60 protein-coding genes and 1 pseudogene are annotated in these 94,114 nt (G+C 46.7%); 19 read left to right on the top strand and 42 right to left on the bottom strand.

The annotated features are described in order from the left end of the window. Window positions 1-427: 427 nt before the first annotated feature. From F0145_RS21920 to F0145_RS21910, 3 genes are all read right to left on the bottom strand, one after another. The gene (locus F0145_RS21920; protein WP_150092018.1) at window positions 428-1,513 is read right to left on the bottom strand and encodes an FUSC family protein; all 1,086 of its coding nucleotides are present in this window, start codon (window positions 1,511-1,513) and stop codon (window positions 428-430) included. Window positions 1,514-1,714: 201 nt separating this feature from the next. Further along, window positions 1,715-2,689: an SGNH/GDSL hydrolase family protein gene (locus F0145_RS21915; RefSeq protein WP_223816196.1), complete on the bottom strand. Its 975-nt coding sequence runs from the start codon at window positions 2,687-2,689 to the stop codon at window positions 1,715-1,717. A 218-nt stretch (window positions 2,690-2,907) separates the two neighbouring features. Continuing rightward, window positions 2,908-4,617, bottom strand: a complete 1,710-nt coding sequence (locus tag F0145_RS21910; RefSeq protein ID WP_150092016.1) for a mechanosensitive ion channel family protein — start codon at window positions 4,615-4,617, stop codon at window positions 2,908-2,910. Window positions 4,618-5,161: 544 nt separating this feature from the next. Here F0145_RS21910 and F0145_RS21905 point away from each other — a divergent pair. Both F0145_RS21905 and F0145_RS21900 read left to right on the top strand, forming a co-directional pair. Beyond that, on the top strand, window positions 5,162-6,916 hold the full coding sequence (locus tag F0145_RS21905) for a family 16 glycoside hydrolase (protein ID WP_190277614.1): 1,755 nt from the start codon (window positions 5,162-5,164) through the stop codon (window positions 6,914-6,916). Between the two features lie 15 nt (window positions 6,917-6,931). Continuing rightward, entirely contained in the window at window positions 6,932-8,935 is a 2,004-nt protein-coding gene (locus F0145_RS21900; protein ID WP_150092012.1) for a plastocyanin/azurin family copper-binding protein, read from the top strand. A gap of 645 nt (window positions 8,936-9,580) precedes the next feature. On the opposite strand, the gene F0145_RS21895 is transcribed toward F0145_RS21900, so the two are convergent. The 7 genes from F0145_RS21895 to F0145_RS21865 all read right to left on the bottom strand — a co-directional run bounded on the left by F0145_RS21895 (window position 9,581) and on the right by F0145_RS21865 (window position 17,738). Continuing rightward, a complete protein-coding gene (locus F0145_RS21895; RefSeq protein ID WP_150092010.1) occupies window positions 9,581-10,738 on the bottom strand; it encodes a YncE family protein in 1,158 nt (385 codons plus the stop codon). Between the two features lie 255 nt (window positions 10,739-10,993). Next, window positions 10,994-11,884: a sugar phosphate isomerase/epimerase family protein gene (locus F0145_RS21890; RefSeq protein ID WP_150092008.1), complete on the bottom strand. Its 891-nt coding sequence runs from the start codon at window positions 11,882-11,884 to the stop codon at window positions 10,994-10,996. Window positions 11,885-11,926: 42 nt separating this feature from the next. Next, window positions 11,927-12,760 carry an SDR family oxidoreductase gene (locus F0145_RS21885; RefSeq protein WP_150092006.1) on the bottom strand — a complete coding sequence of 278 codons (834 nt, stop codon included), beginning with the start codon at window positions 12,758-12,760 and terminating at the stop codon, window positions 11,927-11,929. Between the two features lie 3 nt (window positions 12,761-12,763). Continuing rightward, window positions 12,764-13,789, bottom strand: a complete 1,026-nt coding sequence (locus F0145_RS21880) for a zinc-binding dehydrogenase (RefSeq protein ID WP_150092004.1) — start codon at window positions 13,787-13,789, stop codon at window positions 12,764-12,766. Window positions 13,790-13,813: 24 nt separating this feature from the next. Beyond that, window positions 13,814-14,521: an orotidine 5'-phosphate decarboxylase / HUMPS family protein gene (locus tag F0145_RS21875; protein WP_150092002.1), complete on the bottom strand. Its 708-nt coding sequence runs from the start codon at window positions 14,519-14,521 to the stop codon at window positions 13,814-13,816. 451 nt (window positions 14,522-14,972) lie between these two features. Next, complete coding sequence (locus F0145_RS21870) at window positions 14,973-16,694, bottom strand: IlvD/Edd family dehydratase (RefSeq protein ID WP_150092000.1); 1,722 nt, start codon at window positions 16,692-16,694, stop codon at window positions 14,973-14,975. Between the two features lie 111 nt (window positions 16,695-16,805). Further along, complete coding sequence (locus tag F0145_RS21865; protein WP_150091998.1) at window positions 16,806-17,738, bottom strand: D-2-hydroxyacid dehydrogenase; 933 nt, start codon at window positions 17,736-17,738, stop codon at window positions 16,806-16,808. 413 nt (window positions 17,739-18,151) lie between these two features. Between F0145_RS21865 and F0145_RS21860 the strand changes: the two genes are divergently transcribed. The 10 genes from F0145_RS21860 (at window position 18,152) to F0145_RS21815 (ending at window position 34,177) form a co-directional block, all read left to right on the top strand. Continuing rightward, a complete protein-coding gene (locus F0145_RS21860) occupies window positions 18,152-19,729 on the top strand; it encodes an MGH1-like glycoside hydrolase domain-containing protein (protein WP_150091996.1) in 1,578 nt (525 codons plus the stop codon). A gap of 67 nt (window positions 19,730-19,796) precedes the next feature. Next, window positions 19,797-21,395, top strand: coding sequence for a glycoside hydrolase family 28 protein (locus tag F0145_RS21855; RefSeq protein WP_150091994.1), 1,599 nt, complete (start codon window positions 19,797-19,799; stop codon window positions 21,393-21,395). A 177-nt stretch (window positions 21,396-21,572) separates the two neighbouring features. Further along, window positions 21,573-24,401: a glycoside hydrolase family 95 protein gene (locus F0145_RS21850; protein WP_150091992.1), complete on the top strand. Its 2,829-nt coding sequence runs from the start codon at window positions 21,573-21,575 to the stop codon at window positions 24,399-24,401. Window positions 24,402-24,788: 387 nt separating this feature from the next. Then, window positions 24,789-26,000, top strand: a complete 1,212-nt coding sequence (locus F0145_RS21845) for an alpha/beta hydrolase family protein (RefSeq protein WP_150091990.1) — start codon at window positions 24,789-24,791, stop codon at window positions 25,998-26,000. Between the two features lie 33 nt (window positions 26,001-26,033). Then, window positions 26,034-27,191, top strand: a complete 1,158-nt coding sequence (locus tag F0145_RS21840; protein WP_150091988.1) for an iron-containing alcohol dehydrogenase — start codon at window positions 26,034-26,036, stop codon at window positions 27,189-27,191. A gap of 7 nt (window positions 27,192-27,198) precedes the next feature. Next, window positions 27,199-28,140: a dihydrodipicolinate synthase family protein gene (locus F0145_RS21835; protein ID WP_150091985.1), complete on the top strand. Its 942-nt coding sequence runs from the start codon at window positions 27,199-27,201 to the stop codon at window positions 28,138-28,140. After that, the gene (gene pdxA, locus F0145_RS21830; RefSeq protein ID WP_150091983.1) at window positions 28,133-29,188 is read left to right on the top strand and encodes a 4-hydroxythreonine-4-phosphate dehydrogenase PdxA; all 1,056 of its coding nucleotides are present in this window, start codon (window positions 28,133-28,135) and stop codon (window positions 29,186-29,188) included. The genes F0145_RS21835 and pdxA overlap by 8 nt, the downstream gene beginning before the upstream one ends. Beyond that, on the top strand, window positions 29,185-30,345 hold the full coding sequence (locus F0145_RS21825; RefSeq protein WP_150091981.1) for a four-carbon acid sugar kinase family protein: 1,161 nt from the start codon (window positions 29,185-29,187) through the stop codon (window positions 30,343-30,345). Before pdxA ends, F0145_RS21825 begins: the two co-directional genes overlap by 4 nt. Window positions 30,346-30,364: 19 nt before the next feature. Then, a complete protein-coding gene (locus F0145_RS21820; protein ID WP_150091979.1) occupies window positions 30,365-31,960 on the top strand; it encodes a sodium:solute symporter in 1,596 nt (531 codons plus the stop codon). 174 nt (window positions 31,961-32,134) lie between these two features. Next, a complete protein-coding gene (locus F0145_RS21815; protein WP_150091977.1) occupies window positions 32,135-34,177 on the top strand; it encodes an aceric acid hydrolase in 2,043 nt (680 codons plus the stop codon). A 286-nt stretch (window positions 34,178-34,463) separates the two neighbouring features. Here F0145_RS21815 and F0145_RS21810 read toward each other — a convergent pair whose 3' ends face one another. The 10 genes from F0145_RS21810 to F0145_RS21765 form a co-directional block, all read right to left on the bottom strand. Continuing rightward, entirely contained in the window at window positions 34,464-36,002 is a 1,539-nt protein-coding gene (locus F0145_RS21810; protein ID WP_150091975.1) for an FGGY family carbohydrate kinase, read from the bottom strand. Window positions 36,003-36,373: 371 nt separating this feature from the next. Beyond that, window positions 36,374-37,414 (bottom strand): ABC transporter permease subunit, encoded by a 1,041-nt coding sequence (locus F0145_RS21805; protein ID WP_150091973.1) that lies wholly within the window; start codon window positions 37,412-37,414, stop codon window positions 36,374-36,376. A gap of 13 nt (window positions 37,415-37,427) precedes the next feature. After that, window positions 37,428-38,933 (bottom strand): sugar ABC transporter ATP-binding protein, encoded by a 1,506-nt coding sequence (locus F0145_RS21800; protein ID WP_150091971.1) that lies wholly within the window; start codon window positions 38,931-38,933, stop codon window positions 37,428-37,430. A gap of 145 nt (window positions 38,934-39,078) precedes the next feature. Next, window positions 39,079-39,717, bottom strand: a complete 639-nt coding sequence (locus tag F0145_RS21795) for a DUF2291 domain-containing protein (protein WP_150091970.1) — start codon at window positions 39,715-39,717, stop codon at window positions 39,079-39,081. A gap of 6 nt (window positions 39,718-39,723) precedes the next feature. Beyond that, window positions 39,724-40,671: a D-ribose ABC transporter substrate-binding protein gene (locus tag F0145_RS21790; protein ID WP_150091968.1), complete on the bottom strand. Its 948-nt coding sequence runs from the start codon at window positions 40,669-40,671 to the stop codon at window positions 39,724-39,726. A gap of 20 nt (window positions 40,672-40,691) precedes the next feature. Further along, entirely contained in the window at window positions 40,692-42,101 is a 1,410-nt protein-coding gene (locus tag F0145_RS21785; protein WP_150091966.1) for a DUF1593 domain-containing protein, read from the bottom strand. 21 nt (window positions 42,102-42,122) lie between these two features. Further along, on the bottom strand, window positions 42,123-43,097 hold the full coding sequence (locus F0145_RS21780) for a transketolase family protein (protein WP_150091964.1): 975 nt from the start codon (window positions 43,095-43,097) through the stop codon (window positions 42,123-42,125). A 123-nt stretch (window positions 43,098-43,220) separates the two neighbouring features. After that, the gene (locus F0145_RS21775; RefSeq protein WP_150091962.1) at window positions 43,221-44,045 is read right to left on the bottom strand and encodes a transketolase; all 825 of its coding nucleotides are present in this window, start codon (window positions 44,043-44,045) and stop codon (window positions 43,221-43,223) included. Between the two features lie 34 nt (window positions 44,046-44,079). Next, the gene (locus F0145_RS21770) at window positions 44,080-45,486 is read right to left on the bottom strand and encodes an L-fucose/L-arabinose isomerase family protein (protein ID WP_150091960.1); all 1,407 of its coding nucleotides are present in this window, start codon (window positions 45,484-45,486) and stop codon (window positions 44,080-44,082) included. Between the two features lie 39 nt (window positions 45,487-45,525). Beyond that, entirely contained in the window at window positions 45,526-46,290 is a 765-nt protein-coding gene (locus tag F0145_RS21765; protein WP_146897668.1) for a DeoR/GlpR family DNA-binding transcription regulator, read from the bottom strand. A gap of 349 nt (window positions 46,291-46,639) precedes the next feature. Here F0145_RS21765 and F0145_RS21760 point away from each other — a divergent pair, with 349 nt between their 5' ends. The 4 genes from F0145_RS21760 (at window position 46,640) to fbp (ending at window position 54,452) form a co-directional block, all read left to right on the top strand. Further along, window positions 46,640-47,917: a nucleoside hydrolase-like domain-containing protein gene (locus tag F0145_RS21760; RefSeq protein WP_150091958.1), complete on the top strand. Its 1,278-nt coding sequence runs from the start codon at window positions 46,640-46,642 to the stop codon at window positions 47,915-47,917. Window positions 47,918-48,464: 547 nt separating this feature from the next. Then, a complete protein-coding gene (locus F0145_RS21755; RefSeq protein WP_150091956.1) occupies window positions 48,465-51,611 on the top strand; it encodes a SusC/RagA family TonB-linked outer membrane protein in 3,147 nt (1,048 codons plus the stop codon). Window positions 51,612-51,632: 21 nt separating this feature from the next. Beyond that, complete coding sequence (locus F0145_RS21750; protein ID WP_150091954.1) at window positions 51,633-53,051, top strand: RagB/SusD family nutrient uptake outer membrane protein; 1,419 nt, start codon at window positions 51,633-51,635, stop codon at window positions 53,049-53,051. Between the two features lie 372 nt (window positions 53,052-53,423). Then, on the top strand, window positions 53,424-54,452 hold the full coding sequence (fbp, locus tag F0145_RS21745; RefSeq protein ID WP_150091952.1) for a class 1 fructose-bisphosphatase: 1,029 nt from the start codon (window positions 53,424-53,426) through the stop codon (window positions 54,450-54,452). A 193-nt stretch (window positions 54,453-54,645) separates the two neighbouring features. Here fbp and F0145_RS21740 read toward each other — a convergent pair whose 3' ends face one another. From F0145_RS21740 to F0145_RS21655, 18 genes are all read right to left on the bottom strand, one after another. Further along, window positions 54,646-55,971 carry a bile acid:sodium symporter family protein gene (locus tag F0145_RS21740; RefSeq protein WP_150091950.1) on the bottom strand — a complete coding sequence of 442 codons (1,326 nt, stop codon included), beginning with the start codon at window positions 55,969-55,971 and terminating at the stop codon, window positions 54,646-54,648. 8 nt (window positions 55,972-55,979) lie between these two features. Further along, a complete protein-coding gene (locus F0145_RS21735) occupies window positions 55,980-56,642 on the bottom strand; it encodes an aspartate/glutamate racemase family protein (protein ID WP_150091948.1) in 663 nt (220 codons plus the stop codon). Between the two features lie 202 nt (window positions 56,643-56,844). Beyond that, a complete protein-coding gene (locus F0145_RS21730) occupies window positions 56,845-58,272 on the bottom strand; it encodes a four-carbon acid sugar kinase family protein (protein ID WP_150091946.1) in 1,428 nt (475 codons plus the stop codon). Further along, a complete protein-coding gene (locus F0145_RS21725) occupies window positions 58,269-59,516 on the bottom strand; it encodes a ribulose-bisphosphate carboxylase large subunit family protein (protein ID WP_150091944.1) in 1,248 nt (415 codons plus the stop codon). Before F0145_RS21725 ends, F0145_RS21730 begins: the two co-directional genes overlap by 4 nt. A 315-nt stretch (window positions 59,517-59,831) precedes the next feature. Beyond that, window positions 59,832-61,112 (bottom strand): glucuronyl esterase domain-containing protein, encoded by a 1,281-nt coding sequence (locus tag F0145_RS21720; RefSeq protein ID WP_150091942.1) that lies wholly within the window; start codon window positions 61,110-61,112, stop codon window positions 59,832-59,834. 294 nt (window positions 61,113-61,406) lie between these two features. Continuing rightward, a complete protein-coding gene (locus F0145_RS21715) occupies window positions 61,407-63,593 on the bottom strand; it encodes an alpha-L-rhamnosidase-related protein (protein WP_150091940.1) in 2,187 nt (728 codons plus the stop codon). A gap of 33 nt (window positions 63,594-63,626) precedes the next feature. Further along, entirely contained in the window at window positions 63,627-64,595 is a 969-nt protein-coding gene (locus tag F0145_RS21710) for a sugar phosphate isomerase/epimerase family protein (RefSeq protein WP_150091938.1), read from the bottom strand. A 9-nt stretch (window positions 64,596-64,604) separates the two neighbouring features. Continuing rightward, on the bottom strand, window positions 64,605-65,747 hold the full coding sequence (locus F0145_RS21705) for a sialidase family protein (protein ID WP_150091936.1): 1,143 nt from the start codon (window positions 65,745-65,747) through the stop codon (window positions 64,605-64,607). Between the two features lie 21 nt (window positions 65,748-65,768). Continuing rightward, window positions 65,769-67,016: a glycoside hydrolase family 88/105 protein gene (locus F0145_RS21700; protein WP_150091934.1), complete on the bottom strand. Its 1,248-nt coding sequence runs from the start codon at window positions 67,014-67,016 to the stop codon at window positions 65,769-65,771. Between the two features lie 68 nt (window positions 67,017-67,084). Beyond that, window positions 67,085-68,953, bottom strand: a complete 1,869-nt coding sequence (locus tag F0145_RS21695; RefSeq protein ID WP_223816195.1) for an exo-alpha-sialidase — start codon at window positions 68,951-68,953, stop codon at window positions 67,085-67,087. Window positions 68,954-69,142: 189 nt separating this feature from the next. After that, complete coding sequence (locus tag F0145_RS21690; protein ID WP_150091932.1) at window positions 69,143-70,063, bottom strand: glycoside hydrolase family 43 protein; 921 nt, start codon at window positions 70,061-70,063, stop codon at window positions 69,143-69,145. Next, on the bottom strand, window positions 70,063-71,484 hold the full coding sequence (locus F0145_RS21685; RefSeq protein ID WP_150091930.1) for a glycoside hydrolase family 140 protein: 1,422 nt from the start codon (window positions 71,482-71,484) through the stop codon (window positions 70,063-70,065). The genes F0145_RS21690 and F0145_RS21685 overlap by 1 nt, the downstream gene beginning before the upstream one ends. A gap of 17 nt (window positions 71,485-71,501) precedes the next feature. Further along, entirely contained in the window at window positions 71,502-74,672 is a 3,171-nt protein-coding gene (locus tag F0145_RS21680) for a DUF6298 domain-containing protein (RefSeq protein WP_223816193.1), read from the bottom strand. A gap of 279 nt (window positions 74,673-74,951) precedes the next feature. Beyond that, window positions 74,952-76,628, bottom strand: coding sequence for a pectate lyase family protein (locus F0145_RS21675; RefSeq protein ID WP_150091928.1), 1,677 nt, complete (start codon window positions 76,626-76,628; stop codon window positions 74,952-74,954). 247 nt (window positions 76,629-76,875) lie between these two features. Next, window positions 76,876-78,549, bottom strand: coding sequence for a polysaccharide lyase (locus F0145_RS21670; protein ID WP_150091926.1), 1,674 nt, complete (start codon window positions 78,547-78,549; stop codon window positions 76,876-76,878). Between the two features lie 815 nt (window positions 78,550-79,364). Next, window positions 79,365-81,401 carry a RagB/SusD family nutrient uptake outer membrane protein gene (locus tag F0145_RS21665; protein ID WP_150091924.1) on the bottom strand — a complete coding sequence of 679 codons (2,037 nt, stop codon included), beginning with the start codon at window positions 81,399-81,401 and terminating at the stop codon, window positions 79,365-79,367. Window positions 81,402-81,440: 39 nt separating this feature from the next. Next, window positions 81,441-84,671 carry a SusC/RagA family TonB-linked outer membrane protein gene (locus F0145_RS21660; RefSeq protein WP_150091922.1) on the bottom strand — a complete coding sequence of 1,077 codons (3,231 nt, stop codon included), beginning with the start codon at window positions 84,669-84,671 and terminating at the stop codon, window positions 81,441-81,443. 260 nt (window positions 84,672-84,931) lie between these two features. Then, the gene (locus F0145_RS21655) at window positions 84,932-85,651 is read right to left on the bottom strand and encodes a DUF3826 domain-containing protein (protein ID WP_150091920.1); all 720 of its coding nucleotides are present in this window, start codon (window positions 85,649-85,651) and stop codon (window positions 84,932-84,934) included. Between the two features lie 373 nt (window positions 85,652-86,024). Between F0145_RS21655 and F0145_RS21650 the strand changes: the two genes are divergently transcribed. Beyond that, entirely contained in the window at window positions 86,025-86,897 is an 873-nt protein-coding gene (locus F0145_RS21650) for an AraC family transcriptional regulator (protein ID WP_150091918.1), read from the top strand. Here the strand turns inward: F0145_RS21650 and F0145_RS21645 are convergent. The 3 genes from F0145_RS21645 to F0145_RS21635 all read right to left on the bottom strand — a co-directional run bounded on the left by F0145_RS21645 (window position 86,886) and on the right by F0145_RS21635 (window position 90,944). Beyond that, a complete protein-coding gene (locus F0145_RS21645; protein WP_150091916.1) occupies window positions 86,886-88,205 on the bottom strand; it encodes a DUF3748 domain-containing protein in 1,320 nt (439 codons plus the stop codon). The two genes, F0145_RS21650 and F0145_RS21645, sit on opposite strands and share 12 nt — an antisense overlap. A gap of 129 nt (window positions 88,206-88,334) precedes the next feature. Beyond that, on the bottom strand, window positions 88,335-89,264 hold the full coding sequence (locus tag F0145_RS21640; protein ID WP_150091914.1) for a dihydrodipicolinate synthase family protein: 930 nt from the start codon (window positions 89,262-89,264) through the stop codon (window positions 88,335-88,337). A gap of 78 nt (window positions 89,265-89,342) precedes the next feature. Further along, entirely contained in the window at window positions 89,343-90,944 is a 1,602-nt protein-coding gene (locus tag F0145_RS21635) for a sodium:solute symporter (RefSeq protein WP_150091912.1), read from the bottom strand. 301 nt (window positions 90,945-91,245) lie between these two features. On the opposite strand from F0145_RS21635, the gene F0145_RS21630 reads away from it, so the two are divergent. After that, complete coding sequence (locus F0145_RS21630; RefSeq protein ID WP_150091910.1) at window positions 91,246-92,400, top strand: ABC transporter substrate-binding protein; 1,155 nt, start codon at window positions 91,246-91,248, stop codon at window positions 92,398-92,400. Window positions 92,401-92,526: 126 nt separating this feature from the next. Further along, window positions 92,527-93,594, top strand: coding sequence for a Gfo/Idh/MocA family protein (locus tag F0145_RS21625; protein WP_150091908.1), 1,068 nt, complete (start codon window positions 92,527-92,529; stop codon window positions 93,592-93,594). Between the two features lie 181 nt (window positions 93,595-93,775). Here F0145_RS21625 and F0145_RS26325 read toward each other — a convergent pair. Beyond that, window positions 93,776-94,114: pseudogene (locus tag F0145_RS26325) on the bottom strand (IS4-like element ISSysp3 family transposase); the annotation flags it as partial.

Below are 94,114 nucleotides of genomic sequence, written 5' to 3'. Positions count from 1 at the left end.
TTGCTTTTGCACTTTGCTAATAAAGCAACTCAAACTTAACAATAATCATTTAACCAAAAATTCCAGCTAAATACAACTTTCTCTGATTGTTATGATTGCCTGAATCTTTTCTACAGCCCTGCTAGCCGCCTTTCCCCAGTACTTTCGTTTTGGGAGTGCAAAGGTACGAACCAATATTAAATTTCCAAACCACCACCTGAAAATATCTGTATCTTTCTTGGAAACACCTGTTAAATAAGAATATAAATTTTTAATATATCTTACTTGTTGTTTCGTACTGTATCTTACCTTGATTAATTTGCTTCTAAGTTTATCTGGTTGTTCTGAAGCTTGTAAAAATTTAGAGGCAATTACAATGCTTTATTTTTAGTTTTAGCCTCGGCAATAAAACTGTGAAAGCAATTCGATTTTCCAGGTCAATAGAAATTTACGCCGGAACAACAGTTTCTGGAACCTGACTTGGAATAACTGTTTCGGTTACTATCCGTCCTAAATCGGTTAAAATACTCCCAATATCACGTACCAATATTAAAGAAGTCATAAGGTGAAGATTATGCAAACAACTATTTTGTGCAGCTACGGCTTTCGTTATTGCTTCTTGCAATTCCTGTAAATTATTCTCGGATGTTTCTACTGCGGTTTTGCCATATGCCTGAATGCATCCTGCCGTGGCTAACATTGCCTCTTTAAGTTCTTCAACATACATTTCCTCCATTTGAATATCCTGCTTTATATTTATATCGGCCAAGCTTCGGCGAATGCCTCGTATTTGAATGGTAATGCTTTCTAATTGATGCAGGTTTTCAGCAAGCTGATTTAATCTGACGCGTTTTGACGTTAGCAGAATATTATATTTTAAACTTTGCTTAGCTAAATCGAAGGCTTTGTGACATTTTTCCGCTTCCAACAGTAGGGCATCAACTTCTGTGCGACCAGTCTTTCTTTTACTTTCCGTATTATTAAGCAGGGCTGTTAAACTAATTAAGGTAGCGGCAGCCAGATTGCTATAAGTTGAAATTCGTTGTTCTACTTCCGGTACAACATTTTGCGGAACAATTAAGGCATTTATTAAAACAGCAATGGCAGAGCCTATAATTGTTTCTATAATTCTTTCGTAGCCGTATCCTTCTTTGGTTTGCCCAAAAGCCAAAACTAACAATGAGCTAATGGCTACTTGCGAGATTATCTGAGCGTTCATCCGCAGGGCTTTGGCAATGCTCATCCCTATCAGAATAATAAAGAAAATAGAGATAGCGCCAATTTTAAACCAATGGCCCAGCAGCATACTCAGCAGCACTCCGCCAATAATTCCGATAATGCGCTGTGTTGCTTTATCAACAGAATCAGCTACGGTAACCTGCACCGTAATAATGGCCGCAACCGCCGCAAAATAAGGGTACTCAGAATGCAACAAGCTGGTGGCTACAAACCAGGAAGCCGCCGCCGCAAATGCTGTTTTAATAATTTGCAGCGTTGGCCCGATTCGGTTTAGTACATCTATAATTTTAAGCACAGCCTATATTTATTTCGACACTAATTAGATGGTATTTATTTTGCAAACAAAACTTTACAAAAGGAACAAAAAGCAAATGAATTTATGAGCATGTATATAATTTAAGAGAATAAATAAATTACCTACACCTTTATTTATTAGCCCACGAATATTGCCGGCATATAATTCAATAATTTGGCAAATATCCTGTGGGCGCTACAACTACCTTTTTAATATTGCGCGAATTTGCTTTTCTATTTGAGCATATTTTTGCTGGGCCTCTGTTAACGGCAAACCAGGAGCCATACCGGGGCGTTTAAATCCAGTTGCTTTTAACCAGGCATCTTTCATAATAGCTTGGCGTTGGCTAACCAGGTTATATATTTCTTTACCTTGCGGATGTACTTGCAGAGCTGCTTGCACATCAGGTACTGCGTTTACGTTTTCGCCTAAATATTCTAAGACCGCTCTGGCAATGAGCCAATGGCCTAAATCGTCGGGATGCACGCCATCATTGGCTAGTTTAAAATCGGTTTGGGTAAGCCGCGCACGCTCCAGATATTGCGTTGTAGCCGTATGCACATCCGCCACTTCCCATTGAAGCGAATCTTTTTGGGACAGCAACCATTCAGAATATTTATCTAAAACCAAATTATACCCTTTTGTACCCAGTTCTTTATCGTCGTGCACAGGTGGCGTTAAATAGATAATCTTTTTAGCGTTACTTTTTTCTAATTCTGAGTGCAGCCATTTTATACCGTTACGGAAAGCCTGGAATCGTTTAGCATCGAACGGCAGGTAAATGCCATCGTTCATACCATAACAAGCAAACACCACGTCGGGCTTTACCTGGGCCAATATTCTGGCTAAACGTTCATGTAAATCCGGACGCGGAAACTTTCCGTCAGCGTGGTTAAGCTCGCTCAATCCCGATACGGTTTCGCTGGGCAAGCCCAGGTTAATAAATTCAAACTGCTGCTTTTGATAATGCGTGATAAAATAAGCTTCAATATCGGTTATATATTTACCGGCATAAGTAATACTATTTCCTAAAAATAATATGCGCTTCGTTTTTTTAGGAAAGGGCGCTTTACTAGTAGCGTAAGCTGCATTAAAAATAAATAAGGCTAGCAGCAAAAAATTAATGCGCCTATAATAAGGCAAATATTTTTTAACCGGAATATTTATTTTCATCATAACCTGAATATCAATGGCAAAGCTATCTTCATTTACCTGGTATAAAATAAAACAGAAATTAGCAGCTTTCTGCTTTACTACCTAAAAATGACAAGTAAAACATTAAATGCCCAGTTAAGATAATAAGAAGGTTAAGGATATGATTACCGGTAAATTATTCAGAGGAAATTAAATAGAGTGCCTTTATTTAATCTCTTTATTAAGCAACAATGTATATTTTATTCACTTTCTGATATGGCCTTGCCTGAGGCTATATTCGGGCTGCTATCCTGAGACAAGTATAGGTTTTGGGCCGGAAAAGCAAATCCTTGTCCTTTATTCTCCACTACCTCCATTATGCTTAATATTAGTTCTTCCTGAATTGCCAGAAACTTATTAAAGTCATTCGTCAGGATATAGGAATATATTTCTACGGTACGGGAATCGGGCGCAATTTCAATAAACCGGACCCTGGCCGAGGTAGGATCTACTTCGGCGTTATCGGCTAAAAGGGTGCGTAGGGCTTTCAGAATCTCCCGGATTTGCTCGGTGGTGGTTTGGTAATGCAAGCGTAGTTTAGGCGCAAAAAGAATGCGATCGCGATGCGCAAAGTTTTCTATTTGCAACGAGGCAAACTCGCCGTTGGGTATGGTAACAATGGTACGCTCGCTGGTGCGGAGCCGGGTAGAACGCATGCCAATTTGCTCTACCGTACCCAAAGTTTGCCCAACCCGGCAAAAATCGCCTACCCGTATGGGCTGATCGGCAATTAAGGTAACGCTTCCCACAAAATTTTCTACGGTTTTCTGAGCGCCTAAGGCCAGGGCAATACCACCTATACCCAAAGCCGCAATACCGGTAGTAACATCAAAACCTAAGGTGCCTAAAATGGTAATAATACCCAGAACAATTAAGGCAATTTTTGCAGCTCGCCGCAAAAATAATACTACCGAAATACCCGACATAATCCCGCGCCGGGTTAGTTCTTTCTCGCCAAACCGGCTTACCACATCCAGTAATCGCCAAATCAGCAATAAAATCGCTACTAATCCCACAATTACGGTTGTCTCACTAAAACGCTGACGCACAATAATGGAAATACCAACTTCCTGGCTCGAAACCACTAATATCCAGGCCGCCAGATAAAGCCTTATGGGCAAAGCAAAAGCCTTTATAATACCAACTGTAGGTTCATCTTTAGATTTATGCCAAACTACCCTGATAATAAAAGTAACCGCAATGGTTATGCCCCAAGCCGCCAGGTACGCCAGCACAGCCAATAATACCATACCCAACCAGTGCCCCACCGGTACGCCGCCCCATTTATAATATTTTAAACCTTTGGGTAAAACCTTGCTGGTAACAGGTGCCGATGCTACAGTCTGGGTATCGGCTGGTATTCGCTTAAAGGTTTGCGCTGAAAACAGCCAAAGCGGAGCGCCCGTGGTATCTACAGATTTCTCCAGAATTAAATCAAAAGACTCGCCGTTAGCCGTAGCCGTACCTACCCTATCTAGGTTTGGCCCGAGATTATCATCGGCATTACCCTCCGGTTTATCGCTTATAAAGGAATACGGAATAATACTGCCGCCTTTGTCGAGCAGTCGTTGCAGGGCCCTGGCCTGGTTTTCTCTATCTTCGGTCTTTCTTAAAGTACTGTCGAGGTTCAGATAAAGGGCTGCCCTTGTATAATTTTCATCTGCAACAGCATCTATAAATCCTGCTACTGTACCCCGGGGCGTGCGCCGGCCCAAAGAATCGGGTAACCACTGCGGTGCCGAAACTTCTGCTGTAGTATCGCTGGTTGGCAGTAACTGGGCAGAGGCAGGCGTAGCAATTATGCTAAAACCCACGAACGTGGCAAGGCACCAGAACAACCCAAAATAATTATTAGCAGAAACTTTATTTAAGAAATATTTAATTACTGTTACAAACCGGATAAAAACCATAGTTAATTATTACTGCAATATTTAAGTCATTGGTTGGTCAGGTAAAATAAAAGGGTGAGCTTTTGCAAAATTCAACCCTGCTACCACTTGCGGAATTATTATTACACTTAATAATTAAGGTAATATTTCTTTTCCCGACGCTAGCTTATACGGTTTGGTTGTAAAAGGAGGTTTAAAAACTAAAAAGATGACTTAGAAAACCCATGAGCTACAACATTTTTACGAGATTGTTTCGGAAAGAAAAGCTGTATTTAAATTTATTAAAAAGGAATATTTATTTTTTAATAATAAAATTAATTTTTACATATAAATAAAATTATTATTTTTAACCTGCTTTAATGTGAGCCTAATTCTATGTGGCAGCAATAGGAAAGTTTGATAATTCCCGAACTTTCTAAAACCATAGATGAATAGAAATTAACCGCAAAAATAAAATTGCCTAATCATGGTCCGGAAGCTTCTGTTACTTTTTTGTTTTTCCTTTTTCATAGCCGAAATATTATGTTCTGGAAAAGCAATGGCTCAAAACCTGAATAAAACGGTTATGTCGGAAGCGCTTCCTTATGAAAGCCTCAGCCTAAAAGATTTAAAGGCATTCCGGCCCGTAAAGAAAAAGCAATGGCACCTGGCCGGAGAAGTATTTGCCGACCGGAAAAAAGAAAAGCACCTGGAAAGTAAATCCGGCACAGGTATTTTGGTTTACCAACCGCAACAAAAAAACAATCCGTTAATAACCAAACTGCAACACGGCGATCTGGATCTGGAATTAGATTTTCTGCTGGCAAAAGGTTCCGCTTCGGCTATTGCTTTGCACGGAATTTACTTAATTAATTTAAAAGATAGTTGGTTGCAGCAAAATCTTACGCCTACCGATAATGGTGGAATTTTGGCCGGAACCAACAATTCTGCTCCCGCTATTAACGCGTCTAAAGCGCCGGGTTTATGGCAGCACCTCCGGGTTAGTTTTAAAGCGCCAAGGTTCGATGCAACTGGTAAAAAAACGGCCGATGCCCAATTAATAGAAGTATCGTTAAATGGCAAGGTGGTTCAACAAAATGTAACCTTAACAGGGCCTTCCGAAAAAGGTTCTTTATCAGTAGAAAAAGCCACTGGCCCGTTAATGCTATTTGGCGGAAATGGCCCCATTGCTTTTAAAAATATTCAATACAAAACGTATGCAGAACAACGGCTGGTATTATCAACCATGCAGTACCAGTTACACAAAGGCCGTTTCCGCGACCTGAATAAATTGCCAACTACTGCCCCTGTTAAAACCGGAAATACTGATTCTTTGTCGCATAAAATCGGCGACGAAAATGAACTGCTAATAGTAGAAGGCGAAATAGACGCGCCCCGCACCGGCGAATATTTATTCCGGGTTACGGCCGCCGGGTCAACCTGGATATTTCTGGATAATAAATTAATATTAGATAATAAAGGCTCCCGCGATTTGCAGCGTTTCTTTTACGGTGGCACCAACCTCACTGCCGGCAAGCACCCTTTTAAATTAATTTTTTCGAACCACGACCGCAGCCTGGTTGTGCAATACGAAGGCCCAAATATTCCATGGACTACCTTAACCACTCCGGCTTCTAAACGGCACATTTCCGGTGAAGAATCTTTAATTTACCAGGTTAAAAAAGAACCGGTGCTGCAACGCGGCTTTATGAAACACCAACAAGGCACCAATACGTATGCGGCGGCGGTAGGCATTCCGGGTGGGATTAACTTTGCCTACGACCTAAATGCTTATACGCCTCTAAGTGCCTGGCACGGCGGCTACCTGGATGTAGGCCACATGTGGGTAGAACGCGGCGAAAAGCAACTGGCACAACCATTAGGCCCGGAACTGCAGCTTTCCGGCTTGCCTACCATTACTTTCTTAAAAGAACAAAATATTGCCTGGCCCGATACCATTCATCCGGATAATAGCCCTTTCGTTGAAAAAGGTTATAAGTTGCGCCCGAACGGCTTGCCGGTTTTCTTTTATGCTTTACCCAATGTTTCGGTGGAAGACTACCTCGCTCCTACTGCCAGTCAGGAAGGTTTAACCCGGGAAATTACGGTTAAATCTAGTGGCACCCCGGAGCCAGTTTACTTATTATTAGCCAGCGGCCACAATATTCAGCAATTGCCAAACGGCACTTATGCTGTTAACGACAAAAGTTACTACCTCGAAGATATTCAGGCCGGCAACAGCAAGCCCCTTCTCCGGACCAGCAATGGCCAGACCCAATTATTATTGCCCCTAAGTGCTTCTGCTAACAATATCCAGGTTAAATATTCCATCATCTGGTAGATTTTTTGCGCTGTTATGAAAACTAAATTTCACCACCTGCTGCTTTTAATATTTATTTCTTTTGCTCCTTTAATACTAAAAGCCCAGCAAGGAGATGCCGCCCGGGAAAGTAAATATTACGGTATTAAAAATGTCCCCATACCCGATAGTGTAATGCTGGAAGTGGGCGGTCTGGCTTTTACCCATGATGATAAACTGGGCGTAGCTACGCGCCGCGGCGAAATATGGGTAATTGAAGACCCTTACGGCAAAAAACTGAAAACGCCAAAATATACCCGCTTTGCTACCGGCCTGCACGAGCCCCTTTATTTAGCTTACCGCAACAACGCTTTTTATACTACCCAGCGCTCGGAACTAACCAAAATTACCGACACCGACCAGGACGGCAAAGCCGATTTGTTTAAAACCATTTACGCCTGGCCATTATCTGGTAATTACCACGAATATTCCTACGGCCCCCTGTTTTTGCCCAACGGCGATATGCTGGTAAATTTAAATTTATCGTGGGTAGGCCGGGGTGCCAGTTTAACCAAATGGCGGGGCTGGATGCTGCAAATAACCGAAAAAGGCGAAATGACACCTTTTGCTACCGGCCTACGCTCCCCGGCCGGCTTTGGCCTGAATACCGCCGGCGATATTTTTTACGCCGAAAATCAGGGCGATTGGATTGGATCTGGCCGCATTACGGAACTAAAGCTGGGCGATTTTGCTGGTAATCCGGCTGGTTTGCGCTGGTCTGGCGAACCTAATTCGCCGCTGCAGCTTAAACCCGACATGTTCGCCGACTCCATCGGGCTGATGTACGATTTCGCCCAGAAACACAATAAAGTAAAACTGCCCACCGTTTGGTTTCCTCATACCATCATGGGCATTTCTACTTCGGCTATTCTGAATATCGATAATGATGCTTTTGGTCCGTTTAAAGGCCAGATGCTCGTAGGCGACCAGGGCCACAGTAAAATCATGCGGGTTTTCCTGGAAAAAGTTAACGGCGAATACCAGGGTGCGTGCTTTCCTTTCCGCGAAGGCTTTTCTTCGGGCATTTTACGCATGGCCTGGGGTAGCGATAATTCTTTGTTTGTGGGCATGACCAGCCGGGGCTGGGCATCCACCGGTAAAGATTTATATGGCCTGCAACGACTAACTTACAATGGTAAAACTCCTTTCGAAATGAAAGCCGTCCGCGCGCAAAAAGATGGCTTCGAAATAGAATTTACCCAACCCATTAATAAAAAGCAGGCCGCCAGTTTGACCAATTACCAGCTAAACAGCTTTACGTATGCTTACCACCGCACCTACGGCAGCCCCATTATTAATACCTTAAGCTTGCCGGTTTCCAAAGCCGTTGTTTCTCCTGACGGCAAAAAGGTAAAAATTATGGTTAATGGCTTACGGGCCGGCTATATTCATGAACTAAAAATTAAAGGCTTGCAAAATTTGGCCGGTGAAGAACTGTTGCACCCGGTGGCTTATTACACCCTGAATAATATTCCGGGTGGCGGCGCTAACCACCATGACCACGCCGCAATGTTAGCTGCTCAAAAAACTTCCTCAACGCCTAACGATAATTCTCCTTGCGGACCAGATGCCAGTAAAAATATTACGGTTCAGCCCGCCAATTGGACAAATGGCCCAGAAGTAACGATTAATATTGGCACCAAACCAGGCCTTAAATTCGCGATTGAAAATTTTGAAGTACCCGAAGGCAGCCGGGTAAAACTGGTGTTCAACAACACCGACGATATGCTGCACAACCTGGTTATTGTTAAAAAGGGTAAGGCCGAGGCGGTTGGAAAAATGGCTATGGAACTGGGCATCAACGGTTCTAAATTAGGTTACGTGCCGCCCTCGCCAGATGTATTGTTTAACACTTGTTTGCTGCAACCCGAATCCTCCCAAAGTATCTATTTTACTGCCCCCAAGGCAGGTGATTACCCGTACGTTTGCACCTTTCCCGGTCATTATTTTGTGATGAAAGGAAACATGAAAGTAGTGCCGAGCGCTACTGGTAAGAAATAAAAGATTAGTTTTTGCCTTTAGGTAATAGGATAAATATTTAAAAACAAAAGCATGGAATATTTCCCATGCTTTTGTTTTTTCTTCTGGATAGCCGTAGCGGTTACTATAAACTAATCTTCTAAATGGTGTTCCACAAATGGTCTGATTTTCTTTCTGCTTATCTTTTGAAAGATTTCATCTTTCAATGGGTAGGTGCTAACTAGCTTTACAATCCTAAGTAGCCTCCCGGCCAGCGGGCCCCGTTTGGCCACTCGGGCTGCTCATCTTTCCTTTGCTCGTACCTCGCAATGCTGCGCACCGGAAACCCAGAAGAGCATCTTCCAAAAGGCCCTCGCTGTCCAAACTGATGTCAGTTGCCAGTAGCTATTGTCTTTCCCGGTTCAATCATTATTTAATGAGCCTCCGCAACAAAGCTACTCCATAATGTTCCGGTTCGGCCGAACTCCTTCCCTGATTCAGGGAAGATGCCTGGAGGGCGGAAGGGTTAATATCTTCCAAGAGAAAAGTAATTGCCAACTAATCAAGCAAACAGCCGAAAAAGGAAAATGATTGATAAATTTTACTGTTTAATGGGCGACAAAGAACTATTTATCCTAAATATTACTTGAACCAGATTTCTTGCCGAATCACTCAATCCAAATATTATTAATTTGTAGCCACTTTTTTGGTGGCTCGCCCAATGCCAAACTGATCACCCGCTTTCACCACTTTATTGCCGGCTACTTGAACTTCTACCATTTTCTCGCTGGCCACTTGGTTGTAAAACTCATCTTTTAGCGTCAGCAGGATTTTACGGGTTTTAACCTCAATTACTTCTCCGCTCGATGGGTAAGCGTATTTGCCATCCATGCTAAAGGTTATCCAGCCGGGCATATCTTGTAAAGGAATGGTGGTTAATTGCTGATAAGGTTTTACCGCACTAAAAACATGCAGGCGCATATTATGGCCGTCGGCCAGCCAAATTTCTTTTTCATCCGGCGTGAGGCCAATGCCATGGCTCGGATTACCGTGCCGCCGGACTGGGCCTTTGTTCCAGCCTTCTACTATTACGCGGTCCAGGAGCTTACCCGACTTCAGGTCGGCTACTTCAAAACCCAGCAGGCTGTCTACGGTTGCAAACACCAGCGTTTCGCTATGGTTTATGGTAAACGGGCGAATGCCCCTACTGAATGGCCCTATCTTTTTCACAATGGTGTGGGTTTTGGTATCGGCCACATGCAGCAACGGCGAAGCAATATCGGCTAAGTACACGTAATTTCCGGATGGCCCGTATATGGTATTATGGGCCCGCCCCACTACTTCTATTTTCTTTAGCAGGTTTCCGGTTTCACAATCTACTACATTCCAGAAAGTTTTCTCCAAAGATGGTAAATACATGGTTTTGCCATCCGGGGAAATGGCCATCCGGTCGGCGCCGCCTTCGTAAGGCTTCTCCCATAATATTTTTTCGGTGGTGAGGTCTATGCGTTGTAGCGTACCCAATGTGCTGATGTAAATACTATTAAGCGGTACGCTGACTGCTATTCCTTTCACATTCGCCGGTTTACCGTCCCGGCCTAAACCCTGGGTTTTAATGCGCTTCACAAATTTATGCCCATTATCCATATCAAAAACCAGCAAGCCGTGGCCGCCATAACCCAGGTAATTACGAATTCCCGGCACAGCTACATATAAATACCGCCCATTAGCAGGCGCTTTTTGCAATGCGGCAGCATGAAGTTCTACCTGAATATTCCTGTTAAAAGTTAAGGCCAGGAGCAATCCAAAGATTATCAAGAGAAGCAGGGAAGCTTTTGTTTTCATTTCTAAAATAACTTTAATATAATACCAGTATAAACCAGAACCTGCGCTTCAGCGCACCCTAATGGTTATCGGGAGCTTGTGGAAGTAAATATTACATAAATTGCGGATAGTGCAACTATGCCTCTAACCAGAATGTCCGGCGAATTCCGGTGTAAAAGAGTTCATCGGGAGGCATTAATATTTGTTATTTCTACCAGGGTTGATATAAAACTCAGCGCTGTTGGTTGCCAAGGGAAAGTACTACCGTATATTCACTTATTTACCTGGCCAATATTCCGCCATTTTACGCCGCAAAAAGGTGACACTCCGTTCCAGTTGCGCCATGCCTTCCACGCCATCTTCAATACTGATCCAGCCATCGAAGCCCACCCTTTTGAGTTCCTTAAATATTGCATCATAGTCGTTTAATCCTTTTCCTATTTCGCCGTGGCGGAGGCGTTTGGCGTAGCCGGCAGAACCACCTTCCTCCCGTCGTAAATCCGCTAGGGTGCCTTCTATTAAATAGCGGTCGCTGGCGTGCATGGTAACCACCCGGTCCGAAACCCGCTTCAATAATTCCAGCGGATCTTCGCCGGCCAGGTAAGTATTGCTCGGGTCATAATTTACCCCAAAATTCGGATGATGTACACTATCAACCAACTGGCAGAATACTTCCATTTTCTGCGCAAATTCTGGATATTCCCAAAAGTCGTCTTTATAATGATTTTCGATAATAAGCGTAATGCCCCGCTCCTGCGCATATGGCAAACACACTTTGATGCAATCGGCTGCCAGTTGAATACCCGCTTCAACACTTAGTTCCGGCCGGCGCTGACCGGAGAGCACCCGGCAATAAGTGCAACCCAGCGCCTGCGCCATATAAATCCAGCGTTTCTGTTTGGCTATTTCTTTCTCCCGGAAATTTCTATCCGGATGCGTAAAGTCCGGGGAGCAACAGAGCATCGGAATTACCTTGCCCCGTTCTTCTACCTGCCGGCGGAAAAGTGACCAGTTTGCTTCATCGGCCATCTCCAGAAAGCCGGCATACCACTCTAACCCATCAATATCCAGTTTTGTAGCTAAGTCTATCCATTCGGAAACCCGCATGGTACCGTCTTTGCAAAGCGCCTGCATAAAAGCTTTCGGAAATGCAGCGAGTTGGGGCATAAGATTATTTAATTGGTTGAGAAATATTGTACGTTAATGTAGTTAGAGTTTACTTACTGCTGTATCGAATCCTGGCTTGGTGGTAGTCGCCAGCGTGGAAGTATCTTTGGGTGGATTGCGCCCTTGCAACGGATATTGCTCCAGATCCACCACCTGACCGCTGATGGGGCCGCTTTCATCGGCCAGCCAATATACGGCGGCAGCGGCTATCTCAGCGGGCCACAAAATCCGGCCGGCTGGTGCAAATACCGGCGGCACCGCTTCGTACCAATTTTCTGCCAGGCCCTGTTCCTGCTTGCGTTGCGCTTCTTTTTCGGTGAGCACCCAACCCGGATTAATTTGGTTTACCCGTACCCGGTTTTCGCGGTGCAAGGTATCGCCGAGGTTACGGGTTAGAGTCTGAAGAGCCCCCTTCGAAATGCTATAGGCCAGTAGATTCGGTTCGCCGCTCCAGGCATTCACCGACCCAATATTGAGGACACAGCCACGGGTTCGGGAAAGATGGGGCAAAGCTTCTTTAATAAGCCGGAAGGGAGCCACAGTATTCACCTCCAGCACCTGCCGCAGAAAATCCGCATCTGTGGTATTAATATTCGAGGACACCACCATTGCCGCATTGTTAACTATGGCATCCAGTTTGCCAAAAGCCTCTAAAGCTAAAGTCACCAACTGTTGCGGGGCATCCGCATCAGCAAGGTCCTGGATGTGCAGTCGGGCATTTTCCGGACCCAATTTCACCACCAGGGTTTCGCCTAAATCTGGTTCCAGTCCGTGAATTACCACACGTGCGCCTTCGGCCACACAGCGCTCCGCAATAGCTTTGCCAATGCCGGTGCAACTGCCGGTTATAATAATTACTTTATCCTGAAGGCGCATGGCTCAGACGGGTTTCAGTACACTTTTTACCACTTCGCCCCGGTGCATTTTCTCAAAAGCTTCATGCCATTCGGTAATAGGCCAAACCCCACCAATAATTGGTTTTACGTCTAAAGCGCCGCTGGCAAGTAAGGCTAATACCCGCTCCCAAATGGGCCAGTTGTGGCTGAAGCTACCTTGCAAGGTTACATTCTTTTGTACCAGGAGGTCGAGGGAAAAATTCAGCGGCTGCGGGCCCCACCCTACCTTGGTAATGTGGCCATTGGGGCGAACCAGTTGCAGGGCAATATTTAAGGTGGCACTCACGCCGGCAGCATCCATAATACAGTCGGCCCCCAGCCCATCGCGTTGTTTGGCCCATTCCGAAGCATCGCGCATAATTGGTTCACAGCCGTATTGGGCCGCAATATCCAGGCGGTGCCGATCCGGTTCCAGGCCGACTATTGCTACTTCGGCCCCGCACAAGCGGGCTACGGCGGCACACAAAATACCAATGGTACCCGGCCCCAGCACTACCACCCGGTCGCCGGGCTTTAGGCGGGAATTTTCTACCACGGCATTATAGGCCACACTGCAGGGTTCAGTGAGGCAGGCTTGTTCAAAAGATAAGGTATCAGGTACCTGGTGGAGACAGCGGGCCGGCACCCGGACAAAGCGCGTCATGGCGCCATTTACGCCGTAGCCAAAGCCTTTGCGGGTAGGATCGAGGTTATATAGCCCCCGGCGGCATAATGGATTATTAGGGTCGATGACCGCGGCTGTTTCGCTTACGACCCGATCCCCTTCTTTCCAACCAACTACCCGGCTACCTATTTCCGCAATATGACCGCCAAATTCATGACCCAGCACTACCGGGTAGTTCACTGGCCAGCTGTGGTCGGCCGTCCATTGATGCAGGTCGCTGCCGCATACGCCCACGTTGGCCACCTCTAACAGTACATCGTCTTCCCCGATGGTGGGTTTAGGAATTTCCCGGATCTCAACGGAGCCTTTTTCCGGGGCATAGTTTACAACGGCAGCAGATTTCATAAGGAAATGGCTATTTTTTAATATTTAAACCTGGCCCACCGGAACATCGCCGTAGGCATGAATTTTTTCGCATATCAACCGCAGCGAACTTTCCAGGTCCCCGTCCGCAGTCCGGAAGGCATCGGCATCTATCGTGAGCGGGGCACCCAGCACTACCAGCGGCGCCCCGTATTCCGGACAGCGGATAGCTTGCTCCAGTGATAGCCCACCCACCGCCTGCACCGGCACCCGCACGGCTTGTACTACTTCGCGCAACTGATCCAGCGGGCTGGGCATTCGTTGGCCTTGGGCGGCAATACCGCGGCGTTCGTCATAACCAATGTGGTGAATTACATAATCGCAGCCTAAATCCTCCAGCCATTTAGCGCCGGCTACCATATCCGGACAAACCATATTATCACCCATCACTTTTACCCCAAAATCACGGCCGGCTTGTACCACGCATTTAATGGTTTCGGCATGGGCCCGGGCCATAACTACCACGTGGGTAGCCCCGGCTTTGGCCATCATTTCGGCTTCCAGGTAACCGCCGTCCATGGTCTTCAAATCTGCCACCAACGGCACTCCCGGAAAAGCCTCCCGCAACTTCCTGACACCGTGCAGCCCCTCTGCAAGGATAAGCGGCGTACCCACCTCCAGCCAATCTACCCCGGCGCGCATGGCCAGCGCTGCCGTTTCCAAAGCTTCGTCAATATTGGTCAGGTCGAGGGATATTTGCACAACAGGTTTCATGAGCAGAATTAGTTTTGATAAAACAAACGCGGAAAAAGATGCTACCCAAAATAAATTGCGCCGGATGGCTAGGAAATTGTAAAATATAAAATTTAATTATACAAATAAGATATCTGTTTAGAATTTTTTAAACGAGCGGAATAGTCAGATTAATTTGGCGTCGGTTCTTAACCGATGAGTTGATTAAGCAGTCGAAAAGAAAACAGCTTAATTACAAGAGGTAAATAAGAGCTTATAATCTAATTTACGAATAAGCTTAATTACAAAATAATACCTTAAACCTGCAGTTTAGCCAGGTATATTTTCTAGGGGAGAGCCAGGACAACTCGGCAATCAACAGTTCAGTAGCAATAAAAAACTGTAAAGTAATAAATCAGGTGAAGCCAGTATTTGCCAGTTGCGCCTGATTTATTACTTTCCTTAATAAAAAGATAAGGTAAATATTCCGTTCTTAATGAAGATCCCGGGTTACTTCTGAACCGGAGCCGCCCTGCAATAAATCCATATCGGCGCCTAAATGGGCCTGCTGCACGTGGTTGATGTACAGCTTTACGTACCCCCGGACAGCCTGCGGTGCCGGCGGTATCCAGGCGGCTTTGCGGCGCTGTAATTCTTCATCCGAAATATCCAGGTGCAATCTCCGCTGCTCCACGTCAAGTTCGATCATATCACCGTTCTCGACCACCGCTAAAGTGCCACCTACCGCTGATTCCGGCGATACGTGTAACACCACGGTACCGGCGGCCGTGCCGCTCATCCGACCATCCGAAATCCGCACCATATCCCGAATTCCTTTTTTGAGGAGTTTTTCCGGTAAATCCACATTGCCAACTTCGGGCATACCGGGGTAACCTTTCGGTCCCACTCCTTTCAGCACGATAACGCAGGTTTCATCAATATCCAAATCCGGATCATCAATCCGGGCGTGATAATCTTCTATGGTTTCGAAAACAACAGCCCGGCCGCGGTGTTTCATCAGGGCCGGTGAGGCGGCGGATGGCTTGATAATGGCGCCATTCTCGCACAGATTTCCTTTGAGCACCGCTATCCCGGCTTCGGTTTGCAGCGGCTCCGCCAGGGTGGCGATTACCTCCTTATTGTGGCAGGTCATTTCGGCATTATTCTGGCCTAGGGTGCTGCCGTTTACCGTAATGACATCGGGGTGCAGGTAAGGCATTATTTCCTGCAGCACCACGGGTAAGCCGCCGGCATAATAAAAGTCTTCCATTAAATATTTGCCCGAAGGTTTCAGGTTTACAAGCAGTGGAATTTTACTGCCAAGTGCATCAAAATCATCGAGGTTTAACTCTACGCCAATCCGGCCGGCAATGGCCAGCAGGTGAATAATGAAATTGGTAGATCCGCCCACGGCCGCATTCACCACAATGGCATTTTCGAAAGCCTCGCGGGTGAGCACTTTCGACAGCTTTAAATCTTCTTTTACCATTTCCACAATCCGGCGGCCGGAAAGCTGGGCCATTACTTTTTTGCGCGAATCAACGGCCGGAATTGCCGCTGCCCCCGGCAACGTAAGCCCCAGCGCTTCTACCATACAGGCCATGGTCGAGGCCGTGCCCATGGTCATGCAATGGCCCTGGCTGCGCGCAACGCCAATTTCCATTTCCAGAATATCTGCCGCGGTGTAATTTTCTACGGTTTGTTTTTCTTTAATCAGCCAGTTAAAAGAGCCGGAACCCACGCATTCGCCTTTATAGCGGCCGTTCAGCATGGGACCGCCCGGCACCACAATGGTAGGTAAATCTACGCTGCAGGCACCCATTAAAGTAGAAGGCGTAGTTTTATCGCAACCGGTTAGCAGTACTACTCCATCCAGCGGGTTAGCCCGGATAGTTTCTTCGGTATCCATGCTGGCGAGGTTCCGGAAAAGCATGGTAGATGGCCGCATAATGGTTTCGCCCAGGGAAGTTACCGGAAACTCCAGCGGAAAACCACCGGCTTCTATTACGCCTCTTTTCACTATCTCGGCAAAATCGCGCAGGTGGGCATTACACGGCGTTAAATCCGACCAGGTATTGCAAATCCCGATTACCGGCCGGCCATCAAAATAATCGCTCGGGTACCCTTGGTTCCGCAACCAGGACCGGTGCACAAACCCCATTTTATCGGATTTGCCAAACCAATCGTAACTCCTGAATTTTTTATCATCAGACATAAAACAAATTATTACTTAGGGGTGGATATTTTATTTGAACGGGTAATTAACGATTTTTTTTTGCAGGTATCTGTAAGTTTTATAGTACCGCTTTTTGGGCTCTATATTTTATTAATAGCCCTGCGCCAGGTTTATCTGGTTTTCAAGTGGTTCACCGGCCAGGAACTTGTTTAAGTTTCGTAAAAATAATTGAACCTTGCCTTCTTCTTCCACTTTAAAGCCGCCGCCGGTGTGTTGGGTTAAAATTACATTTTCCATTTCCCACAAAGGGCTGGTTTCGGGTAAGGGTTCCTGTTCGGTTACGTCTAAAACCGCTCCGGCTAATTTTCCGGATTGTAATGCCTGGATTAAGGCTTGTTCATCGGTGGTATTGCCCCGGCCTACACTGGCATAGAGGCTGCCCGGTTTCATTGCCTGAAAAAAAGCTGCGGAAACATATTTATCTAAGCCGCCCGGCAGTGTATTAATTACCAGGTCGGTTTCCGGTAAAGTCTCCAGCAAAGCATCAAAAGTATGAATCTGGGCCTGGGGATTGCGGCGGGCAGTCATCTGAACCGCACAACCAAACCCTTCAAGCATTTGTTTTACTGCCTGGCCAATGGAGCCGGCTCCTAAAATAATAATCTTTTTATTGCTGAGTAAATCCAGGTGAGGCCTGATTTTACCGCCTAACCACCGTTTCTGTTCCTGGCATTTCACCAGCAAGGGCAAGCCGCGGTAAAAAGCCAGAATTCCACCTACCATGGTTTCGGCACAAGGTTTCGCGTAAAAATCGCCCATATTAGCCACTTGAGCCTCCAGCCGCAAGTGCTGGTACTGGTTAAAGCCAGCCGAATCTAATTGCCAGAAGGTTAAGTGGGGTGGAATTTGTGCGAACCAATCAACCGGCGGGTTGCCCATGATTATTTCGGCTTCGGCAAAAGCCTCGGTTAAGGCATTACCAGATAATTCCTTTCTAAAAACAAGTTGTACCGATGCGGGTAAGGCACTCCGTAAAAAGGACCGTAAAGATTCGTCCAGCGGCGAATAGATAAATAGCTTCATTGCTGCTAAAAGTAGAAAAAAAGGCTATTACTCCCAACCAGATGCTTAAAAATACCGGCAGTTTCTTACTATTTACTTATTAAAATTAGCCGGCAAGTAGTGTAAAAAAAAGGTGGGTAAAATGTCAATTATTTTCCTCAGCAGGAACCCGAAATAATCTGCTTCAACTTCTTCATTTGTGCCGGGCAACACCCTTATTCCGGTATATTAATAACAATTACTGGTTAAACAGCTTAGCACCCACTTACCAATTCATAAGCTAAATACTCCATTACACACCCATTTTAATCAACTTCATCTATTGTAGATTATTTATTATTGAAATTTATATTTATATTTAAACTTTTAACTTGCTTAAAAAGCGTTAGAAATAAAATCAGTTTTAAACCAAATAGTATCTTTATCCACCACGAATGATACAGTTGCGCATAAAATTATTTTTGTTTTGCTCACTTCTAATATTGGTTAAACTTTTAGCCGGCCCCACTTTGCTCCTGGCCCAGGGTAAGGTTTTAAAAACCGATAAACTCCAACAGCACGTTAATTATTTTAATCAGATGGAGCCGGAGGAGGTAAAAAACTTTGTTCCTAATGCTCAAGCTATCGGCTGGCTTTCCCAAAATATTCCCTTGTTCGAGAGTCCGGATTCGGTAATGGAAGCCACTTATTATTACCGCTGGTGGAGTTTCCGGAAACACCTGAAACAAACGCCGGACGGTTTTATCTTTACCGAATTTATTACCCCGGTAGGGCACGCCGGCAAACACAATTCCATTTCCTGCGCCTTGGGCCACCATATTTACGAAGGGCGCTGGCTCCACAATTCGGAATATATCGACCAGTACACCCACTTCTGGTTTACCGGCGATAAAAACCAACCCAAGCCCCGTTTCCACCAGTTTAGTAGTTGGGTGGGCGATGCTGTTTACAACCGCTACCTGGTTAACCAGGACAAAAAGTTTCTCCTCTCGCTGGTAGCTGATCTGGATGCTGATTACAAAATCTGGGATCAGGAAAAGAGCCTGGGCAACGGACTTTACTGGCAATTTGACGTGCGTGATGGCATGGAAGAATCGATGAGTGGCTCGCGCAAAGATAAAAATGCCCGCCCAACCATTAACAGTTACATGTACGGTTACGCCCAGGCCATGAACCGCATTGCCACCATCGCTGGCCAGCCCGAAATGGCCAAAGCTTACGCCGACAAAGCAAAACAGGTAAAATCGGTGGTGTTAACGCAGCTCTGGGATGAAGAGGATAATTTCTTTAAAACCAAGCTGGAGAAAGGCGGTTTGCATCCAGCTCGCGAGGCCATCGGGTATATTCCGTGGTATTTTAACCTGCCCGACGATTCGCCTAAATACGCCAAAGCCTGGGAGCAGATCACCGACCCTGAAGGTTTCTCTTCGCCGTGGGGCTTAACCACCGCCGAGCGGCGCGACCCAACTTTCCAGACCCGTGGTTCTGGACACGGTTGCGAGTGGGATGGTCCGATTTGGCCCTTTGCCTCTACCCAAACCCTGAAAGGTTTAGCCAACTTACTAAATAATTACCAGCGCCACGACCAGACGAAAGAGCATTATTTCCAGACGCTCCGGACGTATGCCCTATCACACCAGAAAAACGGCAAGCCATACCTGGGCGAATACCAGGACGAAACCACCGGTTATTGGTTAAAAGGCGATAACCCCCGCAGCAGCTACTACAACCACTCCGGCTTTTGCGACCTGATAATAAACGACCTGGTGGGCCTGAAGCCCCGGGAAGACAATATTCTGGAAGTTAAACCTTTAATTCCGGAAGGAAAATGGGATTGGTTCTGCCTCGATAATGTAAAATACCACAACCAAATAATTACGATTCTGTGGGACAAAACCGGTAAAAAATACGGTAAAGGCAAAGGCTTCCGAATTTTTGCCAACGGCAAGCAAATTCACATCGCTAAAAAACTGGCTCCTATTCAAGCCAAACTACCCCGGCAGGCAAGTTAAATTTCCCTGCTTTTAAGCCTCTACTGTTTTTGAAGCAATATTTATTATACGCATTAAATTCTACCTCATGAGATTCAGCAGCATCAATATTTTATCTCTGCTTATACTTTGCACCATAGCTTTTACTGCCTGGAAAACGCCCGTAAAAAACAATATTTACTACAATGTGCTCGACTACGGCGCCAAAAATAACGGCAGCAAAATAGCAACCGAAGCCATTAAAAAAGCCATTGCGGCCGCTTCGGCCAAAGGCGGCGGTACGATTTATTTCCCGGCCGGCGAATACCTGACGGGCCCCATACACCTGAAAAGTAATATTACCATTTTTATTGATGCCGGCGCCCATGTCAAGTTCAGCGATAATTTTGACAATTACCTGCCCATGGTTCCATCGCGCTACGAAGGCATTGACGTAACCAGTTTTTCGCCTTTGTTTTACGCCAACAAAGCCGAAAATATTACCATCCGGGGCCGGGGAACCATCGATGGTCAGGGTAAAAAATGGTGGGACTTTGCCGAAGGTGAATCCCGGAAAAGCAATGATTCGAAGTGGCAAAAAGAATTTCACCGGCTGAACCAGGATATTTTGCGGCCCGACCTGCCCGGCGTAATTGAGCGGGGTTTCTTGCGGCCGCCCTTTATTCAGTTTATGTCCTGCAAAAATATCCTCATCGAAGGTATCACCATCATCAACTCTCCTTTCTGGACCGTGAACCCCGAATTCTGCGAGAATGTAACCATCACGGGTGTTACCATTAACAATCCGCCTTCGCCCAATACCGACGGCATTAACCCGGAGTCCTGCAAAAACGTGCATATTTCTAATTGCCACATCAGCGTCGGCGACGATTGTATTACCATTAAATCGGGTAAAGACCGGGCCGGCCGCAAAATGGCAGCACCCGCCGAAAACTATACCATTACCAACTGCACCATGCTTTCGGGCCACGGCGGGGTAGTGATTGGCAGTGAAATGTCGGGTGATGTACGCAAAATAACCATCTCAAACTGTATTTTCGACGGAACCGACCGGGGCATCCGAATTAAATCGGCCAGGGGTCGCGGCGGCATAGTAGAAGAAATCCGGGTAGACAACATCATCATGAAAAATATTCGGGAGCAGGCCATTGTGCTGGATTTGCAGTACGCCAAAACCCAACCCGAGCCAGTATCGGAACGAACTCCACGGTTCCGGAATATTCACTTCAGCGATATTACTGCCGAGGGCAACCAGGCCGCCTTCCTGAACGGTTTAGCCGAAATGCCGATTGAAAATATTACTTTCAGCAACCTGAATATTCAAGCCAAAACCGGCTTCACCATTAAAGAAGCAAAAAATATTGAGTTTCATAATGTACAGGTAAATGCTGCCACGGGGCCGGCCATAACCGCTGAAAACGTTAATAATATCCAGATCGAAGGGGTAAAAACTTATTCGCCCCAACCGGGCATCCCGGTAATTAAATTAACCAATGTGGCGGATGCTTTTATCTATAATTCTTCTCCGCGGCCCGGTACCGAAATATTCTTACAACTGGCCGGTGATAAAACCAAAAGCATTACCCTGGAAGGAAATAATTTCCGGCACGTAAAAACGCCAGTGTTAAAAGATAAAGAGGTAACCGATTCACCTAAAATGAGCGCCTCTAAAGTTGCTGTTGAATAAAAGTTAAGAACCCAAAGGTAGAATTACTATTTCACCAAGGTATCGGAAAGCTCCCCGCCTCAGATGAGGAGGGGTTGGGGGTGGTTGATTTACACCATTGAAATTCACCACCGAAACTAACTTATAAAGTTGCCAAAACCCAAAAACTAAACTATACTCAAATATCCGCCACCACCCATGACCAAACTAAAAAAATCAGGTATTCTAACCTTTTTTCTTTCCGTCTTTACCTTGGCGAGCGGTTTTAGCCAGCAAACCCAAAAGCCGGATTTAAAACTTTGGTATACCCAGCCCGCCGTTAAATGGACCGATGCGCTACCCATTGGCAATGGCCGTTTAGGCGCGATGGTTTTTGCCGGCGTAGCCCAGGACAGAATTCAGTTTAACGAAGAAACCCTCTGGACCGGAGAACCCCGCAATCACAACCGCGAAGGAGCCGCCGCCTATTTACCGGAAATCCGAAAATTATTAGCCGAAAGCAAGCAAGCGGAAGCGGAAAAGCTGGCAACAGAAAAATTTATGGGCCTGAAAAGCAGCGAAGGCCAGCGGGAAGTTTGGTTTCGTGAAATGCGGGCCTTAAAAGGCCTGGATAGTAATCCGGCCTTAGCTAATTACGACGATAGCCAGTGGAAAACCTTTGAAGTGCCTACTTACGAAGGCTGGGAAAGTGCCGGCCTGGAAGGCCTGGACGGAGCCGTTTGGTTCCGGACCAGTTTTGATTTACCAACTAACTGGAAAGGAAAAAACCTGGTATTGGATTTAAACCGCATCCGCGACCAGGACTTTACTTATGTAAATGGAAAATTAGTAGGTACGACCGATGGCACCGAAAGCCGGAAATATATTATTCCGAAAGAGGTGCTGCAGCCGGGTAAGAATATTTTGGCCATTCAGGTTCTCAATTATTTCGCCAAAGGCGGTATTGCGGGTTACAAAGATACCTCCCGTCCCATTGCCGTTTATCCCGAAGGTGAATCTGCCCCAAAAGGAATTTCTTTGGTTAAAACCTGGAAGTACAAAATCCAGAACGACGAACCGCCGGCCGTGCCCCGCTTCCAGGCCGATTACCAGCCTTTCGGCGATTTATATTTAAATTTTTCGGGCCACGACAATGCCCAAAACTACCGCCGCGAACTGGACCTGACCCAGGCAATTTCCCGGACCACTTACACCGTTGGCAACGTACAATTTACCCGCGAATATTTGGTCAGCCAGCCCAACCAGGTAATTGCCATCCATCTCACCGCCAGCAAACCCGGCAGCCTCAGCTTCCAGACCAGCCTGAGCAGCCCCCATAAAAAATCCGCTACCCGCCGGCTGGATAACCATACCCTTGCCCTGAACTTGCAAGTCCGGAATGGCGCTTTAAAAGGAGAAAGTTACTTAAGGGTGGTTACCACAAAGGGCCAGGCCAATGTAACGGAAGATAAAATAACCGTTAGCAACGCCGATGCTGTGACCTTGTACCTGACGGCCGGTACGAACTACAAAAATTATAAAGATATTACGGGTGATCCGGCGGCAGCTTGCAAATCGGCGCTCGCTTCCATTCAGGGGAAAAATTATGAGCAAATCCGGCAGGCGCATATCCGGGAGTACCAAAGTTATTTTAACACGCTTACCATTAATTTAGGCCGGAGTGAGAACGAAAAGCTGCCCACCGACAAACGGATCGAGCAATTTGCCAACTCGGCAGACCCAGCTTTAACGGCGCTGTACCTGCAATACGGCCGCTATTTACTCATTTCGAGTTCCCGGCCCGGTTCGCAGCCTGCTAACCTGCAGGGCATCTGGAACGATTTACTCACGCCACCCTGGGGCAGTAAATATACCACCAACATCAACGCCGAAATGAACTACTGGCCGGCCGAAGCTTTAAACTTATCGCCACTGCATGAGCCTCTGTTCGGGATGATTGCGGAGCTGGCCGAGGCCGGTAGACAAACCGCTAAAATACATTACAATGCGCCCGGCTGGGTTTTACACCACAACACCGATTTGTGGCGGGGCACCGCTCCTATCAATGCTTCTAATCACGGCATTTGGGTTACCGGCGGGGCCTGGCTCAGTCAGCATTTGTGGGAGCGCTATTTGTATGCCCAGGACCAGGAATTTCTGAAGCAGGAAGCTTACCCCATTATGAAAGAGGCGGCGCGTTTTTTCAATAATTTCCTGGTAAAAGACCCTAAAACCGGCTGGCTCATCAGCACGCCTTCCAATTCCCCGGAACAAGGCGGCCTGGTAGCCGGACCTACTATGGATCACCAGCTAATCCGGGCGCTATTCCAAAGTACCATCCAGGCCAGCGAAATATTGAAAATGGATAAAAGCCTACGGGATTCTTTAAAAACGAAATACAGCCAGATTGCGCCTAACCAAATCGGGAAACACGGGCAGTTGCAGGAGTGGCTCGAAGATGTAGACGACCCAAAAAATAAGCACCGCCACGTATCGCACCTTTGGGGGGTGCATCCGGGCAACGAAATTAATTGGGACCAGACTCCGGATTTAATGAAAGCCGCGCGCCAGTCGCTAATATTCCGGGGCGATGAAGGCACCGGCTGGAGCCTGGCCTGGAAAATAAATTTCTGGGCCCGGTTTAAAGACGGCAACCATGCTTACAAAATGGTGAAAATGCTTATCAGCCCCGCGGCCAAAGGTGGCGGTTCTTACGTGAATCTCTTCGATGCCCACCCGCCTTTCCAGATCGACGGCAATTTCGGCGGGGCAGCCGGCATTGGCGAAATGCTGGTGCAAAGCCATACGGGTATTATAGATTTATTGCCGGCCTTACCCTCCGAACTGCCCATCGGCGAAATAAACGGCATCTGTGCCCGCGGTGGTTTCGACCTGAACCTAAAGTGGAATAACGGCAAACTCCAGGCGCTGGAAGTGCTTTCCAAAGCCGGTGCACCTTGCCAGCTTCGTTATGGCGACAAAACCATCCGCTTTAAAACGAAGAAAGGCCAACGGTATAAACTGGATGCCAACCTGAAACGAAACTGAAATAAATAGTAATCATAAAAGAGGTTTGTTTTGGAAATTAAAGAGAGAAGCTTTTTAAAATTTTAGAAGTTGGATGAAAGCGTTGCTCTTGTGGGGTGATAACACCATAGCCGTCAGGCTAAGCATTGCATTGAATTGCCCGGGTGCTTTAGCTCCGGGTTTTAAGGGCATTTCCCGGAAATATTTGGCACCCCTGACTAAAGTCAGGGGCAATTTAAAGCCAAGAAGATTGGTAAAAGGTGTATGTAGTGATTCGTTTTTTCTTAGCCTGACGGCTATGGTGATAACACCACCAATGGCACCTGGTTCTGTTCGAAACAGTTATACTAAATAGCTTCAGAATAAAATATAGCTAGTAAAAAATCAAAACCAGGATTAAAAACAAACATGAAAAGTACCTTCAAACTTGTTTTCGGATGGGCCTTTTGGGTAGTCGGTCTACTGTTGAGTGTAGATTTAAAGGCCCAGGCTTTTGACCAATCGCTGCTTTGCCAGGGGCGCTATTACACCGAAGCGGAAGGGAAAGCGGCACTGGAAAAATTTGCGGCTACCTACACCAACCGGAAAGGCTGGGAGAAAAGAGCCGACCGAATCCGGCGCGGTATCTGGGAAGGAGCAAATCTGGAAGGCCTGCCCACCAATACCCCGTTAAAGCCAATCATCCACAGCAAACGTACTTACGATGGGTACACCGTCGAAAATATTGCCTTCGAAAGTATACCCGGCTTTTTTGTAACCGGCAATTTATACCGGCCATTGGAGCCGCAAAAATCCTATGCCGCTATTTTATCGCCCCACGGTCACGGCACCAACCCGCGCTTCGGCGAAGATGTGCAGAAACGTTGTGCTGCCCTGGCCCGCATGGGCGCCATTGTCCTGGCCTACGACATGGTGGGTACCGGCGATTCGGATCAGACCATTCATAAACACCCTTACGCATTACAACTGCAAACCCATAACAGCCGCCGGGCCATCGATTTCCTGCTGTCGTTGCCCAACGTAGATCCAAAACGGATTGGTATAACCGGCGAATCCGGCGGCGGCACCCAAACTTTTTTATTAACCGCTTTGGATAAAAGAATAGCGGTTTCGGTGCCGGTAGTTATGGTTTCGGCGTACCATTTTGGCGGCTGCGTGTGCGAAAGCGGCATGCCGATTCATAAAAGCCCCGACCACCAAACCAGCAATGTTGAGATTGCCGCTTTGGCGGCTCCCCGCCCGATGCTGCTGGTATCGGATGGTAAAGACTGGACGAGCAACACGCCTGAAGTGGAATATCCTTACATCCGCAATGTATACCGCTTGTACGGCAAAGAGAAGCTGGTGCAAAATCATCACCTCCCCACCGAAGGCCATAATTACGGCATCAACAAACGCAAAGGCGTTTACCCGTTCCTGGCGCAGCACCTGAAACTTTCCTTAGCCAACATAACCAACGCGCAAGGCGAAATTGATGAAAGCTTTGTAACTGTAGAAAAGCCAGAAGTGCTGCGCGTGTTTAATGCGGCGCATACCCGGCCAGCTTACGCCATTTTGGGCGACGAAGCGGTGACCAAACTCCTGCAGTCTTACGCAAAAACGGCCTCTATTAAAAAGTAAACTTCCTGACGGAACAACAAAAAAATAATATACATGACAACTGCTACGCTGCCTTTATCCATCCACTTTCCCGGGAAATTGGTTTTTAGTAAAGGAACTTTAAATAACCTGGCCGAGGAAATATTAAACTTCAATTTACCCAAGGTATTTATTTTAACCATTGAGCCTTTGCTGCCCAAGCTCCAGGACCTTATCCATAACCTAGAAGGCCAAGGTAAAACTGTATCTGTGGATACGTCTATTGTGCAGGAACCTTCCTTTGCCGATTTCGAAAATTTATTGCGGGCAGCCAGGCAAATCAATCCGGATGTGGTGGTAGGTATTGGTGGTGGCAGCGTGCTGGATGTGGCTAAACTGGTAGCCGCTCAGCTCGATAATACCCAAACCTTAGCCGAAATTATTGGCATAGGTTTACTAAAAGGAAGAAGCAAAAAATTAATCTGTATGCCGGCTACTTCCGGCACCGGCAGCGAAGTTTCGCCGAATGCTATCCTGGTGGACGATGCGGATAATCAGAAAAAAGGCATCATCAGCCCTTACCTGGTACCGGATGTGGTATACGTAGATCCGCTGCTGACCATGAGCGTGCCACCCCAGATTACTGCTGCTACCGGCCTCGATGCCCTTACGCATTGCCTGGAAGCCTACACAAATAAATTTGCCCATCCTTTTATTGATATGTACGCCTACGAAGGCATGCGCCTGATTGCCGCGCACCTCGTAAAAGCCGTGCAGGATGGCACCGACGAGGAAGCCCGCAGCCAGGTAGCCATGGGTAGTTTGTTAGGAGGCTTTTGCTTAGGCCCGGTAAATACCGCCGGGGTACACGCCCTTTCCTACCCATTGGGTAGCACTTTTCATTTACCGCATGGCCTTTCCAATGCTTTGTTGCTGCCTTTCGTAATGGAATTTAATTTACCGGCCGCTCCCCGGCGTTATGCCGAAGTAGCCCAGGCTTTGGGTTGCCCGCCGGGCCATACCGACGAAGAAACCGCCCGCAAAGGAATAGATAAAATCCGGCACCTGATAAAAGCATGCGGCATTCCGGCCCGGCTCCGGGAAGTAAATATTCCCGAATCTGCTATTCCCGGGATGGCCGCCGATGCCCTGAAAATTACCCGCTTGCTTAAAAATAATCCCCGGCCAATCTCTTTGGAAGATGCCCTAAATATTTACCAGGCTGCTTATTAAAAAACCGATGAAACAGCATAAAAAATACCAGGGCGTAATCGTCCCGACCATAACCCCGCTTAGAGAAAATCTCCAACTGGATACCGAAGCCGTAGAAAAAATATTCAATCACCTTCGCCGGCACGAAGCCATGCCTTTTATTATGGGTACTACCGGGGAGGCGGCCTCTTTGCCATTAAACCTGAAAAAGGAATTTATTCAACTGGCTGGCAAGCTCAAGCAACCGGGCGATATGCTATACAGCGGCATTGCCTCTAACTGCCTGACCGAATCGGTGGATCTGGCTAAATATTGCTTTGACGCCGGCGTAGATGTAGTAGCGGCTCACCTTCCCTCTTATTATCCCCTCACGGAAAATCAGGTGAAGAAATATTACGAGCAACTGGCCAATCAAATTCCAGGACCGTTAATTATTTATAATATTCCTGCTACCACGCACTATTCTATCCCGCCGCAACTGATTGAAGAATTAAGTTACCACGAAAATATAGTGGGCACCAAAGATTCGGAACGCAATGAAGCACGGTTGCAGGAATCCCTGACCTTATGGGCAAACCGCCAGGATTTCAGCCATTTTTTAGGGTGGATTGGGCAGTCGGCCGAGGCCTTATTTAATGGCAGCGACGGCCTGGTACCCAGTACCGGCAATTTGCATCCAAGGCTTTACCGCCAAATGGTACAGGCCGTACAGTCGGGCAACCGAGAAGAAGCTTTTGCACTCCAGAAACTCTCCGATCGGATGGGTGACCTATACCAGTCCGGCCGCACCCTCGGCGAATCTTTATGGGCCCTGAAAACGCTGATGCAGGAAGTGAACCTCTGCCAACCCTACATGATGCCGCCGCTCCAACCATTATCCGGCCAGGAAGCTGACCAGTTACGGCAGAATTTTTATGCCTTATTAACCGAAGAAGAAATGAACATCCAAACCCTCCAAGTACATGTCTAACAAACCCATCATCGGAATTACCATGGGCGACCCGGCCAGCATTGGTCCGGAAATCGCCATTAAAGCTCTCCTGGACGAAAATATTTACGCTATTTGCCGGCCCTTATTGGTGGGCGATGCCGCTGTTTTTAACCAGATAATCGAAAAACTGGGTTTAAAGGCCCAAATAAATGTGGTCTCGGAAGTGCAGGCCGCCCAGTTTAAATTTGGAGAACCCGATGTACTGGATTTGCAGAATGTAAACCTGGCGCAACTAACCTTTGGCGAAATATCGGCTATGGCCGGGAATGCTTCTTTTGAGGCTGTGAAAAAGGTGATAGATTTGGCCCTAGCCGGAGAAATAGATGCCACTGTAACCGGACCCATCAACAAAAAATCAATCAACGAAGCGGGCCACCACTTTGCGGGCCACACCGAGATTTACGCTCATTATACCGGTACCCGTAAATACGCGATGCTGCTGGTAGAAGAGAACATGAAAGTGATTCACGTTTCGACCCACGTTTCATTGCGCCAGGCCTGCGATTTGGTAAAGCAAGAGCGCATTCTGGAAGTGGTTGATTTGCTGCACCTGGGTATGCAGCAGTTAGGCGAAACGAATCTTAAAATTGGCATTGCCGGTCTGAACCCGCACGCCGGCGACTCCGGCCTGTTTGGTACTGAAGACGATGCCGAAATATTGCCCGCCGTACAGGAAGCTTTACGCCGGGGCTACGATGTGGAAGGGCCCGTACCGGCCGATACCATGTTTGCCAAAGCGGCCACCGGCTATTACGGCGGCGTAGTTGCCATGTACCACGACCAGGGCCACATTCCGTTTAAACTCTCCGGCTTTAAGTGGAACGCCCAGAAAAAACAGATGGACAGCGTGAAAGGCGTCAATATTACTATGGGCTTACCCATTATCCGAACCTCGGTTGACCACGGAACGGCCTTTGAAATTGCCGGTAAAGGCGTTGCCAGTCCCGATGCCATGGTACTGGCCATCGAATCGGCGGTACAGCTCGCCCGTAACAAAGTGCCCCAGCCAGCTCCTGTTTCGGAATGATAGCCGTTGTAGCCGATGATTTAACGGGGGCCGCCGAATTGGGAGGTATCGGGTTGCGCTACAACCTCAGGGTAGAAATATGCACCCAGGTAAATGCCCAAACAGTGGCCGACCTGTTAATTATTTCTACCGATTCCCGCTCTAAACCGAAAGAGGCCGCCGAAAAGGAAACGGAACAGGTAATACGGGCATTGCTGCCCTTAAAACCGGAGCTGATTTATAAAAAAATGGATTCGGTGCTGCGAGGCCATGTGCTACCCGAAATAAAGGCCCAAATGCGGGCACTCAATCTCCAAAGAGCCCTGTTGGTTCCGGCTAATCCGGCTTTGGGGCGGACCATCACCAATGGCATTTATTATTTACAAGGTATTCCGATTCACCAGAGCAGTTTTTCCCAGGACCCTGAATTCCCCCTTACTTCCTCGCAGGTAGATAGTATTTTGCAGTTTGGAAATGAAGTAGTAAAAGTACAAAGCCATAACCAACCGCTGCCGGAATCCGGAATCATTGTGGGAGAGGTGAGCTCTGCAAATGATTTAAAAGCCTGGGTGCAAAGCCTAGACAACGAAACTGCTTTGGCCGGGGCTTCTGGCTTTTTTACAGCGCTCCTGGAAGCAAAAGGTTACGTAGCAATTGAGCCTACCACTAATTTATCCTTTAATCCGGAAAAGCCGGCTCTATTTGTTTGCGGCAGCACTTTTGCCAAAAGCCGAGCTTTGGTTAAGGCGGTACAAGCCAGAGGTGGGCCAGTAAGTTATTTGCCGCAAGAATTATTAATAGAACCCAATATTTCTGAGGAGCAGGTAAAAAAATGGGTTGAAGAAATTATTTCATTAATCCAACAGCATAACCGGGCAATTTTGGCCATTGCTCCCGACACCACCGCCAAAATACCAGTTAATGCCGCAACCCTCCGGGAAATAATGGGGCAAGCGGTACAAGAAGTTTTTAAGCAGATTGGATTAGCAGAACTTTATTTAGAAGGCGGTTCAACGGCGGCAGCAATATTTAAGCGGCTGGGTTTCTACCGGTTTTATCCGCAGCAGGAACTCGCTCCCGGCGTCATCCGGATGCAGGTAGCAGACTTGCCAAACCTGCACCTTACCCTTAAGCCCGGCAGTTACGATTGGCCACCTACCGTCTGGAACTTCAAATAATACCCCAACCACCACACCTATGACCACCACCGCCACCTTACATTTCCTGGATTACCTCATTATTCTTCTTTTCCTGGTCGTATCGCTATATTTTGGTTTGCGATTTGCCCGGAAACAAAAAACTACCCAGACCTACTTTGCGGCCAACGGCAATATTCCTTCCTGGGCCATTGGTTTGTCTTTACTAGCAACCTTAATCAGCAGTGTAACATTTCTGGCTTATCCCGGCACCGGTTATTCCTCTAATTGGATTTTACTGGTGCAGGGCTTAATGGTGCCAATCGTATTATTAGGTACCATCTGGTTTATTGTGCCGCTTTATCGCCGGGTAATAGGCTTAAGCACTTACGAATATTTCGAAAAACGCTTTGGAGCCTTTGCCCGGTATTACAGTTCCTTTGGCTTTGTGCTCCGCCAGTTTTCTTCTATGGGTACTGTTTTTTACCTATTGGCACTGGCTTTAAATAACATGATTGGGGCCAACACCCTGTTGGTGATTTCGGTAGTAGGGGCAGTAATCATTTTATTAACTTTATTGGGTGGTATTGAAGCGGCCATCTGGCTCGATGTGCTGCAGGGATTTATGCTGTTTGGCAGCGGCATTGTTTGTTTAAGTATTCTGGTTTTCTCGGTAGAGGGTGGTCCGGCTACGGTTTGGCAAATTGCCCAGGAAAACGGACGTACTGGTTTTGGCCCTTATGACCTTGATTTTACCCGGCTTACTTTTGCCGTAATGGCCATAAACGGCGCTTTTTATGCCATTCAGAAATACGGCACCGACCAAACCGTGGTGCAGCGGTATTTAACCGCAAAAACCGATAAATCTGCCATTCGGGCTTCTTTGCTTGGCATATTGCTTACCGTACCTATCTGGACCATGTTTATGCTGATTGGTACGGCTTTATTTGTTTACTATCAGCAACAACCTTTACCAGCTGGCATTAAGGCCGAAGCGGTTTTCCCTTATTTTATCATGACTAAGCTACCCGTGGGCGTTGTAGGTTTGCTCCTGGCTTCCATGATTTCGGCCGCTGTTTGCAGCTTAAGCGCTGATTTAAATTGTTTAGCTGCCGTTGGTGTTGAAGATTATTACAAAAAAATCAGACCTAATCGTCCGGATAGAGAGTACCTGCGGGCCGGCAAATGGATGGTAGTAGTTTCGGGCATTGTGGCGATTTTAATTGCTTCTCTTTATTTAATGGCCGGCGACGAAGGTGTTTTGAGCATGATATTTACGCTGTATGCAATCTTCTCCGGCGGAATTGTGGGTATTTTCCTGTTGGGCCTTTTCTCCGCCCGGGCTAACCAACAAGGCCTAAACATTGGCATCCTGGTTTGTGTGCTGTTTACGGCCTACGCTTTTTTATCATCTACCGAAATTGGTATTGGTGCCAATAAATCTCTGCTACTGGACCTTGGCTCATATAACTTTACCCATCATAAATACATGTTGGGCGTTTACAGTCATCTGATTGTAATTGGCGTGGGTTATGTGGCTAGCCTGTTCTTTCCCAAACCGGTACTGGATAGAAACCTGCTGTATAGTGGCTGGCTGAAAAATCGCCGGGCTGAAAAGAAAGCAATGCTGGCAAATAAAGAAGTGGTGGCACAATAAGCTAGCAACCAGGATAAACCATTCAAAACAAATTACATCCAATTTTTTAGGCCACTCAGTAGAATATTTTGTTTATTCTTTTATAAATTTAATATTTATATATAAATTAGGGTTTAACTAGCAAAATATTCTTAAATCCTATTCGCCACCACTTGTTTTTAACTTTCCTGACTTATGAATAAATCATTCCGCCTGCTGCTTTTGGCTATTTCGGGAGCCCTATTGCCCCAGAAAAACATGCTGGCCCAGAACAAAGGCCTGCTAAATAATTCCAAAAGTCCTTATGCGCAGTTACGCAACGTGGATATGGATGATGTGGCCTGGACCAAAGGTTTCTGGGCCGAGCGGTTTCAGGTGTGCAAAGAAACCATGGTGCCTAATATTGTGCGGATTTACAAAGACCCCGAAATCAGCCACGCCTTCCGGAATTTTGAGATAGCCGCCGGTTTGGAAAAGGGGGCCCACACCGGCCCCTCCTTTCACGACGGTGATTTTTATAAAGTTTTTGAATCGGTAGCGGCCGCCTACGCCGTTACGAAGGACGAAAAACTGAACCAGCTCATGGACCAGAGCATTGCGGTAATGGCCAAAGCCCAGCGGGCCGATGGTTACCTGCATACGCCGGTTATTATTAAGGAAAGATCGCAATCGGCTGAAGCCAAGGTACAGCAGGATAAGTTGCTTTTTGAAGCCTATAACTTTGGGCACCTCATGACGGCCGCCTGTGTGCATTACCGGGCCACCGGCAAAACCTCTTTCCTGGACGTAGCCAAAAAAGCCACCGATTACCTGTACAACTTTTACAAAAATGCTTCGCCGGAATATGCCCGGAATGCCATTTGCCCCTCGCACTACATGGGCGTAGTAGAAATGTATCGCACCACCCGCGACCCCAAATATTTAGAACTGGTAAAAAAACTAATTGATATCCGCGGACATGCCGGCGATATTGGCACCGACGACAACCAGGATCGTATCCCGTTCCGGGACATGAAAAAAGTTTCGGGCCACGCCGTACGGGCCAATTATTTATTCGCCGGCGTAGCCGATGTTTACGCCGAAACCGGGGACAAAACCTTGTTGTCGACGCTGGATTTGATGTGGAACGACGTGGTGAACCGGAAAATGTACGTTACCGGCGCTACGGGCTCGCTGTACGATGGCGTATCGCCGGATGGTACCGCTTACAAACCCGATACCGTCCAGAAAGTGCACCAGGCCTACGGCCGCGATTACCAGCTACCCAACTTAACCGCCCACAACGAAACCTGCGCCAATATTGGTAATGTGCTTTGGAACTGGCGCATGCTGCAACTAACAGGCGAGGCCAAATACACGGATGTAATGGAATTGGCCTTATACAACAGCGTTTTGTCGGGTATTAGCCTCGATGGCACCAAATTTTTATACACCAACCCACTAAGTTTTTCCGATGAGCTACCTTTTAGCCAGCGGTGGTCTAAAGATCGGGTGGGCTATATTAAAAAATCTAATTGCTGCCCACCCAACGTGGTGCGCACCATTGCGGAGTTGAATAATTACGCCTATAGCACATCGGATAAAGGGATTTATTTTAACCTGTACGGCGGTAATACCCTCGACACCAAACTTAAAGACGGCTCGGTGGTAAAACTGACCCAGGAAACCAATTACCCCTGGGACGGTAATATTAAAGTAAACCTGGATCAGGTGCCGAATAAAGCATTCTCACTGTTTATGCGGATACCGGGCTGGGCCAATGGCGCCAAAATATTAGTGAACGGCAAACCTTATACCCAAGCCAAATTAACTGCCGGCGAATACGCCGAACTTAATGGCAAATGGAAAAAAGGTGATAGAATAGAATTAACACTGCCCATGGAAGTAAAATTATTTGAAGCAAACCCGCTGGTTGAAGAAACCCGCAACCAGGTAGCCGTAAAACGCGGACCCGTCGTTTATTGCGTGGAATCGGTAGATATGGGTAGCCAGGATATTTTCAATGTCAGCATTCCGGCCGATATTCAGCTCATCCCCAAATTAACCAAAATCCAGAACAGCGACGTAATAAGTTTGGAAGGCACGGCCAAACTGGTGCAAACCGGCAACTGGACAAACCAATTGTACAAAGAAGTTTCTAAAGAAAACAAGACCACCCAGATAAAACTCGTACCCTACTACACCTGGGGTAACCGCGGTCATTCCGAAATGTCGGTTTGGATGCCTTTGAGCCGGTAATAACACCTATATTACTTCAGTTCTGCGCTTGAGGCAGTGAAGCATCGGAGAGTATATGGCGCGGGCGTCCTCGCCCGTGTCTTCTTTTTCCGGCCTCTGGCCGCTATTGTTAGTGCACAATATTAAGCCATGTTGATTATAAGCAGCCAGAGGCCGGCAGAAATCCTCACCAGCGAGACGCTGGCGATAGGTATAAATTAAGAACAATTACTTTAGTTTCTTAAGTTTTTAAACCAAAAATACCCGGAAATCCGGGCATTTTTGTTTTGGAGCACGCTTAATATCTTTACTTAACCAAAGCTGGTTCTGTCATAATCTCCCGTTTAGGGTTTGCAGCAGAGGAGCTGCCCACCGCCTTTTGCCAGCCCAGGTAATATTTTTCCACTTGGGGCTGCTTTTCGCCCGGGTTGACCTGGGTTTTGATGGCATTAAGCGTTTTTAAGTGTTGGATATTCTGAAAAATACCCTCTTTTAATCCGGCTAAATACGCTGCTCCCAGTGCCGATACCTCCGGCATTCCTATTTTTACCACTGGTTTTTCCAGTAAATCAGCGAGAAACTGAACTACAAAATTATTAGCGGTAATACCACCATCTACCATTAGAGCGGCCAAATCAATGCCGGCATCCAGTTCCATCGCCTGAATCACATCTTTAATCTGGTATGGAATAGACTCCAGCGCGGCTCTTACAATGTGGTTTTTATTACAATCGAAAGTAAGCCCCGTAATGGAGGCTTTGCGGCTCATATCCCAATGCGGGGCGCCCAATCCGCTAAAAGCCGGCACCAGGTAAACGCCGTTATTATCCGGCACCGCTTGCGCCATGGCTTCGGTTTGCCGGCTATCGGTTAATAGTCCCAACTCGTTTTTCAGCCACTCAATGGTGGCGCCGCAGGTCACAATTACGCCTTCCAGGGCATAATCTACCCGCGCTTCGGTACTCCAGCAAATAGTCGTAATCATGCCCCGGCCCGAGGGCTTCGGACTGTCGCCGATGTTCATCATAATAGAAGAACCCGTACCCATGGTGGCTTTGGCAGTGCCGGGTACAAAACAACCTTCACCAAAAGCTGCCGCGTGCGAATCGCCGATTATGCCGGTAATATTTACCGGTTCCGGCAATAAGCCGCCAAAATCGGTTTCTCCGAAGAAAGCCGCGGATGGTTTGGGTTCGGGCAGATTCAGGCGGAAAAGCCCAAACTGCGCCAATAAACCCTGGTCCCAGGAAAGGTCGTGTAAATTAAAAAACAGGGTACGCGAGGCGTTGGTGTAATCGGTTAAATAACTTTTGCCATTTGTCAGTTTATAAAGCAGCCAGGTATCTATGGTGCCGAAATAGGCTTTACCGGCATCTATGGCTTCCCGGACGGGAACAATATTTTCGTAAAGCCAGATTAGTTTAGTCCCGGAAAAATAAGGATCAATTATTAACCCGGTTTTTTGTCTTACGGTTTCGTTTAAACCTTCCTGGCTTAGCCGCTCACAAATACTAATAGAACGTTTGCATTGCCACACCACGGCATTGTATAAAGGCGTTCCGGTTTCGTCCCAAACCACAAAAGTCTCGCGCTGGTTAGAAATACCAATAGCCTGAATATTTTTTAAATCCTCCCCTTTAGAAGTAAATTCAGCTAAGCATTGCGTTACCGATTGCAATACGTTTTGATAAATTTCTTCGGGCTGCTGCTCTACGTGCCCACCTTCTGAATAAAGCGTTCTCAACGGTTCGGAACCCCGCGCCACCACTTTCCCTTCCGCATCGAATACTAAGGACTTGGTACTGCTGGTGCCCTGGTCGATGGCCAGGATATAGGAGCTTTTCATTGTATTTGGTTTTAAACCGATTTAATAACTGCTATTACGCAATTTTTGCTTGCTTACCTTGTTTGAGGCTGAGGAAACCACACCTGTCATTCTGGGAATCCAAGGATTCCGGGAGGAAACTACTTGGAAATCTGCTTCATAGGTTCCTCCTGAATGACAGGTGTGGTTTCCTTAAACTTCTATTATTAGCCGCCATGGGTGGTGTTTTCACCGCCTATTCTTGAGCTTCAGCCTTATTGCTGGCCGGTGAAAACACACGGCCAGGGCTGCCTGGGACTAAATTTTAAAAGTATAAACAGGTTATATTTTAGTAAATAGTACTGCCGGAAAAATTACAGACCTTAGAATATTTCAGAGAAATTAAGCCTAAATTATTCCGACTTGGAATTGGCTTTATCAATAATTACCGCCAGTAAAATAACCATGCCTTTCACTACTTGCTGCCAGAACGGCGACACATTTAACAACACCAGCCCGTTATTCAGTACGCCAATAATAATGGCACCCTGCACCGTGCCCAGGATACTGCCCCGGCCACCCGACAAAGACGTGCCACCAATAACCACCGCCGCAATCGCATCTAATTCGTAGCTAATACCGGCATTGGGCTGGGCCGAATCGAGGCGGGAAGTAACAATAATGCCCCCGATAGCCGCCAATCCGCCGGCAATGGCATACACCGTAGTTTTTACTTTGCTGATGTTAATCCCCGAGAGGCGGGCAGCGCTTTCGTTGCCCCCAATGGCGTAGATGTAGCGGCCCAGCCGGGTTTTGTTCGTTAAAAAAACCGCCAGCCCCACAATAATCCCCGATATCCAGACCGGAACCGGAATGCCCAGCAGCCAACCCGTACCGATGTAAGCAAAATCAGCGCCCAGCCCCGAAATAGGAAAACCTTTCGTATACAGCATGGTTAATCCCCGGGCAATGGTAAGCACCGCCAGGGTAGCCACAAAGGGCGGCACCTTAAACCGGGTAATCGTCCAGCCATTAAAAGTGCCCAGTAAAGTACCCGTAAGCAGGCCGGCCAATACCACCCCGAGCAAAGTAAAACCAATAAATAAATCCTGCGACGGCAACTCAATTCCAAACTTTAGTAAGCCCGCGGTAATAGCCCCACAGAGTGCCAGCACCGACCCCACCGATAAATCGATGCCGGCCGTAAGCACCACCAGGGTCATACCAACGGAAATACAAATATTCACCGAAATCTGCCGCATTACATTCCAGCCGTTGGCCACGGTCAAAAATTTATCCGAAAGCAAACTGATAATCAGGCACAAAATAAAGAGGGCGATCAAAGACTGGAATTTAACCAGGTACCGGCTGTACGAACCGGAGAATGCCGGCGCTTTTAAAGTAGGTGGCTGGACCTGGGCTTTTTCCTCTTTTACAAAAACTTTTGGACTCATAGTGGTGACTTAATTAAATAGTGTTGGGAATGGCCGCTTTCAGTATCCCATCTTCAGTTGCTTCTTCCATCGCGAATTCGGCGGTTAAACGCCCTTCGGCCATTACCAGAATCCGGTCAGATACCGATAATATTTCGGGTAGTTCCGACGAAACCACAATAATGCCCAGGCCGGCATCGGCTAACTCCTGGATTAATTTATAAATTTCGCTTTTTGCGTTAATGTCAATGCCGCGGGTGGGCTCGTCGAGTAATAAAATCCGGGGCTTGGTAGCCAGCCATTTGGCCAGCACAATTTTCTGCTGATTACCGCCGCTCAGGTTACCAGCCGTTTGCTTTTCCGAGGAAGTTTTAATTTTCAAATCCCGGATATATTTCTCCGACAGCGAAAATTCTTTACGATTGTTAAGAATACCGGCATCTTCTAAATCGGGCAGCGTAGTCAGGCAAATATTGGTTTGCACGTCCAGGCCCAGCACCAACCCATCTTTTTTCCGGTCTTCCGGCACCAGCGCCAACCCGGCTTTAATAGCTTCGGCGGGTGATTTAAGCGTTACCGGCTGCTGGCTAATAATTAACTGACCAGTGGCTAGTTTCGGGTGCAGCCCAAAAATAGTTTCCAGCAATTCGGTCCGGCCAGCCCCCATTAACCCAAAGAGGCCCAATATTTCGCCCTGGTGCAGCGTAAATGAAATATTTTTCAACAGGCTTTGGTCTTTCCGGACCGGGTGCTTTAAACAAATATTTTCTACCGAAAGCAGTGCTTTTCCCTGGTTGTTTTTTGTTTTTTTGCGGCTGATATTTATTTCGCGGCCCACCATTTTCTGAATGAGCCTTTCCTGACAAACTTCCTGCATGCTGCCGGATTCGATACACCGGCCATCGCGCAGCACCACAAAACGGTCCGCAATCCGGAATAGCTCATCCAGCTTATGCGAGACGTACACAATTGCTTTGTTTTCGCGTTTGAGGCCCTGTATAATACCGAACAAAACTTCTACCTCGCTGTCGCTGATGGCCGAAGTGGGTTCATCCATAATAATTACCTCCGACTCGTCCAGCAGGGCTTTGGCAATTTCTACCACCTGTTGCTGCCCAACTTTCAATTCCCCCACCAGGGTATCGGGGTTTACGTCCAGGTTTAGTTTATGCAGCAGCAACTGGGTGCGGCGCCGCATTTCCTTTTGGTTAAGGGTACCCCAGGCGGTAATGATTTCGCGGCCCAGGAATATATTCTCGGTAATGCTTAAATACGGTACCAGGTTTAGTTCCTGGTGAATAATAGCAATTCCGGCACGTTGCGCTTCGCGGGGATTCGCAAAATTAACCACCTGTCCCCGGAACAGAATACTGCCTTCGTAATCCGGGTAAACACCCGACAGAATTTTCATCAAAGTGGATTTGCCCGCGCCGTTTTCCCCGATCAGGGCCGTAACCTTCCCCGCCTCAATTTCAAGGCAAACATTTTCCAGCGCAACCACGCCAGAAAACTTTTTGGTAATATTTTCTGCTACTAACAATTTATTTGTGGTGACTTTAAGTGGTAGTGGTGGATGCTGTTGGTTCGGTATGCTAGCTATTCATTAGATTATTATTTCTCTTCTTATTTTTAAACCAATTATTATGAGCCAAATGGCTTGTGCCTTTATAGCAGGAACAGCAATATTATTTCTGAATCAGATTCAGCGAAACCGGAATAACTTCTATTTCGTCGAGTCGCAGGTGCACCTGGTTAAGCTCAATAGCCCCGGTAAACGCTACCACGTCGCTTTTCTTAGCCTGGGCCCGGAACGGCGGTATTATTTCGGTGCGGATTTTCTTATTGATTTCGGCCGAAACATTATTCATATCCATGGTATTGCTGAAATCATTAATACTCAAAATTCCCAGGGCATCCCGCACCGCATTGCCGTACACAAATTCGGTAGCTAATTTTACTTCTTGGCCTACCGAATCTGGGAGCAGCGTCACGGAAATATCGTTTTCGTTGCTAGCGGTAATTTTTCCTATGCCTTTTATTAAAAAGTATCGCAGATTACCGATTCCCAGCGCATGGGAATAATTTTTGAAAGCGTTCTCTTTATCGGATTTAAGCAGCGTCAGCAGTTCCGGCAGGTTGTTGGCTTTGGCTAAGCCGGGGGTTAATTTTTCTTGCCAGAAAGTTTGGGCATATAGAGTTGCATCAAATTTACCGGTAGCCGCAGCAGCCTTTACTTCACTCAATTTTTTGATATATACCGAATTATACCCGACAATTAAAAGAAGGATGAGGGCAACGGTATATTTAATTCCTTTTTTCAGCATATTATTTTAATTTTTGGCCAGCTCCAGGTAATCCGAAACATTTTGCTGGTTTACCATTTCCACGGCTACAGGCATTTTTTTGGGGAAGTCGCGTTTACCTTTAAAATATTCATCGGCAAAGGTGGCGGCGGTTTGGGCCATTACTTTCGGGTACTGCATACCGGTGGCCACAATTTTTCCTTCTTTAATAGAACCTACTACATCCTGGGCGCCATCAAAACCAAAAACTTTTACTTTGTTCGCCAGTCCGGCCGCTACCAGCGCTTGGTAAGCCCCCATGGCCATGGCATCGTTGCCGCAAAAAACTGCCGTAATATCGGGGTTGGCCTGCAGAACGGATTCTAATACTTCCATGGCTTTGTTCCGGTCGAAATCGGCGCTTTGCTGGGCCACCATTTTCAGGTCGGGGTAATTATCTACCACGCTGTGAAATCCTTTGGAGCGGGCCCAGGTATTGTTGTCGCCCACCAGCCCCAGCAACTCCACGTATTTGCCTTTTTTATTCATTTGTTGCACAAAATATTTCCCAATGGTTACGCAACCCGAATAACTATCCGACAAAATTTGAGAAGTAGCGGCCTCCGGCGAATTTACTTCCCGGTCCATGCAAAAAACCGGAAGGCCAGCTTCTTTCGCTTTCAGCACATTTACAATAGAACCATCGGCATCGGTAGGGTTAAATAATACGGCGCTAAAACCGGAGGCAATGGCATTCTCGAAATGATCGGTTTCCAAAGCCGTGTTATTTTGTGAATCGAATATTTTAGCTTCGTAGCCCAAGGCGCGGGCTTTTTCAGCGGCAGTCTCGGCCAGTACCACAAACCACGGATTATTCAGGGTAGAAATAATAACGGCTATTTTCTTCGGCTCGTCGGCTCCGGATTTTTTGCCACAGCTGCCTACCACCAAAAGGGTGAGTAACAGGGAAAGCAGGACAGTAAATTTATTTCTCATATTTTCCGCTTTAGAACAAATCAGGGAAATACCGTTACAATTACCCGCTGGTACCGGGTTAGCGCTGGTTTGCCGTTATCGGTTACTGCCAGAATTATATGTATTGTGTCAGGTTGGGTAACTTTTGGTGCCACGAAGGAGGCCTGCTGGCTCTTATTATCTTTAATGGCTAAGGCATCTTTGGCTTTGTAGGTCCCGGCTTCGCCGTAAAAAATCCAATTATAAGTTAAGGTATTTTTATCCGGATCCGAAGAACCTTGGGCACTTAAATTAACTGTTTCGCCGCTTTTGGCTTTTAATTCGTTTGCATGGGCCAGCATTGCTTTGGGCGGATGATTCGCTTCTTTGTAAGGCTTTACCGTCCAGTCGATGCGGGCAGCAAAATCGTTTTGGTAAGCTTCGCGCCAGCGCCAGATGGTAGCCTTGTTGCTGGTATGGTAGTTACCGTCTACGCCTAAAACTTCATCTACCGCATCGGTCCAGAAAGGCCGGGTTTCGGGTTCGTAAAACCATTTTTGCGTGCGGGGCAAATAATATTCGTAACGGCCGCCCCAACTGCCGTAATCCGGGTGCTCCGGATTGCTGAGGCCATTATTTACCAGACCCAGAAAAGACGGCGTGTCGCCTTCCATCAGGAATTTGGTAAAAGGATGCTGCGCTCCCAACGGACCGTGATTTTTTCGGATGTTTTCATCCAGCCACGGGTTATCTACGATACTGAAATCGGCACCTACAAAGCGACCGTGAAATTTATCCCCGCTAATGCCGCTCCAGGTAGCATAATGGTAAGCCCCGGCCGCATGATAACCCGGACTAGCTACAAAAAACAAGTTCGGAAAGGTTTTGCGAAGCCAGGGGCCAGTATCATCTTGGTCCGAAATGGTATAAACCCGCAGCTTCGATACAAACAGATCTACTTCGGCGGGGGTGCGGGTCATTTTCACTTTCCAGAGGGCCTGGGCCAGACAGTTAGCGCCACCCCAAATAGGTATCCAAATAGGCCGATCATCTTTTTTATCTACGGCGGCAATAATCAGCTCCGAGCCTTCCGAATCTTTTCCTTGCCCCACGGCCCCCATGCCGTAACCCGCATATCCTTTTTTAATAATGCTGTTTAAATATTGCGTTTCGGGAAAGCCTTTCTCGTGCAACAATAAATTCTTCCGGACCTGGCCGTAAGCTGCCACAATTTCCTTTATCCGTTCCGGTGCAACCCGGTCTTTCTGGTGCACCGACGTAGTAGCCACTAGCCCCTCGATATCCCACTGGTTGGAGTAAGTGAGGAAACGAACCATCGATTGCGCATCATCGGGCTCATTCTCGATATCGGTTAATACCAGCACCCTAAGTTTCTTATCCGTTCCCTGCGCCTTGGTAAGAACCGGGAAAAGAGCAACCAGAAATAAAAAGATACTGACTAGAAATTTCATATGGCTAATATTTGGAAAGGATTAATGCTTTTGCTTTAATATTTTCAAGGCGGTATCGGCAATACCACTTTCGGACAGGCCGTAATGGTTAAATATTTCGTTTTGGGAACCCGTAACCGTATACTCATCCGGGATGCCCATAATTTTAAAAGGATTGTGGTAGTTATGCTGCAATAGGAAAGAAGCGCAGGCTTCGCCCAAACCGCCGTAAACACTGTGTTCTTCTACCGTAATAATGGGTTTTCCTGTAGCGGCTACCCGGGCCAGCAACTCATAATCCAGCGGCTTGATGGTGTGCATACTGATTACGGTGGCCTGAATATTATAATCCTGCTCCAGCTTTTCGGCCGCCTGCCAGGCTGGGTACACCGTTTCGCCGGTGCCGATAATAGTTAAATCTTTTCCTTCCCGAATTATTCTTCCTTTAACAAAACTGAATGAATTATCAATATCAGTTGGTAAGGCGGGCATTACTTTTTTGCCGAACCGTAAATAAAATGGATGATTGCTATTAGCAGCTTGGGCAATAGCTTGTTCGGTCTCGAAATTATCGGCGGGAGCCACTACGGTAATATTATTTACCGCGCGCAGTACGGCAAAATCGTGGAGGCTGTGGTGTGTGGTGCCTAAGGCGCCATAACTAACGCCGGCACTGATACCGATTAATTTTACCGGGTTATCGGAATAAGCGACATCGTTTTTAATTTGCTCCAGAGCCCGGGCCGTGAGAAAACAAGCCGGGGAAACGGCAAATACCTTTTTACCCGCTGAAGCCAATCCGGCGGCTACGCCCACAAGGTTTTGTTCGGCTATGCCAATTTCTACTATCTGCGCCGGAAATTTCTGACCAAATGGTCCTAACTTACCGGAACCCCGCGAATCGCTGGTGACCACCACAATATCTCTATCGAGTTCGGCGAGGTTTTGCAGCGTGCCGGAAAAAACATCCAGGTTAGCCTTATCGCTTACTAAAACATTATCAATGATTGCTCCCACTTTTTAATCGTTATAAAAGTTTTACTTTGGCTGTTGACCATGCTAAATGCCAGCCATAATTAGATGGTTGTTGAATCTAAATATTTACTATGGAAAGCTGTTTAACCCGCCACAACTTGTTTTTTAGAGTGTCGCTACTGCATTGTCTAATTCCTCAATAGCTTGGGCATATTGCTGTTTATTCGGTACGCCGTGGTGCCATTTTAGCTCATCTTCCATGTAGCTGATCCCCTTGCCTTTTACCGTATGGGCAATAATTAAACTGGGTTTGCTATCCGTAAAAGGCAATTCGTCCAGGGTTTCCTGCAGCATTTTAAAATCATGACCGTCTACGTGGCGCACGGCCCACCCGAAGCTTTCGAATTTCAGGTCAATCGGATCGGTATTGCAAACATCACTGGTCCGGCCGGTAATCTGTAATTTGTTGTGGTCGATGATGGCCGTGAGGTTATCCAGTTTGTAGTGAGCAGCCGTAAGCGCGGCTTCCCAGTTAGAACCTTCTGGCAATTCGCCGTCACCGAGCAAGGTAAATACCCGGTAAGCTTTATTATCCATTTTTGCGGCTAGCGCTGTACCCACACTGATGGGTAAACCGTGGCCCAAAGCGCCGGTATTCTGTTCTACCCCGTTTACTTTGCGCGTCGGGTGACCAATGTAATGCGATTTATACCGGCACAATGTTTCCAGGTCAGACTCCGGGAAAAAACCTTTATCGGCCAGCACCACAAACAACGCTTCCACGCAATGGCCTTTGCTTTGGATGTACCGGTCGCGGTCCGGCGATTTAAAATTATCCGGACCTACGTTTAGCGTGTGATTGTACAGCACATTCAAAATATCGATACAGGACAAACTGCCGCCGGTATGGCCGGCATTAGCACCGTAAATGTATTTGAGGATATTCTTCCGGTACCCAATCGATTTTAAGGCTAGTTCTTTTGGCGTCATGCACTAAAATATTTAAAAGCTAGGTAGTCGTAAATCAGGCGGTGTGCTGATAAACCTCCCAGCCCATATAATTCTCTAAAGCTTCTTTTAATATGTCGGCGGTTTTAGAAGCATTCATTACCACGTGGTGTTCAAACCCGTTGCGGCAAACGTATTGCATTAAACCTTGCAGGTTATCTATTTTGGCTACCGCCCGGTTGCCGAAGGTTTTTAAATCATCATCGGTTAGCATGCCTTCACCTACGTAGGCTTTTATAATGCCTTTGGTATCGTCGGTGCTGATGCGGCCGTAAGTAAGCGGCATAGCCGGCGTACGGCCATCCAGGGCGCCGTAGGTATTTTCCACACCCACCGTAGTACCCAAAATAGGCGCATTACTGATTTGAATATCGGGCAGGAAAGATTTGGCCCAGTTACCGCAATGAAACAGCACGCATTTTTCTTCGTCGTCGGCGTAATTGTTATTCCAATCAACCAAAGCACTCGGCGAGCCGGAGGCCAGTTGCATGGCGTACATACTAAGGGTTCCGGTAACGTCTACTTCACAGGCGCTGGGCAGCATATTTTCGCTCATCATGCTCATGCTGGTACACACATTGCAGCCGTAGTTTTTCTGCAGCGAAGTCCAGCACTGAATAGCCGTGGCATCCAGGGCGTGTTCTTCCATAAAGTTCGCCAGTACCGAATCCAACTTGGCAATTTGAATGAGCGCATCCGGTGGGGTCAGGCCTGTTGAAGTGTAAGCTTTTATTTTATCTAAGCGTTCTTTTACAATGCTATCGTCTTTGGTGAGGCGATTAGCGTGGCCTAATATTTCGGATAAATCAACGGTGGTAACCGAAATGCCATGGCGTTGCAATATTTTTTCGCTGTAACGCACGGTATTAAAAGCGCCCGGACGAGCACCAACTGCCCCTATTCGTACATTGCGCAAACCTTTTACCACGCGGCAAACCGCCACAAAGTTGAGTAGGTCCTGCGTAAAGGTTAGGTCGTTCAGGCGTACTACGTGTTTGGTGGTAAGCGAATATTTAATGCCGTATTGGTACAGGTTGTTGCAAACCGATATTTTGCCGCACCAGGCATCGCGCCGGCGGGCCACATCCAGTTTATCTAAATCATCGGGGTAAGCTTGTATTAAAACGGGCACGTTCAGGCCGGCCATTTTCAGCGTTTCGGCTACGCCTTTTTCGTCGCCGAAATTGGGCAGCACCACCAGCACCCCGGCAATTTCATCGGCGTGCTGTTTAAACAGGCGGGCACATTTCTGCGCTTCGTGAAAAGTTTCCACCCCACCTAATTTTGAATCTAACGCATCCAACAAAATCGGCCGGATATTTAACTTTTGCAGCGTTTCGATAATTTCAACGCGGGCTTCTGCAACGAGTCTGTCCGGAAAAAAATCACGATTACCAATGATAACACCTAAACTAATGCTCATACTATCTGTTTGCTCCTGTATTTATGCGAGGGATAATTTTTAATCTGCTATTATTAATTCAATATCGTGCTCCCGAAATAAATTTTTATGCTCATCGGTAATGCCCGTATCGGTAACTATATAATTAATGAGCGAAAGCGCACCGAGGCTCGCAAAGGCGCTCTTCCCAATTTTAGTTGAATCGGCTACCAGGTAAGTAGTTTCGGCCGCCTCAATCATGGCTTTTTTCACCACCAGGTCGCTGATACTCGGGTAAGTCAGGCCAGCTTTGAGCGATATACCCGCCGTAGCCAGGAATAATTTCTGCACGTTTAAGCCTTCGAAAAAATCGGCTGCTTTCTGGCCCGTCAGCGATAAAGTAGGGGGCTTAAATTCGCCGCCGGTCATGACTACTTCAATCCCCGGCTGGGCCCCCAGCAGCAAAGCAATATTTAATGCGTTGGTAATAACGGTTAAGTCCTTGATGCCTTTTATCTGCTTGGCAATCTCGGTAGTGGTTGAACCCGAATCCAGAATAATGGTATCGCCGCTGTGGATAAATTCTAAACACTTTTTGGCAATCAATTCTTTTTTATCCAGGTTATCCTGGTGTACCAGCGAAATGGCCCGCACCTGGTTTTCCATGTCCTTTAAAAACCCGCCCCCGTGCTCCCGCACCACCAAACCACCTTTCTCCAGTTTCTCAAGGTCCTGCCGGATTGTCACTTCGGTTACTTTAAAGATTTTGGCAAGATTATTTACTTTCGCGGAACCATCTTCTTTTAATAATTCCAGAATTTTTTCTCTTCGTTGTTTCGCCATCATAGGCTTTCAAAAATTTAGCGGTTATTTTTTATCTAATATATAAATATCAAGACAAAAGTAAACAAACCATAACAAACGAAAAGCTTTAAACCAACGCCTCAAATATAAATAAAAAAAATTTACATTTACGTTTATTTTCTATTTTTTTCGAATTAATATTCTAAAGCAACTATTTTATAGAACATTCAGGTATTATTACACAAAATATTTTCGAATAATAATTTTTACTTTCTAAATTTTCATTATTATTGTCAACAATAAGTTATAAATTTATTATTTATTAGTAAAAATATCTAAATTATCGAATAATTATTTATTAAAAAGCAGGATTTATTAAAAATTCGAAAAGATGAAAGCCCTGAATCTTGTTTTAAAAGCTATTGCCGTTCTTTTGTTGGTGGCAATATATTTTCCTACCTCTGCCGCTAAACCCCGAGTAATCGTTAGCACCGATATTGGCGGCACCGATCCGGATGATTTTCAGTCTTTGATTCATTATTTAATGTATGCGGACAAGTTCCAAACTGAGGGCTTGATTTCCTCGCCGTACGGAGAAGGCCGCAAAAAACACATTCTGCAAATCCTGGACCTGTACGAGCAAGATTACCCAAAACTTAAAGCTCATATTAAAGACTTTCCTTCGGCCGACGGATTACGGGCGGTAACTAAACAAGGAGCATTAGACCGGGCACCTGGCAAAGGCTGGAGCAAACCGAGTGAAGGATCTCGTTGGATTATAGAATGTGCCCGGCGCAAAAGTTCTCAGCCGTTGTGGGTTTTGGTGTGGGGCGGCATCGATGATTTAGCGCAGGCGCTGCACGATGCCCCGGATATTACAGATAAGCTGCGGGTTTACTTTATAGCTGGACCCAATAAAAAATGGAGCGCCGACGCTTACCAATACGTGGCTCAAAACTTTCCGAACCTTTGGATGATAGAAGCCAACTCAACTTACAGCGGCTGGTTTATCGATAATAACCAAGAAGGCGATTTGGGCAATGAAGCTTTTTACGAAAAATTTATTCGGGGTAACGGCGCAATGGGCAAGGACTTTGGTAATTATTATAAAGGCTCCCTTAAAATGGGCGATAGCCCTACGGTTACTTACTTGCTGCAAGGCGATCCTGAAAAACCAGCAAATCCGAATTGGGGCGGCAGTTTTGTACCATTAAAACACAGCTCCCGCCGCATTTTTAACCGCCAAACCACTCTGGCCGACCAAGTGCCCGTATACGCGGTGGTTGAATGGGTCATGCAAGGTCCGGACCAAGGGCCTGCCCACGACAAGCCCGTATTGTGGCTGGAAACAGAAAACCAGAAATTTGAAGGTTATTACGAAGGGAATGGCAAGTACCGCGCCCGCTTTGTCCCGAAAAAGGTGGGCGAATGGAGTTACGTGATTACCAGTCCGGTAACAGCCATAAACGGGCAAAAAGGCCAGTTTACCAGCGTAGCCCCCTGGCCTGGTGCAAAACACGCCGATGATATTTCCCCGCTAAACAAATGGTGGAGCGACAACCCCGACCCTGCTCTATTTATGGGTGCCAGCCAGGGAGCCCTCACCGTAGGTCGTTTCCGGGAAGCATTTCTGCAGGATTGGGCTAAAAGATGGGCCTGGCTGGAATAATACCCGACGAACTTCTTCTCTTAATATTTAGCTGTTTACCAGTAATCTTAATCAGACTAATTCAGACTAATACTTTAAAGTTACATCATTCAAATTTCGTTCTGCAATAATTTCATTAGTTCTGTTGGTTAAATTTTTTCAATCGCCTAACCTTGAATTGCCCCTGACTTTAGTCAGGGGTGCCAAATATTCCAGGGTAATACTCTTAAAACCCGGGGCTAAAGCACCCGGGCAATACAAGGGGCGATACATTCTCTACCTGCCTAAGACTAGATTCTAAAAAGAAATTATAGAACTCACCTAACAAAAGAATTAAATTTTTTCTTTTAACTTCTTTTTTTTTCGTTTATTTTCTATATACTTGTAAATAATTCTTCTTTTTCAGGAATAAATTTTCTATTTATTAGTGTGTCAGAACAATACAACAAAGTTTCTGGAGAATTAAAATAATTTTCTTCCCCGAATGGGTAATGCTTTTTTTTATTAACAGCACTACCCATTGCTTACCTGCTTCCACCAAAAATTAAACTTACACAAACCCAAACACATGAAAAACAAACTTTTACGGCTAACAACCACCCTGTTCTTCTTTACCTTGCTAAGCGTTGATTTTGCTTTTGCCCAAGGAAGAGCTATTTCGGGAAAGGTAACGTCTAAAGAAGAAGGCGGCGCTTTGCCGGGCGTAAGCGTGCTGGTGAAAGGCACCACCAACGGCACCATTACCAACACCGACGGCAATTACCAGTTAAATGTGCCGGATAATGCTACGCTGGTATTCTCTTTTATTGGTTTTACCTCGCAGGAAGTAGCGGTAGGCAACCGCACCACCGTAGATGTAGCGCTGCTGCCCGATGCCAAAGCGTTGTCCGAAGTAGTAGTAATTGGTTACGGTACCCAAACCAAAAGAGCCGTTACGGGTTCGGTGGCTTCGGTGGGTTACGATAAGTTTAAAGACCGGTCCTTCAGCAACGTAACGCAGGCTTTAGCCGGCGAATTACCGGGGGTAAATATTACCCAAGCCCAGGGCGCACCGGGTCAGTCGCCCATTATCCGCATCCGGGGCATTAGCTCTATTACGGCCGGCACCAACCCGCTGTACGTGGTAGATGGCTTGCCCATGGAAAATTTTAACCTGAATAATATTAACCCACAGGATATTGAATCGGTGGAGGTGTTGAAAGATGCATCATCGGCAGCTATTTACGGATCACGGGGTGCGAATGGGGTGGTAATTATTACTACCAAGTTGGGTAAAGTTGGTAAAACTTCTATTAACGCCAGCTACGAATTTGGCCAGCAGGAAGTAACCCGTAAAATAGATTTAATGGATGCGCAGCAATTTGTAAACTACTATGTAGATGCACATAATAACGCCTGGACTGCCTCTGGCCCCGGTCGTTTAGCCAGCGACCCCAACAGTGTACGCCCCACGCAATTCCGGATTCCGGAAGATTTTGTTACCAATCCGCAGCAATTCGGCAAAGGCACCGACTGGCAGGATGTAATGTATCGCACGGCTCCTTCGCATAATACCCAACTTTCCGTATCGGGTGGTACCGACAAAACTCAGTTCTTGTTTTCGGGTGCTTACCTCAATCAGGAAGCTGTACTGGACCGCAACTATTACAAACGCTTATCGCTCCGGACGAATATTAAGCAAACCATATCGGAGAAAATTGCCATTGGCGTTAACCTGGCTTTTACGGGTATTTACGACCGTACCGATGGCACGCAAGGCAAAAGCGACGTAGTAAGTTTGGGCGTACAAAGCGACCCAATATTCCCGGTTTACAACGAATTAGGCAATTTAGGCTTTAAAGACCCGAACTCAACCTGGTACCGTTTTGCTACTTACACCGATTTGCAGTTGTGGCATCCTTATTCGCTTACCCGCGAAATAGCCAAGCAGAACAAGTCCTTTAATACAATGGGTACAGCTTACCTCGAATATAATATTATCAAAGACCTGAAATTCCGCACCAGCATCAACGGTAATTTATATAACACCCGTTATAATGCTTACCAGAACAAAGACATGAAGTTTGGGTACTCCTCGGCTTTAGCCGCACGGGGCGACGTGAACAACAGCTTTATGCTGAACTGGCTAACCGAAAATACCTTAACCTACGACCGGCACTTTGGCAGCCACGGCGTAACGGCCCTGGTAGGTTATACCGCTCAGAAACAACGCGATGAATATTCGTCGGTAACGGCCGGTAATTTCCCGAACGATTTGGTACAAACTTTAAATGCGGGAACCGTTAACGGCGGAACCTCGCTGGCCTCCGAATGGTCGATGCTCTCGTACCTGGCGCGGGTTAACTACAATTTCCTGGATCGGTATTTCTTAACCGGTACTATTCGCCGCGATGGTAGCTCACGTTTTGGTACCAACACCAAATGGGGTTACTTCCCATCGGTATCGGCTGGCTGGTTGGTTTCCGACGAAAATTTCCTGAAAAATGTAACGCTAATTAATAATTTAAAATTACGCGCCAGCTACGGCGTGGCCGGAAATAACCAGATTCCGAACTACGGTCCGATTGGTTTATTAGGCAACCAGAATTACGTGTACGGCAATAATTTAGCCAATGGCCTAAACGTAACCAATATTGCCAACCAGGATTTAAAATGGGAGAAAACCACCCAGCTAAATTTTGGCGTAGACGTAGGCTTGCTTTCAAACCGCCTCAACCTGACGGCCGAAGTATATAGCTCTACTACCAACGATTTGCTGTTGTTTGTACCGGTGCCCGATTTAACCGGATTCTCTACCCAACTTACCAATATTGGTAAAATGCGGAACCGCGGCTTCGAATTTGGCTTAAACTCCCGCAATTTGGTAGGCAACTTTAACTGGACCACCGATTTTAACCTTTCGGTAAACCGCAATAAAGTTTTGCAACTGGGCCCGGGTAATGCCCCTATTGTTTATACCGATTTTGTGGTAACGGTTAAAACCGAAGTTGGTCAGCCTTTGTCTAATTATTATGGCTACGTATTCGACGGGGTTTATAAAAACCAGGCCGAAATTGATGCTAGCCCGCATGACCCTACTACTACCCCCGGCGACCCAATTGTACGGGATGTAAACGGAGACGGCAAAATTACTGAAGCTGACCGCACCACTATTGGCAATTACCAGCCAAACTTCACTTCGGGTTTAACCAACTCTTTTTCTTACAAAGGCGTGGAGCTTTCGTTTATGTTGCAGGGCTCTTTCGGCGGCGAGATCGCCAACCAATTAATCCGGTACAATGGTATCTGGAACGGCGGCCGCAATGCTTACGCCGAAGTTGCAAATTACTGGAAATCCGAAAGTGAGCCCGGCGACGGCAAGCACTTTAAACCAACCGTAGCGCCCAAAGGCTTACAGGAAAAATTCTCCAGCTACTGGGTAGAAGACGGTTCTTTTGTTCGGATTAAGAACGTACGGGTGTCTTACGCGCTGCCTTCTAATTTGCTGACCCGCTTGCCGGTTAAATCGGCGCGAATATTCCTGAACGCCGAGAACGTGCATTTATTCAGCAAATATTTGAACTACGATCCGGAAAATACTACTTATCCCGCTACTACTTATTCGCCAACCGCTACTTCTGCTTCCGGCATTCCTTCCGGAACCATGCTGGGCGTCGACTATGGTTCTTACCCGGTACCACGCATTGTAACCCTGGGTGCCCGCTTCGAATTTTAATTATTTATAAAGAGCTGAAAAATGAATAAGATAAAAAGAATAATAGCTATTGGCTGCCTTTCGGTAATGGCTTTTGGCTGCAAGGAAGATTTCCTGGAACTTGCCCCCATCTCTAACTCCAACGCTAATAATTTTTATAAAACCCGCGAAGATTTCGACTTAGCTTCGAATGCCGCCTACGCTACGCTGTATACCGTTTATGCACCCGAAAGCAGCGTTTCTTATACCGAACAGTTAAGTGATAATGCCACCTTGTATAATGTAGCTGGTATTCAGGCCGACCGGTGGGCTTTTAAAGATTATTCACTCCGCACTTCTAATGTGGAAGTTTATCGGTTCTGGCAGGAAAATTACAGAGCTTTGTTCAGTATAAATATTGTGCTGGATAAAATAGAAACGGCCAGTGTGGATGAGGCTTACAAAGAGCAAGTAAAAGCCCAAATGCGTTTTTTACGCGGCCTTTATTATTTTAACATGGTGCAGTTGTGGGGCGATTTGCCGCTGGTAACCAAGCCCCTTTCGGCCGAAGAAAGTTATAAAGTGCTGCGGTCGCCGGTAGCGGACGTGTACAAGCTTATTACCGAAGATTTGGAATACGCCGCCGAAAAATTACCATTAGCCTCGGCCATAACCGCTCCCGGCAAAGCTTCTAAAGGTGCGGCCCAAACGCTACTCGGCAAAGTTTACCTGACGCAGAAAAATAAAACGGCGGCAGCTCAAATATTGCAGGAAGTGGTAAACAGCAAGCAGTATGAGTTATTGCCAAGCTACGCCTCATTATGGGTGGTAACGAATAAAAACACGAAAGAATCTATTTTCGAAATTCAGTATAAAGGTGGTGCGGGTAACCCTTACAGCAACTACTGGACGGCCTTTGCCCCTACCGAAAATTTTGTGCTAACCCAGTTTGGTGGCGGCATGAACCAGGTAACCGACGATTTATACAACGAATACGAACCCGGGGATCCCCGGCGGGATGCTTCTATTTCTACTGGTTACACGAATAAAGTAGGTACTTTTATTCCGATTAAGTTTCCGATTAAATGGATGGACCGCACCGCTCAGGTGGTTGGCGGCCGCGAGTTGAGCAACAACAACTTTATGGTGCTGCGCTACGCCGATGTGCTGCTGATGTTAGCCGAAGCTACCGGCGATGCCAATTTCCTAAACCAAGTGCGGACCCGGGCCGGCTTACCCGCTTTTGGCGCTGCCGGCTATCCCACCGATAAATATCCCACCCTGGAGTTAGCCATTGAACACGAAAGACGCGTTGAATTGGCACTGGAATTTCATCGATGGTTCGATTTAAAAAGAACCGACCGTGCTCTGCCAGTCCTAACCGCCAAAGGCAAAGCTGTAACGCCGCAAAAATTATTGATACCAATTCCGGAAATTGTGCGTCAGCAAAACCCAGCTATTGCTCAGAACGAAGGTTATTAAAATAAAATTTATTTAAGCCTTACGAAGGCTTTTAATCAGCAATTATAATTGATTATGGTTTTTTAATAACATTCGTTTAAACAATACTTCGTTTAATCTTTATTAGGATATGGTACCCACCCCTGTCGTTCAGGAGGAAACTATTTGGCTACCTGCTACATAGGTTCCTCCTGAATGACAGGGGTGGGTTACTTATACCCTTTTTATTAATATTTAAGAACGTCATGTTTTCAGAAACTTCAGATATCAAGAACCATTATTTAAATATAGCACACTTAATGCCTGATAGATAGAAGTTCCTACCATTTCCTCCCCTGATTTAATTTTATTCAAATAATTTTTATAAATTAATTAACTACAAAGATAAGTGCCATGCAAACGAAGTACATGAGTCTGGATGAATTTACGATACAGCAATTAAGAATGGTGCCGGGCGGAACTGGCGAATTGAGCCGGCTTTTGCGCGATATAGGACTGGCTTCCAAAAGAATAAATGTGGAAGTAAATAAAGCTGGCTTGCAGGATATTCTGGGTGATATGGGCGTTAAAAACGTGCAGGGCGAAGAGGTAAAAAAACTGGACGATTTTGCGAATAACCAATTAATTTATGTTTTAAAAAACGGCATGAGCTGTGCCGGCATTTGCAGCGAAGAAGAAGAAAATATCCAGGTTTTTGACGATGAGCTCAGCAATAAAAGTAAATACGTAGTCCTGTTCGATCCGCTGGATGGCAGCAGCAATATTGATACTAATATTTCCATTGGTACCATTTTTAGTATTTTCCGTCGGGTAACCGAATTAGGTAAGCCCTGCACCATCGAAGATTTTCTGCAACCCGGCAGCCGGCAGATTGCCGCCGGCTACATTGTTTATGGCTCGTCTACGATGCTGGTGTACGCTACCCGCCTGGGCGTAAACGGTTTTACCCTCGATCCGCCTATCGGGGAATATTGCCTAAGTCACCCTAATATTCAATGCCCGGCTGATGGCAAAATATATTCGGTAAACGGTGGCTACTACCGCCAGTACGACCCGAGTGTACAGAAGTACATTGATATTTTGCAGAACAAAACCAAAGAAGACGGTGGCCCTTTAACACAACGGTTTACCGGCAGCATGGTAGCCGATTTACACAGGACTTTAATTAAAGGCGGTATTTTTATGTACCCTTTAACTACCGATAACCCCAAGGGCAAGCTGCGCCTGATGTACGAATGCAATCCTTTTGGTTACATTACTGAAATGGCTGGCGGCAGGGCCGAAAGCGGCACCGGAAAAATTCTGGATATTCAGCCCACCAGCCTGCACCAGCGCACCCCTATTTTTATCGGCAGCAAGAATATGGTAGAAGAATGCATGTCTTACGTCGAAAGCCCGGTAACCATGGCAAAAATCCAGTAACCCAATAACTCCTATTTAATTTATATCAATTTCTTCTTAACAATATTCCATAAATAAAAAGGTCCAGCATGTGCTTGGACCTTTTTTGCGTTTATAAAACGGACAATTTTAACTTTTTGGCATTAATTTTCAGAACAGCAGATTCGCACCATAAATATTTTTACCAAAGCTGTTTTCCTCATTATGATAAAACTTAAACCGAAGGCACTTGCGGTGCGGGTTCCAACTGCTCTGCTACAATTTCCCTGGAATCCACTACCGGTTTCCGCCGCCAGTAATTAGCCAATATAGAACCTGAAATATTCATCCAGGGACTAAAAACTGCCGCTGCTAAACCAACCGTTCCTAATTTCCCCATTGTGCCGGCTAACCCGGAAGCCATGCCCCCGTTTTGCAGCCCAACTTCAAAAGCCACCGTTCGCGCAGAATTTTTGTCGAGACCAAAGAAGCGGCTGAGCCAATAGCCGAAAAAATACCCGGCGCCATTATGAATAACCGAGGCCAGAAAAAGTAAGAAACCTACTTGTAATAAATTCTCGCGGCCTGCCGCAGTCGTAACCATAGTAAAATACACAATGCCAAACATCGAGAAATACGGCATGATGCTATCGAGTTTAGGAAACTGTAGCGTTAACAGATGATACAAAACCCCAACTATTACAGCGCCGGCCATAAAGCTAATTAATTCAACCAGGGTTAAGATGCCCGGCGTAGTATTCACTTCTAAATAGGCCCAGCCGCCTACAGCAAGTGCCACTAGCCAAAGAGAACAGGCTGCCGTTATGATGGTTACCTTCCGCTGGCCAGGAACGGAAGCAGTTTTAAGGTAATCGTGTAAAAGGGCCGCACCAATGGGTACAATCACGATTTTAATGATTTCGGCCATCATATCTACAAAACTAATCTCGATTAAAGTACCGGCCAGTAGTTTCATCAGGAGCGGCGTAATGAAAGGAGCCACCAGAGTAGCCATGGCCGTAACCGTAACGGACAAAACCATGTTGGCGCGGGAGATAAAAACCATTACGTTAGAGGCCAATCCGCTCGAACAAGAACCAATTAAAATAATACCAGCCGCGATTTCGGGTTCAAAATAAAACACCTTCGTTAACAGCAAACCCATTAGTGGCATTATGGAAAAGTGGCACACCAAACCAATTAGCACGCCTTTGCCGGATTTTCTTATACCCACAAAATCTTTGATGCCCATGTGCAGCCCCATGCCAAACATTACCAACTGGATTATTATTAAAATCAGCCATTTATTCCGCAGGTCAAAGTCGCCCCATTTGAGAAAGGCCGCCGGATAAATCATACCGGCCACTACGGCCGCAATAATCCAGGCGGTGTATTGAAAACCTTTTAAGGCGGGTACCGCGCCCAGGCCAATAGCCAAACAAACCGATGATACCACTGCCGCTGGCTGCCAGATTTGGGCTTGCCCCATTACAAGACCAGCTAACAACAGCAGCAGGCAAAGCCCGCTTACGCCCAAACAAACTTTCCGGATTTTTTCCATAAGCCCGCTTAGGTTAAGACCGTAGCCAGGTGTTTAACGGCTTCCGGTGGACTTGCCAGAATGGGCACCCCTTTATCCTTTTCCGCTAAATTATCAACCACCCGGGCCATAGAAGCCTGGGCCAATAAAATAACATCTACCTCCTGCTGCAGTTCCCGGAGGGCATCTGCCACCATGGTATCATGTTTAGCGGTGTCGCCGCTCATTAGCGCTTCAAAAGCACCTTCGCAAAGGCGGGAGGTTAACTCGATTTCCTTACCTGCTTTGGCCGCGCGGCGTTTAACCAAATCGCTGGTGGGGGCTAGTGTGGTTGGCAACGTAGCAATTACGCCAATCCGGGAACCGGTTTGTACCGCCAGGTCAGCCATGGGCTGGTCTACCCGCAGCACCGGAACGCTGGTAAGCGCAGCGGCGGCCTCCACGGCGGCACCGATAGAAGAACAGGTAACCATAATGTAATCAGCACCGGCTGCTTCGGCTGAGCCTACATAATCAACTACCCGGCGGGCCGTCAGGGCGGTCAGTTCGCCCCGTTTAATGACATCTTTTATCAGGCTATCATCTACAATATTAAAAACCTGCACGCCCGGTAACTGCTGCTGGCAAAGTTGCTGAAACATCGGCACCAAAGTGGCAGAGGTGTGTATTAGTCCTAAAGTTTTCTGTTTCATGAGGTAATATTTGGTGGTGAATAATTGGGGTAAGCGGTAATTAAATTTAAACTACTTAAAATTTAGTTTATACTATTGGTTATTAGTCTCAATCCTGTCATTCAGGAGGAACCTATTTGGCTACCTGCTACATAGGTTCCTCCTGAATGACAGAAATGGGCTCAACAGTCATAAAAAGAGTTAATCTGAATTTCTATTCAAATTAAAAAGTCTCTATAATTTTTATATAAATTTTTCCGGCCGCGGCCAAACCAAAATAATCTTCCGATCCCACTTGGCCGCCTTTAAAGTTTACTTCTCGACCATCAATAGGAGAACCGGGAGCATAAGCCCGGCAAAGCGGCGCGCCAGGCGAGAGCGGCGCAATCATTTCTACGGCTTCTATTCCTAAGGCCCGGGCGGCATAACTGGAGGTGTCGCCACCGGCAATTACAACCCTTTGAACCGATGCTTTTTCCAGAATAGCCCGCACCAGGTTGCCTAAAGCGGTGCCGTAAAGGTGCGCGGTCCGGCTTTGAACCTGCTGAGCCGTAAGACCTTGCTGGTGTAAAACAGCAGCCGTTTTGTCTATTCTTTCGTCGTCTGCCCCGCGGCTTGTATGAATAATTACGCTACGCCCTTCGTCTAAATATTCCAAAGCTTCCGTTAAATATTTTTGCAATAATCCAGCGGTATTCTCCCGATCAGAATGGGCTAGCGTGACCGTATCCAGGGCAATTTCGGCAAAACCTTGCGCTAATGCCCAAGAAATCTGACCAGCAGTTACCGGCGAGCAACTGCCGGAAGCAACCAATAACGGTTTGGCTTTTCCGGGGTTAGGCCAATCAGGAGCGGGTGGTAAGCGATTCTGTTCTGTCCAGAACTGGCCCAGAGCCATTTCGATGCCCGATGAACCTACCGAGAACAACGGTTTTTCCGAATTGGCATAAATATCGAGCAAAGACCCAATGGCTGCTAATTGTTCTGAATATAGGGCATCGAATAAAACGACCTCGGCTCCCTGGTTAATTATTTCTTTTAATATTTTCAGCGCTTCATCAGCCGGACGGCCTACTTGCAAAATATCAAATAAGCCAATCTGTTTCGTTGTTTGCCGGGCCAGGTGCAGGCGCAGATCGCTTTCGTCGGCGGGCGTTACCGGGTGCCGGCTCATGGAAGGATGGCGATCCAGGCGGTAAATATTGCCTTGGCTGCCGATACCCATCCGGGCGAATAAGTTACCAAATACACAATGCCGACCCAGCGCCGGAGCGGCTACCAGTAAGGGCACGAAAGCCGCCTGGAATATTTCGGCTCCGACCTCAATGGCTTTCCCGATGCTCCCGACATTAGGCGAAGAATCAAACGTTGAGCAAACCTTGTAATGCACGTGCGGAATGCCCAGGGCTTGCAAAGCCGTAAAAGCCGGTCGCAGTTCCTGTTCCATTTCGGCCGGAGCCATCGCGCGGGTTTTGCCCGCCACGCCTATGGCCTGAAGCCCTGAATAGCGACTTAAATGTTCCGGCGTGGGTGTATTCATAAACAACACCGTTCTGGCGCCGGCCCGGCTGAGAAACTCCAGGGCATCCGTAGACCCGGTGAAATCGTCGCCGTAATAGGCCAGCATCAGGTTGTTCGGCTGCTTACTCATGCGGGTGAGCCAAATTTTTTAACGGAATTGCCAAACTCGGGATATTTTTGCGCAGCCTCAGCTACCGTTAACCCGTCCACAGCGGCTTCCCAGGCTTGCTGCAGCGCCACTACGCCGCCAGCTGGTCCGTCCGGGTGGGCCATAATGCCGCCACCGGCCATATAAAGCAAATCGGTAGTTTGGGTACGACGATACGTTTCGGGCGCCTGTCCGCCCCACTGGCCGGAAGATACTACCGGCAAAATAGAATAGCCGCCGAGCATGGGTTTTAAACATGCTTCAATCGACCGCACTACCGAATCGTCGGACTCCCAGAATTTATTTTGGATGCCATTTACGTGTATCTGGTCTACGCCGGCCAGCCGCCATATTTTCTGATAAGCCGGAAACTCAATGCCCAGCAAAGGGTGACGGTTCAGCATGCCCCAGCCATTGCGGTGTCCGTGAATCGCCAATTGCCCCTGGTCGCAGATTTTCTTTACCCCCGATAATCCCACACTATTCAGGCTAATCATGGCGCTAGTACCGCCAGCTGCCAGAATATATTCGTAGCGCTTCAACATCTCATCTATTTCATCGCTGATGTTAAAGGCATACATTACCTTTTTGCCGGTTATATCGGCGTGCGCGTTTATTACCCGCATTACCGCATCAACCCGTTCCTCAAAAGGCGAATTACCCGAAGAAACCAGCAGTTCATCGTCCTTGATAAAATCAATGCCGGCTTGGACTAAAGTTTTTATCAGGTCTGCGGTTTGGGCGGGGCTCAGGCCAATGCTGGGTTTAATAATGGTGCCGATTAGCGGGCGATCGGTAACCTGGGTAAGTTGGCGGCAACCCGCAATGCCAAACCGGGGACCTGCGAACCGGGTGGCAAACGAATCCGGCACCTCCAGATCCATCAGCTTTAAACCGGTAAATTGGGTAAGCTCATACAGGTTGCCTTGCAGTGTCGAAATCATGGCCGCCAAGTTATACCCAAAATTTTCAATCGACCAGGAAACTTCTACATGGGCCCGGTGATAGGCGCCGCCATTTAGGTTTAAACCCGGTATACTGGGTTCCGAAACCGTTTCTACCGGCCTTATAGCTTCAACCCGGGCAGCAAACCGCTGTTTTAATTCCTCCGTTTCGCCCGGTACCGCCACAAAAGTACCGGAAGATTGCTCCCCGGCTAAAACGGCAGCGGCTTTCTCTACGGGCAAAGGCGTTTCAATAAAGTAAGTAGCCTTAATTCTTTCCATGGTTCAGTTCTTTTTGCCGCTGGGTAAGTTCAATATTAAATAATTATTTCCTGTGATTATCGGACCGCTCTTGTGTTTTAATTAGTAAAACAGAATATCCATAACAAGCCTAAATTTATTAAGCATATTTTATTTGTAAATTAATTATTTATATTTAAAATAAATCAGAATTGAATATTTATTTTTAATGGAGAGTAGGATAGGGTGAATATTCAGGCTAAATCGGTGCATCAACCAGAACCAATTCCGGATTTGCTAATTGAATTGTAAATGGAAAGAAGATGACAGGGCAGGATAATAGCTGTTTTGAGTGGATTACTTTTGCTTCTTCCAGGTGTAATCTGCAAAATTTAAAAATTGTTCCCAATCGTAACGGGTAACATCATGTTTGCCGGCACGGATGTGGTAGGCTAAACGGCCCCAGACCGGCTGATGAACTTTCGGAAATCCTGTTGCGGGCAAGCCTTTTGTCCGGAGGAAACGATATACCGGATCAGCTGCTTTTATGCCCAGATATTCCCCTTTGGGATCGGCTCCTAAGTCCTGTTCGGCGCTGGCCACGTAAACCGGGCGGGGTGCAATTAAGGAGATAACCATGTGCTGGTCGAAGGGCAAAGCGGCTTCGTTTTTGTTGTACTTCCGGAAATTCTGGCAAAACCAGTGCGGGTTGCCCCGGTTCAGCCGTTCCACGTCTTCACCGAAATTTCGTTTCGATAAGGCCGCTCCACCCCCACCCGACTCATTACTGATGACCATAGCAAATCTTTCGTCCCGGACACCCGCCCATAAAGCGGCCTTACCCATCCGGGAGAAACCGAATAACATTACTCTGTTTGGATGAACATCCGGATCAGTTTGGAGATAATCCAAAGCCCGGCTCAAGCCCCAGGCCCAAGCCGACATCGTACTGAAATTATCACCCCGGTTTTGCAGTTCGGGATACAAGGCATGCACGCCATTCTGGAAATTATCGAAATAATCCGGGTCGATATCGTTGGCAAAAACAGTAGCTACCCCATAACCGCGCGCCAAAATAAGATCCAAAGGCCAGCGGCTGGCGGTAGAGCCCCGCGACTTTTCGGTGGAACGGTTATTTACCACCCCAGCCGCGCCGGCCCACACCCAATTATACGAAATTTTAATAGCTGTATCCGGATTAACCCCTTGGTTACCCTGGAAATTAAGTCCTAAAAATACCGGAACTTTGCCTTTCACCTGGTTGGGAAGATAAAGCAATATTTCCATTTGGGGTCCATCGGGCTGGCCGGTGAAATAAACGGTAATTTGCTTGCGGGTGGCGATTCCATTTAAGGCCGTTTTATCCTGGTCCCAAACTTTAAAGGTCATGTTGGCCGGTCGCACGGGTGAACGGCCGTACATTTCGTTTTCGCACAACTCTATTATTTCGGCCCGGCGCTTTGTGCGCCATTGCTTAGGCGTTTTTACCTTGGTACCATTCTGAAAGACCAGCGGATCAGGCAAAATGTAGGGGGGCACTTTAGCCTCCTCATAGTTCTGCGCTATTGCGGGTAAAACAAGGACCAGCAAAAGCCAAACTAATAATAAATTATATCTCCAGGCTAGACTTTTATTCACGTTTGATTTTTTAAAATCCTGCTTTAATTAAAACCTTACTCAAACCGAGAGTTATAACGATTTAAATTGAATTATTTAAACCTTATGGATACTGCTGTTTTTATAAAGATGCTGTTTAGTATTTCTGTTTCGAACAGAATTTGGTGCCATTGGTGGTGTTATCACCGCCAATTCAAGCGCTTCTGCCAAACTACTTGCTGGTGAAAACACGCAGCAAGGGCAGCGGTTTCTTCCGATTTGTAAAATTCTAATCAGCTCCTTAACCAAAAAGCTTTGCTCCAAATTCTACAAAATTTATTTAGCATTGTAAGCTACCACGTATTCTTTACCCTTATCAATAGTCATTTCGAAAATATTGTTGCCTTTGGCGGTTATTCTGGTGCCTTTAGATGTGGGCTTGCTTTTGCTTTGGAAACGGAGCGTGCCGGTACCTTCGCCGGATTTTACTTTAATCTGCTTTTGGCTGCAATAAATATTTATATCGCCTTTGGGCGTAGGCACGCTGCCTTCCATCCACTCCAATCCACCCAGAACGGGCTCTACCAAATAAGTAGCATAAGCCGGTGAAGTAGGTTTTACACCCAGGTAATATTTGCCTAATAAATAAATCGGGCTGGCTCCCCAGGCGTGGCACAGACTCCGGCCAAACGGACGACCGTACATCGCATAATGCTCCGCTCCTTTTTCGTTAGGATCATATTTTTCCCAGAAAGACGTAGCACCTAGTTTCAGCATCCCGCCCCAATAATCTTTCATTTCCTTTAACACGTAGTTCTGCTCGCCCATGGCACACAAAGCTTCCAGTTCGTAAAAGCGCATGTAGGGCGTGGTAATTTTCTGCACTTTATCGTTCAGCAGCACATGTTGCTTTACCTCCTGCTTCTGGCCGGCGTTGAGGTAGTCGAAGAAGATGGCAAACATATTAGCGTAGCGGGTAACATTATCAGTGGGCTGGCCATTAACCCGGCTGTGTACCAAGGCGTGTTTGTTCTGGTCCCAGTAAGTGGTAAATAATTTGGCTTTTAGTTTGGTGGCTAACTCGTTGTAGCGCCGGGCACCTTCCTGGTCCTGGGCAATACTGGCGCAAAGAGCCATGGTTTCTAAGCTGCGACAGAGCAGCAACTGCTCAAAACTGACTTCGCCTTGTTTACTCAGTCCATCAGCCCAATCAATAAAAACCCAATCACCCGCCAGGCCTTCTACCATGCCATTTTTATTCCGCCGACTCAAGGCAAACTCCATCAGGCTCTGCATGCGGGGGTAAAACTGTTTAATAAAACTTTTATCGCCGGTGTACTGGTAATAATCGTTGATGCCCAAGAACCAGTAAAAAGTGTAATCCATGATGGTGTTGATGTGGCTCGTAACCGGGTCTTTGCCCCGCTGGGCCAACAACGTACGGGTTACCGACGGCGAATCAAAGAGCAAATAATAATTCATCAGGTAACTTTGGTACGCATCGCCGGACCAAATCCAGCGGTCGCGCTTAATACCATCGATGAAAAACTCGCGCGTATTCAGGTGCAGCGTGTAGGCCGCTACATCCCATATTTTATTTAACTCCGGATCAGAACTCCGGAATTTACCGCGGTCAGCAACCGGCAAATATTCGTACAGCATCGAGACATCGCCAATGCTAACGGAATTATCGAACTGAATATTGACGTACCGGAATGCCCGGGAACCCGGTAGCACCATATCCACGGCTTGCGGCCGGTCTACCTGCAGGTGGTCCAGGGTTTCGCCGGTTTCGGTAGCCAGCGCTTCTTCCTGCGATTCACCGTAGTACAGCGATACTTTGCCTTTGCCTTTCAGGCCGTGCAGTTTTACAAAGCCAAAGGTCTCTTTGCCGAAATCAACGAGGATGGAACCTGGCTGCCGCGTAACTTTAGCGGCTTTCCAGGGCTCGGTAGGTAATTTAAATTTGGAAGGCAGATTTTTAGGATCATTAAAATTCCAGGATCCGGCTTTGAGCCAGGCAGTACCGGATTGTCCCGACACTTTGCCGGTTTCATCGATCCATTCTTTGTCCTCGAAAGTAACCAGCCACGTGGAATCCGATACAATGGTTGGGCCTTTTACAAAAATGGCCGGCACCTTATCCTGCGCGTGTACTTTAATATTTAGCTTGTGTTTACCGGCCGGTATGGTAACCTTGGTTGGAGCACCGGGCAGCATTTTGCTATCTAGTTTTACATTGTACTGACCTTCGGCATAAAGTTCTACTTCTTCAGCTTTCGCCAGGTTAAACTCTTTGTGAAAATCCATGAGCACGTAGTGGCTGTCCATGCGCCAGAATGGCGGAAAGAAAGCGCCGCGTTCGGTGCGCCGGTTCTGCATGTCGTTGGCTAGCCATATTTCGTAATCGCCGGGGTACCAAATCCAGGTGGCTTGTTGGGCCTGAGCAGGGTTAATAACTATTAAAATAAAGAGCAGGCAAAAACCGGTTATGGTTTTTACTAATTGCGTTTGGATGTTCATCAGGAATAAGCGGTGGAAATTAATTATTAGAAGTTAACCGGTCTGGAAAACTGATTTGAGGTAGGCGGTATTGGCACTAAAATTTTCTTTTACACTGCGGGGTTGTTTGGCGTCGCGCGAGCGTTCTACTACCAGCCAGCCGCTCCAACCCATTTTATCCAGCGTTTGCTTTACTTTATGCATATCGAGGCGGGTATTATGTTGCAGCCAAACACCATCTTCGTCGGTGCAATGAATCTGACAGATGCGCTTTTTGCCCAATATTTTTAATTCTTGGTGCAAGTCGCGGCCCGCTTTTAAGGGGTTAGAAAAGTTGAAATAAATCTGAACCGCTGGGGAGCCAATATCTTTTAGTAATTTCTTTTCACCGGTTGCATCGAGCGCCGTTTCAATGCCAATAATAACACCCGCCGCTTCGGCCATTTTGCCCACTACTTTCAGCCGCTCCACAATGGCCGGCCGCAATTCCGGGTGCTGCACCAAATCGCCTTTTATTCCGAGCGGCAAAAAAGCAACTTTCACGCCTAGCTGTTTCATGGTTTCGATGCAATCGCCTACCATGCGCTGGTAGGTGGGCCGTTCGGCGAAAGACTGGGCGTAAAAACCGGTCATGGCCAGCGAGCAGAATTCCAGATTAAGTTCTTTGGCTTTATTTATAAATTGCTGCCGCACCTCCGGATTGGCTAATTGGTTTTCGAAAGTTTCGCGGTTGCCCAGGCCACCCATGTCCAATTCTAAGCCATCGGCGCCAATATCTTTCGTTAATTGCAAAGCGCTCAATTTCTGCCGCTTCAGAATCATTAAATCAATTACCGCAATTTTGTACCGCTGGTTAGTGGCTGCCGGAAAGAAATATTTAGAAGATGGTGCAGCTAAGGCCAAGCTGCGGGGCAACAACAAACCGCCGGCCAAGGCCAAAACAGCATTTCCCAGAAACTGCCGCCGATTAATATTATGCTGGTTACTCTCTTTTACCGCATCAGATTTGGCTTTATTTTTCATGCAGCAGAATTATAAATCTTTTTCGGAGTTGGTGGTATTAGCGGCTTTCGGAGCGGTAGTAGTGCCGGGCCAGAGCTCATTTTTTATTTCTTTTAACTCCAGCTTTTTCGGGTCTATTTTAACGTACTTAATGCGTTCGCGCCGCCAGGTGTATACCACGTGTACCATGCCGTCGGCCGACTGAATTACCGAAGGGTAAGAATATTGGCTGATAGGAGAATCTTCCAGGACCAAAGCCGCAAACCAGGTTTTTCCGTTTTTGGAAACAGCCAGGTTAAGGGGGGTACGAGCACCTTTGTTATTCTTGGCGCCTACCGGGGGTTTAACGTGGTTGTAAACCAAAACATGGCGGCCATCTTTTAAGGTAACGGCATCGGTACCCGAATTGGCATTGGGCAAGGCACTGGCAGCCAGCGGCGACCAGGTGCGGCCATTATCCGAAGACCATGATTCTACCAGTACAGCATCCTTGCTCCGGCAAAGGATCTGCAGCTTGCCATCGCGGTGCACCAAAATACTCGGCTGGATGGCATTAAAGGTTTTGCCATCGTTAATCGGCCCGATTTTCTGCCAGGTTTTACCAAAGTCTTTCGTTACTTCAAAGTGTACCTTCCAGCCGTTGCCTTCGGTGCTAGAGGGGGCAATCAAGGTGCCACCAGAAAGTAATACCGGCTTATTTTTAACCGGGCCTATAAAGCCAGCGGGCAAAGCCTTGGCCTTCGACCAGGTTAAGCCATTGTCTTTTGAGGTTTTTACCCAGCCCGTCCAGCCGGCTACGTTGGGCCCAATTTTGTAATATAATTGCAACTCGCCGCCGGGTACCTGGTACAATACCGGGTTCCAGCAGGCGTACCGGAGCGTATCGTTTACAATTCCGTTGGCTACTTCCACGGGGGCCGTCCATTTATTATTTACCTGGCGGCTCACCCAAATACCCACGTCGGGGTTTCTTTCTTTCGTGCCGCCAAACCAAGCCGTTATTAATCCTTTCGGGGTTTCGGCAATGGTAGCGGCGTGGCTTTCGGGGAAAGAAGTTTTCTCGAAAATAAACTCGTCTACCAAAATGCCTTTTTTAAATTTAGGAGCCTGGGCCGAAGCACTGAAACTCCCCAGCAGACTCAACACCAAAAGCATACGCCATAATCTTTTCATAAAATTCGCTTTATAAGTAAATTATTTATTTAGTTCGAGGCTGGCCAAAATAAAAGGCCCAACGCCTTTAGGATCGTTGATGCGAATGGGTTCTTTCACGTAATATTCAAAAGAACCATCCCGGTCGTCGCTCAGGCCGGCTACTTCGCAAACCTGCAACAGATTTATTTCGCCATCGGGTTTTACTTCGATCAATTTCTTAATAATGCCGTTATAACCTTTATCGGCTATTGGCTTAAACTTGGCATCCAAGTAACCTTTGTTTACACTTTTGGCAATGGCGTACACAAACATACATGAGCCGGAAGCCTCCAGGTAATTACCCGCGCGGTTACCTTGGTCTACCACCTGGTACCACAAACCGGTTTCTTTATCCTGGTATTTTTGCAGAGCCGGTACCAGCCGCTGCCAGATAGCCAATATTTCTTTTCTTTTCGGATGCGATTTGGGCATATAATCCAGTACATCTACCAAAGCCATGGCGTACCAGCCAATGGCCCGGCCCCAGAAATTGCGGGAGCGTCCGGTTTCTTTATCGGCCCAAGGTTGCACCCGCTTTTCGTCCCAGCCGTGGTACAACAAACCCGTTTTAGCATCGCGCAGGTGCTTCTCCATTAATATTAGTTGCTGCGCTACATCATCAAACAGTTGGGGTTTTTTAAACTCTTGGGCGTATTGCGCCAGGAAAGGGCTGGCCATGTAAGCGCCGTCGAGCCACAGTTGCGAGGGATATTTTTGCTTGTGAAAGAAGCCGCCTTCGGAAGTACGCGGGTGCGTTTTCATTTGGGCCCGCAATTGCTGTAGGGCTTTTTTATATTTCTCGTCGCCGGTAACTTTGTATAGGGTAAAAAGACTTTTACCGGCGTTGATATTATCAATATTATAGGTTTCGGGTTTGTAAGTTTTAATGGTACCGTCCGGCTGAATCATTTGGGTGCCGTAGTTTTTTACATAATCCAAATATTTTTTATCCTGTTTTTTCTTCCAGATTTGCTCAAAAGAATAAACAATTAAGCCCTGCGTGTAGCCCCAGCCTGGATTCTTGTTTACATCCTGCAGCCAGGCGTTTCTTTTAACCGTCGAAAGCGCCATCCGCTCCGACCATTTCAGATTAACCGGAATATTCTCCCCTTCTTCAACTAGAACTGCAATATTTGGCGAAAGGATCTCGGCTGAACCTTTTGGATTAAAACTGCTGGTTGTTACCAATAGCCCGGCAAGTAAAAAAGAAGCGAACCACCTGCGGCTCCAATATATTTTATTATTCATTTACCTTTTTTTAATTCCTAAAGCAAAGCCTAAATTCTACTCACCACTCTATATAGTATGAGCAAATTCTAACGGGAAGTAGTTTCCAGAGGGGCGCCACTGGTTTTTAAAGATTTGATGTAAAAAGCAGCGAGTTGGTCTTTTTCGCCGGCTTTAGGTAAATCGTAATTCTGGTCGGTGGGGGTGTCGACATCCGGGAAACGGCGTACCTCGCCGGTACGAAAAACGACCCGCTCGATGGAAGGAACCGGGGCAAAAAAGATACGGGCGCCAATGGTTTTGCCGTTTACCGTTACCACGTACGAGCGCGTATCTACGTTTAAGTCTACCTTTATATCGTATTGTTTGCCTGCTTCGTATTGAATAAGATTTGAATTGCGGTAACCGGCTTTGGTTTTCAGGCTGCCGTCTGCATCAAAAATCATCCGGACTGCGGCATTGCCTTTGCCATCCTGAAACTCAATATTTAGTTGGCCTTTGTCGTTCTGAGCCGGGGTAATGGAGAATTCAGCGGTTACTTTTTTAGCAGCCGGAATCACGCGTTCGGCTTTGGCGTATTCAAACGGGTCCCAGTCTTTCAGGGCCAGGGCTTTGGTGCCATCCGCTGCTTTTTCTACCTGCACCGGCGCCCACAAGGCGCTGTAAATATTCCATTCTTTTAACTCTTTTCCGTTCGGCATTAAGTTAAATACTTCGTTGGCGGGGCCGTCGGCTTTTTCTTTTACCGGCACCGGAATCGACGACACCCACATATCTTCTTTGTTCATGCTGTAGGTTACCCACATGTTGCCATCCGGCGGCGTGCCGTTACCTTCTACAATGCCGCGCACGTATTGCGGACCATACGATTTATAATTGCCACCGTACCGCATCCGGGTAATTTCGCCGTTTACCAATAATAAATTAGTATAATCCAGACCGTTGGCGCTGGTAGAAATGGCTAAAGGCCAGCGAAATTCCGAAGGATTGTAAACGGTAGCGTACCGGCCATCAGATGTTTTTTGCCCCCAGATTTTAGCATTGCTATTTACAAAATGCGGTGCCCGGATGGGATTATATTGCCAGGATTTACCACCGTCTTTGCTGATGGAGGTTAAGGCGTGTTTCCACAAACCTACTACCCGGCCATCCGGCAAATGGTAATAATTAAAGGCTTTTATTTCTCTTTTAAACGGAACCAGCGGATCGTTGCGGTCGGCTTCTTCTACCCACTGCTGCATCATGAGCGGATTGGCCAATAATTCGTTGCACGCGGCTACAAAGCCTTTGTCTTTGCTGGTGGTGTAAAACGGATAGCTTGATTTTTTCTGGTCCCAGGTGCTGTTGTAGCGGATAAAATAAATGGGTCCATATTTGCCGTTGGGTAATATTTCGCGAACTACCCGGCCAATGCCTTTCCCGTCGTTTGGGTCGTCTTTAGCATCCATGGCAATGCCGTAGTAAGCCAGGGCCAGCAAGCGGTTTTTCTTCGATACAAAAAAGCCCATACGCTGGTGCATCACCGCATCCAGGTCTTTGGCAACGCCGGGATAGCCTTCTTTTTTCCAGCCATCAGGAATGCGGTAAGGCGGAAATATTACCGTGGGTTTAGACCAGCTATAACCATCTTTGGAAGTCAGCAATAAGGTTTGTCCGGGTGGCACGTGCTCGCCTACCGGGTTACTCAAAAACTCCAGGTAAAACGTATTATTCCAGTAAGCCAGCATGGGCGCGTGATTGTACGTCCAGTTCAGGCCACCGGCCAGTTCCGGATGCTCGCGGTTGGCCCGAAATACCTGAATATTATGCACCCCAACCGCCGGACTGAGCTGCCCGTGGTGATAATCTACGTTAGATAAGGTTTGGCCGGTATACCGCACGGTATCTTGGGCTTGTACAGTTATTAAACCCAATCCTAAAAAAGCAACTACCGAAATCTTTTTAAAAATATGCATCATTAGCTTCTATCAATACCCTAAAAAACTGCCTTTTACCATCCTGTTTCCTATACAAGCCCTTTCTGAAAAGGATGAAATTTAATCTGATAAAGAAAAATATTTATTCAATATTTTCTCACTTATAAATATAATATTTATATATGAAATAATCAAAATAAAACTGGTACAATTTACTTCTGGCCTGTTTATTTACCGGGTAGCAGCAGCCTTCTGCAAATTTTGCAGTTGCTTTTTGGTGGCTTTAAAGATGGTGCCGTGTTTGTGACCTTTCGGTACATTAACCTCTTTGGTGATATCGGTAAAGGTTTTGAAGTCTTTCGTCCGCATGGCCCCATAGATTTTTTCCTGGTACACATCAAAATAAATCAGCCACTGGTCTTTAATTTTTACCACCGTGGGGCCTTCGATAAAATTACCTGTAAAGGGTTCGATCACGCCGGTGTAGGGGCCTAAAGCTGATGGACCAAAAGCCATTTTGAGGTTGCGGTTGGGGCGGGTATTATCTTTCAGTACCAGCGCATATTTACCTTTATTTTGCTTTACAATAACGGCATCGATTACACTAAAACCTGGGTCCAGGAATAGACGGGTTTCGGAAAAAGTTTTAAAATCGGGCGTGGTGGTGTAGTACATCCGGTGGTTATTATTTTCTTCTTCGATGCCCCGCGGAAAACGCCCCGGAATAGTAGAAGCCCAGATAATCACAAAAAGTTTTTGGTCCTCGTCGTAAAATAATTCGGGTGCCCATACATTTACGGTGGTAGGCTCGTGCTGCATTACCGGAATAAATTTCTGCTCCGACCAATGAATTAAATCTTTGGAGCTGGCGTAGCCAAAACCCTGATCGCCGCGCCACCCGGTAGTCCAGACCAGGTGAAAAGTACCATCCGGACCTTTCACCACCGATGGGTCGCGCATGAGTTTACTGGAGCCGGCTTCTGGTTTCAGAAAGGTTTTGTTCAGGTCGGTCCATTTGTAGCCATCGTAGCTGTACAGCAGACGCAGGCCTTCATTGGCCGGCTCATGGAAAGAAGAAAACAGGTAAACTTCTTTGCTGCCGCAAGCGGTAAATATTAATAAGCAGAGAACAGGGAACAATTTACGGAGCATTATTTTTTATCTAAAACCAGTACCCAATCGTTGCCGTTCTGCGGTTCGCCGGGAGGGTTAAACTCCTGCACGCCCGTGTTCGGGAAAGTGCCAATGGCGGTAAACTTGCCGTCGCGCGGGCTGTACCAGGAAGCTGCAACTTGCTTGCCGCTAATTTTTCCCATATTAACTTTAAAAGAACGGCCCGTATAGGTATACAGAAAAGCATAATCCTGCCCGCGGGTACTTAATACATAATTATATTTTTCGCCTGTCTCACCGGCAATCAAGGTTTGATCCGGTACGCGTTCGAAGTAAGATCGTGAGAGCATTAGTTTTTTCAGGTGCACCATTTGGCCAGCCCCCGGATCATCAATGCCGTTAAACCAATAATCTTTTACACCAAAAGCGCCCTTCTTTTCGCCGGGTTTAAACATTTGCATTACCGCATTGTGGCCGTAGGTATACCCGGCACCACCGGCAAACACCGACCAGTAACCATAGCGGCGCACATCGCTGTCGGTCCAGACAGGCTGGGTAAAATCGTGCAGGCCGTGTACTATTTTCTCGTAGGAAGGCTCGCCGTCTAAAGTTGGCTTGGTAGGCGATTTTTGGTAATCTACCTGCACATATTTCCAATTGTCTTCGCCGTACTGCAGGTCGGTGGCTGAGGTGTCCTGGTCGTAGCGGCGGTGGCCGGATTGGAACATGTTAAAATCTAACCAGGGCTCCTGGTGAAACCAAGCCGTAGAAGAAGTACGGCCACGCGGATGGAAAGTAACCAAATGATCCGGCACCGTTTTTTGCAGGACTTTTCCAATATTTTGCCACACCCGCACCGAATCACTGCCCCGGATATCGCCGCCATTTAACCAGATAATATTGTTCCGGTCTTTATACCGCTCCGTCAGAAAAGTAGCGTATTGCGCCGCGCGGTCCGGGGTAACCTGCTTACTTTTTACATTGTTGCCCCACATTAATACCAGGCCCAGATAAAGGTTCTTTTCGGCGGCTTTATCTACGATATAGTCCAGGTGATCCCAATAATCATATTGCTTTGGGTCGGCAAAATTATTGCCTTCGGTTACTTTTGGCCTAGCGGGATTTCTGGCAATCAAAGCACTGTCGCCGTAGCTATTTACGGCACCAATGCCGTGCAGCACGCTAATCTGAATTACATTAAAACCTTTTTGCCGGCGGTTTTCGAGGTATTTTTCCGCTTCTTCCCGGTTCAGTTTGGCAGGTAGCAGCCAGCCCGTGTCGCCTAACCAGAAAAAGGGCTCGCCTTTTTCGGTCATGAAATAACGGTTGTTTTCGGAAATGCGCAGTTTCGGTAGGATTGAAGACTTATTAGGCAACCTGTGCGCGGCACAGGCTGCAACTAATAAGTTTACCACCCAAATCAAACAAACAAACAAAATTCTTTTAGTCTTAAACCACATAAATAATTGCGTATGCCTTAACTCCGGGAAATCCACACCACCACCGGACCAGATGGCAGTTTTTTTGTTTCGGCTAGTTTCCCGTTGCTGCTAGTTTCTTCTTTCTGAAGTTGTCCAGTTGCCGGATCGAACCAGCGCACCCGGAACTTACCCCCAGCCGTTTTTAGATCAACCGGAATATTTCCGGCTTTTTCCTGATAAATAATATATTCCCCGTTTTTATTGCCCAAGGCGTATTGCCCGGCAGGGTGATTAGGTAAATCCAAGGGTTGCATCTGGGCAGCAGCCGTTAGAAAACCCGGGTGAGCTACAACCGGAATCTCGGCCAGAGAGCCCCCGGCTAAAAAAGCGGCCCAGCCCTCGTGATCGTAGTTGCTGGCGGAGTACATCACGGCTTTGCCGGGATTGGCTTTGCGGTAATCGCACACCGCGCGGTAAACCTGGGCAAAAGAAGATTTACCCGGTTTTACTAAGCGGGCATGCTGGCGCGGCGCTAGGTTCTGCCCACCCGCTGGGGCATAAGCCGTACCATCTTCGCGGTAATGCCAGTACCGGATATCAATTACATCTACTATCGCTGCCCGGGCCTGGTCAGTCAGAATGGCATCTTGTACATCTTTGGTGGTGCTTAAACCAACTAGCGCGTTTTTACCGGTTTCTTTTTCCCATTCCCGAATGGTATCGAGCCAGAATTGGACAAAATGCAAAGGACCCGTATATTCTGCACTGATTAATTGCAGCACCCCGGTATTGCCGTTGAAATTATTCAGGCACTGCTGGATGTAGGCCCGGTGCAATTCCCGGCGTTTGGGATGATTTACATCGTAAAACTGCTCGGCCAGGAAGATACGTTTGTCACCGGCATAAGGTACGGGCTCCGGGAAACCGGTTTCGTTAATATTATTGGCAGGTCGCCACGGGAAATCGGCGTAATGGGCACCGGCTTCTATGATATTATGCTGAAAATATTGCTGATGCACCAGCAGCAAACCTTTTTGGTCCGCTAAATCCGCAAAGGTTTTTAAGCGGCTCCAGTACCAATTATTGGGTTTCCTGAGGTCGTATTTACTCAAGCCATCCCAGGCGGTTTCTTTCCCGCTGCGGGCAAAAGGCAGTTCGTAAAAAGGTGGCCACACTTCTCCGTCCATCCGGCGGATGCGTTCGTGGTCGTCGCGACGGCGCTCGTACCACAGGCCGTAATTGTGCTCCAGGGCTACCTGTCCCTGTTTTTTCATGTTATCTGTAACTTCTTCCAGGTCGTCGGTTAAACCATGGCCGGTGCGGCCCGGTACAAAACGGGTGATGTGGGGTTTGGTTTTTGCTAATGCATAAATTCGGGAAGAACCCGACCACCAGGGTACATCCTGTCGCTTACCCGTTAGTACTTCTTTGCCGCGCACCAGCCAACCATTTTCCACGTGCATTGGTGCCGCCGGTTTTTCGGCTACGGGCGCTTTTAACTTTAGCTGATCAACTGTTTTTACTTTGCTGGCCTGCGTGGGAATAGGGTTGCGTTGCGGGGCACCATCAATCCAATCAATCAGGCGGGGCGCTGGCTTTACGGCCTCGGCCGTCAGGGCCATGGCTACGGCTACCGGCGGGCTACTGGAGGCATCAGTTTCCATGGGAAGCAGTTGTGCCCGCTCACCTACCTCTTTGCCAAGCCGGTCGGCTAATTGCGCGTAAAATAAGGAGCGGGGCTTGATGTGGCTGTTCGATTCTTCCCAGTAACCATCGCCGGAAAATTGAGCCCAGGTACCGAATGCCCAGTTTTGAGCCGTAGGCGGGGAATAATTATCGATGCGAGCAGCGGCGCATTGCCAGAAAACACTGTTAGCGGCACTCCAACCGGCTCCTTGGCCATCTTGACCCCGGTTTTTAAAACTCAAAGCGTGGCCATCTACATTTACAATGTCAAACAAAACGCCGGCTGCCCAGCTATCAATAGCCCCGCTAAAGTTATAAGGCAAAACGGATTCGCACTGCACAAAAGCGTTGGGGCCAGCCGCACAAAAACCCACGGAAAAATCGTGGTAACCCTGTTCAGCGTAGTTCCGCTGAAAAAGGGTTTGCTGCCCATTGGTGAAAAAGGTATAACGTCGCTGCCCACCAATTTCGGAAACCGGTGCCAATGATTTGCAATCTTCTACGGTTACCCGTTTCGCCGATTCAAATACCGCTACCGCCGAGCCGGCAAAATGCTCAAATATTACCTGCCGCACCCAGGCATCCTGAATATTTTCCAGGGTAATCGCCATCCAGCGGTGGTCTTCGTCTTTGGGATTATTTTTATCGTAAGCCGAACGTAGGCGCAGATTCTCTACCCCTACCCGGCTAATTCTACCCGGCCAGTTCATTTTGGTAACGGTGCCCCCACCGTAATTTGCATCTAAAGCCGTGGTTATCGGCGCATCTAAAGTCAGGGTTTCGCCATTTACGGCCACTATTTTCCTGTCCCAGAATAAATCGCGTTGACCTGGTTTCCAACCAAGTGCGGTAATGCCGCCGCCAAAATGGTCGGTGCCCAAAGCTTTAATCCACTCTGCGGTACTCGGGCGTTGAATCTGGACGTGGTCGCCCACTTTAAAAGTTTGGCTGTTTTCTATCCGGATTTGGTTGGCGTTTACGGGAACATAAGAATCTTTAATTTTTATAGGTGTTCCCAGTTGCTTATTGTTCACCCCGTGCAGGGTAATAAAGGTCTGGCGGTCTTTGCCGGCGGCTATTAATACCGTACCATCTTCGCCTATGCCGCTCCCGCGCAGTACCACCCCGGAAGTTTTAATATGCAGGCTGCCGGCAACTTCGTAGGTTCCTTTTTCCAGCAACACCGCTCCCCGGAAACCGCTTTTATCCATCGGTAAACCCGCAACATAATCCAGGGCCGCCTGAATCCGGCGGGTAGCATCTCCTTTCTGTAACGGCACTACCAGCTTAATGGGCACGTTCGGAATGGGTGCTTCGCTGGCTGCGTAACCGCAGTAAGAGAAATCCGGAATGCGGTTACCTTTTGCATCGGGACTATAAAACAACCGGCCATCTTTGCCCAAGGATACCGGTGAAGCGGGTTTTGCAGGTTTACTATTTTGCGCCAAGGCCGGGAAGTGCAGGCTTAATAAGCTAACGAGCAGACATGTCAGGAAATAATATCTTTTAGACTTGGGCAATATTTTAAATAAAATATGCAATGGCTTAATGCTTATTTATTGTTATCGGGATTGGTGCGTTATACTTTTTGAATTAGACTACTCCTTAGTCAACACCAATTTCTTTAATGGTGGAAATCCTCCTCTTGCCCTCTCCAAAGCTCATCCTACCCCATAAGTTTAAGAAACTTATTTTAGATGCAGTAGGAGCACTTTCTAAAAGTAGCTTTATTATACAAAAAGTGCCTCAATTGCCTAATCTCCTGCCTTTTAAAAGATATGGGGTAGGGTGAGCTCCAAAGGGGGACTGTTGCTGGTTAGTTATCTCTTGGCTAGCGGGTCAGTATTGTTTTTGGGGTCCTGCCAATTTACTTTCTTTTTAGGGTCGAGGCCGTTGATATATTTCTCGATGTTGGTGTAGCCGTCGCCGTTCATATCAGCCACCGCATCAGCCGCGTTGTTTGGGTTCAGGTTGTATTTCTTTTCCCAGTCATCGGGCATGCCATCTTTGTCGGAGTCTTTGTAAGGGGTGCCTTTATATTCGGGGTAGCCACCTACCTGACTGATGTGCGTGATAATACCCAATTTATAGGAATCTTCGGGTAAGCGGCGCTTGACAAACTCTTTACCCACGCCGGTAACTCCGCCTTCTTTGTTGTTGATTTTACCGGTTCTTACCTGCTCTACAATGCGGGCATCTACCGGATCGCGTTTGGGCAAAGTGGCTCCGGCGTTGGCCAACACATAGCTGTAAGCCTCAGTAGCCGACATGGTTTTTACCGGCGCCATCGGAAAAGGCTTATCTACCTTTATTTGGTTTAAATATTCTCCGGCATCGGCTCTGTCTTCTACCTGTACGCCACCGGCCCAGTTATCTTTTGTTACTTTCTCGAAGCCTTCTACCACATTGCCGTTTACATAAGCTTTTCCGAAAGTTTTAACGGCATTCTTGTCCCGGTTAGCTTCGGGTTTCAGAATGCGGTAAGCAATGGGTTTATCTTTGGGTGTAATCGGGCCGGGTTTGTAATAATTATTGATGAAGTTAAACAGGGAGCGGTGATCACCTCCATCGGCCGAGCGGTTCCACCAGTTAAATATTACATTGTTAACAAAACCAAAGTCGCCATACATGCCAATAGACGGGTTCCGGGAAATATTATCGGCCCATAAATTGCGCATGAAGGTACTGTTTAGGCCACCAATGGTACTGCCAAAAGAGTGGTTATAGGTATCGAGGCATTCGGAGAATATGGAATTCTGGATGGTAATATTTACAGTGGGCAGTTTCTGTTCTTTGGTGCCGTCGCCGGGATCGTACATGTGCCGGTACCACGACATATTTTCGTCCAAACCCCAGCTAGCTGATACGTGATCCACAATAATATTACCGATAGGATTGCCGCCAATGGCATCGTCGCGGCGGGTTACTTCGGTTTCGCCGCGCCGGAAACGCATGTGCCGGATTACCACATCGTGGGTATTTACCCAAATGGTTTCACCGGCTACACAAACGCCATCGCCGGGAGCCGTCTGGCCGGCAATGGTAACGTAAGGAGCTCTTACTATAATGGGGCTCTTCAGCCGGATTATACCCGCTACATTAAAAACAATTATACGGGCACCACCTTGTTCACAGGCTTCGCGCAAGGTTCCGGGGCCACTATCGGCTAAACTGGTAACCACAAATACTTTACCACCGCGGCCGCCAAACGAGTAAGCCCCGCCGCCTTCAGCTCCCGGGAAAGCCGGAATTTTGGCTTGCGGCAAATCCGAAGGCTTCGCTGCCCAGGGCACATAGGGTTTCCCTTTTTTAGCTTCGGCTTCAATAATAGGTTTGGCTTTGGCCCAGGCCAGGTCCGATAACCTTTCTACTTCTTTTAATTCTTCATCGGCTTTAGCTTGCAGAGCCGGCGGAATGGTGGGGTATTGGGCAAATGATTTCGGGCTAACGCCTAAAAGTGAAATCAGGGTTAAACCCAATATATAAGATTTCTTCATTTTACCTTGTATTTTAATTTTTGTGGTGGAGACCGGCCTTACACTTAGTCCTGAATGGCAGTAACAGAATTAAGATGGCCGGGTGTAAATTGGTAATGGTAAAGTTTAAATGCCTGCTCCTGGTAATCAGTTTTTATATTTCCGGGAGCAGGTTTCCAATATTTATCAGGACTTTCGTTTAAATTTTTAAGTCCTCCCCCTACCCCCTCCAAAGGGGGACTTTTCCAAAACGTTGCAATTATCTTTTTTAATTGCGGGCAAAAGTATCGGTATTATTTTTCGGGTCTTTCCAGTCTACTTTTTTAGTTGGGTCGATGCTGTGGATATATTTCTCGATGTTGGTATAGCCATCGCCATTCAGGTCTGCCACCGCATCGGCCGGATTTTTGGGATCCAGCTTATATTTCTTTTCCCAATCGTCGGGCATGCCATCGTTGTCCGAATCTTTGTGAGGTTTACCTTTATAAGTAGGATAACCGCCTACCTGGCTGATATCGGTGATAATGCCGCCTTTGTAAGAATCGATGGGTAAGCGGCGGTGCTTGAACTGCGTTTCGGGGACCTTCACGTTTTTGTTGTATTTGATTTCACCGGTGCGTACCTGCTCTACCACGCGGGCATCCACGGCATCACGTTTGGGTAAAGTAGCGCCGGCGTTGGCCAGCACGTAGTTGTAAGCTTCCTGGGTAGGCATAATATTTATTGGGGCCATCGGGAAAGGTTTGTTCGAGCGCATATTGTCGGTGTACTTACCGGCATTTGGTTCGTCTTCTACCTGCACGCCGCCGTCCCAGTTGTTGCGGATTACTTTTTCGCTGCCTTCTACAATATTGCCGTTTACGTAAGCGCGGCCAAAAACCAAATACCCCAATTTACTGCGGCCCGATTCTGGTTTTAAAATGCGGTGGCCAATGGGTGTGTTTTTAGGGGTTAGGGGACCGGGTTTGTAATAATTATTGATAATATTATACAGTGCCGTGTAATCGCCGCCATCGGTAGAACGGTGTACCCAGTTAAATACCACATTATTCACAAAGTTGAAAATGCCATTCCAGCCGATGGATGGATTGCGGCCGGCATTATTCGCCCACATATTCCGGATAAAGGTACAATTCTCACCGCCCAGGGTGCTGCCGAAAGCGTGGTTCCAAGTATCGAGGGCTTCGGAGAAAATAGAATTCTGAATCGTAATATTTACGGTGGGCAGCTTCTGTTCTTTGGTGCCGTCGCCGGGATTAAACATGTGGCGGTACATCGACATGTTTTCGTCCAAGCCCCAGCTGGCCGATACGTGGTCGATCATAATATTGCCCACCGGGTTGCCGCCAATTGCATCGTCGCGGCGGCCCACATTGGTTTCACCGCGCCGGAAACGCATGTACCGGATTACCACGTCGTGGGTGTTAATCCAGAAAGATTCGCCGGCTACGCAAATACCGTCACCGGGAGCCGTTTGGCCAGCAATGGTAATATAAGGTGCCCGAACGATTAATGGACTTTTTAATTTAATAATACCGGCTACGTTAAAAACAATAATACGGGCGCCACCTTGTTCGCAGGCTTCGCGCAAGGTTCCCGGTCCGCTATCTTCCAGGCTGGTAACTACAATTACTTTACCCCCACGACCACCGAATGAGAAAGCACCGCCCCCTTCAGCTCCCGGGAAAGCCGGAATTTCGGCCTGCGGCAAATCGGTTGGGCGGGCGGCCCACGGAATATAAGGTTTGCCTTGTTTGGCCTCGGCTTCCACAATCGGCAGCGCTTTGGCCCAGGCCTCATCCGATTTTCGTTCGGCCTCTTTCATCATGGCATTGCTGGCTTGCTGCACGTCTTTAGGCACATCGGGGTATTGTGCAAACGCCGGTTTTGCTACCGAAAGCATTGCTGCCGAAACCAAGAAAGGGAATATTGTTTTTTTCATTACCTGATTATTTAAAATATTTAGGTTTAATATCTAAACCGAGCTTTCAGAGCAGATTCAAACTAAAAATCTTTATCTGAATTAATTCTTTACTCTAAATTTCTTCTATTTAATCAGGTAAACCAACCAGAACCGGCTTAAACCCGACCAAATCTAGCCCAAACGGGATTTTATACCCCTGAAAAAGTAGTTACCAAATTAAGTAAATTTATTCATTAATAAAATAATCATTCAATTATAAATAAAATATTACCTAATCTGCTATTTTGTTTTGGTTGAATATTGGCTTATTCTTTTGGTCTGAAAGTGTGGTTTTTAATCAGCTATAATCTTTGTTTAGGTCAAATAATTTCCCCCATTCGCATCAGGCAAAATAAACCTATGTAGCAGTAAACCAATCAGTTTACTCCTACATAAAAAAGGTGCGTTATCTAAACCTTGGTTCTTACCCATATTAGATATGAATTCGGTTTTAAAAACAATAAAATAATTACAAGCAAATATCCACCCATCGCGGTCATTCCGGAATAATCTTATTAGCAAGTAGCTAATTAGATTCTTTTGGAATTCTTCGAATTCTGCAGGATGACTGCGATGGGTGGTACAGTCTTTATTTTATTTAAAAGCGCAGTATTCATTTGATAATGATATATTTTAGCTGTTGCGGAATAATATTCATGAAAGCAAAATTGCTTTTGGAGTATTCCAAACTGGATTATGTTAAAATAAAAAAGGGGATATTAAACATCCCCCTTTCGTTTAAATTACAAATATTGATTCAAATTCTGGTGCAAACCAGTTTCCTGAGGCTGATGCTATTGCAACGGGTCAAAAGTACCCTGACCAGTAAGGCCAGGCCAGCCTTGCGTTTGCTCAATATGCGGAGAGGCAGATAATATATTCTGATGTAAGCCGAAGAAATAATATTCGTTATACCAGGTAAACTTCCAGTTGTTGTTAGTGGGGTCTAAATTATCGCGTTCTTTTACTACAAAATGATTGTCGTACAGGTAATCTAAATACGCATCGTAATCAGTAATACCATCTGGATAGGTAACAGGCTGGCGTTCAATAACCGGAACTGTACCATTATTGGCTCTAACCAAAGGATTAGTAGAACCTACATACGGATTGCCGTTGGTATTTTTAACGTAAATCCAATAGCCGGTGCGGCGGGTGCCGTTTAATGGCTGCATACCTAAACGATCCAGGGTATTTACTTCCGGATTACGATCAAAAAGCATCCAGCGCTTTAAATCCCAGAAGCGTTTACCTTCGTAGGCCAGCTCCACTTTTCTTTCGTTCAGTACGGCAGCAAACATTTTATCCCGGTCGCCCAAAGAACCGCTTAAACCATACGAACCATCCAGATTCTCAATGCCGGCCCGCTCTCTGATTGCGATGATTCCTTCTAAACCTTCGGCGAGTTTATCAGCGCCAATCGCCGATTCGGCTAAGTTCAATATTACTTCGGCAAAACGCATTTCCATGTAATCGGTAGTGCTAATCATGAAATTGCCGGAGGAATTATTCGCCCCTGGATTCGTGGCTTTGCGCAGGTAAATACCAGAACTGTTGGCATTGGTTTCGGTATAACGGTCCGGTTCTACTTTAGTAGCCTGGTTCTGGTTGCTGAACCAGGAATAAGTCCACTGGCGGAAATTAGGGTTGCCGCTATACGGCCATAAAGCACCGTTATACACAAAGGTTTTGTAGAAACGCGGATCACGATTTTTGTAAAATTTCTTTTCGTCGTAAGCATATGCCGAGGTCGGATCGTCTTTCATTTTGCCGTCTTTCATCGGGAAGGCATCTACCATCTGCTTGGTGGGCGAAATAGAACCACCACCCAGCAACTCCCGCGACCGCGCTGCTTGCTCATGACCGCTGTTTCTTCTGGTTTGGTCAGAAGTTACGTTATTATAATTGTAAACAATAACGGCTTCGGGATTATTGGTTTGGGCAAAAAACATATTTTCCCAGGCTTGCGCATTGGCCAAATTGCCGGCTTTATACAAGCCAAATCCGTTCTCTTCTAATAAAGCTTTTGCTTCTTTGTTGGCGGTGTAAGCTCTTTCCCAGCGGGCCCGGTCGTCGTTGCGGTTAAATACCGGGCTGGCCCATGTTAACAACACCCGACCTTTAAAAGCCGCTGCTGCGCCGCTGGTAATCCGACCCCAATCGGAAGCCGCCCATTTACCCGGCAGCATACTTTTAGCATCGTCTAAATCTTTTACTATTTGCTCCAGCGTTTCAGAAGATTTATTCCGGGGCAAGGCGTTGACGTTATCACCTTCGGCTACAATCGGATTCTGTGCCGATAACACCAACGGTACGCCGCCATAAAGCCGCAGCAATTCGAAATATTGAAAAGCCCGCCAAAACAAAACTTGCCCTTTTAGCCGGGTTCTAACATCTTCGGGTAAACCATGCTGATCTATCTGATCCAGAAAAACATTCATTTGTCTTATCCGGGTCCAGGTGTTGTTTTGCGCACCACCAACCGGCACCCGCTCGCCAAAATATTGCAGGGCGTGGTTCTGGTTATTGCCTATTACGGCCCAGGTTTTGTTCCATTCGCTTTCGCCGCCCAGCTCTTCGGTGGTTTGGGTAAAATCATCGGTAAACTGACCTCTTACGCCCGTTTGGTTGTGAATGAATGGCTGGCCGTTATTATCGGGTTGAAAGAGAAAATAAATGTAATCTACGTAGGCCTGGGCCATTACGGCATCTTTGAAAACATCTTCGTTGATGCCGGTTAAATCGCCTTTCTCTTCTAAGAAATCATCGTTACAACTGGTAACTACCAGCATCAGGGAAGCCAATAGCCATGTTAATATATTTTTATTCATGATTCTTCTAAATTATTTTCCTAATACCTGTTTCTATGCTTATAATGTAAGATTAACGCCTAAAGAGAAAGTTCTTAAAGTTGGATAATCTTCCCAACCACCTTCGGTATAGCGGTAAGTAAAAGGATTGTAAAAATTAAGCGGGTTAATACTGGTTAAGACAACCCGCGCATTAGATATGCGCATGGCATTTACCAATTTTTTAGGTAAAGTATAATTAATGTTAAAGTTACCCATGCGCATCCGGAAGGCACTTACCCGCCAGAACGTGGAAGTTGGCGTAGTGCTGATTGCGGTATAAAACGGATTAGGCATGTTGCCACCGGGGTTGAGAACCGGATCGTAGATATTGTTCCAGTAAGCGGGCACGTTTTGAAAAGAGTTACTAATATCGCCTTCCATGCGGCTTCTGGATTCAATTTCGGACCAGCCGCCAAAAGAGCCGCCAATTACCGCATCAAAACTTAAACCTCTGTAGCCCGCTCTTAAGGTTACCCCAAAACCGTAATGGTTAGAAGCCCGCTTGGCTAATTGTATTTGGTCATTATCATTAATAATTCCGTCCGGACCGGCAAATGTACCATCAGCTTGTAAGGCACCTCTTACATCGCGGTAAGATAACATGCCGGGTTTTAAATTAGCCGCAGTTTGATCAAAAACCTGGGTAATATTATATTGCTCTACATAAGCATCTACATCTTCCTGCGTGCGGAACATGCCTAAATAATCGTAGCCCCATACGCCATTATCAGAAGACTGGCCCGGACGCGGTGTTTTCCAAGGGTACAACAGATCGTTTTCGTTGAAGTTATGTTTGATAACTTTATTATCGTACCAGCTAAATCGGCCTTCTATGCCGTACCGGAAGTCCTGGGAAATTTTATCATCCCAACCTACGCTTACTTCATAACCAAACAGATCAGCGGCGCCAAAATTTTGCGGGGCAACGGTACCACCCACCGTAACGGGCACATTGGCAGATCTTACTAAAAGCATATTGGTTTGCTTGTTGTAAAATCCTTCGAGGGTAGTAGAAAGCCGGGAATCTAAGAAGCGGGCATCTATCCCCACGTTTTGTTTTAACTCATCGCTCCAGGTTCCATCCGGGTTAGGCGATGCCTCCATTTTAATGCCGGTGCCTTTAGCAGTATTATCGCCCCAAACCGGCGCTTTGCCACCCTGGAAAGTATACCGTTGGCGCCAGCCCCACAACTGGGTATCGTCTTTACCCAATAAACCTACCGAGTACCGGATTTTGAGCAGATTAACAATAGAAGGATTAAAGAAATTTTCCTGGGAAATTACCCAGCCGGTACCTAAGGAGTAAAATTTACCCCAATAGTTTTCGGGGGAAAACTTAGTAGAGGCATCGCTCCGGAACATAAAGTCTACTAAATATTTTTCGGAGTAGTTATAGTTGGCGCGGGCGATATAGCCTAAAGTCCCGGTTTCGTATCCAAAAGTCCGGCCATCGATAGCGCCAAAAGCGGTGTTAAACTGACCGTTGGTTGCTAAAACCGGGTCTTCTTTCCAAACTTCTTCCATCGATGATTCGGCTTCGCCGCGTTCAACAGTAAAAAAGCCACCTACCGAGTGCTTACCAAACTGCTGGTTATAATTTAAGGAAAAGTTAGCCTGGGTTGATAAAGCATTGTCGTTGGCAAAACGAACGCGGTTGTCGTTGGTAAATTTAGTGGCAACCGGATCGGTAGCGCCTTCATAAATATGGCCGCGGCTGCCGGTTTTGGTAAAGGCATACAAATAATATTGGCCGCCAATTCTGGCGCTTCTGCCCGAGCTCATGTTTCTGGCATAAGAGGCTCTGGCTTTTAAGCCTTTAATAAAAGGAAATTCGTATTCGGCATACAGGTTTATTTGCGTGCCCTTGTTGTCATTATCTATATAATTATTGCCTTTATCGAGTTCGAAAAAGTGATAAGCCGAGATGGAATTGGTGCCGCTGCCAGGTAGTCGCACGGGCAAACCATCGATGTACATGGGCACGTAGCGGGGAGATTTTAATAAATTGCGGTAATCGTTCTCGGCATTCTCCCCACCAATTTTACTGTTTATACTTAGGGAATTCTGAAAATTACCGGCCACCTGTAAACCTACTTTCATACCCGCCATTACATTTACATCGGCCCCGGCCCGGTAAGTCCACTTACTGTAATCAAGCTTGCCTAAATTTCCGTTCTGCGTGAAATAAGCTACGTTCGCAAAATAAGTTGATTTATTCGCGCCGCCACTCACGTTTAAAGTATGGCGCATGTTGTAAGAAGCTTTCCAGGCTTCCTCTAACCAATCGTGATTAATGGTTTTAAAATGCTCTAATTCATCGTCGCCGAAAAAGTAACGGTTATCCGAAACACTCCGGTTAGCGCCGTTGGGCCCGTTCATAATATTAATGTAGCGGCCTGCGTCGTAAGCGCTTAACATTTTGGTACGATAGGCTTCATCGTTTACGGCGTAAGAGCCGCTGTAGCTTATTTTGGGCGGACCTTCTTTGCCCCGTTTGGTGGTTACAATTATTACTCCGTTGGCGGCTCTGGAACCATACATAGCCGCCGCCGCATCTTTTAGAATGGTAATATTCTCTACTTCCGAAGGATCGAGGGTGTTAAAAAGCGTTGGGTCCGGAACACCTTGGGAATTTACCTGGATGACATCGTCGATAACATATAAAGGGCTGTTATTGGCTGCCGTAGAGAAAGAAACCGGGTTCCGTACGGTTAATTGGGCCTGCGATCCGGGGCGCTCGGTACCGCCACTTACGCCTAAACCCAGTACCCGGCCGGCTAAAGCTGCCCCCAGGTTACCTAATGGCAAATCTTCAATTTCGGCGGCTTTAATATTATCTACCGCACCCGTAGTAGCACCTCTGGTAGTAGTAGCGCCATAACCAATTACAATAACTTCTTCTAAAGCCCGGGCATCGGGAGCTAAAGTAATATTAAAATTAGTAGTGTTGCCCAGCGGAACTTCTTTGGTAATAAATCCCACAAAAGAAACAATGAGCGTACCGGTTTCGGTGGGAGTAGCTAAGCTAAAATCACCCTCGGCATTGGTGGTAGTTCCTACGGTGGTACCTTTTACCAAAATGGTAACGCCTGGTAAGCCCCCGCCTTTTTCATCGGTAACCCGGCCGGTAATTTCCCGCACGGGTTTGGCCTGTAACACGGTAACCATGGTTAATAGTAAGCACAAAGGCAACAATAGCTTTTGGTGCCACTGCTTCCTCAGGAATTTAACAGGTAACGCTGATTTCATAGAAGTTTAGTTAGTGATTTTTTATGTGTGGTGAGATAACTCCGGAATACAGTGCTTTAAAGCAAATTAGGCTTGCCCTAAGCGTTTTCTGAATAAAATTACTTTGTGCGATAGGCTGCCACTTAAAAAAGTAGCATTGCAGCTTTATTAAATCAATGCTGCCGTAAGAGGAGTCAAGCAGGTAAAAAGAGGGTGCCCAAGATACCAGAAAATCAGATTTTCAATGTTTCAGGGCACCCATCTTTATCCACCCAAATTTTTTATTTTGCTTTAGCGGCTGCTTCGGCTTTAATTCTTTTATCCCACTCTTCGCCTGCCTTTTTCAGGTCGTAGCCGGCCGCCGAGAGGTAATTATTAATTCGGCCTTTGTACTTGCCAAACCAGCCGTGCTTTTTTTCCGACGATTCCGCATCCATGGCTTTCTCCCGGGCTTCTATTAAGCTGGTCATAATAAAAGCTTTTTGCGGCTCCGTTAAATCAGGTAACATAGACAAGTAGCCTTTATAAGTAATGGGCAGCACGCCGTAAGTCATGCCATCTTTCACCTGGTCTACCTGGGCTGCATTTAGTTGCTTGCTTAACTTAGCTACATATTGGGTATGCAGTTTATCTAAGCGGCCCGTTGCTTTTTCTTCAATTTTCTTTACCTGGGCTTCGGCCACTTGCTTGTTTTCGCCGGTTTTGGCTTTGGCAGCCTTTACCTGAACATCCCGCTCGCTGTGAATCTCGTTCAGGTCGCGGTATTGCTGCACAATAATATCCCGCACCTTGGTGGTTTTATTTGCGTCAGGCAGGTTCAGGGATTTTACAATTTTATCGGCCCGCTGGGTAATGGTGCGGGTATAAGCGGCTTCTTTATCGGCGGCAGATTCTTTGGCAGCAGCTGGCTTGGCTTCCTGGGCCTGCACAGCGGCTGTACTTGCCAGCAAACCTAAGCTAAAGGCAAAAGCAAACCGGAATAATTTGTTAATTAATGTCATGTGGTGGTGCGTAATCTTTATAATAATTCCGAAATAATTCTGGTTCTGTAAGTTTGCTGCGCCCTGCTGGTCAACTTTAATATAACTAGTTCTTGAACTAGCTTGCAATCTGTGTTTTCAAATATAAATAATTATTTCAAATATAAATAAAACTATTAATCCGGCAATCTTCTAAATTATCAATTTATTATACTATCTTACCATCAGGAAGCATTAGGCCAAGAAGATTGTATAGTTTGCTTCATAAATTACGCTTGGCAATCTGTTTTTTAGCTTTCTGCTTAAATCAGGCAAGTAGTGGTGGCGATGAAAAATAAATGGAAATCGGGCTGATAAAAAGAAGTAAATATTTGGTTAACAGACGCACCTTAACATGAAGCCCCAGTTTCATAAAGTACCGGTAAAACTACAGAACTCTTATAGCGCGCGGCACGATAAGCTGCCCAACTTTGGCACCGTGTGGCATTATCATCCCGAACTGGAACTACACTATGTTATTAAAGGAGAGGGCGTGCGGCTGATTGGCGATAATATCAGCAATTTTTCGGCCGGCGAAATAATATTACTGGGCCAAAACCTGCCGCATACCTGGCGGTGCCGCGACGAATATTTTGAGCATAACCCTGAGCTATCGATAGAAGCAGTAGTTATTCATTTTTTACCGGATTGCTTAGGCCCGCACTTATTACAACTACCCGAAGCTTACCTATTGCCACGATTATTCGAAAAAGCCCAAACCGGCATGGTAATTAATGGTAGTGCCCGCGAAACCCTGGCCCCTTTAATGCTGGCGGCGGTAAACGCCACTAACTTGGATCGTCTGATTATTTTGCTGACGATGCTGAAAATCCTGGCCGAAACCACCGACTTTAAACCAATTGCTTCGTTCAATCAGGTTCTTTCTAAAAGCAGCGAGCCCGATAATATTCGGTTGAATAAAGTCTGGACGTATACCTTAACGCATTACAAAAAGGAAATTAGCCTGGAAGAAATTGCGGCCGTGGCTAATCTGAGTGTTACGTCCTTTTGCCGGTATTTTAAACTCTTAACTAAAAAAACGTATTACGATTTTCTGATTGAAATTCGGGTGAGCCACGCCTGCCGCTTGCTTATAGAAAATAAATTACCGACCGAAGTGGTTTGTTTTGAATGCGGCTTTAATAATGTATCTAATTTTTACCGGCACTTTAAAAAAGTAACTGGTTTAACGCCACTTCTGTACAAACGCCAATACCTAAATACCTGATAAGTTTTCCAGGTTGAGCAGGAATATTTGCAAAAATCTCTCAAGGCCCTGGCCTATATAACGGTTATACGCCAGCATTTTGCCATTATTAGCCCAAACGGGTGCGCCCACGGGTTTTTCAGTTTCGGGCCGGAACTCGGTTAAGCGCGTCGATTCGCCGGTTTGGAGGTTGGTAATAAATATACTGTTATTTGCTACGTACGCTACCAGCTGCTGGGTAGGACTAAAATTAAATTGCCCCTGCACCGGGAAAGGATTAAACGTAATCTGCTTAATTTTTCCGCCTTTCGGTGACACTTGGAATATTTGGGTAATATTCTGCACATCGGGAGCCAAAAAACCAATGCTGCTGCCATCGGGGGTAGTGCGTAACCAATGGCGGGGCCCCCGTACGCCTTTTTTGGTAAAGGTTATGCGGCGCTGGCTTACGCCGGCGGGTACCTGCGGACGAGTAATATTGGTTCCTTCCAGTGGTTCGCCGGGGTTAGCCTGGGTAATATCTGCGGGCAAATCCACCACAAATATTTCGGTTTTGAGTTCGCCGGCTTCATCCTGCACATTCCCCTGAAAAGCAATGGCCCGTTGCTGCCAGGTGCCATCCGGCTTTTGGTAACCTTGTTGCCCAATCCAGGTTTCGTCAAAAGCTTTTTCAATTTCATCGCTGCCCGGCGTGGGGTTTTCCTGCACCCGGGCTACCACCACCGCAAACATTTCGCCGCTGTGGTTTTCCAAAGAGCCATCGTCTGGCACCATTACTTTCTGGCCCGGCACCATAACCCCCACGGTTCTTAAATCCTGCACCTGAGGGTTGGTTTTACTTAGTTGCTCTATAATATAATCGTTGTAAGTAAAACTAAGCCAGGCACCATCGCCGCTCCAGGAATGCGCGTGGGTGCCGCCCCGCAAAGCGCCCGGCGTAAACGGCGGTACAATATTCCGGGCATCCATAAAAACAGGTTCCTGGGGTTTATCTACCCAAATGGACACGCCAGTGCGGCGGGTAAAACTATAAGGCTGGTCTTGGTTAGCGTTGCGAATGCCGTGAATAAATATTACCTGGTTAGCCTTGGGCGAAAAAGTAGCAGCCCCTACTCCAGGGCCATATTCGGTTTGGTTGAGCACCTGGTAAAGTTTCCGTACCTCTCCGGTTTGCACATTTACCATCCTAATACTACCGGTCGATATAATTTGGGTATCGTCGTTGCGGGTATCAAACACCAGCCACTGGTCGTCGGGGGAAAAACATTGGGTATGGTGCAGGGTATGGCCGTAAGGCTGGTTGGTTAATTGGTATTCGGGCAGCGGCATGAGAATTATTAGAGCTAGGGAAATTAAGTTTACCGCCTAAAAATAAAAGAATATATCCGTTCTTGAAGTTTTAAATCTCAGAACAAATATATTCTTTATTAAATTAATTGCGACCGGAAGTGCCTGTTCTTAAATTTCTACTTTCAGACCTAATTCTTCCTGCAAACGGCTATATTTTTGGTAGAGTTCGTCTACTTCTTTTCTGATTTTTGGCGTAAAAACACCTACTTCGCGGCGGGTAAAAGTAGAAATATTTAAACCGCGTTTTTGCAGGTAATATTTAGATACAATTGGGTACACCGCGTGCATCACATCCATGTTATCGATAAAGAACTGCTGCACCCGGTCTACTTCCTCAGTTAAGCTGGTGTTGTTGTAATTTTCGCAGAGCCAAACCACCAACTCCGGGAAATAATTACCCTGAATACACGACAGCCCCGCCGAACCCGCTTTCAAAGATTCTACAGCGTGTACCATGTAAGCATCGTACAAACCAAAACACGGATTATCAGCTAACCGCAGTTTTTCCCGCACCTGGTCTATATCGAGGCAGGTATCTTTGTGGTAAATAATTCGGCCCGCGGAAACAAATTGTTTTAAGGTTTGCGGCGAAATTACTCTTTTGTAAGGCACCGGGCATTCGTAAAAACCCAACGGAATATTGGGTGTTAAATCAAATAAATGAAATGCATTCTGGGCAAAAATTTCTTCAGATTCAGTTTCTTCGGCCAGTAAACCTGTTATGCAAATAACCGCCTGCACGCCCAAATCATGAACTTTTTTTACAAAATCGGCTTGCCCTGCAATGGGTCCGCCAAAGGTGCCGGTGGCTACTACGGGAACGGTGCCGTTGGTTACTTCCAGCACATGCTTAATTATTTGCAGCCTTTCGGAGGGCGTTAATTCAAACATTTCGCTGGAGAGGCAGTTGGCAAATAAACCCGAAGCGCCTGCCTCAAGGTAAAATTGGGTTAATTCGGTTAAGCCCCGGTAATCAATTTTTCCGTTCTCCTGAAATGGGGTTAACATAACCGGAATAAAGCCTTTTTTTCTTTCCATTTTATTTTGCGGGTAAAATATTACATTGTTGTTTGCAGCGCCAGGTAAATATTAATTGCTTTCATGCCAAGCGGGTATTTACTGCAAGGTTTTTTCTTTTTGGTAAGCTGGGGTAATTGCTGCTATTGGGGTTTTATTCCGAAGTTTGGTAACAATTACCCCTACCAGGAAAATGGTAAGGGTACCAATTACAATTATCATATTTTTATGCAAAGGGCTGCGGAATTGTTCTAGCTCCACCGGAATCAAATGCGAAAAAGTCATCCAGAGAATTACCAATACGCCTATTATAGTGGCCGTGAGCGCTTCGGCGTTGCGGGTTTGCCGGCTGATAATACCTAATAAAAACAAGCCCAGCATACCAGCGGCAAATATTCCGGATAATTCCCACCAAATATCCAGGATGCTTTTTACGCCAATCATGGCAATACCGGTGCCCATGCCCAGCAAGCCAAACACCACGGTAGCCAGGTGCAACACCAGCAAGCCTTTTTTATCGTTCAGGTCGGAGTTAATGTAGCGTTTAAAAATATCTTCGGAGAAAACCGTGGCCGAGGCATTCATACCGGAGCTAATGGTGCTCATGGCCGCCGATAAAATGGCCGAAACAATCAGCCCGACTAAACCCGCCGGAATCTTGGTAACCATAAAGTGCGGCATTACTTTGTCGCCGTAATCGGCGGGCTGCAACGAGGCGGCCATTTGGGCAATATCGGCGGTAGAAGCAGTAGCGGGCAACCTTTCCAGCGCCACCTGGTTTTTAATGCTCTGGATGAGTTCCGGGTGCAGATCGTAGTAGGCGTACAAACAAGTGCCGATTATAAAAAACAGCAAAGACGCCGGCAGGTATAAACCCACGCACAACCACACCGATTTGGCCGCTTCTTTCGCCGACCGGGCCGTATGGTAGCGCTGCACGTAATTCTGGTCCATGCCAAAATTATTCAGGTTAATAAAAAAGCCGTACAACAGCACCACCCAGAACGTAGCCTGGGTAAAATCGGGCGCGTAACTTCCTAAGCTAAATTTATTATCGTTTTGCCCGATTTCCATTATTTTGGCAAAGCCGCCCGGCATATCGGTTACAATCAGGTAAATAATTAAAACGGCACCCAAAGTTTTAATTACACCCTGTACTACTTCGGTCCAGATTACGGCTTCCATGCCGCCCAGCACGGTATAAATAATAATACAAATACCCGTCACCAGCATTACCGTTTCCATGGAATAACCGGTTAAAGCCTGCAAACTCAGGGCAATGCCAAAAAAGATAGAACCCATGCGGGCCAGTTGGGTAAGTAAAAAACAAACAACGGCGTAAGTACGGGCCCAGGGACCAAAGCGTTTTTCGAGGTGCGTGTAAGCCGAAACTTCACCGGTTCGCCGGTAAAACGGCACAAAAAACCGTGAAGCTACCCAAGCTGCCAAGGGCATCGATAAACTAAAAACAAAAGCATTCCAGTTGCTGCCGTAAGCCTTGCCCGGCACGCCCAGAAAAGTATTGCTGCTCAAAAAAGTGGCGTAAATCGAAAGCCCAATGGCCCAACCCGGAATAGTACCCGAAGCCTTGGTAAACTGCTCGGCGCTTTTATTTTTCCGGGAAAAATAAATGCCCACCACTACCATGCCGATGAGGTAAACCAAAATAATAGCCAGGTCGAAAAAGGGCAAGTTATGCATGTGGTGGTGTGCGTAGCTTTAGAATGTTCAGATAAAAAACTTAAGGTAGAAAGATTTTATCAACCATCAAATACAAATGTAATATTTATTAGTAAATTTACGCTATACAAATTTACCCAGCTTTTATAGTATCTTATCTGATTGATGTTTTTGCATGACCCAGGTTTTACTAAAATCCTACAAAGAATTTACCTAAGCTATTTTAACCAGGTTTGCTAAAACCGCTACCGGTGTACCTTTTTTACAGGGCCGACCGGTAGTTAATAAATATATAGTTATTTCACCACATTATAAATATTAAATGAGCAAAATCACTTTACAGGGTATTACCTGGGGCCACAGCCGGGGCATTACGCCTTTATTAGCGGCCGCCCAGCGTTATTCCGAATTAAACCCAAACATCGAAATTACCTGGCGTAAAAGAACACTCCAGGAATTTGCCGATTTTCCGATAGAGAAATTAACCCAGACTTACGATCTGCTCATTATCGATCACCCGTGGGTAGGCCGGGCTGCCGCAGATAAAACCGTTTTACCGCTGGATGAATATTTACCCGCCGAATATTTAGTTGAGCAGGAACAGCATTCGGTTGGGTATTCGCATTTGAGTTATAACTACGGCGGCCATCAGTGGGCTTTGGCCATTGATGCAGCCACCCCCGCCGCCAGTTATCGCCCGGACTTGATAGCCAAACATAACCAAACCTTGCCGGATACTTGGGAAGATGTGTTGGCTTTAGCTAAAAAAGGAAAAGTTGCCGTGCCGGCTATCCCGATAGATTTGCTTATGAATTTTTATACCTTCTGTTTGGCGCACGGGCAAGAGCCTTTCTTAACTAAATCTGAAGTAATAAATAAGGAAATTGGACTAAAAGCCCTGGCCAGCATGCGCGAATTTTATAGTCAGGTGCATCCGCAGTTTTTTGAATTTAACCCGATTGCAGTGGCCGAAATCATGACCCAGACTAATGATTATTTTTATTGCCCGTTTGCGTATTGCTACTCAAATTATTCCCGGCTGGGCTACGCGGCTAATACATTGGCTTACACCGATACGGTGCGGTTTGGCAGCCACGGGCGCTTGCGAACAACGGTAGGCGGCACGGGTTTGGCCGTTTCGGCTTATTCGGAACACCAGGAAGCGGCTTTGCAGTTTGCGCAATGGTTGGTATCGCCCCAAATACAGGCTACTATTTACGTGCAGCACGGCGGGCAACCCGGGCACCGGGCAGCCTGGCTTAACGAAAGTGCCAACCAGCTTTGCCAGAACTTCTTTACAAATATATTACCCTTAATGGACCGGGGCTACATCCGGCCGCGTTATAACGGTTACTTGCACTTCCAGGACCATGCCGGCGACCCGTTGCAGGAATATTTAAAAAATGGCGGTAGCCCCGAGAACGTACTCCAGGAAATAAACCGGATTTACCAGGAAAGTCTGCCAGCGGAAGTTTAAAATTCTTCCAAATATTACGGGGCACGAAATTCTGACCGGTAAGCTAGCCTCAATATTGCGGGCAGGGTTAAAAATATCTTTTTACTTTCGCCTGGCTGTAAATTCCGGCTCGTTTAAAATATTCCCATGATTCCACCACTTACCTTACCTCAAACTACTCCGCCAATTGTAATAATTGGTGCGGGTGGCATTGTGAAAGATGCCCATTTACCCGCGTACCAGTTAGCTAATTTCCCGGTGGCCGGAATTTTTGATTTAAACCCGGAGAAAGCCCAAAGCTTAGCATCGGCATTTAATATTCCGCAGGTATATGCCTCTTTACCGGAACTTATAGCCCAGGCCCCTCCCAACGCAGTATTTGATATTGCCTTACCAGCTTCCGAAATATTAGCTACGCTCCGCTTAATACCCGATGGTTCGGCATGTTTAATTCAGAAACCCATGGGCGAAGATTTAACCCAGGCGGAAGAAATATTACAGTTGTGCCGCGCCAAAGAACTGGTGGCCGGTATTAATTTTCAGTTGCGGTACGCGCCGGCCATTTTAGCAGCCCGCCACTTGTTAAACCAAGGCTTATTGGGCGAATTGGTTGATATTGAAATTAACGTGAATGTATACACGCCGTGGCATTTGTGGGATTTTCTGTTTAAACTTCCGCGCACCGAAATATTATACCACAGCATTCATTACGTAGATTTAGTCCGCAGTTTTTTAGGCAACCCCCAGGGCATTTACGCCAAAACCACCAAGCACCCGCATATGGCGCAACTGGCTTCGGTGCGCAGCAATATTATTATGGATTACGGCAGTACCGTGCGGGCCAATATTTTAACGAACCATTGTCACCAATTTGGGCTCACTAACCAGCAATCTTACATAAAACTGGAAGGAACTAAAGGGGCGGTAAAAATAAAACTGGGTTTACTCATGGATTACCCCAAAGGCGTACCCGATGCGTTTGAATACGTGATTTTAAAACCAAACCAGGAACCACAATGGCAAACCATGAAAATAGAAGGCAGTTGGTTTCCGCACGCGTTTATTGGTGCTATGGCCCAGGTAATGCTAGCCGCCGAAGGTTCAATTACCCTACCCGATAATTCGGTAGAAGATTGTATTTACACCATGGCCTGCGTAGAAGCGGCTTACAAATCTAGCGCTTTGGGCGGGGTTCCTATTGCAGATGGTTTTTAAGAATATTTTTGAATTTTATTAAGGGAAAATCAGTATAAGTTTCTTTGTTGTCTATTCAGGGCTTTTTGGTATGCTGCGGTACTTTTTCGGCCTTTTTAGCTTTTGCTGGTGCGGCTTTTTTTCTTCTTGATGAGTTTAACCCTTCCGCCCTCCGGGCACCTTCCCTAAATTAGGGCTACGATTAGGACACAAATTTTTGGGCCAGGGTCCACCCGTGCAAGATATGCTGGAAGTAATTCCAACCGCGCAAAAGGGTAATCACCCCCGCCTGCTTTTCGTGGGGTTTCCACCCGCCTAATCGGGCTATTATCCAGTAGCACCATTGTAAAGAGTCTTGGGGGTAAGGATTCCGCTGCTTGGCTGTTTTTCCTTCATAACGTTTTTGTAAAGCCTGCAGACAAGCGACTTCTTGCCGGGTAAAGCTTTCTGCCAGCGGCACGGCTTCTTTCTGTTTAGAAGCCAGGTGCAAGAGCATTATCTTGCTAGCGGCAAACAAAGCCAGCAGCGTGAGTTGCACTAA

It is taken from the genome of Adhaeribacter rhizoryzae (genome assembly GCF_008629685.1).
Lineage (GTDB): Bacteria > Bacteroidota > Bacteroidia > Cytophagales > Hymenobacteraceae > Adhaeribacter > Adhaeribacter rhizoryzae.
This window is presented reverse-complemented; position numbering and strand designations above follow the sequence as displayed.

Bases quoted from the DNA above. Each gene is read 5' to 3' on its own strand.
- F0145_RS21915 (WP_223816196.1), bottom strand. From the start codon at position 2,689: ATGATGAAAATAAATATTCCGGTTAAAAAATATTTGCCTTATTATAGG.
- F0145_RS21910 (WP_150092016.1), bottom strand. From the start codon at position 4,617: ATGGTTTTTATCCGGTTTGTAACAGTAATTAAATATTTCTTAAATAAA.
- F0145_RS21905 (WP_190277614.1), top strand. From the start codon at position 5,162: ATGTCGGAAGCGCTTCCTTATGAAAGCCTCAGCCTAAAAGATTTAAAG.
- F0145_RS21900 (WP_150092012.1), top strand. From the start codon at position 6,932: ATGAAAACTAAATTTCACCACCTGCTGCTTTTAATATTTATTTCTTTT.
- F0145_RS21895 (WP_150092010.1), bottom strand. From the start codon at position 10,738: ATGAAAACAAAAGCTTCCCTGCTTCTCTTGATAATCTTTGGATTGCTC.
- F0145_RS21890 (WP_150092008.1), bottom strand. From the start codon at position 11,884: ATGCCCCAACTCGCTGCATTTCCGAAAGCTTTTATGCAGGCGCTTTGC.
- F0145_RS21885 (WP_150092006.1), bottom strand. From the start codon at position 12,760: ATGCGCCTTCAGGATAAAGTAATTATTATAACCGGCAGTTGCACCGGC.
- F0145_RS21880 (WP_150092004.1), bottom strand. From the start codon at position 13,789: ATGAAATCTGCTGCCGTTGTAAACTATGCCCCGGAAAAAGGCTCCGTT.
- F0145_RS21875 (WP_150092002.1), bottom strand. From the start codon at position 14,521: ATGAAACCTGTTGTGCAAATATCCCTCGACCTGACCAATATTGACGAA.
- F0145_RS21870 (WP_150092000.1), bottom strand. From the start codon at position 16,694: ATGTCTGATGATAAAAAATTCAGGAGTTACGATTGGTTTGGCAAATCC.
- F0145_RS21865 (WP_150091998.1), bottom strand. From the start codon at position 17,738: ATGAAGCTATTTATCTATTCGCCGCTGGACGAATCTTTACGGTCCTTT.
- F0145_RS21860 (WP_150091996.1), top strand. From the start codon at position 18,152: ATGATACAGTTGCGCATAAAATTATTTTTGTTTTGCTCACTTCTAATA.
- F0145_RS21855 (WP_150091994.1), top strand. From the start codon at position 19,797: ATGAGATTCAGCAGCATCAATATTTTATCTCTGCTTATACTTTGCACC.
- F0145_RS21850 (WP_150091992.1), top strand. From the start codon at position 21,573: ATGACCAAACTAAAAAAATCAGGTATTCTAACCTTTTTTCTTTCCGTC.
- F0145_RS21845 (WP_150091990.1), top strand. From the start codon at position 24,789: ATGAAAAGTACCTTCAAACTTGTTTTCGGATGGGCCTTTTGGGTAGTC.
- F0145_RS21840 (WP_150091988.1), top strand. From the start codon at position 26,034: ATGACAACTGCTACGCTGCCTTTATCCATCCACTTTCCCGGGAAATTG.
- F0145_RS21835 (WP_150091985.1), top strand. From the start codon at position 27,199: ATGAAACAGCATAAAAAATACCAGGGCGTAATCGTCCCGACCATAACC.
- pdxA (WP_150091983.1), top strand. From the start codon at position 28,133: ATGTCTAACAAACCCATCATCGGAATTACCATGGGCGACCCGGCCAGC.
- F0145_RS21825 (WP_150091981.1), top strand. From the start codon at position 29,185: ATGATAGCCGTTGTAGCCGATGATTTAACGGGGGCCGCCGAATTGGGA.
- F0145_RS21820 (WP_150091979.1), top strand. From the start codon at position 30,365: ATGACCACCACCGCCACCTTACATTTCCTGGATTACCTCATTATTCTT.
- F0145_RS21815 (WP_150091977.1), top strand. From the start codon at position 32,135: ATGAATAAATCATTCCGCCTGCTGCTTTTGGCTATTTCGGGAGCCCTA.
- F0145_RS21810 (WP_150091975.1), bottom strand. From the start codon at position 36,002: ATGAAAAGCTCCTATATCCTGGCCATCGACCAGGGCACCAGCAGTACC.
- F0145_RS21805 (WP_150091973.1), bottom strand. From the start codon at position 37,414: ATGAGTCCAAAAGTTTTTGTAAAAGAGGAAAAAGCCCAGGTCCAGCCA.
- F0145_RS21795 (WP_150091970.1), bottom strand. From the start codon at position 39,717: ATGCTGAAAAAAGGAATTAAATATACCGTTGCCCTCATCCTTCTTTTA.
- F0145_RS21790 (WP_150091968.1), bottom strand. From the start codon at position 40,671: ATGAGAAATAAATTTACTGTCCTGCTTTCCCTGTTACTCACCCTTTTG.
- F0145_RS21785 (WP_150091966.1), bottom strand. From the start codon at position 42,101: ATGAAATTTCTAGTCAGTATCTTTTTATTTCTGGTTGCTCTTTTCCCG.
- F0145_RS21775 (WP_150091962.1), bottom strand. From the start codon at position 44,045: ATGACGCCAAAAGAACTAGCCTTAAAATCGATTGGGTACCGGAAGAAT.
- F0145_RS21770 (WP_150091960.1), bottom strand. From the start codon at position 45,486: ATGAGCATTAGTTTAGGTGTTATCATTGGTAATCGTGATTTTTTTCCG.
- F0145_RS21765 (WP_146897668.1), bottom strand. From the start codon at position 46,290: ATGATGGCGAAACAACGAAGAGAAAAAATTCTGGAATTATTAAAAGAA.
- F0145_RS21760 (WP_150091958.1), top strand. From the start codon at position 46,640: ATGAAAGCCCTGAATCTTGTTTTAAAAGCTATTGCCGTTCTTTTGTTG.
- F0145_RS21755 (WP_150091956.1), top strand. From the start codon at position 48,465: ATGAAAAACAAACTTTTACGGCTAACAACCACCCTGTTCTTCTTTACC.
- F0145_RS21750 (WP_150091954.1), top strand. From the start codon at position 51,633: ATGAATAAGATAAAAAGAATAATAGCTATTGGCTGCCTTTCGGTAATG.
- fbp (WP_150091952.1), top strand. From the start codon at position 53,424: ATGCAAACGAAGTACATGAGTCTGGATGAATTTACGATACAGCAATTA.
- F0145_RS21740 (WP_150091950.1), bottom strand. From the start codon at position 55,971: ATGGAAAAAATCCGGAAAGTTTGTTTGGGCGTAAGCGGGCTTTGCCTG.
- F0145_RS21735 (WP_150091948.1), bottom strand. From the start codon at position 56,642: ATGAAACAGAAAACTTTAGGACTAATACACACCTCTGCCACTTTGGTG.
- F0145_RS21730 (WP_150091946.1), bottom strand. From the start codon at position 58,272: ATGAGTAAGCAGCCGAACAACCTGATGCTGGCCTATTACGGCGACGAT.
- F0145_RS21725 (WP_150091944.1), bottom strand. From the start codon at position 59,516: ATGGAAAGAATTAAGGCTACTTACTTTATTGAAACGCCTTTGCCCGTA.
- F0145_RS21715 (WP_150091940.1), bottom strand. From the start codon at position 63,593: ATGAACATCCAAACGCAATTAGTAAAAACCATAACCGGTTTTTGCCTG.
- F0145_RS21710 (WP_150091938.1), bottom strand. From the start codon at position 64,595: ATGAAAAATAAAGCCAAATCTGATGCGGTAAAAGAGAGTAACCAGCAT.
- F0145_RS21705 (WP_150091936.1), bottom strand. From the start codon at position 65,747: ATGAAAAGATTATGGCGTATGCTTTTGGTGTTGAGTCTGCTGGGGAGT.
- F0145_RS21700 (WP_150091934.1), bottom strand. From the start codon at position 67,016: ATGAATAATAAAATATATTGGAGCCGCAGGTGGTTCGCTTCTTTTTTA.
- F0145_RS21695 (WP_223816195.1), bottom strand. From the start codon at position 68,953: ATGATGCATATTTTTAAAAAGATTTCGGTAGTTGCTTTTTTAGGATTG.
- F0145_RS21690 (WP_150091932.1), bottom strand. From the start codon at position 70,063: ATGCTCCGTAAATTGTTCCCTGTTCTCTGCTTATTAATATTTACCGCT.
- F0145_RS21685 (WP_150091930.1), bottom strand. From the start codon at position 71,484: ATGTGGTTTAAGACTAAAAGAATTTTGTTTGTTTGTTTGATTTGGGTG.
- F0145_RS21675 (WP_150091928.1), bottom strand. From the start codon at position 76,628: ATGAAGAAATCTTATATATTGGGTTTAACCCTGATTTCACTTTTAGGC.
- F0145_RS21670 (WP_150091926.1), bottom strand. From the start codon at position 78,549: ATGAAAAAAACAATATTCCCTTTCTTGGTTTCGGCAGCAATGCTTTCG.
- F0145_RS21665 (WP_150091924.1), bottom strand. From the start codon at position 81,401: ATGAATAAAAATATATTAACATGGCTATTGGCTTCCCTGATGCTGGTA.
- F0145_RS21660 (WP_150091922.1), bottom strand. From the start codon at position 84,671: ATGAAATCAGCGTTACCTGTTAAATTCCTGAGGAAGCAGTGGCACCAA.
- F0145_RS21655 (WP_150091920.1), bottom strand. From the start codon at position 85,651: ATGACATTAATTAACAAATTATTCCGGTTTGCTTTTGCCTTTAGCTTA.
- F0145_RS21650 (WP_150091918.1), top strand. From the start codon at position 86,025: ATGAAGCCCCAGTTTCATAAAGTACCGGTAAAACTACAGAACTCTTAT.
- F0145_RS21645 (WP_150091916.1), bottom strand. From the start codon at position 88,205: ATGCCGCTGCCCGAATACCAATTAACCAACCAGCCTTACGGCCATACC.
- F0145_RS21640 (WP_150091914.1), bottom strand. From the start codon at position 89,264: ATGGAAAGAAAAAAAGGCTTTATTCCGGTTATGTTAACCCCATTTCAG.
- F0145_RS21635 (WP_150091912.1), bottom strand. From the start codon at position 90,944: ATGCATAACTTGCCCTTTTTCGACCTGGCTATTATTTTGGTTTACCTC.
- F0145_RS21630 (WP_150091910.1), top strand. From the start codon at position 91,246: ATGAGCAAAATCACTTTACAGGGTATTACCTGGGGCCACAGCCGGGGC.
- F0145_RS21625 (WP_150091908.1), top strand. From the start codon at position 92,527: ATGATTCCACCACTTACCTTACCTCAAACTACTCCGCCAATTGTAATA.